The sequence below is a fragment of the Chryseobacterium sp. IT-36CA2 genome, from assembly GCF_949767875.1.
In the GTDB taxonomy this organism is placed as follows: Bacteria; Bacteroidota; Bacteroidia; order Flavobacteriales; family Weeksellaceae; genus Chryseobacterium.
Genome location: NZ_CATKPG010000025.1, coordinates 1 through 115,343, shown reverse-complemented (window position 1 = coordinate 115,343; position 115,343 = coordinate 1). Strand labels below are relative to the sequence as shown.

General features: G+C 35.5%; 106 protein-coding genes and 2 riboswitches (1 of these 108 running past the window's edge). Of the genes, 61 read left to right on the top strand and 45 right to left on the bottom strand.

Annotated features, from left to right (window positions below):
• From thiC to ACM6F9_RS20865, 7 genes are all read left to right on the top strand, one after another.
• A protein-coding gene (thiC, locus tag ACM6F9_RS20895; RefSeq protein ID WP_414847456.1) for a phosphomethylpyrimidine synthase ThiC crosses the window boundary here: on the top strand, positions 1–1,484 show its 3' portion. Its footprint begins 328 nt before the window's first position; only the last 1,484 of its 1,812 coding nucleotides appear in the window; its start codon lies off the left edge, out of view; the stop codon is at positions 1,482–1,484.
• Positions 1,481–2,068 (top strand): thiamine phosphate synthase, encoded by a 588-nt coding sequence (locus ACM6F9_RS20890; RefSeq protein WP_414847455.1) that lies wholly within the window; start codon positions 1,481–1,483, stop codon positions 2,066–2,068. Before thiC ends, ACM6F9_RS20890 begins: the two co-directional genes overlap by 4 nt.
• Positions 2,044–2,781: a hydroxymethylpyrimidine/phosphomethylpyrimidine kinase gene (locus ACM6F9_RS20885; protein WP_414847454.1), complete on the top strand. Its 738-nt coding sequence runs from the start codon at positions 2,044–2,046 to the stop codon at positions 2,779–2,781. The genes ACM6F9_RS20890 and ACM6F9_RS20885 overlap by 25 nt, the downstream gene beginning before the upstream one ends.
• Before the next feature lie 5 nt (positions 2,782–2,786).
• The gene (locus tag ACM6F9_RS20880; protein ID WP_414847453.1) at positions 2,787–3,401 is read left to right on the top strand and encodes a thiamine phosphate synthase; all 615 of its coding nucleotides are present in this window, start codon (positions 2,787–2,789) and stop codon (positions 3,399–3,401) included.
• Positions 3,398–4,174, top strand: coding sequence for a thiazole synthase (locus ACM6F9_RS20875; protein WP_414847452.1), 777 nt, complete (start codon positions 3,398–3,400; stop codon positions 4,172–4,174). Before ACM6F9_RS20880 ends, ACM6F9_RS20875 begins: the two co-directional genes overlap by 4 nt.
• A 9-nt stretch (positions 4,175–4,183) precedes the next feature.
• Positions 4,184–5,302 carry a 2-iminoacetate synthase ThiH gene (gene thiH, locus ACM6F9_RS20870; RefSeq protein ID WP_414847451.1) on the top strand — a complete coding sequence of 373 codons (1,119 nt, stop codon included), beginning with the start codon at positions 4,184–4,186 and terminating at the stop codon, positions 5,300–5,302.
• 145 nt (positions 5,303–5,447) lie between these two features.
• Positions 5,448–6,158, top strand: coding sequence for a HesA/MoeB/ThiF family protein (locus ACM6F9_RS20865; RefSeq protein WP_414847450.1), 711 nt, complete (start codon positions 5,448–5,450; stop codon positions 6,156–6,158).
• 110 nt (positions 6,159–6,268) lie between these two features.
• Here ACM6F9_RS20865 and ACM6F9_RS20860 read toward each other — a convergent pair whose 3' ends face one another.
• The gene (locus ACM6F9_RS20860; protein WP_414847449.1) at positions 6,269–8,494 is read right to left on the bottom strand and encodes an outer membrane beta-barrel protein; all 2,226 of its coding nucleotides are present in this window, start codon (positions 8,492–8,494) and stop codon (positions 6,269–6,271) included.
• Between the two features lie 119 nt (positions 8,495–8,613).
• A riboswitch (SAM-I-IV-variant riboswitch) is annotated at positions 8,614–8,711 on the top strand.
• A gap of 297 nt (positions 8,712–9,008) precedes the next feature.
• Between ACM6F9_RS20860 and ACM6F9_RS20855 the strand changes: the two genes are divergently transcribed.
• A complete protein-coding gene (locus ACM6F9_RS20855) occupies positions 9,009–11,747 on the top strand; it encodes a TonB-dependent receptor plug domain-containing protein (protein ID WP_414847448.1) in 2,739 nt (912 codons plus the stop codon).
• A 111-nt stretch (positions 11,748–11,858) separates the two neighbouring features.
• Here ACM6F9_RS20855 and ACM6F9_RS20850 read toward each other — a convergent pair whose 3' ends face one another.
• Both ACM6F9_RS20850 and ACM6F9_RS20845 read right to left on the bottom strand, forming a co-directional pair.
• Entirely contained in the window at positions 11,859–14,126 is a 2,268-nt protein-coding gene (locus ACM6F9_RS20850) for an aconitate hydratase (protein WP_414847447.1), read from the bottom strand.
• Positions 14,127–14,443: 317 nt separating this feature from the next.
• Complete coding sequence (locus ACM6F9_RS20845) at positions 14,444–17,227, bottom strand: bifunctional aconitate hydratase 2/2-methylisocitrate dehydratase (RefSeq protein ID WP_414847446.1); 2,784 nt, start codon at positions 17,225–17,227, stop codon at positions 14,444–14,446.
• Between the two features lie 286 nt (positions 17,228–17,513).
• Here ACM6F9_RS20845 and ACM6F9_RS20840 point away from each other — a divergent pair, with 286 nt between their 5' ends.
• From ACM6F9_RS20840 to ACM6F9_RS20795, 10 genes are all read left to right on the top strand, one after another.
• Positions 17,514–18,284, top strand: coding sequence for a WG repeat-containing protein (locus ACM6F9_RS20840; RefSeq protein WP_414847445.1), 771 nt, complete (start codon positions 17,514–17,516; stop codon positions 18,282–18,284).
• A gap of 156 nt (positions 18,285–18,440) precedes the next feature.
• Positions 18,441–18,531: riboswitch (TPP riboswitch) on the top strand.
• A gap of 60 nt (positions 18,532–18,591) precedes the next feature.
• Positions 18,592–20,709 (top strand): TonB-dependent receptor, encoded by a 2,118-nt coding sequence (locus ACM6F9_RS20835; protein ID WP_414847444.1) that lies wholly within the window; start codon positions 18,592–18,594, stop codon positions 20,707–20,709.
• 155 nt (positions 20,710–20,864) lie between these two features.
• On the top strand, positions 20,865–21,542 hold the full coding sequence (locus ACM6F9_RS20830) for a T9SS type A sorting domain-containing protein (RefSeq protein WP_414847443.1): 678 nt from the start codon (positions 20,865–20,867) through the stop codon (positions 21,540–21,542).
• Positions 21,543–21,641: 99 nt separating this feature from the next.
• Positions 21,642–22,391: a hypothetical protein gene (locus ACM6F9_RS20825; protein WP_414847442.1), complete on the top strand. Its 750-nt coding sequence runs from the start codon at positions 21,642–21,644 to the stop codon at positions 22,389–22,391.
• Positions 22,379–22,921, top strand: a complete 543-nt coding sequence (locus ACM6F9_RS20820) for an acyl-CoA thioesterase (protein WP_414847441.1) — start codon at positions 22,379–22,381, stop codon at positions 22,919–22,921. The genes ACM6F9_RS20825 and ACM6F9_RS20820 overlap by 13 nt, the downstream gene beginning before the upstream one ends.
• A 79-nt stretch (positions 22,922–23,000) precedes the next feature.
• Positions 23,001–23,387, top strand: a complete 387-nt coding sequence (locus tag ACM6F9_RS20815) for a GxxExxY protein (RefSeq protein ID WP_414847440.1) — start codon at positions 23,001–23,003, stop codon at positions 23,385–23,387.
• A gap of 45 nt (positions 23,388–23,432) precedes the next feature.
• A complete protein-coding gene (locus tag ACM6F9_RS20810; RefSeq protein ID WP_414847439.1) occupies positions 23,433–24,362 on the top strand; it encodes a 2-hydroxyacid dehydrogenase in 930 nt (309 codons plus the stop codon).
• A 177-nt stretch (positions 24,363–24,539) separates the two neighbouring features.
• Complete coding sequence (locus ACM6F9_RS20805; RefSeq protein WP_414847438.1) at positions 24,540–25,802, top strand: serine hydrolase domain-containing protein; 1,263 nt, start codon at positions 24,540–24,542, stop codon at positions 25,800–25,802.
• Positions 25,803–25,827: 25 nt separating this feature from the next.
• Complete coding sequence (locus ACM6F9_RS20800) at positions 25,828–27,630, top strand: Ig-like domain-containing protein (protein ID WP_414847437.1); 1,803 nt, start codon at positions 25,828–25,830, stop codon at positions 27,628–27,630.
• Positions 27,631–27,634: 4 nt separating this feature from the next.
• Positions 27,635–28,093, top strand: a complete 459-nt coding sequence (locus ACM6F9_RS20795; protein WP_414847436.1) for a heme-binding domain-containing protein — start codon at positions 27,635–27,637, stop codon at positions 28,091–28,093.
• 103 nt (positions 28,094–28,196) lie between these two features.
• Here the strand turns inward: ACM6F9_RS20795 and ACM6F9_RS20790 are convergent, their stop codons facing one another.
• The 5 genes from ACM6F9_RS20790 to ACM6F9_RS20770 form a co-directional block, all read right to left on the bottom strand.
• Positions 28,197–28,709, bottom strand: a complete 513-nt coding sequence (locus tag ACM6F9_RS20790) for an NUDIX hydrolase (RefSeq protein WP_105702360.1) — start codon at positions 28,707–28,709, stop codon at positions 28,197–28,199.
• Entirely contained in the window at positions 28,706–29,620 is a 915-nt protein-coding gene (gene xerD, locus ACM6F9_RS20785) for a site-specific tyrosine recombinase XerD (protein WP_105702361.1), read from the bottom strand. The genes ACM6F9_RS20790 and xerD overlap by 4 nt, the downstream gene beginning before the upstream one ends.
• 6 nt (positions 29,621–29,626) lie before the next feature.
• Positions 29,627–30,049, bottom strand: a complete 423-nt coding sequence (locus ACM6F9_RS20780; RefSeq protein WP_053327481.1) for a deoxycytidylate deaminase — start codon at positions 30,047–30,049, stop codon at positions 29,627–29,629.
• Between the two features lie 55 nt (positions 30,050–30,104).
• Positions 30,105–30,872 carry an enoyl-CoA hydratase-related protein gene (locus ACM6F9_RS20775; protein ID WP_414847435.1) on the bottom strand — a complete coding sequence of 256 codons (768 nt, stop codon included), beginning with the start codon at positions 30,870–30,872 and terminating at the stop codon, positions 30,105–30,107.
• 105 nt (positions 30,873–30,977) lie between these two features.
• On the bottom strand, positions 30,978–32,465 hold the full coding sequence (locus ACM6F9_RS20770) for a catalase (protein WP_414847434.1): 1,488 nt from the start codon (positions 32,463–32,465) through the stop codon (positions 30,978–30,980).
• 133 nt (positions 32,466–32,598) lie between these two features.
• Here ACM6F9_RS20770 and ACM6F9_RS20765 point away from each other — a divergent pair, with 133 nt between their 5' ends.
• The 9 genes from ACM6F9_RS20765 to ACM6F9_RS20725 all read left to right on the top strand — a co-directional run bounded on the left by ACM6F9_RS20765 (position 32,599) and on the right by ACM6F9_RS20725 (position 40,312).
• Positions 32,599–33,549 (top strand): LysR substrate-binding domain-containing protein, encoded by a 951-nt coding sequence (locus ACM6F9_RS20765; RefSeq protein WP_034692517.1) that lies wholly within the window; start codon positions 32,599–32,601, stop codon positions 33,547–33,549.
• A gap of 236 nt (positions 33,550–33,785) precedes the next feature.
• On the top strand, positions 33,786–35,066 hold the full coding sequence (metK, locus tag ACM6F9_RS20760) for a methionine adenosyltransferase (RefSeq protein ID WP_414847433.1): 1,281 nt from the start codon (positions 33,786–33,788) through the stop codon (positions 35,064–35,066).
• Positions 35,067–35,150: 84 nt separating this feature from the next.
• A complete protein-coding gene (locus ACM6F9_RS20755; protein ID WP_414847432.1) occupies positions 35,151–35,642 on the top strand; it encodes a hypothetical protein in 492 nt (163 codons plus the stop codon).
• A 193-nt stretch (positions 35,643–35,835) separates the two neighbouring features.
• Positions 35,836–36,426 carry an RNA polymerase sigma factor gene (locus ACM6F9_RS20750; RefSeq protein ID WP_065400949.1) on the top strand — a complete coding sequence of 197 codons (591 nt, stop codon included), beginning with the start codon at positions 35,836–35,838 and terminating at the stop codon, positions 36,424–36,426.
• Between the two features lie 202 nt (positions 36,427–36,628).
• A complete protein-coding gene (locus ACM6F9_RS20745) occupies positions 36,629–37,324 on the top strand; it encodes a YjjG family noncanonical pyrimidine nucleotidase (protein WP_414847431.1) in 696 nt (231 codons plus the stop codon).
• Between the two features lie 229 nt (positions 37,325–37,553).
• Complete coding sequence (locus ACM6F9_RS20740) at positions 37,554–38,003, top strand: PepSY-like domain-containing protein (protein ID WP_414847430.1); 450 nt, start codon at positions 37,554–37,556, stop codon at positions 38,001–38,003.
• 35 nt (positions 38,004–38,038) lie between these two features.
• On the top strand, positions 38,039–38,245 hold the full coding sequence (locus ACM6F9_RS20735) for a PepSY-like domain-containing protein (protein ID WP_414847429.1): 207 nt from the start codon (positions 38,039–38,041) through the stop codon (positions 38,243–38,245).
• 109 nt (positions 38,246–38,354) lie between these two features.
• Positions 38,355–39,026: a response regulator transcription factor gene (locus ACM6F9_RS20730; RefSeq protein ID WP_414847428.1), complete on the top strand. Its 672-nt coding sequence runs from the start codon at positions 38,355–38,357 to the stop codon at positions 39,024–39,026.
• Complete coding sequence (locus tag ACM6F9_RS20725; protein ID WP_414847427.1) at positions 39,026–40,312, top strand: sensor histidine kinase; 1,287 nt, start codon at positions 39,026–39,028, stop codon at positions 40,310–40,312. The genes ACM6F9_RS20730 and ACM6F9_RS20725 overlap by 1 nt, the downstream gene beginning before the upstream one ends.
• A 68-nt stretch (positions 40,313–40,380) precedes the next feature.
• Here the strand turns inward: ACM6F9_RS20725 and trpS are convergent, their stop codons facing one another.
• The 14 genes from trpS to ACM6F9_RS20655 form a co-directional block, all read right to left on the bottom strand.
• Entirely contained in the window at positions 40,381–41,349 is a 969-nt protein-coding gene (trpS, locus tag ACM6F9_RS20720) for a tryptophan--tRNA ligase (protein ID WP_414847426.1), read from the bottom strand.
• A gap of 267 nt (positions 41,350–41,616) precedes the next feature.
• Positions 41,617–42,261: a SanA/YdcF family protein gene (locus ACM6F9_RS20715; protein ID WP_414847425.1), complete on the bottom strand. Its 645-nt coding sequence runs from the start codon at positions 42,259–42,261 to the stop codon at positions 41,617–41,619.
• Positions 42,262–42,275: 14 nt separating this feature from the next.
• Positions 42,276–42,914 carry a lipoprotein signal peptidase gene (locus ACM6F9_RS20710; RefSeq protein WP_414847424.1) on the bottom strand — a complete coding sequence of 213 codons (639 nt, stop codon included), beginning with the start codon at positions 42,912–42,914 and terminating at the stop codon, positions 42,276–42,278.
• The gene (locus tag ACM6F9_RS20705; RefSeq protein ID WP_414847423.1) at positions 42,914–43,099 is read right to left on the bottom strand and encodes a DUF2683 family protein; all 186 of its coding nucleotides are present in this window, start codon (positions 43,097–43,099) and stop codon (positions 42,914–42,916) included. Before ACM6F9_RS20705 ends, ACM6F9_RS20710 begins: the two co-directional genes overlap by 1 nt.
• Positions 43,100–43,118: 19 nt before the next feature.
• Positions 43,119–43,364, bottom strand: coding sequence for a DUF6576 domain-containing protein (locus ACM6F9_RS20700; RefSeq protein WP_414847422.1), 246 nt, complete (start codon positions 43,362–43,364; stop codon positions 43,119–43,121).
• A 78-nt stretch (positions 43,365–43,442) separates the two neighbouring features.
• A complete protein-coding gene (locus tag ACM6F9_RS20695) occupies positions 43,443–43,823 on the bottom strand; it encodes a TraR/DksA family transcriptional regulator (protein ID WP_002983772.1) in 381 nt (126 codons plus the stop codon).
• 58 nt (positions 43,824–43,881) lie between these two features.
• Positions 43,882–47,277 (bottom strand): isoleucine--tRNA ligase, encoded by a 3,396-nt coding sequence (gene ileS, locus ACM6F9_RS20690; RefSeq protein ID WP_414847421.1) that lies wholly within the window; start codon positions 47,275–47,277, stop codon positions 43,882–43,884.
• Between the two features lie 237 nt (positions 47,278–47,514).
• The gene (locus tag ACM6F9_RS20685) at positions 47,515–47,838 is read right to left on the bottom strand and encodes a hypothetical protein (protein WP_414847420.1); all 324 of its coding nucleotides are present in this window, start codon (positions 47,836–47,838) and stop codon (positions 47,515–47,517) included.
• Between the two features lie 36 nt (positions 47,839–47,874).
• Positions 47,875–48,165 (bottom strand): hypothetical protein, encoded by a 291-nt coding sequence (locus tag ACM6F9_RS20680; protein WP_414847419.1) that lies wholly within the window; start codon positions 48,163–48,165, stop codon positions 47,875–47,877.
• Positions 48,166–48,217: 52 nt separating this feature from the next.
• Positions 48,218–48,508, bottom strand: coding sequence for a YrhB domain-containing protein (locus tag ACM6F9_RS20675; RefSeq protein WP_414847418.1), 291 nt, complete (start codon positions 48,506–48,508; stop codon positions 48,218–48,220).
• A 245-nt stretch (positions 48,509–48,753) separates the two neighbouring features.
• Positions 48,754–49,023: a hypothetical protein gene (locus ACM6F9_RS20670; RefSeq protein WP_414847417.1), complete on the bottom strand. Its 270-nt coding sequence runs from the start codon at positions 49,021–49,023 to the stop codon at positions 48,754–48,756.
• Between the two features lie 69 nt (positions 49,024–49,092).
• A complete protein-coding gene (locus tag ACM6F9_RS20665) occupies positions 49,093–49,416 on the bottom strand; it encodes a hypothetical protein (protein ID WP_414847416.1) in 324 nt (107 codons plus the stop codon).
• Positions 49,417–49,452: 36 nt separating this feature from the next.
• Positions 49,453–49,761 carry a hypothetical protein gene (locus ACM6F9_RS20660; protein ID WP_414847415.1) on the bottom strand — a complete coding sequence of 103 codons (309 nt, stop codon included), beginning with the start codon at positions 49,759–49,761 and terminating at the stop codon, positions 49,453–49,455.
• 49 nt (positions 49,762–49,810) lie between these two features.
• Positions 49,811–50,116, bottom strand: a complete 306-nt coding sequence (locus ACM6F9_RS20655) for a hypothetical protein (RefSeq protein WP_414847414.1) — start codon at positions 50,114–50,116, stop codon at positions 49,811–49,813.
• 726 nt (positions 50,117–50,842) lie between these two features.
• On the opposite strand from ACM6F9_RS20655, the gene ACM6F9_RS20650 reads away from it, so the two are divergent.
• From ACM6F9_RS20650 to ACM6F9_RS20635, 4 genes are all read left to right on the top strand, one after another.
• Positions 50,843–52,528 (top strand): M23 family metallopeptidase, encoded by a 1,686-nt coding sequence (locus ACM6F9_RS20650; RefSeq protein WP_414847413.1) that lies wholly within the window; start codon positions 50,843–50,845, stop codon positions 52,526–52,528.
• A 76-nt stretch (positions 52,529–52,604) separates the two neighbouring features.
• Positions 52,605–53,897: a phenylacetate--CoA ligase family protein gene (locus tag ACM6F9_RS20645; RefSeq protein WP_414847412.1), complete on the top strand. Its 1,293-nt coding sequence runs from the start codon at positions 52,605–52,607 to the stop codon at positions 53,895–53,897.
• Between the two features lie 68 nt (positions 53,898–53,965).
• Positions 53,966–54,571, top strand: coding sequence for a hypothetical protein (locus ACM6F9_RS20640; protein ID WP_414847411.1), 606 nt, complete (start codon positions 53,966–53,968; stop codon positions 54,569–54,571).
• A gap of 95 nt (positions 54,572–54,666) precedes the next feature.
• On the top strand, positions 54,667–55,275 hold the full coding sequence (locus ACM6F9_RS20635) for a hypothetical protein (protein ID WP_414847410.1): 609 nt from the start codon (positions 54,667–54,669) through the stop codon (positions 55,273–55,275).
• Between the two features lie 32 nt (positions 55,276–55,307).
• On the opposite strand, the gene ACM6F9_RS20630 is transcribed toward ACM6F9_RS20635, so the two are convergent.
• Positions 55,308–56,564 carry an NAD(P)/FAD-dependent oxidoreductase gene (locus tag ACM6F9_RS20630; RefSeq protein WP_414847409.1) on the bottom strand — a complete coding sequence of 419 codons (1,257 nt, stop codon included), beginning with the start codon at positions 56,562–56,564 and terminating at the stop codon, positions 55,308–55,310.
• A gap of 98 nt (positions 56,565–56,662) precedes the next feature.
• Here ACM6F9_RS20630 and ACM6F9_RS20625 point away from each other — a divergent pair, with 98 nt between their 5' ends.
• From ACM6F9_RS20625 to ACM6F9_RS20580, 10 genes are all read left to right on the top strand, one after another.
• The gene (locus ACM6F9_RS20625) at positions 56,663–58,183 is read left to right on the top strand and encodes an HAL/PAL/TAL family ammonia-lyase (RefSeq protein ID WP_414847408.1); all 1,521 of its coding nucleotides are present in this window, start codon (positions 56,663–56,665) and stop codon (positions 58,181–58,183) included.
• A gap of 81 nt (positions 58,184–58,264) precedes the next feature.
• A complete protein-coding gene (fabG, locus tag ACM6F9_RS20620; protein WP_414847407.1) occupies positions 58,265–58,996 on the top strand; it encodes a 3-oxoacyl-ACP reductase FabG in 732 nt (243 codons plus the stop codon).
• Between the two features lies 1 nt (position 58,997).
• Positions 58,998–60,218: a beta-ketoacyl-[acyl-carrier-protein] synthase family protein gene (locus tag ACM6F9_RS20615; protein ID WP_414847406.1), complete on the top strand. Its 1,221-nt coding sequence runs from the start codon at positions 58,998–59,000 to the stop codon at positions 60,216–60,218.
• A 4-nt stretch (positions 60,219–60,222) separates the two neighbouring features.
• The gene (locus tag ACM6F9_RS20610; RefSeq protein WP_105702438.1) at positions 60,223–60,477 is read left to right on the top strand and encodes an acyl carrier protein; all 255 of its coding nucleotides are present in this window, start codon (positions 60,223–60,225) and stop codon (positions 60,475–60,477) included.
• Positions 60,478–60,597: 120 nt separating this feature from the next.
• Positions 60,598–61,482 (top strand): lipid A biosynthesis acyltransferase, encoded by an 885-nt coding sequence (locus ACM6F9_RS20605; RefSeq protein ID WP_414847405.1) that lies wholly within the window; start codon positions 60,598–60,600, stop codon positions 61,480–61,482.
• A 159-nt stretch (positions 61,483–61,641) separates the two neighbouring features.
• Positions 61,642–63,168 carry a phytoene desaturase family protein gene (locus tag ACM6F9_RS20600; RefSeq protein ID WP_414847404.1) on the top strand — a complete coding sequence of 509 codons (1,527 nt, stop codon included), beginning with the start codon at positions 61,642–61,644 and terminating at the stop codon, positions 63,166–63,168.
• A 1-nt stretch (position 63,169) separates the two neighbouring features.
• Positions 63,170–64,858, top strand: coding sequence for a C45 family autoproteolytic acyltransferase/hydolase (locus ACM6F9_RS20595; protein ID WP_414847403.1), 1,689 nt, complete (start codon positions 63,170–63,172; stop codon positions 64,856–64,858).
• Positions 64,855–65,220 carry a hypothetical protein gene (locus ACM6F9_RS20590; protein ID WP_414847402.1) on the top strand — a complete coding sequence of 122 codons (366 nt, stop codon included), beginning with the start codon at positions 64,855–64,857 and terminating at the stop codon, positions 65,218–65,220. Before ACM6F9_RS20595 ends, ACM6F9_RS20590 begins: the two co-directional genes overlap by 4 nt.
• Before the next feature lie 8 nt (positions 65,221–65,228).
• Positions 65,229–66,482, top strand: a complete 1,254-nt coding sequence (locus ACM6F9_RS20585; protein WP_414847401.1) for a DUF3887 domain-containing protein — start codon at positions 65,229–65,231, stop codon at positions 66,480–66,482.
• A gap of 157 nt (positions 66,483–66,639) precedes the next feature.
• The gene (locus tag ACM6F9_RS20580) at positions 66,640–69,279 is read left to right on the top strand and encodes a T9SS-dependent M36 family metallopeptidase (RefSeq protein ID WP_414847400.1); all 2,640 of its coding nucleotides are present in this window, start codon (positions 66,640–66,642) and stop codon (positions 69,277–69,279) included.
• A 50-nt stretch (positions 69,280–69,329) separates the two neighbouring features.
• Here the strand turns inward: ACM6F9_RS20580 and ACM6F9_RS20575 are convergent, their stop codons facing one another.
• From ACM6F9_RS20575 to ACM6F9_RS20500, 16 genes are all read right to left on the bottom strand, one after another.
• Positions 69,330–70,502, bottom strand: a complete 1,173-nt coding sequence (locus ACM6F9_RS20575; RefSeq protein WP_414847399.1) for a DUF2062 domain-containing protein — start codon at positions 70,500–70,502, stop codon at positions 69,330–69,332.
• Positions 70,503–70,506: 4 nt separating this feature from the next.
• Positions 70,507–70,983: a hypothetical protein gene (locus ACM6F9_RS20570; protein WP_414847398.1), complete on the bottom strand. Its 477-nt coding sequence runs from the start codon at positions 70,981–70,983 to the stop codon at positions 70,507–70,509.
• Positions 70,980–71,360: a 3-hydroxyacyl-ACP dehydratase gene (locus ACM6F9_RS20565; RefSeq protein ID WP_414847397.1), complete on the bottom strand. Its 381-nt coding sequence runs from the start codon at positions 71,358–71,360 to the stop codon at positions 70,980–70,982. The genes ACM6F9_RS20570 and ACM6F9_RS20565 overlap by 4 nt, the downstream gene beginning before the upstream one ends.
• A gap of 86 nt (positions 71,361–71,446) precedes the next feature.
• Complete coding sequence (locus tag ACM6F9_RS20560) at positions 71,447–72,082, bottom strand: hypothetical protein (protein WP_414847396.1); 636 nt, start codon at positions 72,080–72,082, stop codon at positions 71,447–71,449.
• Positions 72,048–72,674 carry a LolA family protein gene (locus ACM6F9_RS20555; protein ID WP_414847395.1) on the bottom strand — a complete coding sequence of 209 codons (627 nt, stop codon included), beginning with the start codon at positions 72,672–72,674 and terminating at the stop codon, positions 72,048–72,050. The genes ACM6F9_RS20560 and ACM6F9_RS20555 overlap by 35 nt, the downstream gene beginning before the upstream one ends.
• Entirely contained in the window at positions 72,667–73,422 is a 756-nt protein-coding gene (locus ACM6F9_RS20550; protein WP_414847394.1) for a polysaccharide deacetylase family protein, read from the bottom strand. The genes ACM6F9_RS20555 and ACM6F9_RS20550 overlap by 8 nt, the downstream gene beginning before the upstream one ends.
• 166 nt (positions 73,423–73,588) lie before the next feature.
• Entirely contained in the window at positions 73,589–74,650 is a 1,062-nt protein-coding gene (locus ACM6F9_RS20545) for a beta-ketoacyl synthase N-terminal-like domain-containing protein (RefSeq protein WP_414847393.1), read from the bottom strand.
• Positions 74,647–75,846 carry a beta-ketoacyl-[acyl-carrier-protein] synthase family protein gene (locus tag ACM6F9_RS20540; RefSeq protein WP_414847392.1) on the bottom strand — a complete coding sequence of 400 codons (1,200 nt, stop codon included), beginning with the start codon at positions 75,844–75,846 and terminating at the stop codon, positions 74,647–74,649. The genes ACM6F9_RS20545 and ACM6F9_RS20540 overlap by 4 nt, the downstream gene beginning before the upstream one ends.
• Positions 75,847–75,923: 77 nt before the next feature.
• Positions 75,924–76,181 carry a phosphopantetheine-binding protein gene (locus ACM6F9_RS20535; protein ID WP_034692439.1) on the bottom strand — a complete coding sequence of 86 codons (258 nt, stop codon included), beginning with the start codon at positions 76,179–76,181 and terminating at the stop codon, positions 75,924–75,926.
• 75 nt (positions 76,182–76,256) lie between these two features.
• A complete protein-coding gene (locus tag ACM6F9_RS20530; RefSeq protein ID WP_414847391.1) occupies positions 76,257–76,796 on the bottom strand; it encodes a 3-oxoacyl-ACP synthase in 540 nt (179 codons plus the stop codon).
• Between the two features lie 10 nt (positions 76,797–76,806).
• A complete protein-coding gene (locus ACM6F9_RS20525) occupies positions 76,807–77,961 on the bottom strand; it encodes a beta-ketoacyl synthase N-terminal-like domain-containing protein (RefSeq protein ID WP_414847390.1) in 1,155 nt (384 codons plus the stop codon).
• Positions 77,958–78,386, bottom strand: a complete 429-nt coding sequence (locus tag ACM6F9_RS20520) for an acyl-CoA thioesterase (RefSeq protein WP_414847389.1) — start codon at positions 78,384–78,386, stop codon at positions 77,958–77,960. The genes ACM6F9_RS20525 and ACM6F9_RS20520 overlap by 4 nt, the downstream gene beginning before the upstream one ends.
• Positions 78,376–79,644: an ABC transporter permease gene (locus tag ACM6F9_RS20515; protein WP_414847388.1), complete on the bottom strand. Its 1,269-nt coding sequence runs from the start codon at positions 79,642–79,644 to the stop codon at positions 78,376–78,378. Before ACM6F9_RS20515 ends, ACM6F9_RS20520 begins: the two co-directional genes overlap by 11 nt.
• Entirely contained in the window at positions 79,631–80,389 is a 759-nt protein-coding gene (locus ACM6F9_RS20510; protein ID WP_414847387.1) for an ABC transporter ATP-binding protein, read from the bottom strand. Before ACM6F9_RS20510 ends, ACM6F9_RS20515 begins: the two co-directional genes overlap by 14 nt.
• 1 nt (position 80,390) lies before the next feature.
• Positions 80,391–81,386, bottom strand: coding sequence for a BtrH N-terminal domain-containing protein (locus ACM6F9_RS20505; RefSeq protein ID WP_255812930.1), 996 nt, complete (start codon positions 81,384–81,386; stop codon positions 80,391–80,393).
• Between the two features lie 60 nt (positions 81,387–81,446).
• The gene (locus ACM6F9_RS20500) at positions 81,447–81,851 is read right to left on the bottom strand and encodes a hypothetical protein (protein WP_414847386.1); all 405 of its coding nucleotides are present in this window, start codon (positions 81,849–81,851) and stop codon (positions 81,447–81,449) included.
• 348 nt (positions 81,852–82,199) lie between these two features.
• On the opposite strand from ACM6F9_RS20500, the gene ACM6F9_RS20495 reads away from it, so the two are divergent.
• Complete coding sequence (locus ACM6F9_RS20495; protein WP_414847385.1) at positions 82,200–85,112, top strand: M16 family metallopeptidase; 2,913 nt, start codon at positions 82,200–82,202, stop codon at positions 85,110–85,112.
• 431 nt (positions 85,113–85,543) lie between these two features.
• On the opposite strand, the gene ACM6F9_RS20490 is transcribed toward ACM6F9_RS20495, so the two are convergent.
• Genes ACM6F9_RS20490 through ACM6F9_RS20470 form a run of 5 tightly spaced genes read right to left on the bottom strand, consistent with a single transcriptional unit; the run spans position 85,544 to position 92,177 of the window.
• Positions 85,544–85,987 (bottom strand): ABC transporter permease, encoded by a 444-nt coding sequence (locus ACM6F9_RS20490; RefSeq protein ID WP_414847384.1) that lies wholly within the window; start codon positions 85,985–85,987, stop codon positions 85,544–85,546.
• A 7-nt stretch (positions 85,988–85,994) separates the two neighbouring features.
• Complete coding sequence (locus ACM6F9_RS20485; RefSeq protein WP_414847383.1) at positions 85,995–86,426, bottom strand: hypothetical protein; 432 nt, start codon at positions 86,424–86,426, stop codon at positions 85,995–85,997.
• Positions 86,426–87,565, bottom strand: coding sequence for a beta-ketoacyl-ACP synthase III (locus ACM6F9_RS20480; RefSeq protein WP_414847382.1), 1,140 nt, complete (start codon positions 87,563–87,565; stop codon positions 86,426–86,428). The genes ACM6F9_RS20485 and ACM6F9_RS20480 overlap by 1 nt, the downstream gene beginning before the upstream one ends.
• Position 87,566: 1 nt before the next feature.
• The gene (locus ACM6F9_RS20475; protein ID WP_414847381.1) at positions 87,567–88,481 is read right to left on the bottom strand and encodes a dialkylrecorsinol condensing enzyme DarA; all 915 of its coding nucleotides are present in this window, start codon (positions 88,479–88,481) and stop codon (positions 87,567–87,569) included.
• A gap of 42 nt (positions 88,482–88,523) precedes the next feature.
• Positions 88,524–92,177: an MMPL family transporter gene (locus ACM6F9_RS20470; protein WP_414847380.1), complete on the bottom strand. Its 3,654-nt coding sequence runs from the start codon at positions 92,175–92,177 to the stop codon at positions 88,524–88,526.
• Positions 92,178–92,369: 192 nt separating this feature from the next.
• Between ACM6F9_RS20470 and ACM6F9_RS20465 the strand changes: the two genes are divergently transcribed.
• From ACM6F9_RS20465 to ACM6F9_RS20375, 19 genes are all read left to right on the top strand, one after another.
• Positions 92,370–92,612 (top strand): hypothetical protein, encoded by a 243-nt coding sequence (locus ACM6F9_RS20465; protein ID WP_414847379.1) that lies wholly within the window; start codon positions 92,370–92,372, stop codon positions 92,610–92,612.
• Positions 92,613–92,643: 31 nt separating this feature from the next.
• The gene (locus ACM6F9_RS20460) at positions 92,644–93,660 is read left to right on the top strand and encodes a hypothetical protein (RefSeq protein ID WP_414847378.1); all 1,017 of its coding nucleotides are present in this window, start codon (positions 92,644–92,646) and stop codon (positions 93,658–93,660) included.
• A 220-nt stretch (positions 93,661–93,880) separates the two neighbouring features.
• On the top strand, positions 93,881–95,020 hold the full coding sequence (locus ACM6F9_RS20455) for an EpsG family protein (protein WP_414847377.1): 1,140 nt from the start codon (positions 93,881–93,883) through the stop codon (positions 95,018–95,020).
• Between the two features lie 525 nt (positions 95,021–95,545).
• Positions 95,546–98,119, top strand: a complete 2,574-nt coding sequence (gene topA / locus ACM6F9_RS20450; protein WP_414847376.1) for a type I DNA topoisomerase — start codon at positions 95,546–95,548, stop codon at positions 98,117–98,119.
• 322 nt (positions 98,120–98,441) lie between these two features.
• Positions 98,442–98,816, top strand: coding sequence for a hypothetical protein (locus ACM6F9_RS20445; protein ID WP_414847375.1), 375 nt, complete (start codon positions 98,442–98,444; stop codon positions 98,814–98,816).
• A 239-nt stretch (positions 98,817–99,055) separates the two neighbouring features.
• A complete protein-coding gene (locus tag ACM6F9_RS20440; RefSeq protein ID WP_414847374.1) occupies positions 99,056–100,123 on the top strand; it encodes a formimidoylglutamase in 1,068 nt (355 codons plus the stop codon).
• A gap of 13 nt (positions 100,124–100,136) precedes the next feature.
• Positions 100,137–100,913 (top strand): SGNH/GDSL hydrolase family protein, encoded by a 777-nt coding sequence (locus ACM6F9_RS20435; RefSeq protein WP_414847373.1) that lies wholly within the window; start codon positions 100,137–100,139, stop codon positions 100,911–100,913.
• A complete protein-coding gene (locus tag ACM6F9_RS20430; RefSeq protein WP_414847372.1) occupies positions 100,910–101,896 on the top strand; it encodes a glycosyltransferase family 2 protein in 987 nt (328 codons plus the stop codon). The genes ACM6F9_RS20435 and ACM6F9_RS20430 overlap by 4 nt, the downstream gene beginning before the upstream one ends.
• 115 nt (positions 101,897–102,011) lie before the next feature.
• The gene (locus ACM6F9_RS20425) at positions 102,012–103,130 is read left to right on the top strand and encodes a glycosyltransferase family 4 protein (protein WP_414847371.1); all 1,119 of its coding nucleotides are present in this window, start codon (positions 102,012–102,014) and stop codon (positions 103,128–103,130) included.
• A 34-nt stretch (positions 103,131–103,164) separates the two neighbouring features.
• The gene (locus tag ACM6F9_RS20420) at positions 103,165–104,019 is read left to right on the top strand and encodes a polysaccharide biosynthesis/export family protein (RefSeq protein WP_414847370.1); all 855 of its coding nucleotides are present in this window, start codon (positions 103,165–103,167) and stop codon (positions 104,017–104,019) included.
• A 2-nt stretch (positions 104,020–104,021) separates the two neighbouring features.
• Complete coding sequence (locus tag ACM6F9_RS20415) at positions 104,022–106,505, top strand: polysaccharide biosynthesis tyrosine autokinase (RefSeq protein ID WP_414847369.1); 2,484 nt, start codon at positions 104,022–104,024, stop codon at positions 106,503–106,505.
• A 213-nt stretch (positions 106,506–106,718) separates the two neighbouring features.
• Positions 106,719–107,609 carry a DUF6089 family protein gene (locus ACM6F9_RS20410; RefSeq protein ID WP_414847368.1) on the top strand — a complete coding sequence of 297 codons (891 nt, stop codon included), beginning with the start codon at positions 106,719–106,721 and terminating at the stop codon, positions 107,607–107,609.
• A gap of 1 nt (position 107,610) precedes the next feature.
• Entirely contained in the window at positions 107,611–108,360 is a 750-nt protein-coding gene (locus ACM6F9_RS20405) for an isoprenyl transferase (protein WP_105702429.1), read from the top strand.
• A 28-nt stretch (positions 108,361–108,388) separates the two neighbouring features.
• Positions 108,389–110,923 carry an outer membrane protein assembly factor BamA gene (bamA, locus tag ACM6F9_RS20400; RefSeq protein WP_414847367.1) on the top strand — a complete coding sequence of 845 codons (2,535 nt, stop codon included), beginning with the start codon at positions 108,389–108,391 and terminating at the stop codon, positions 110,921–110,923.
• An 8-nt stretch (positions 110,924–110,931) separates the two neighbouring features.
• Positions 110,932–111,486: an OmpH family outer membrane protein gene (locus ACM6F9_RS20395; protein WP_105702442.1), complete on the top strand. Its 555-nt coding sequence runs from the start codon at positions 110,932–110,934 to the stop codon at positions 111,484–111,486.
• 66 nt (positions 111,487–111,552) lie between these two features.
• Positions 111,553–112,056 (top strand): OmpH family outer membrane protein, encoded by a 504-nt coding sequence (locus ACM6F9_RS20390; protein ID WP_047377419.1) that lies wholly within the window; start codon positions 111,553–111,555, stop codon positions 112,054–112,056.
• Positions 112,057–112,126: 70 nt separating this feature from the next.
• Complete coding sequence (locus ACM6F9_RS20385; RefSeq protein ID WP_105702432.1) at positions 112,127–112,612, top strand: acyl-CoA thioesterase; 486 nt, start codon at positions 112,127–112,129, stop codon at positions 112,610–112,612.
• A gap of 46 nt (positions 112,613–112,658) precedes the next feature.
• Positions 112,659–113,522 (top strand): dTDP-4-dehydrorhamnose reductase, encoded by an 864-nt coding sequence (gene rfbD, locus ACM6F9_RS20380; protein ID WP_414847366.1) that lies wholly within the window; start codon positions 112,659–112,661, stop codon positions 113,520–113,522.
• A gap of 7 nt (positions 113,523–113,529) precedes the next feature.
• Positions 113,530–114,216, top strand: a complete 687-nt coding sequence (locus ACM6F9_RS20375) for a hypothetical protein (RefSeq protein ID WP_414847365.1) — start codon at positions 113,530–113,532, stop codon at positions 114,214–114,216.
• Between the two features lie 37 nt (positions 114,217–114,253).
• Here ACM6F9_RS20375 and ACM6F9_RS20370 read toward each other — a convergent pair whose 3' ends face one another.
• The gene (locus tag ACM6F9_RS20370) at positions 114,254–115,030 is read right to left on the bottom strand and encodes a capsular polysaccharide synthesis protein (protein WP_414847364.1); all 777 of its coding nucleotides are present in this window, start codon (positions 115,028–115,030) and stop codon (positions 114,254–114,256) included.
• Between the last annotated feature and the right edge of the window lie 313 nt (positions 115,031–115,343).

Sequence of the window (115,343 nt, the reverse complement as noted above, 5' to 3'; positions counted from 1 at the left end):
GGTTTTCCTATGATCATAAACCCAAAGTAGCACAGGAAGGAAAAGAAGTTACACAGCTTTACTATGCAAAACAGGGAATCATCACTCCGGAAATGGAATATGTGGCGATCAGAGAAAATCAAAGAATAGAACAGCTTGATTCTGTATCTAAAGAAATGGCTTTTCAGCATCCGGGACACAGTTTTGGGGCAAATACTCCAAAAAGTAAGATCACTCCGGAATTTGTAAGAGACGAAATTGCAGCTGGAAGAGCGATCATCCCCAATAACATTAATCACCCGGAAAGTGAGCCGATGATCATTGGAAGAAATTTCCTGGTGAAAATCAATGCTAATATTGGAAACAGTGCCGTTTCGTCGAGTATCGAAGAAGAGGTAGAAAAAGCGGTATGGGCCTGCCGATGGGGAGGTGATACCATTATGGATCTTTCAACCGGGAAAAATATTCATGAAACAAGAGAATGGATTATCAGAAACAGTCCGGTTCCTATTGGTACTGTTCCGATCTATCAGGCATTGGAAAAAGTAAAAGGAGTTCCGGAAGATCTTACGTGGGAAATTTTCAGAGATACCTTAATTGAACAGGCAGAGCAGGGAGTTTCCTATTTCACTATTCACGCAGGAGTTTTGTTGAGATACATTCATTTAACAGCAAAAAGAGTCACTGGAATTGTTTCCAGAGGAGGATCCATCATGGCAAAATGGTGTTTGTTCCATCATAAAGAAAGCTTCCTGTATACTCATTTTGAAGAGATTTGTGAGATCATGAAGAAGTATGATGTTGCTTTCTCTCTTGGAGACGGTCTTCGTCCGGGATCTATTGCAGATGCCAATGATGCCGCTCAGTTTGCAGAACTTGAAACTTTAGGTGAGCTGACGAAAATTGCATGGAAACACAATGTACAGGTGATGATTGAAGGGCCTGGGCACGTTCCGATGCATATGATCAAAGAAAACATGGAAAAGCAGCTGGAAGAATGCCATGAAGCTCCGTTCTATACTTTAGGCCCTTTAACAACGGATATTGCACCAGGTTATGACCACATTACTTCTGGAATCGGGGCTGCCATGATCGGATGGTTTGGATGTGCGATGCTTTGTTATGTAACTCCGAAAGAACATTTAGGACTTCCAAATAAAGATGATGTAAAAGTGGGAGTAATTACTTATAAGCTGGCTGCTCACGCTGCAGATTTGGCAAAAGGGCATCCCGGAGCACAATACAGAGACAATGCATTAAGTAAGGCAAGATTTGAATTCAGATGGGAAGATCAGTTCAATCTTTCATTAGATCCTGAAACTGCAAGAGCTTATCATGATGAAACACTTCCTGCAGAAGGAGCAAAAATTGCCCATTTCTGTTCCATGTGCGGGCCGAAATTCTGTTCAATGAAAATTACTCAGGAAATACGTGAATCTGCGGAACAAGGAATGCTGGATAAATCACAGGAATTCATTGAAAAAGGGAAAGAAATTTATATATGATCCTCGTTATCACTCCTGAATTGATTGTTCCCAAAGAAACAAATCTTATTAATCAAATGTTTCAGAAAGGTCTTGACCTGCTTCACATCCGTAAACCATGGTTCAGCCGGAATGAAATGATTGAATTCATCACTCAGATTGATAAAACCTTTTATTCACAGTTGGTACTGCATACACATTACGATCTTGGAAAGGAATTTAGTATTTCAAGATTTCATTTTAGGGAGATCGATAGGAAGGAAGGAATGTATAAATCTTTTGCAAAAGAAAATACAATTTCAACTTCAGTACATGATATCACAACCTATAATACTTTGGATAAAGAATGGGAATATGCTTTCATAAGCCCGTTCTTTCCAAGTATCTCCAAAAAAGGATATGGACTGAATTCCACTATTAAAGAAGAAATAAAACACGGGAATAATCCAGATGTCAAATTGATTGCCCTTGGAGGAATTGATCAGAATAATATCCATAAAGTTTTTGAAACAAAAGCAGATGGTGCTGCTTTGTTAGGAGCTATCTGGGAAAGTGAAGAACCCTTAAATGTATTCAGAAAATGCAGGAACGCCCTTATGTTATAAGTATTGCAGGCTTCGATCCCAGTGGTGGAGCAGGCTTATTATCAGATAGTAAAACCTTTGAACAATCGAAAGTAATAGGACTGGGAGTATGTACTGCATTGACATTGCAAACCGCTGCCAAATGCCTGAGCTTAGAATGGCGTCCTATAGATGAAGTAGTTGAAGCTATTCATGTGCTGATGGAAAATTACCCCGTTTCAGCCGTGAAAATTGGAATAGTGAAGAATGCAGAATTTCTAGGTAGAATTGTAGAAATAGTTAAAAAAAAGGACCCTGAAGTAAAAATCGTTTGGGATCCGGTTCTGAAAAGTACTTCTGAATTCTCTTTTTTTGATCTTGAAACACTTTCCCAATTAAAAAATACGGTTAATCAACTCAGTTTGATAACTCCCAATTATAACGAATACAATGTTTTAAAGGAAAATAATCTTCTGCCGGATACCCACAAATGTTCATTATTGATCAAAGGAGGACATCGGGAAGATCATTTAGGAACGGATGTTTTAGTTGAAAACGGAAAAGAAACTCTTTTAATTCCAGCAGAAGACAGTGCAACCTATTTTCCTAAACATGGCTCCGGCTGTGTTTTATCATCAGCAATAACCGCAGAACTTGCGAAAGGTGAAAATAGGGAAACTGCCTGTAGAAAAGGGAAATTATACATCGAAAAATTTTTAAAAAGCAATCCCTCTTTACTGGGAACACACTCATAGTAAATATGGAAAAATTACAATACATATCACAGGGAAATACCCAACAGGAACAAGAACTTTGTATCCGTAAAGCCCTTGACAACGGGATCAAATGGGTACAGGTTCGATGGAAAAATGCTCCTGAAAACGAATTAATCAATCTCTGTGAAATTTCAAAACAACTTTGTTCAGAATATCAGGCGGTTTGTATCATCAATGACCATGTACAAATAGCCAAAGAAATAGATGCAGATGGCGTTCATTTAGGATTGAACGACAGTACCATTGAAGAAGCAAGATTGATTTTAGGTGAAAATAAAATTATTGGAGGAACAGCTAATACCCTTTCAGATGTCATCCAGAGAATCAAAGAGTCTTGTGATTATATAGGTTTAGGACCATTGAGATTTACCACAACCAAAGAAAAACTAAGTCCTGTTCTTGGATTTGAAGGCTATCAGGCTATCATTGATGGATTAAGAGAGAAATCAATAGACACTCCTAAAATATTTGCTATCGGAAGCATTACCCTTGATGATATTTTGCCGTTACAGGAAATCGGGATTTATGGTGTTGCTGTATCGGGGCTCATTACCAAACAGCCGACCCTAATTAATGAACTAAAAAAAGTAATGATATGAACAATCAGAAATTAGAAATAGCAGGAAGAATTTTTGAATCAAGACTGTTTTTAGGAACAGGAAAATTCGGAAGTATGAGAGATATGGTACAATCTGTTATCGCCTCCGAAACCAATATGGTAACCATGGCGCTCAAAAGAATTGATGCCCAATCCAGTGAAGACGATCTGCTTGATTCATTAAAAGAAACCAAGGTTCACCTTCTGCCAAATACCTCCGGAGCCAGAACTGCAAAAGAAGCTGTATTGGCTGCACAACTTGCCAGAGAAGCATTAGAAACTAACTGGGTAAAACTGGAAATTCATCCGGATCCTAAATATTTACTGCCGGACCCTATTGAAACCTTGTATGCCACTGAAGAATTGGCCAAATTAGGATTTATTGTAATGCCTTACATTCATGCAGATCCTGTTTTGTGTAAACGTCTTGAGGATGCCGGAACCGCTGTTGTTATGCCTTTGGGAGCACCTATTGGTACAAATAAAGGATTAAGAACACAGGATTTTCTGGAAATAATTATCAGTCAGAGTAATGTTCCCGTAGTGGTAGATGCCGGAATCGGGGCACCATCAGATGCTGCAAAAGCAATGGAAATGGGAGCTGATGCAGTTTTGGTTAATACTGCTATTGCTGTTGCCGGAAATCCATTGAATATGGCTGTCGCTTTTAAAGAAGGCGTGATTGCCGGCAGAAGAGCCTTCGAATCAGGATTGGGTGCCATTGCCAACCATGCTGAAGCTTCAAGTCCGCTTACTTCGTTTTTATTTGAATAAATCAGACTCATGAAAAGCTTTAAAGATGTTTTTGAAAACTACCAATGGGATGAGGTAAAGAATAAGCTTGAAAAAGTAAGTCTGGCTGATGTAAGATATAGTCTTCAAAAGAAAAATAAAACCCTTGACGATTTTCTGAATCTCCTGTCACCAGCAGCTTCTCAGGAACTGGAGCTGATGGCAAGATTGACGCAGATGCTCACTCAAAAACGATTTGGAAAAACCATCCAGTTGTATGCACCGCTATATCTCAGCAATGAGTGCCAGAATATCTGTACCTATTGTGGATTCAGCCTTGATAATAACCTGAAAAGGAAAACGCTTTCTGATATCGAACTGATGATTGAAGCCTCAGTGCTAAAATCTATGGGAGTGAATCATGTATTACTGGTAAGTGGTGAAGCCAATAAAATAGTGGGAGTTCCTTATTTTCAGAATGCTGTCCGTAAGTTAAAACCTCATTTTTCCAATATTTCCATTGAAGTTCAGCCCTTAATGGAAGAAGAATACAGATTGCTTCATGAAGAAGGGGTACATTCTGTTTTGGTGTATCAGGAAACCTACCATCAGGATGTCTACAGAGAATACCATCCGAAAGGTAAGAAATCAAACTTCCATTTCCGTCTGGAAACTCCGGACAGAATAGGAAGCGCAGGCATTCATAAAATTGGACTCGGAGTTCTCCTTGGCCTTGAAGATTGGAGAGTAGACAGTTTTTTCAACGCATTACACATTGATTATCTTCAGAAACAGTACTGGAAAAGTAAATTCTCAGTTTCCTTTCCAAGGCTCAGACCCGCAGAAGGAATTATTGAACCTAATTTCATTATGGAAGATAAAGACCTTCTTCAACTGATCTGTGCCTACAGAATCTGGAATGAAGACCTTGAAATCTCCATTTCTACCAGAGAAAATGAAGTATTCAGGAATAATATAGTGTCTTTGGGAGCCACAGCGATGAGTGCAGGCTCAAAAACCAATCCGGGGGGGTATGCTGTGGATAAAGAATCTCTGGAACAGTTTGAAACCAGTGACGAACGAAGCATGGATGAAATCAGACTCATGATCAAAAAAGCAGGTTATGATCCTGTAATGAAAGACTGGGATTCTGTTTACAGTGGATTTTAAATTTTTAAACCATTAAGAATTTTGAAGAAGTGAAGTTGAATTAAGAGGAATCGAAGATTTTTAAGACAGTATCTTTTTCAGGCGAGGCTCACCTTAGGTATTCTTATAAGCTTAAAGAATCTTAATGGTTCAATTATTATAAAGTATGAAAAAAGAAGATAATTTTTCAAGGTACAGCCGACAAATATTTATCGAGGAAATTGGATTGGAGGGACAAAAGAAAATAAGGTCTTCCAAAGTCCTTGTCATAGGGGCAGGAGGTCTGGGAAGTCCGGTTATCCAATATCTGGCTGCTGCAGGAGTAGGAACTTTAGGCGTTGCAGATTTTGATAAAGTTGAAATTCATAATCTGAACAGACAGATCATTCATGCCGAAAATAGAGTAGGGCTATCCAAAGTGAAAAGCGCAGAAACATTTGTGAATGAACTCAATAATCAGGTTATATTCATTGGAATTGAAGAAAAAATCAATGAAGAAAATGTTGAAGAAATCCTTTCTCAGTATAATATTATTGTTGATGGTTCAGATAATTTTTCTACAAGATATCTGGTGAATGATACCTGCGTGAAGCTAAAGAAAACTTTGGTTTATGGAAGTATTTTAGGCTTTTCAGGACAAGTTGCTGTATTTAATCATAACGGAAGCAAAAACTTGAGACATATTTTCCCTGAACCTCCTTTTGATGAAGATGTACCAGATTGTGACAGTCTTGGTGTATTGGGAGCTCTTCCAGGAATGATAGGCAGTATGATGGCTCTTCAGTCGTTAAAAATTATTACTAATCTTCCTGTGAGTGTTAATCAGCTGACTTTGGTAGATACGCTGAGTTGGAGATTTCAGACGATTGATTTTTGATGTAATATAAACACTAATATCACTAATATTTTCACAAATAACACCATTTTAATATCAATAGAAAGAGGCGGTCACCATTGGTGCCGCCTCTTTTACTTTATCTTAAAGAATTATTGTGCCTGCTGCATTACACCACCGTTATCTTCTTTTTTAGTCTGGTTAAGGATATTTGGATCCTCTTTTGCCAGTTTATTTCGTGTAGGAATTTTATAGTTGATAGAAAATCCGAAATTTCTCGTGTCATACTTGCTGCTGATCATTACCGGAGTTCCTGAAGGTGGGTTGGAACGTACCTGCATCATCTGTCCGTTGAAAATATCATTCGCAAAAACAGAAAGCGTAAGACGGTTGTTCATAAACTTCTTCGTCAACGTAATATCCAGAGAGTTGTTGAACGGTTTTTCTGCTGTAAAGTAGAAATACCCTGCCTTTGGAGTCAGATAGCTGTAATTAGCTGTCATCTTGATATCTTTAGGCAAAAGAATCTGAGTCATGATGTTAAAAATCCAGAATCCTTTATTATTCAGATTGTCGATTTCATGTTTCTGATAACCAGCATATAAATACATGAAGTTAATTTTATCAGGATTGAAATCAAATTTCATAATCTCACTCAAAGGCTTACTGAAAATCATAAAAGGAACCGGTAATCCTACGTTGAAGTTGTGAATTTTCATATTCGAAATGTTCACCTGCTCGTTGTAAAGTTTTCTTCCGTCTTTTCTGATGATCTGTGCTACCTGGTTGCTTGCCGAACTTACACTATATCCGATAAATGCATAATCAAAAGCCGAAATTTTCAATTCATAATTATCAAAAATAGTAGGTTGTAGATTTGGGTTACCATTCACTTCCGTACTCGGTCCTGAGAATGTCACGTTATTCGGATTCAGGGCAGAAATACTTGGTAAGCTGATTTTTCTGTTATAGTTTGCAGCAATATAAACCTGATTCATCATGTTATACTGTACACTTGCATTCGGGAAAAGTTTAAACTTATTGAAAGGAATCAAATTAGCCTCTACCAATTTCGCATCTTTATCAAAATATCTTGTTACCCCGGAAATATCATAGTTTTCAGCACGGGAACCTAAAGTGAAATCAAATTTTTTCAATTTAGCCTGGAATTCCAAATAAGTTGAAGCCGTTTGTCTCTGATATTCAAGGTTGGTTAAGCCAAAACTTTTCGTATCATAATCCTGTTTCTCATACAATCCTCCTAAGCTAACTTTCCCTCCATCAAGAAGTTTGATTGGCTGTGCATAATCTACTTTAAAGTTTGCAATATTCATTACAGATTTATTGTTCAGAATATCTTTTAAACCATTGGTAGGGCTATCAAGAGGTTCACTGGGATAATTTACAAATGTCCCATCCTGAAAGTAATTATCCTGAGCAAACTTACTGTCAGACCTTGTATAGCCAAACTGGAAATCAAGTTTTTGAGATTTATCAGCAAAACGTTTCTGATACGTTACCACGGCTTCCTGTCTCAAAGTATTGGTATGGGCAACATCCGAAGAAGTATAAAAAGCTTCTCTTAAATCCTTCAGATTTCTCTTGAAAGGCAAATCTCCATGACCGTCACTTAAAGTATAATTGTCGTTATTATTGTGATAAATATCGTAGTTTAATAATAATCTGTCTTGTCCTAAATCAAATGTCAATCCTGATTTTGCAAAATATCCGCGTGCATATCTATCGGTATGGCTGCTCAAAAGTTCGTCCTGTTGGCCATTCAGCATACTTTCACGATAATTTTGCCCCACATTCAGCTGCCATCCGAAATATTTATTTCTTGCATTTAAGTTAACAGAGTTTGTGGTTCTGTTTCTGAATTTATCATAATTCGTGAAAGAATAATTCCCCGAATACGTAGCCGTTAAATATTTATTGGCATTTTTATTAGTGATGATATTCATGATAGCTCCTCCGGAAGTTGCCGGAAACTCAGCACCAGGCTGAGTGATCACTTCAATTCTTTCTACAGAATTGGCAGGCATTCCTTCAAGGAAGGAGTTCAATTCATTGGATGTGATATTTAGAGGTCTTCCATTAAGATATACTTCAAGCATTTTTCCCTGATACATCATCCCTGCAATGTCGGTAGATACAAGTCCTGGCAGCTTTTTAATTCCTTCCAAAACATTCCCGTTATTCAGCTGAGGTTGTTCGGAAAAGTCAAAAATTGTACGGTCGGCTTTTTGTTCAACGGCTTTTTTAGTTTTTGTGATAACTACTCCTTCAATTTGTTTTTCCTGAGGCTTATTGTTTTTTTCCTGAGAGAAAATAAAGACGGAGCTTAATAAGGATAATGCGAAAATCGTTTTTTTCATAATGTTTTTACTGATATCCGGTTAGACGCTGAAAAAGATAAATTGTTACTTTAAAATTGTGAAAATCGAAAAATTAAGCTAAAATTTTTTTTATTTCCGAAATAATTATATCTTTGCCGGGTAATTATCAAGAATCTCTAGATGGGATAGCAACCTGCAAAAACAAGCAAGGTGCTGCAATCGATAAGCCGGATCTTCCGGAAAAAATGTTTATCATTCTATCATTACCCATCTTGAATTTTTGTTTTAAAGTTAGAACCAAATGTTTAAAGACAAGGGAAATCACCTTACATCAGTTATTTTTTATTCCTCGGATCATGAAGTGAATCTTCATTATTCTAATATGTTTTCATGCCATTTCTATATGCGCATGTGTTGTTGCTGCTAGCACTTTCTATTTCTAAAAAATAATACAAACATTTCGAGCATCTATGGTAACCTTACAATTTAAGGCTACAGGATTTGTATTGCTCAAAAAACAATTTTTAACAACAAAAAGTAAACAACAATCAACATGCATAATTTCAAAACAAAAATATTTGTTCCTTCTTTCGCACTTATCTCTACATTTTATTACGCACAAACGGACACTTTACAATCAAAAAAAATAGAGGATGTAGTGATCCTTGGATCAAGAGGTTCCGGAAGATCATTGACGGAAACCCCTGTTCCGGTCGATATCATTAACATATCAAAAATTTTAAAACAAAGCCCGACGAACAATATCAGCCAGGCTTTGAATTATATAGTCCCATCATTTTCATCCACATCACACACGGTGAACGATGGAACTGACTTTGTAGATCCTGCTCTATTAAGAGGATTAGGACCAGATCAGGTTTTGGTTTTGCTTAATGGAAAAAGACGATATCAGTCTTCATTAATTAATGTTACCCTTACACCGGGAAGAGGCTCTGTGGGAACTGATCTTAATGCTATTCCCGCTTTTGCTTTAGAGAAAATTGAAGTTTTAAGAGATGGTGCTTCTGCTCAATATGGCTCTGATGCCATTGCAGGAGTCGTTAATCTGGGACTGAAGAAAAGATTAGGACTTTCCGGACAGGTATTTCTAGGAGGGTATGCTTCTCCTGTTGCCAATAATTTCTCAGGAGGAGTAGATGGACAAACCATTTCTGTAGATCTTAATTATGGAGCAAAAATTGGAAAATCCGGATTTATTAACGTTACGGGTTCTGCTCAATATCGTGATCCTTATTCCAGGGCGGGAGTAAGAGAAGGAGATATTTTCAATGCTTATAATGCTATTAATTACAGAGCACTGCAGGACGGAGTTAATATTGATGGTTTGTATAAAAACATTACCAATACGTCCAACACCCAGCAGATTATCAATACGGTAAAACAGTATGCGACTAAGGTTGGTTATTTTGGAACTGATTTTCAGTCTCAGATCTCAGGGGCAAATAGTATTTCTGACCTTCAAAAAATATTAGGTAAAGATTTTACTTCCCAGGAACTTAGCTACAGAGGATTGGAGAGAAAAGATTTCAGCCTGAGAGCCGGACAGTCTAAGTTACAATCGGGGCAGCTTTTCTTTAATTCCGAAATTCCTGTGAATGAAGACTGGAAGGTTTATTCATTTGGTGGTTATAGCTATCGTCTTGGAAATGCCGGAGGTTTTTACAGGCTCCCAAATACGGAAAGAAACATCAATGTGGTAACGCCAAACGGATACCTTCCTCAGATTGAAGCAGCCGTAAATGATTATTCACTTGCTGCCGGGATTAAAGGAAAATGGAATGGCTGGAATGTAGATTTCAGTAATACTTTCGGGAAAAATACCTTTGGTTTTGGAGTGGTAAATACCTTTAATGCATCGCTTACAGACAGCTCTCCAAGAACTTTTGATGCGGGAGGATCTGAGTTTTCACAAAATACAGTCAATCTGGATTTTTCCAAAAAATATGATGTCCTTAAAGGATTGAACATTGCTTTCGGTGCCGAATACCGACACGAAAATTATAAAGTAAATGCAGGAAAAGAAAATTCTTATGCTTCTTACGATATTTATGGGCGTGTGGTAACCGCCAAAACCCCTGAAAATGAAAAGGTAACCGATTTCTTCGAAAATATAAGACCAGCCGGAGCACAGGTTTTCCCAGGATTTAGTCCGGAAAATGCAGTATCAGGAAACAGAAACAGTATTGCAGCTTATGCCGATGCAGAGCTTGAAGTGACCGATGGATGGCTGTTGGAAGGAGCCTTACGATATGAAAATTATTCAGACTTCGGTTCTACATTCAATTATAAAGTGGCAACCAATGTAAAGCTGGCTCCCAATCTGAACTGGAGAGGAGCTGTTTCCACTGGATTTAGAGCGCCTTCATTGGCTCAGATCTATTATAGTTCTACTTCTACACTTATTCAGCAGGGGAAAACAACACAGGTGGGAACTTTCAGGAATAATTCTGAAGCAGCACAGGCATTGGGTATACCAAAATTAAAACAAGAAACTTCACAATCTTACAGCACAGGAATTACATGGAAAATTCCTTCACTAAGCCTGACTTTCACCGCAGATGCTTATTTAATAAAAATTAAAGATAGGGTAGTGCTTACAGATCTGTTTTCCCGTCCGGATAAGGTCATAACTTCTGATGATCAAGTGCTGCAAAATGCTTTTGATCTTGCACGAGCCAGCTCTGCAAATTTCTTTGCCAATGCGGTAGACTCTCAGACAAAAGGGTTGGATATTACGATTTCTCAGAACTCAAAAATCTCATCAGGAATTTCCTTGGAGAATAATTTAGGAGTTAACTTTAATCAGACCAAAAGAATTGGAGATATTCATGCATCACCTAAATTGGTAAGCCAGATCGATAATTATTTCTCAGAACCGAATAGAGTATATTTTGAAGAAGCTGTACCGCGCATAAAAGCTACTTTGTCTAATACTTTAAGAGTTTCCGGACTTACTTTCGTACTGCGTAATTCTTTCTTTGGAAAAGTGACAGATGCAGATGTTTTAGATGCTAATTTTGATGGAGTAACAGGGAGTACAGAGCATTTTGTTCTTAATAACCGCTTCGTGACAGATTTATCTGTAGGATATGATTTTAATAAAAATATTTCAGCAACTATAGGAAGCAACAATATATTGAATATACTGCCGTCCAAAAGCCCGAATATAAGTTCATTAACAGCTGATAACCAATTTGTATATTCCAGACAGGTTTCCCAGTATGGTATTGGAGGAAGGTTCTTGTTTGCAAGAATTGAATTCAGATTTTAAGTTTTGGGTAAAGCCAATTAGCCTGCGTTATTGAATATCTAAATTACAGTTAAAACACAAAAGCGGCTTCGAAAGAAGCCGCTTTTGTGTTAATTAATCTAACAGTTAATCTTATTTTTCCTGTTGTTTGATCAGATTCAAAGCAGAACCAGCTTTAAACCAATCAATTTGCTGGTCATTGTAAGTATGGTTTGCCATGATGATGTCTTTAGTTCCGTCAGCATGAACGAATTCTAAAGTCAGTTGCTTTCCTGGTGCAAACTGGTCAAGATCTAAGAAATTAACCGTGTCATCTTCCTTGATTTTATCATAGTCAGACTCATTAGCAAAAGTGATTCCAAGCATCCCTTGTTTCTTAAGGTTAGTTTCATGGATTCTCGCAAATGATTTTACTAATACAGCTTTCACACCAAGGTGTCTAGGCTCCATGGCAGCGTGCTCTCTTGAAGAACCTTCACCGTAGTTCTGGTCTCCTACAACAATTGTTGGAACGCCTGCCGCTTTGTAAGCTCTTTGTACAGCCGGAACTTCACCGTATTCACCGGTTAATTCATTTTTAACTTTATTGGTTTCCATGTTGTAAGCATTTACAGCTCCAATCAACATGTTGTTTGAAATATTATCAAGGTGACCTCTGTATTTCAACCATGGTCCAGCCATCGAAATGTGGTCAGTAGTACATTTTCCGAAAGCTTTGATCAATACTTTAGCTCCTTCAATGTTTTTACCATTCCAAGCCGGGAATTCTTCCAGTAACTGAAGCCTGTCTGAGGTAGGGCTTACGTTAACAACAACGCTTGAACCATCTTCAGATGGAGCCTGATATCCGTTATCATCTACCGCGAATCCTTTTGAAGGAAGTTCGTAACCTTTAGGCTCGTCAAGTTTTACCTGCTCACCTGCTTCATTTGTTAAAGTATCTGTAATCGGGTTGAAGTCTAATCTTCCTGAGATCGCTACAGCGGCTACCATTTCAGGAGAAGCTACAAATGCATGGGTATTTGGGTTACCATCCGCTCTTTTGGCGAAGTTTCTGTTGAAAGAGTGAATAATAGAGTTTTTCTCTCCTTTTTCAGCACCTTCTCTGTCCCATTGTCCGATACAAGGTCCACAAGCGTTCGTAAAGATTCTTGTGTTTTCAAATTTTCTGAAAGAGTTTAAGAAACCATCTCTTTCTGCTGTGAATTTCACCTGCTCAGAACCAGGGTTGATTCCTAAGATAGCTTTAGGTTTTACCCCTTTTGATACCGCATCCTCTACAATGGAGGCTGCTCTTGATAAATCTTCATAAGAAGAGTTGGTACAAGAACCGATAAGAGCCCATTCAACTTCTAAAGGCCATCCGTTAGCCTCAGCTTTAGCTCTGAATTCAGCAACTGGAGTTGCTAAGTCCGGAGTGAAAGGTCCGTTTAAGTGAGGAGTAAGTTCAGAAAGGTTAATTTCTATTACCTGGTCGAAATATTGTTCAGGGTTAGCATATACCTCAGCATCACCTGTTAAGTGTTCAGCAATTTTATCAGCGGCATCTACTACATCCTGTCTTCCTGTAGCGGAAAGATATCTTCTCATAGAATCATCATACCCGAAAGTAGAGGTTGTAGCCCCGATTTCAGCACCCATGTTACAGATAGTACCTTTACCTGTTGCTGAAAGAGATTCAGCACCTTCACCGAAATATTCTACGATACATCCTGTACCCCCTTTTACGGTAAGAATTCCTGCTACTTTTAAGATAACGTCTTTTGCAGAAGTCCATCCGCTCATTTTACCGGTTAATTTTACCCCGATAAGTTTAGGCATTTTAAGCTCCCAAGCCATTCCTGCCATTACGTCTACTGCATCAGCTCCTCCTACACCGATTGCTACCATTCCCAGCCCTCCTGCATTTACAGTGTGAGAGTCAGTACCGATCATCATTCCTCCAGGGAAGGCATAATTTTCCAGTACAACCTGGTGAATGATACCTGCTCCCGGTTTCCAGAATCCTATTCCATATTTATCACATACGGAACTCAGGAAGTTGAATACCTCAGAGTTTTTGTTGATCCCTTCCTGTAAGTCTTTGTCAGCACCTACTTTCGCCTGGATCAGGTGATCTGCGTGTGCAGTTGATGGAACTGCTACTTTAGCTTTTCCTGCCTGCATGAATTGTAAAAGAGCCATCTGTGCAGTGGCATCCTGCATGGCTACTCTGTCTGGTGCGAAGTCTACATAAGAGTTTCCTCTTTCATATGCCTGTGTAGCATTTCCTTCCCAAAGATGGGTGTAAAGAATTTTTTCTGAAAGGGTAAGAGGTTTTCCCACAATTTGTCTTGCCACAGCAATTCTTTCCGGGTAACGCTCGTACACTTTTTTGATCATATCAATATCAAAAGTCATATCGTATTTTAGTTTTGTTCTTGTTTCCGTTAAAGCTCCTTTTTCTGATGTTGAAAAAGAAAAATCACTTTTTATATATCAAAAAACGTTCCTATAATCCGTCAATAGGGGTAATTTGGATTCAAAAATCAATAGATTTTATAACTCTCAATTTAAGAAAAAATAGAACTTATTTTCCCGATTTTTTCGAAAAAAAAACGTAACTATCTTAAAATAGAAACGTTCTAAACAAAAAATTGGAAGATTTTAAATCCTAAAGGACCAAAATCTTCCAATTATATACTATTTAATAGTCTTGCGACGTATTTAATACTCTATTAGTGAGCGCTTGTACTTGTCAGTTCTTTAATAGAAGGTACAAATGTCGTAAGGTCAATACCTTCAACAGCAGCTTTATATTCATCAATGCTAGGAATTCTTCCAATAATTGCAGAAAGAACAACAACCGGAGTTGAAGCTAGTAGAGATTCTCCTTTTTTACGTTCAGAATCTTCCACTACTCTTCCCTGGAAAAGACGGGTAGAAGTCGCTAAAACAGTATCTCCTTTAGCTGCTTTTTCCTGGTTACCCATACAAAGGTTACATCCAGGACGCTCAAGGTACATTACGTTTTTGTATTCAACACGAGCTTCTCCTTTTGGAGCATTATCATCAAATTCAAAAGCTGAATATTTTTCTAATAATTCCCAGTCACCTTCTGCCTTTAATTCATCAATGATGTTATAAGTAGGAGCTGCTACCACAAGAGGAGCACTAAATTCTACTTTTCCTTGTTGTTTTTCAATATTTCTAAGCATTTGAGAAACAATCTTAAGGTCACCTTTGTGAACCATACAAGATCCTACGAAACCAAGGTCCACTTTTTTCTCACCTCCATAGTAAGAAAGATCTCTGATGGTATCGTGAGTATATCTTTTGGATACATCGTCGTTGTTTACATCCGGGTCAGCAATCATAGGTTCTACAATTACATCAAGATCTACAACTACTTCAGCATAATATTTAGCGTTGGCATCCGGAGTCAAACCTGGTTTTTCTCCTGATCTGATCTCTGCAATTCTTTTGTTTGCTTTGTCAATAAGTCCCTGAAGAACTTTATTGTGGTTATCCATACCTTTGTCAATCATGATCTGGATTCTGCCTTTTGCAATTTCCAGTGATTCAATCAAAGTATTATCCTCAGAAATGTTGATAGAAGCTTTTGCCTTCATCTCAGCAGTCCAGTCTGTAAATGTGAATGCCTGGTCAGCAGGAAGTGTTCCGATGTGAACCTCAATGATTCTACCCTGGAATACATTTTCTCCTCCAAACTGCTTCAACATCTGAGCTTGTGTTGCATGTACCACATCACGGAAATCCATGTGTTCTTTCATGTTTCCTTTGAAAGTTACTTTCACAGATTCAGGAATTGGCATAGATGCTTCACCCGTAGCCAATGCAAGAGCAACAGTTCCTGAGTCAGCTCCGAAAGCCACTCCTTTAGACATTCTTGTGTGAGAGTCACCTCCAATGATGATTGCCCACTCATCTACAGTGATGTCGTTAAGAACTTTGTGGATAACGTCAGTCATCGCGTGGTATTCACCTTTCGGGTCACGGGCTGTAATCAAACCGAACTCGTTCATGAACTTCATTAGTTTAGGAATGTTAGCCTGAGCTTTTTTATCCCAAACTGAAGCGGTGTGACACCCTGATTGGTAAGCACCATCTACAACTGGCGAAATCACTGTTGCAGCCATTGATTCAAGTTCCTGAGAAGTCATAAGACCTGTCGTATCCTGAGAACCAACGATATTTACCTGTATACGAACATCAGAACCGGCGTGTAATACTTTTCCTGGAGTAGTTCCTACAGCATTTCTGTTGAATATTTTTTCTACAGCTGTAAGTCCTTGTCCTTCGTGAGAAATTTCTTTTGATGGAGCAAAAACAGCAGGAGCTTCAATTCCTAAGAGCTGAGCTGCAAATGTCTGTAATTTTTTACCAAATACGATCGCGTAAGAACCTCCCGCTTTGATGAATTCCATCTTTTGCGGAGTGAAAGATCTGGTAAGGTCGATCAATTCTTTATCTCCGTTGTATAATTTCTTTTCTTTTGTATTAATTGTTAATACAGTTCCTGTCGCCACTGAATAAGCTTCTTCAAGAACGATATCACCATTTTCGTTACGAATTGGGTTTCCGTTTTCGTCAACTTTCTTTACCCAGTTTTTAAGGTCAACACCAATACCTCCGGTAACGTCTACTGTGGTAAGGAAGATCGGAGAAATACCGTTTGTTCCTCCTACAATTGGAGCAATGTTTACAAATGGTACATATGGGCTTGCTTGTTTCCCTGTCCAAAGAGCAACGTTGTTTACTCCAGACATTCTGGATGAACCTACACCCATTGTTCCTTTTTCAGCGATAAGCATAACGCTTGCATCAGGATGCTGTGCCTGCAAAGCTTTGATTTCTTCCTGTGCCTGAGGAGTGATCATACATTTACCATGAAGCTCACGGTCAGATCTTGAGTGAGCCTGGTTACCTGGGGAAAGTAAATCTGTAGAGATGTCTCCTTCACCAGCGATAAACGTTACTACTTTAATTTCTTCAGCAACTTCAGGTAGTTTAGTAAAGAATTCAGCTTTTGCATAGCTATTGATGATTTCTTTTGCAAATTCGTTACCGCTATTGAATGCTTCTTTCAGACGGTTGGTATCCGCTTCATAAAGGAAAACCTGTGTTTTAAGGACTTCTGCTGCTGCTTTAGCAATTGCAGGATCGTTACCTAGAGCAAGATCAAGCAATACTTCAATGGAAGGACCACCTTTCATGTGAGATAACAGTTCAAAGGCATATGCAGGAGAAATTTCTTCTACTACGAATTCACCTAGAATAATTTCTTTTAAAAATTTTGCTTTTACTCCTGCAGCACTTGTAGTTCCAGGTAGTGTGTTGTAAATGAAAAACTTAAGAGAGTCTGATCGGTCAGCATTACCTGAATCTTTTATTTGCGAAATGATCTCGCTTAGTAATTCAGCACCATCAATTGGCTTTGGATGAAGCCCTTGGGTTTTTCTTTCTTCAATCTCTTTGATGTAATCCTTATAAATATTCATAATAGAAGGTCTTTCAACATTAAAGGTAGGCCTGCTTCTTCTTTACCGGTCTGTATAAAACAGTTAATGACATTTTGAGTTTTCGCTTTTTGACGCAACATTAACCGAATAAAGTCAGCATAATCTACACTTTCTTAAAAGTTTTTTAAAATTATCAAATAATTCAAAATGTTCCCAAAATTACGAAATTTTACTATTTTATGGAGATGAAATTATTTAGATTCTTTATAAATATGTATTTTATAATATCTATTTTTGGTCGTACTTTTGCAGGCATATGATGAATATGAAAAATATACTGACTGTTTTATGCATTTTTACTTCGCTTTTTGCTTTTTCGCAGACGAAATCTGTGAAGAAAATTACGGTGAAGAAAGTTGCGAAAAACCCCATTCAGAAAGGAACTTCAGCGAATAAATCTAATCCTGATCTGGTGGTAATCAAGAAAGATCTTCCGGTTTTGATTCCTAAAAAGAAAGGAGATCAGTTTGGGTATGTGAACCAAAACGGGAAATTTATTATTCAGCCGGAATACCATATTGCTGTATTTTTTTATGAAGACTGCAATCTTTTGAATTCTCCTAATGAAAAAATCAGAAAATTTGGAACAAAAGACTATGCCACAGTAGAAAAGAATATGATTTCTTACCGTATAGATCAGTCCGGAAAAAGAGTATATCAGTTCAAAGAATCAGATTTTGGAAAATGTAAATTTGAAGAATATAAACAACAGTTATTTCAGGCTTACATTCTGAATGGCTTCTATGGAATTATTGAAAAGTCAAAATTTGTGAATGCTGCTGATTACAGACAGTTTCAGATCTATCCTCAATACCAGTATCTTTTTATTCTGGAGGGAGATGATGTAGCTAATCCAATGATTGTGGCTTCCAATAATGATAAATTTGGAATCATTGACATTAACAATAAAATCATTGTTCCCTTCGAATATGCCAATATCAAAAGAAACTTCAGCTGGAAACTGGGTAAGATGTTTGAAGTCACCAAAGACGGTTCGAATTACTACTATATTGACGCAAACAATAAAACTTACTAAAGAATTATAAATGATGAATGATGAATGATGAATGATGAATGATGAATGATTCATTTGATAACTCCTATTTTTCATAGTGTTTTTTATAATCGCGTAACTCATTACCCTATACCTCGAAACCCGAATCCCAATTCATATTTTTTTTGTAGTTTTGCGACTGAAATAAAGGGGTGCTTTAACAGGCTGAGATTATACCCAATGAACCTGGAACAGGTAATGCTGTTTAGGGATGCGTCTTCATAGAACGCTGAATTGTATAATATCTTATCGATCCCCTTTTATTCATTAAATGTCAAAGATTTATAGAATGAAAGGATTATTTTTTTTAGGGCTTAGCATAGGTGCTGTAGCTTTTATCCAGGCTCAGAATAAAGATTCTCTGAAAATCAGAGAAATTGAAGCCGTCAACTTTACCAAAAGACTTCCGGTAGCCAAGGAAATTATCAATGTACAGAAAGATTTAGATGGCAAAAACTTAGGACAGGATCTCCCTATTCTTTTAAAAAATCAAACCTCCATTATTTCTACTTCAGATGCGGGAAATGGAGTAGGGTATACAGGTTTTAGAATCCGGGGAGTTTCAGGTTCTGCCATTAATGTAATGATGAATGGTGTTCCTTACAACGATTCTGAAAGTCAGGGAACATTTTTTGTCAACGTTCCGGATTTAACAAGTTCTGCTTCACAGATTGTCATTCAGAGAGGAGTAGGAACTTCCAATAATGGTGTTTCCGCTTTCGGGGCAAGTATCAATGTGCTTTCTAAAGATCCGGAGGAGAAATTTTACTTTAAAACCGATGATAGCTATGGTTCATTTAATACCTATAAGTATTCTGCTGAAATAGGGTCCGGAAAATTCTGGAAGAACCGTCTTTCTGTAATGGGAAGATACACGCATATTCATTCTGATGGTTATATTGACAGGGCTTCTTCCAATCTGCATTCTTATAATTTCACTGCTTTATTTGAAGAAGGAAATACGAAAATACGTTTAATGGCTTTCGGAGGAAAAGAAAAAACCTACCAGGCGTGGAACGGGATTGACCGTAAAACATGGGAGACTGATCCTAAATTCAATATTTCAGGAGCGATTTACGATGCCAATTGGGACAAAATCGTAGGTTTCTATGACAATGAAACGGATAACTACAGACAGAACCATTATCAGTTGCTTTGGGAACAGAAGTTCAGTGACCGTTGGAATCTTGAAACCACATTCCATTATACAAAAGGAAGGGGTTATTACGAAAATTACAAACAGGGAGATCCCTTTTCAAGATATAATCTGCCAGATATAACAGAAGGCGGACAGATTATAAAATCTTCAGATTTTATCAGAAAGAAATGGTTGAATAACGATTTCTATGGAATGGTTTCTACCCTTTACGGAAAGTTTGAAAATCTGGATCTGAATTTTGGGGCAGTAGTCAATCAATATTACGGAAGACATTATGGAAATGTAACAGGAGTATTTTTTCCTCAGATTGATGAAAGCGAATATTACAGAAACCGTTCAGTAAAGAATGAGGTATCCGGTTTTGCAAAAGCTTTACTAAGAGTAGATAACTTTGAATTTTTTGGTGATTTGCAACTTAGAAAAATCAATTACAATACTAAAATCCTGATGGCAGGTGATGGTGAAGGCGCTGATTTGAGTAAAAACTGGCTGTTCTTTAATCCTAAAGCTGGTGTGAATTACAGAATTGACGGAGGTAAAATATTTCTTTCTTATGCTCATGCCCACCGTGAACCCAACAGAGATGATCTGATGGCCAATAATGATGTGAAGGCTGAAAAACTTCACGATATTGAAGCAGGTTTTGAAAAACAATTCGGAATTGTATCACTTACTGCGAATGTTTACTATATGTATTATGTAAATCAGTTGGTTTTGAACGGAGAACTTAATAATGTAGGAGCGTTTATCAGAACCAATTCCGGGAAGAGTTACAGAAGAGGTGTTGAAGTTGGTGCTTTGGCTAAATTATCCAAGCAATGGGAAGTTTCAGGGAATGTAACGCTAAGTCAGAACAGAAACCAGGATTTCAATATCCAAAATGGAGATGTTCCTAAAAGCCTTGGGAATACACAGATTTCTTTTTCTCCAAATGTTATTGCCAATTTAAGTTTGAAATTTAACCCTACCAAGAATTTCCAGTTTGTATTAATGAATCAATATGTGGGAAAACAATATCTGGACAATACAGAAGATGCTAACCTTCAGCTTAAAGACTATTTCCTGACAGATTTTAATGCGCAGTACCAGTTTAAAATTGCCAATAATGAAATTGCTTTAAAATTATTGGTGAATAACCTTTTCAACAAGAAATATGTGAACAACGGATCTGTTTATGACGGTCAGCCGTATTATTTTTCACAGGCAGGAACCAACTTTATGTTTGGGGTGAGCTGGAAAATACAGTAGTAATTCAGAAAATTTTTCATTTGAATATTTAAAATTCTGATATATAATAAATTGAAGGCCACAAATGTGGTCTTTTTTTTCATTATACAGAGATTTATGTTTTGATGTGATCTTCAAAATAATATATTTGTAGAGTTAATTTTAAAACACAACAAATGAAAAAAATCTATTCGCTGGTAGTGCTATTTCTTTTTGCCACTATCACTTCGGCTCAGGTACAGGTAACTGTAGAAAGTCCTGGAATCTGCAAAATAACGTACGGAAGTTCAAACAATTATTCTATGTACGATCCGGGATTTGGAACGCCCACGTTCTATGTACATTTATGGGTTGACCAGAATAATAATTCACAGAATATTCTGTTCGAGGATTCATGGGGTAATTCAAATGTAACGATGAATTGGGATTCCTCGGCTAATGCCTATGTGGGATATGTGAATCTTAATAATAAATTATTTACCAATACCAATAACGTGATGGCACCGGGGACGACAGTATCTCAGATTAGTTTTGTTTTTAAAGATCAGCAGAATGGTGCTACAAAGCAATCTGGAAATACTTCAGTTTTTGTAAATACAACCACTTTGGGAACTCTTGCTGTCTTTAATACTAAAAATGATGCAAGAAAATCTTTTGTTTCAGAAGGGAAATTATATACTTCAGAAAAAGGAAATCTTCAGCTTTCCATTTATGATTTCAGTGGCAAAGTTGTTAAAAAAGAGAATATAAAGTCTAATGGAAGTCCAATAGATTTGAATATTTTTCAGAAAGGAAATTATATTTTACATCTTTCTGATATCAATGTGAAAGAGATAATTAAGTTCAAATACTAAATCGTTAATAACTCAAAAAATTAAGACTGCTTAGGCAGTCTTTTTTATATCCGTTAAATATTACAAAAAGTCATGAAAAAGTTATAAATTTGCTGCCAAATGAATATTTCAGCATACATTTTAGAATATTTAAAACAATTTGGAACTGCCACGGTTCCAGGCTTTGGAGTGTTTTCACTGAAAAATTCTAAGGCAATTATCAATTCCGAAAACGGAAGTATCCTGCCTCCGGCCAGTCAGATTGAATTGACAATAGATTACGAAGTACAGGCTGAAGATCTTACAGCTTTTATTGCAGAGCAAAAACAGATGTCCTTAGAAGCTTCAAGAAGTGATCTTAAGATTCAGACCGATTTTTGGAAGAAAAAACTTCAGGCGGAACAGGTTCTTGAAATTCAAAACCTTGGTACAGTCTTCATTGAAGATGGGCATACTCATTTCAAAGGAAAAAGAATAGAATCCGGGCGTCCGGACTTCTATGGATTGGAAGAAATCAGATTTTCAGATATCAGTAACGGAGAAGTAAGTGCCTCAGTGAACCGTGAAAAGGATTTTAAGTTCAAAAAAACAATTCTTTGGACTTTCCTTTTGATCATTCCGGTTCTGGGGATTGTATACCTTGCATTTACCCAACAGGAGCTTCTTTTTGGTAAAAAGTCTTTCAATAAAATTTCTGTACAGACTTCTACCCACAGAATCGTAAAAGATACGGTGAAGGTAATGGTACACGCTCCACAAATATCTGTTTCAGATTCTTTGAAAAAAGATTCACTCGTAAAACCTGCCGGAAAAGTAACACAACCTAAACCGGCTGTCCCACACAACACTAAGAATAGATGGCAAAAATAAAAAAAGCGTCAGAATCTCTGACTATTATGACCAATATCGTTCTTCCGAACGAAACCAACTCTTTAAGAAACCTTTTTGGTGGTGAACTTTTAGCAAAAATGGATCGTTGTGCATCTATTTCTGCGGCAAGACACTGCGAAAGAAGAGTTGTAACAGCTTCTGTAAACCACGTATCTTTCAATCACCCGATTCCTGAAGGCGGAGTAGTGGTATTGGAATCTAAAGTTTCCAGAGCATTTTCCACTTCAATGGAAGTGTATGTAGATGTATGGTTGGATGATCCGATCAATCAAAAGAAAATTCACACAAATGCCGGTATTTATACCTTTGTGGCTGTGGATGAATTCAACCGTCCGATTCCTATCCCGGAAATGATTCCTGAGACCGATGAAGAGAAAGAAAGATTTGCTGCTGCATTCCGTAGAAAAGAACTTTCATTAATTCTTTCCGGAAGAATGAAGCCTTTGGAATCTGTGGAGCTTAAAAAGCTATTCCAGGAGCCGCAGGAGCCTAAAAAAGACAAGAAATAAAACACGAAAAACACAAATGCTTGGCACAAATTTTCACAAATGATTTGTGTCTCGTCTCATCAAATGAAAAAAAATAAAAATGGATATTTCAGAAAATGATATATCAAAAATTGTTTACGAAGCTGGGTATGTAGTTCATAAAGCATTGGGGCCAGGGCTTTTGGAAAGTGCTTATGAGGAATGTCTGTTCTATGAACTAAATAAACATGAAATTCTAGTAGAAAGGCAAAAGCCAATGCCATTGATTTATGATGAGGTAAAGATGGATGTAGGCTACAGGCTTGATTTTTTGATTGAGAAAAAATTTGTACTGGAAATAAAATCCATAGAATCATTACAGGATATTCATTTAGCACAAATACTTACATATCTTCGTTTAAGTAATTGTAAGCTTGGTATGTTGATTAACTTTAATACGCTCCAGTTTAAAAATGGAGTTAAAAGAGTGATTAACGGAATATTATAATTTGTGCTATTTGTGAAATAAATTAGTGTAATTCGTGTTTAAATTATGAAGATACTTCTTTTAGATAAAAACCATCCTCTTATCACTGAACAGCTTTTGGCTCAGAATTTTATTTTAGAAGAGGATTTTACATCGTCTTATGATGAGGTTTGTGATAAAATTGAGAATTATGACGGGATTATTATCAGAAGCCGTATTCCGTTAGATAAAAACTTTCTGGAAAAAGGTAAGAATCTGAAGTTTATTGCAAGAGTTGGTGCCGGAATGGAAAATATTGATATTCCTGTTGCCGAAAAATTGGGGATTCAATTGATTAATTCTCCGGAAGGAAACAGAGATTCTGTAGCAGAACATGTAGTAGGAATGCTGCTTGTCATTATGAACAGACTTTTTATTGCTTCTCAGGAAGTGAAAAACGGTATCTGGAAACGTGAAGAAAACAGAGGAGACGAACTGTTGGGAAAAACATTAGGCTTGATCGGATATGGAAACATGGGGAAAGCTACTGCTAAAAGACTTTCAGGATTTGGATGTAAGGTGATTTTTCATGATATACTTCCAGGTCTTTCGGATGAATATGCTTCACAGGTTTCACTGGAAGAATTGAAAGAATCTGCTGAGATTGTAAGCTTGCATATTCCTTTGACATCAGAAACCCATTATCTTATTGACGAAACATTCATTGCAGAGATGAAAAACGATTTTTATTTCGTGAATACGGCAAGAGGAAAGAATGTGAAAACTAAAAGTTTAGTAGAAGCATTGAAGTCAGGAAAAGTAAAAGGAACCTGTCTGGATGTGTTGGAGTATGAAAAGTCTTCTTTTGAAAATATTGAAGCAGAAAATGAAGATCTAAAATACCTTCTTGAATCTGAAAAAGCCATTGTCACTCCGCATATTGCTGGCTGGACACATCAGAGTAAAGAAAAACTGGCTCAGTTTATCGTAGATAAAATTGTCGCCTCACATTGTTAGGCGAAGGAAATAAAAAGTTAGAAAGGCGGATTTACAAAATGTGAATTCGCTTTTTTTATGATTTTGCCTCTCCAAATTTTACTTTTCCTCCCATTTATGTTAAATAATTCATAATGTGCCTCTCTTCTTTATTATTTATTTTCGAGTTTTATTAAATTGCCGCTCATTTTGAATCTCATGACGACGCGTAATTTTGTACTTATCTTAACTGTTCTTTTATCGATATTTTCTTGTAAAAAAAAGTCTGAAGCCAAAGAAGCCTCAGCTGAAAATACAACTAATCTTCCTAACTACGGAACCGTAGATTTTGGTGATATTTTCACGAAAGGTGACGGGCAGCTTTTGAATAGGCAGACAACAGTAAGCTATATAGACCAGTATTACAAAAAAATATGGGAAGGAGGAGACCTTAGCGGTGGAATTCTTGTAGCTAAAGGAGATGAAATCTTATACGAAAACTACAGAGGTTTCGGAAGAGAAGGAAATCAGATGCCAATTGACAAAAATACACCGTTGCATGTAGCTTCCGTTTCAAAGACATTGACGGCTATGGCAATGATGAAACTGATTGAGGCAGGAAAGATAAAACTTACAGATCATCTTACTCAGTTTTTTCCGGGATTTCCTTATCCTAATGTTACCGTTCAGACTTTATTAGATCAAAGAAGCGGACTTCCAAAATACGAATATTTTATTCCTAAAATACAACCTGCTCCGGCAGAACTTTCCAAGCAATTTATTACGAATGAGGATGTATTGAATATGCTTATTAAATACAAACCTGAGCTGGCAAGAGATACGGATACAGGATTTATGTATTGTAATACCAACTTTGCCTTATTGGCCTTATTAATTGAAAAAGTAACAAAAACTCCTTTTCCTCAGGCGATGAAAGAAATGGTTTTCATTCCGTTGAAAATGGAGCATACCTACATTTTCCAGGAAAAAGATATTCCTACAGCTTCGCAGTCTTTTTATTATGGAAGAAATAAACTTTATCCATTAGACAAGCTGGATCTTATTTACGGAGATAAAAATGTATACACTACACCAAGAGATTTATACAACTTCTCAAAAGCAATGTTTTCAAAAAACTTTCTTAAGCCTGAACTGATGCAGATGGTTTTCACTCCATATAGCAATGAAAAAGCTGGGATGAATAATTATGGATTGGGATTCAGAATGAAAATATTTGATAACGGAGAAAAACTAACCTATCACAATGGATGGTGGCATGGGTCCAACTCCGTTTTTGCACACCTTTTGAAATCTAAAGTGACCATTGTAGCTATAGGTAACAAATATTCTACGAAGGTATATACAGCTCTTGCATTATCAGGATTATTCGAAGATTTTCCTTTACAGAAAGATAAGCTTCATACGGTAATGAACGACAATAAAGATAGTTTAAATTCCGGACAGGAAGTTTTTGGAGAATAATGTTTATTTTTGCTTAAACATTTTCATGAAAAGGTTTCTTTTATTATTCGTTATCTGTTTTCTTGTACATTCATGTGCAAGGGTAGGATCCCCTGTAGGAGGGCCTAAAGATACATTAGCACCAAGGTTTTTAAGCTCAAACATTGATACGACAAGAATTAATGTCAAAAAAGATATTCACGAACTCCGTTTGGATTTTGATGAATATGTGACATTGAAGGATATCAATAAAAACCTGATTATTTCACCTCCTCTTAAAGGGATAACAAGGATTCTTCCATCCAATATTGCCAACAAATTTGTGTTGATCCAATGGACAGATACTCTTCAGGCTAATACAACCTATAATTTCAATTTTGGAAACTCAATTGTTGATAATAATGAATCGAATATATTAAGGTATTTCAATTTTGCTTTTTCAACCGGAGATAAATTGGATGATTTGTATATCAGTGGTGAGATTAAGGATGCGTTTGATATTAAAAAGAAAGCGGAAACGGCAACTGAAAATAAACTTGTAGTTGGGTTGTATCAGGTAAAAGATACGATGAACTACAAGAAAAAACCATACTATATCACCAAGGTAGATGAAGATGGATACTACGAATTGAACTATCTGACACCGGGTAAATATAAAATTATAGCTTTTAATGATGAGAACGGAAATTCAATGTATGATCCGGGAAAAGAAAAGGTAGGTTTTCAGAAAGACCCAATTAATGTTGAAAAATCTATTTCAGGACTGAATTTAAAAGTATATCCTTCCAAAAAGCCAGTGAAGTATTCTGAGATGAAAGAAATTGCAGGAGGAGTTTTAATGTCATTTGAAGGAAATCCTGAAGAGGTAAAAGTTCAGTCATTGAATGAGAAACTGAAAGACATCAAAATAACACATAATCCAAAATCCGATTCTGTGAGAATCTGGTTTGATGCAGTGAAAGATGATGTGGGGCAGACAGCCAATGAAAAACTGATATTCACTCACAATAAAGGGCCGAAAAAAGATAGTGCTTACAGCGTTTCTTTATTCTATAAATACAATAAGAAGAATGCAATGGACGTCGTTAGTGATAATGACGGAGTGTCAATTGCTCCAAAGGCTGATTTAAAACTTGCCTCAAACTATATTATCGATAAAATTGATCCTTCAAAATGGACATTGAAGATTAAAGGAGACAGCTTAACAACTTTACCATTCACTGCTAAAATTTCGGAAACAAATCCTTATCAGGTTCTGGTTCAGTCAGATTTTGTGATGGGGAAAAGCTATCAGCTTACTGTTCCTAAGGAAACCATATCTTCATTCTATGCAAAGAATACTCAATCAAAACGTTTTGACTTTGATGTAGCTAAGATAGATCAATTTGGAAGTGTTGAATTCTCTATAGCGAATGCTCCTACTACCAATTACTGGATCCAGATGGTGGATTCTTCAGATAAAATAGCGTATCAAAAATATCTAAAAGGAGATAAAGTCAAGTTTGATATCCTGAAACCGGGAGAATACATTATAAGAATACTGGTAGATAATAACGGAAATAAATATTGGGATGAAGCAGACTTCGCCAATGATATATTTGCTGAAGACGCTTATATTTTCTATAAAAAAGTTGTCGTAAGAGGATTGTGGGAAACAAGAGAGGAATGGGACCTGAAGGATACCAGAACGCTTGATAGTCCTAAATCTGCAACAGGAACTCCGGCAGCAGCTTCTACTCCTGCTTCAGGATCTGAAACTTCGCAGCCTGCTGTATCTGCTACACCGCAATCAACACCGTTGAAAAAAGAATTTAAATCCGGTAATGCCGTTTTAACTCCGGCTAAGTAAGGACATGAAGATGGCTAAGAAAATCATATTCTGGATTTTAGTGAGTTTTGCTCTGATTCAATTCTTTCCTATCGACAGGACAAATATGCCTGTTAATTCTGCAAAGAATTTTGCTGATGCCAAGAAAACACCTGAAAAGATTGCAACACTACTTAAAAATGCATGTTACGACTGCCATTCCAATGAAACAGTCTATCCGAAATATGCTTTTATTGCTCCAATTTCATGGTCTGTGAAAAGCCATGTGAATGAAGGTAGGGAGCATCTGAACTTTTCCATTTGGGAGAGTTATAACAAGGATTTGAAGGAGAATATGCTTACAAAAGCTGTTCAGACGATCCAAAACAAGACAATGCCAATGCCTGGCTATATTGTTTATCACAAAGAAGCCAATCTTTCAGACGCAGAAAGAGCATTACTGATCCAGTATTTTGAAGAAATGCTGAAGACAAAAACCTATTAGTTTCTATAATAAAAAACTCCCGCAGATTTTATAAACTAAGCAGATTGTTAAAAAACGGTCTGCCTGATCTATAAGATCCGCGGGAGAATATATATTACAAAAATTATTTCTTTAAATAACTCTCGAAAAATATCTTCTGAGAATCAAAAGCAATATCTTCTAAATTTAACTCCTGTAAAGGAATCCAGATAGCTTCTGAGATCTCAGAGATCTCAAGATTTACCTCAAACTTTTCCGAAACATTGTACTCATAAAAGAGATCAATTGTATTGTAATCAATTTCTTTGTATTGATAGATGTTGGGAAGGCTGGTAAGGTATTTCAGGTTAGAAATATTGATATCAAGCTGAAGTTCTTCAAAAAGTTCTCTTTTACAGGTTTCTTCTGCACTTTCTTTAGGGTCAACAAATCCTCCGGCAAGATCCAGTTTCCCTTTTTTAGGATCTCTGTTTCTTCGGGTAAGATAAATTTCGTCACCACATCTGATGACAACCGCTACAGCGCCTGCCACATTATTATACAGGGTAAAACCACATTCAGGACAGCTCCATTTTTTTTCGCCATCCCAGTGTAAGGACTCTTTGCCACAGCTTGGACAATATTTCAATAGTTTCATTGAGCAATATTAATATTTCTCGGGTGATAACTCAAAATAACATCCCTTAATTCTTCTGTTTTCAGATGCGTATAGATTTCCGTTGTGGTAATACTGGAATGTCCCAGCATTTCCTGAATATAACGTAAGTCTGCTCCATTCTGCAACAAATGTGTTGCAAAAGAATGTCTGAATGTGTGTGGAGATATTTTTTTGTTAACCCCTGCTTTATCTGTAAGTTCTTTAATAATAAGAAATACAATTACTCTTGACATCGATGTTCCACGACTGTTCAAAAACAAAGTATCTTCATATTTTTTATTGATCTTACCTTTAGAGCGTACCTCTTTGATATAACTTTCAAGCATATCTGCAGTATAATCGGCTAAAGGGACAAAACGGGTTTTGTTTCCTTTTCCGTGTACCTTGATGTATTGCTCTTTAAAGTTGATATTGGAAATCTTCAGATCAATCAGTTCAGAAACACGAAGTCCGCAACCATAAAGTACTTCTATGATGCAATGGTTTCTTTTTCCGAGATCCGTATTGACCTCAATAGCAGCAATAATTTTGTTGATATCAGGCAGGCTAAGGGTATCAGGTAAGTATAATCCCAGTTTAGGGCCTTCAAGTAACGCCGCAGGATTGTCTTCACGATATTCATCCTCAAGCAGAAATTTGAAAAACGCTTTGATGGAAGATATCCATCTTGCTTGCGATCTCTCACTGAATTTCTGTTTGGAAAGATTGAAAATGTATTCCTGCAGGTTTTCGTAACCGATAGATTCTGGACCGACGTTTGCCAGATCTTCTTCTGCGTAATCTTTTAATTTCTTAATGTCTCGAACGTAAGCGTCGAGCGTGTTTTCTGAAAAATTTCTTTCGAAACGAAGAAATATTTCAAAATCTTTGATCTTTTCATCCCAAGTCATTTGTGCTTATTTTTTTAGTTCACAGTCCGATATTTGTTCTATTTCAATGTTATGGTTTCTCAGGAACGATATTCCATCGTCATCCGAATACTCATTAATGTACACCAGCCTCGCAATTCCTGCCTGCAAAATCAGCTTACTACATTCTTTGCAGGGAGACAGCGTTAAGTATAACGTAGCCCCTTTTGCAGATTGAGTAGAAGCAGCCAGCTTTAATATAGCGTTGGCCTCCGCATGCAATACGTACCAGTGTGTTTTCCCTTCTTCATCTTCACAGCAGTTTTCGAATCCCGAAGGAGTTCCGTTGTAACCATCTGAAATAATCATCCTATCTTTTACGATAAGAGCTCCCACCTGTTTTCTCTTACAGTAGGAGAGTTTTGCCCATTCCTGAGCCATTTTTAGATAAGCTTTATCAAACTTATTCATACCACAGCATTGTTTTTTTTTCGAAATAATTTGGATTAAAATCTTTTAGAAAGATTTAGAAGTTAGGCTTTCTCTTCTCTAGAAACGCAGTAACTCCTTCTTTCTTATCTTCCATTTCAAAAAGCTCACCGAAATATTTGATTTCGTTTTCAAAACCTTTCTCCGTGTCAGATAAATTCACGGCATTTATTGCCTTCGAGATTGCCATTGGTGAATTGTGGGCAATCGTATTTGCTAATTCTTTCGTTTTGGTTAATAATTCTTCGATAGGATATACTTCATTTACCAATCCGATCTCTTTTGCTTTTTGAGCAGGGACCATTTTGGCGGAGAAGATCATTTCGTTAGCAATACCTGTTCCTACAAGCTTTGGAAGCCTTTGAGTTCCTCCGTAACCTGGGATTAATCCAAGAGTTACTTCAGGAAGCCCCAATTTGGCGTTTTCCGATGCATATCTGATATGGCATGCCATGGCAAGCTCTAAACCTCCTCCCAATGCAAAACCGTTTATGGCTGCAATGACAGGTTTAGACATGTTTTCTATTTTATTGAACAAAATATTTTGTCCGTTTCTTGCTAGTTCTTCAGCTTTTTCCTGTCCGAAATCACTGAATTCTTTAATATCAGCCCCCGCTACAAATGATTTTTCTCCACTTCCGGTAAGGATAATTACCCTGCAGGAATAGTCGGCATTAAGCTCATCAAGTGCGGTACTGATCTCCTGAATGATTTTTGCATTTAATGCATTTAAACTTTCAGGTCTGTTTATGGTAATGATAGATAATTTATCTTCTTTTTTTAATAATATGTTCTCGTAACTCATTTTTCCACTTTAAAATATCATCCTTTGCAAATTATGAATTTTTTACAAAAAAAAGGAAAAAATATTATTTTTTTTTCCTTTTTTTTAATTTATCGTTCAATATGATTATTTGGAATGATTCATCATATTTGCATCAATATTTACATTTAGCTGAGAAGCTACTTTCATGCCAAGCTCAATATTGGCTCTGAAAAAGTGACACAGCTGCCTGTTGATAATTTCATCTTTCTTAGGCCCGCTGATCCCTTTCATGCTGCCTATAATATTTTTGATCAGGTGATCTCGGTCTTCTGCATTCATTGCTTTTGAATATAAAAGTCCTGGTTGAGTGTAGTGATCACTGTCATTATCATTTCTATTATAGCTTGCCACATGAGCGCTATCTAATTCATACTCAAAATTTTTGTAATCAGAATCTGCTTTAATTTCATCGAAACTGTTCGGGTGATAATTAGGCTTGTCCTGATAATAGCTTGAATCTGCCATGAAGCCGTCTCTCTGATAGTTGTTAACCTCGAAAGGACATCTGTTTACCTCAAGTTGATGCGAGTTAACTCCCACTCTGTAGCGGTGCGCATCAGGATAGGAGAATAATCTTCCCTGAAGCATTTTATCTGGTGAGAAGCTGATTCCGTTAATAAGGTTGCTTGGTGAAAAAGTAGATTGTTCCACATGGGCAAAGTAATTGACAGGTACTTCATTTAGTTCCATTTCTCCTACTTCGATCAAAGGGAAGTCATCGTGGAACCATACTTTGGTTATATCAAAAGGATTCCATCTGAAATCTTTTGCCTGTTCCTCTGTCATTACTTGTATATATAAGGTCCATTTTGGGAAATCTCCGTTCTCGATTGCGTTGCAAAGATCTTCCTGAGCAAAGTCCGGGTTTTCTCCGGCCATTTTTACAGCTTCTTCGTCAGTGAAGTTTTTTACGCCCTGTTTTGTTTTGAAATGGAATTTTACCCATACTCTTTCATTTTTATCATTGATCATGGAGAACGTATGAGATCCGAAACCATGCATATGTCTGTAGCCATGCGGAGTTCCTCTATCCGACATTAATATAAGAACCTGATGAAGTGATTCAGGATTTAAGCTCCAGAAATCCCACATCATTGTGGCGCTCTTTAAGTTTGTTTTCGGTACTCTTTTTTGAGTATGAATAAAATCCGGGAATTTTTTTGCATCCTTAATAAAGAATACCGGAGTGTTATTTCCTACAAGATCCCAGTTTCCGTCTTCAGTATAAAATTTTAAGGCAAAGCCTCTTGGATCTCTTGCAGTATCTGCACTTCCTTTTTCTCCACCTACCGTAGAAAATCTCGCAAACATTCTGCATGAATTTCCTACTTTTGAAAACAGCTTTGCTTTCGTGTACTGGCTGATGTCATGCGTTACGGTAAAAGTTCCGTAAGCTCCGCTTCCTTTGGCATGCACAATCCTTTCAGGAATTCTTTCCCTAACGAAATGCGCAAGATTTTCCTGAAGAATAAAGTCTTGCAGCAATACCGGGCCTCTTGGTCCTACCGTCTGTGAATCCTGATGCTCAAAATAAGGTGCGCCGTTACTTAACGTTAATTTTTTAGAATCCATATCATTAATGATTTGTATAAATGTTTTTGTTTTTCTAAATCCAAGTGTAAAGGTAATGAATATCAAATTTACTTGAATTTTTAATTGCTAATAGCAAAAACGTTATATCTTTGTAATAGATAATATTAATCAAATGAACATTCAGCAACTGGAGTATCTTATCGCTGTAGATAAGTATAAACATTTTGGTAAAGCCGCTCAGGCGTGTTTTATTACCCAACCTACGTTAAGTGCCATGATACAGAAATTTGAGGATGAACTGGATGTGAAGGTGTTCGACAGGACTACTCACCCGATTCGTACTACGGATGTGGGACTTCAGATTATTGATCAGGCAAAAGTGATTATAGAGTCTGTCAATGAACTGAAAAACAAAGCCAACCTTTTGAATAATATTTTAGGAGGTACCATCAATTTGGGAATCATTCCTACTGTTTCTTCTTTCATTCTGCCAACGGAGATTTTCAAATTCCTTGAAGAAAATCCGAAGATCCAGATGAATGTAAAAGAAATGACCACTGATAATATTATCAAAGCTTTAAAAGCAGGAGAACTGGATGCGGGAATTATTTCTACTCCTTATGATACTGCCGACGAGTTTTATCAGGATTTCTTATTCAATGAAGAGCTGATGATTTACAGTTCCAATACGGAAGCCAACAAAAAGAATTCTTACATCATTCCGGAAGATCTGAATGTAGAAAAAGTATGGCTGCTGGAAGAAGGAAACTGCCTGAGAAATCAGTTTGAAAACATCTGCCACCTTAAAGAAAATACTTTGAAGCCTAAAAACTTAGACTTTTTAGCTTCCAATATTCAGACTTTGGTTCACATGGTAGATAAAGTAGGTGGGATCAGTATTTTGCCTGAGCTTGCATTAAGCCAGCTTTCAGAAGAGCAGAAGAAAAATGTTTTCAGATTCAAAAAACCTTTCCCTTATCGAGAAATTAGTATTATTTACTATAAACCAACCTTTAAACAAAAAATTATTGATGAATTGTCACATTCTATCAAAACTTCTTTAGAACTTAAGTTGAATTATCACGAAAGTCCGAAGGAATTTGTAAGCATTAAGCCTCAGTAATGGAAATGCTTTAAAGTGATAGAAATCATCAATTTAAATAAAAGTGTAATTAATAAACAAAATTTTTGAGTATTACGAAAATAGTGCTTAAATTTGCTGACGTTTATTACGAGGAAAAATTTGACCTGATTGCAACCTCTATAAAAATATGCTAAAACAGTATTCTTTTTTCTGGGCAATTTCATTCATATTTTTCGCAAACACTATTTTTAAATCTTTAAAAACAAAAGAATTATATGTCTTATTTATTTACATCTGAATCAGTTTCAGAAGGACATCCGGACAAAATTGCCGACCAAATTTCCGATGCATTAATCGACCATTTCTTAGCATATGATAAAAACTCAAAAGTAGCATGTGAAACTCTTGTAACTACCGGACAGGTAGTATTGGCAGGAGAAGTAAAATCTGATGCTTACCTTGATGTACAGACAATTGCCAGAGAAGTAATCAATGGAATCGGGTATACAAAAGGAGAATATATGTTCAATGGAGATTCTTGTGGAGTAATCTCTGCGATCCATGAGCAGTCACCTGATATCAATCAAGGTGTTGACAGAGCTGTAAATGATGAGTCTTTTGAAGCTAAGGCAAATGCTCAGGGAGCTGGAGACCAGGGGATGATGTTCGGGTATGCTACCAATGAGACGGCTAATTATATGCCTCTTGCATTGGATCTTGCACACACTATCCTTAAAGAACTTTCTGCAATCAGAAGGGAAAATAAGGAAATCACTTACCTTCGTCCTGATGCAAAAAGCCAGGTAACGATTGAGTATTCTGACGATCATAAGCCTATCAGAATTGATTCTATTGTAGTTTCTACTCAACATGATGACTTTGGTGCTGAAGAAGAAATGTTGAACAAGATCCGTGAGGATATTAAAAATATTCTGGTTCCTAGAGTTGTTGCACAACAAACAGAAGAAATTAAAGCTTTATTCAACGATCAAATTAAATATCATATCAATCCTACAGGGAAATTCGTAATCGGAGGACCTCACGGAGATACTGGTCTTACTGGTAGAAAAATTATCGTTGATACTTACGGTGGTAAAGGAGCTCACGGAGGGGGTGCTTTCTCAGGAAAAGATCCATCTAAAGTAGACAGAAGTGCTGCGTATGCTACAAGGCATATTGCTAAAAACTTAGTGGCTGCAGGAGTTGCAGATGAAGTTTTGGTACAGGTTTCTTATGCAATTGGAGTAGCTGAGCCTTGTGGTTTATATATCAACACTTACGGAACTGCAAAAGTAGATCTTCATGACGGAGAGATCGCGAAAAAAGTTTCTACAATCTTTGATTTAAGACCTTATGCGATTGAGCAGAACTTAAAATTGAGAAACCCAATTTATCAGGAAACAGCTTCTTACGGACACATGGGGAAAGAGCATTATGTAGCTGATAAAACATTCAATAAAGGACATAAAAATGAGCTTACATTAGAAGGTCTTGAGTTCTTTACGTGGGAAAAACTAGACAAAGTAGAGGAAATTAAAGCCGCTTTTGGAATTTAATTTCTCTTAAAGAATAATAAATGAACTGCTTTATCTCCGGATAAGGCAGTTTTTTTTAATTTTACACCTTAATAATATAGAAAGATGATGAATTTTCGAACTGTAGTTGCCATCCTATCCGTGTTTTTACTGAGTACAACGGTAAAAGCTCAATATACCATGCATAAAATGATCAGTGTGGGATATACCTATCAGAACCAAAGTTTTGGTGAAGTAGGAGGTAAATTGCTTTTCCTTAAAAATGATGATGTGATTTACAGAGTGGGAGGTTCTGCTTTGATGGGCGTTGCTGATTCCAAATTTGCCATTATGCCGAAGCTGCAGGCAGATGTTCTTCTTAATTTTGAAAAAAATGTAGATTTCTATCACTCTTATTACTTTTTAGCAGGAGTGGAAGGAACTACCAAATATATTGCTCCGAAGATTGGAGTTACTCTTTTTGGGATGCTGGATCTTACTGGTGGCTATGCTTTTCCTATCGGAGATACGAGATTGAACGGAAAAGAGTTGAAAGGATTGAATATTAATTTTACATTAAATATCCCTACCGTATTCATTCATGATATGTTTAAATGATTTTTTTTAGATTTTTCTCTATAAAATTTAATAATAGGTTAACAGTTATTAAAAAATTATTATATTTACACCATAATAATTGTACCCGCCTATAGAAGTGACTCTACTCTAGAACTGTTTTGTTTATACAGCAAAGGCCAGAAGAAATATCTGGAGGAATACCTGTCTGCAAATATTTATATTGAGAAGAGTTATGAAATCAAAATCGGATAGTTTACTAATTTCCCTTTATCAGAAAGGAGACGAGGGCGCATTATCAACCCTTATTCACCGACATCAGAGAGAACTTTTTACATTCATTTTTTACAAAATTAATGATGAAGATTTGGCTAACGATATCTTTCAGGATACATTCATGAAGATTATTGTGATGCTGAAAGAAGGGCGCTATAACGAAGAAGGTAAATTTATTCTTTGGGCGAAAAGAATTTCCCACAATTTAATCATTGATCATTTCAGATCAAAAGCGAAGAATATCAAAGTTTCGGAAACTACTTTTGAAACAGATGAATATTCTATTTTTGATTTGATCAGAGAGCCTTCGGAAAATATTGAAGATCAGCTTGTAACAAATCAGATTCAGGAGGATCTGTTGAAGATGTTACAGTTTTTACCATTGAACCAGCAGGAGGTAATCAAACTGAGGTTTTTTGATGGTTTGAGTTTCAAAGAAATTGCAGATCATACAGATATGAGCATTAATACAACTTTAGGCAGAGTAAGATATGCACTCATTAATCTGAGAAAAATCATGGATGAAAACAACATAATCTTAACCAGATAAATAATATTTTGTAAATTTTCACGTTTTAAGGAAAACATACTTCGCTTATGAAAAAAAATGACTCCTTAAAAGTGAAAACTTTGAAACCTAAGAAACAAACAATTGATTTTTTGCTGAATTTTTCTAAAAGCCTTGAAATTGTGAAAAGCAAGAGCAAAAATTATCCTGTCTCGAAAAATTAAAATTATTAACTTTGTGCTGTATGAAAATGCAGCATGTTTTTTTTGACCTAGATAATACACTCTGGGATCACCGCAGAAATGCCTATCTTACCATCAAAGATCTTTTTGAAAAACAGGAAATTACTTCGAAGTATACTATTGACTTTGAAGAATTTCATTCTGTATATCACGATATCAACGAAGAGTTGTGGGAAAAGATCAGAGACGGAATTATTGGCAAAGAGTATTTGAGAGAACACCGTTTTTATGATTCATTTAAACATTTTGGAATAGATAATAAAGAGCTTGCCCTTTATTTTGAAGAAAATTTCCTGGATAATATTGTGGGTCATAACGAACTGGTAGAAGGCGCTGAAGATGTTTTAGAATATCTGAAAGCTAAGAATTATACATTACACATTATTTCCAATGGATTTCAGGAAGTCACAGAAAGGAAGTGTACTCTTTCTGGAATTGCACCTTATTTTAAAACAATTACCAGTGCAGATGCAGTTGGGGTAAGAAAGCCGAATCCACGAATTTTTGAATATTCTTTAGGTCTTTCCGAAGCCAAAAAAGAAGAAAGTATTCTGATTGGGGATGATTGGATTGCAGATGCTATGGGAGCTACAGACTTTGGAATGGAAGCCATCTTTTTTGATGTCTATAAAGAAGACAAACAGAAGGAAGGTTTAAAAGCCATTACCCATCTTCAGCAGATCAAAGAATATTTATAAAATTATATAATCTGATATAAAAGCCGCTAAGTTCAACTTAGTGGCTCTTTTATTTTCAGGACTAATCATGCATTTTGAAAATCATCATAAACATCTGTGATCATCTGTGTCAATCTGTGGTAAAATTAAATTTCTCCCTGCTTATTTTCCAACAGAATCGTTTTTCCCAATTCTTTCCCAAATTGATTAAGAACTTTGCTTCATAATAATAACAGAAAAATGTAATAGTATGAAAAATGTAAAGAAAATCACCGGAATATTAATGATGATGTTTTTATTGAGTGGAGGTTTCGTTTTTGCCCAAGATAGAGCAATCAATGCGAATCAGTTGCCAAAAACAGCTAAAACCTTTCTTTCTTCCCATTTTAAAGGAATACCGGTAAACTCAGCAATAGAAGACAGAGAAATCTATGGTGTAGATGAATACAAAGTATATCTTACCAATGGAATGAAAATGGAGTTTGACAGCAGTGGAAACTGGAAAGAAGTAGATGGTAAACATCAGAAAGTTCCTTATGGTTTCATTCCTGCAGCCATCAGGAATTACAGCACTAAAAATTTTCCCAATACGTATATCACTAAAGTTGAAAAGAAAAGATGGTCTTACAAAGCAGAACTTTCTAACGGATTGGAACTTGAATTCGACAGAAACGGAAATTTTAAAAGAATTGATGATTAACATTTAACTGTATACAAACACTAAATAGTAATAGTATGGTCAATTGGAATTTAATAAACAGCGACGGAAGAAAGATTTCTTCTGCACAGATTAGAAAGAATATAGTTTCATTCATGACAAGAAATCATCCTTGCAGTGTGATAGATTCTATAGAAAGAAAATATAATGCCTATAAAGTTCGTTTGATGAGCGGTTTGTGTCTTGTTTTTGATGCAGACGGGCACCATGTGAAAACAGTTTGATTTTAAAGTAAGGAAGTTGGAAGTGTACTTCTGCTTTCTTACTTCCATTTTATAATTTCCTATATTTGATAGGAGTTAATCGTGCAGCAGAATTTATATAACCGGAAATATGAAGATTTTAATAGTAGAAGATGAACCCGAACTGAAAGATACAGTACAGAAATTTCTGGAGGCAGAACATTTTATTGTAGAGTATGCAGAAAATTACAGCAACGGACTAGACAAAATTATTTCATACGAATATGACTGTATTTTGCTCGATATTATGCTGCCAGACGGAAACGGAATAGATCTGCTGAAAGAGATCAAAAAAATGCACAAGAAAGATCCTGTGATCATTCTTTCTGCCAAAGATTCTGTAGATGATAAGGTAACCGGGCTGGAAATCGGGGCCGATGATTATCTTGCAAAACCCTTCCACCTTGCAGAACTTATGGCGAGAATTAAGTCTGTGATCAGAAGAAAAAATCAGGATGGTGAAAATATTATCCGCTACAAAAATATAAGTATTGATCCGGAGAACAGAACGGTAAAAATAGGTGAAGTAGAGCTTGTGCTTAATCGTAAAGAGTATGATCTTTTATACTATTTTGTGATTCATCCTGAAAAGACATTACAGAAGACTACATTAGCAGAGGCTATTTGGGGAGATTATATAGATCAGGCAGACAGTCTGGATTTTATTTATTCTCAGATTAAAAATCTTCGCAAAAAATTAAAAAATCTCAATGCAGAAGCCGATTTTCAGGCTGTGTACGGAATAGGATATAAATTCATCTGATGAAAAGCTCATTAAAATACTACACCATAAAATACCTGATCATGATCCTGCTGCTGATTATAGCGGTGTGGGCAGGTCTGTTTTATGCCTATATCCTGGATGAAGTGCATGATAATGTGGATGATGGTTTAAGGGATAGAAAAATACAGATCATTAAGGCTGTTTATCTTAATCCTCAGCTTTTGAACAATAATGATTTTGGATTCAATGAATTTAAAATCAACCCCATTAAAGCTGGAGATTATCAAAACAAAAGCAGGTTGTACAACAAGATGTATTATATGGAATATGATGATAAAGACCAGCCTTACCGGGTTCTTGAGGCAGACTTTATTGATCAGTTTAAAAAGCAGCAACGGCTTGTTATAAGAACTTCTACTGTAGAAGAAGACGAGTTGATCTACGATCTTACGACTGCTTTGATTGTACTTTATATTCTTTTGGTCATAAGTATTGTGGGTGTCAACGGATATCTTCTTAATAAAGCAATGAGGCCGTTTTATCGGATTTTGGATAAGCTTAAAAAATATCAGTTTGGAATCCCTTTTTCTCAGGAAAATCAAAATTACAAAATCACTGAATTTGAAGAATTAGATATAGAAATCAATGAAATGATTGAACGTAATGAACTTGTTTTCTACCAGCAGAAACAGTTTATTGAAAATGCATCTCATGAACTTCAAACTCCTTTGGCGATTGTGATTAATAAGATTGATCTCATGATCCAGAATGATGATCTTGATAAAAAGAGCCTGACATTTCTTTCCGATGTGAAGAATGACTTGAGGAGAATGGTGGGACTGAATAAATCTTTATTAATGCTTTCCAAAATTGAGAACAGTCAGTTTAATAAAACATCAGATGTCAATTTTAATGGGATGATTGCTCAGCTGGTTCATAATTATGAAGATTTTATTGCTTTTAAAAAAATAGAGGTCAATATCATTGAGAAAGGACAATTTATAGCAGATTTTAATCAGGATCTGGCAGATATTCTATTGTCGAATCTTCTTAAAAATGCGGTTAAATATAACCATCAGGAAGGGAGTTTAAATATCATTGTTGAAAATAACCGGATAACTTTCCAAAACAGTGGAGCATCTATTCCTTTAGATAAATCCATGATTTTCAACCGTTTCTATAAACAGGGATCAGATCATACCTCTACCGGATTGGGATTGTCTATCATTAAAACTATCATCAAACAATATCCAGGCTGGGATATCGATTATGAATATGGAGATCAGATGCATTACTTTATCCTTACAAAGAATAAAGCCAGTTAAAAAAAATACTTTATAAAAATAGAAAAAGCCTTTCAAACGAAAGGCTTTCTTATGTTTAAAACTCAGAATTAAAATCCTAAGCTTGTTCTTACTCTTTTAAGAGTTTCCAGAGCGATAGGTCTTGTTTTTTGTGCTCCTTCCTGAAGTTTTGCTTCCAGTTCGTCAAGATTACTCATATAATAAGCGAACGTTTCTCTTTCTTTGGCAAAACGCACCAGAATAAGATCCAGCAATTCTTTTTTAGCATGTCCGTATCCGAAATTTCCGGCAAGGTATTTTGCTCTTAATTCTTCAGTCTGTTCAGGTGTAGCAACCAGCTGATAAATCTGGAATGTTTTATCCGTTTCAGGATCTTTAGGCTCTTCTAAAGATTTCGAATCCGATTCAATACTCATAACCTGTTTTTTAAGCTCCTTTTCAGGTAAGAAAATATTGATGATATTTCCTCTTGATTTTGACATTTTCTGGCCATCTGTTCCAGGAACATATTTCGTATCTTCCTGAAGTTCAGATTGTGGCAATACAAGAATTTCACCCATCTGATTGTTGAATCTTGAAGCTACATCCCTTGCAAATTCTAGGTGTTGAAGCTGATCCTTTCCTACCGGTACAATTTCAGCATCATACAGTAAAATATCTGCAGCCATCAAAATAGGGTAAGTAAACAGACCTGCATTTACGTCCTGAAGTCTGTCTGCTTTATCCTTAAATGAATGAGCCAGTGTTAATCTTTGATAAGGAAAAAAACATGATAAATGCCAAGAAAGTTCACAGGTTTCAGCGATATCACTTTGTCTGTAGAAAAATGTTTTTTCAGTATCTAATCCACAAGCAAGCCAAGCCGCAGCAATCTCGTAGGTATTTTGTCTTAAAGTCTGCGCATCTTTAATCTGTGTAAGCGTGTGAAGATTCGCAATAAATAAAAATGATTCATTTCCTTCCTGCTTGGATAGTTCAATAGCAGGAATAATGGCCCCCAATAGGTTTCCAAGATGGGGTGTTCCGGTGGCTTGAATGCCGGTAAGAATTCTTGACATTTGTTTAAAATTTATATTTAAAAATTAATGAATAGCAAATTTACGAGGTTTGCCGGGAATAACGAAAGATAAAAGATAAAAGATAAAAGATAAAAGATAAAAGATATTATCTTTAAATAACTTGATTCAATAGGGGTGGGCTTTAGCCCAGCTACTTCAAATGAACAACCCATCCATTGGCTTCAGCCAAAACCTATCAATCCAAAATAATCAATCTATCTTTTCTCAATCATCCGTGAAAATCTGTGAGATTCGTGGGCAAAAAAATTAAGGAATCGCAATCTTCTCTCCTCCAAATTTAGGCTCTACTCCGAAAAGGAGATCCCAGTATGCTTTAGCTTTCGCGAAATATTCTCTCAAATTGGTCTTTAATCCGGCATATTTATTTACATCTGCTGCATTATATCCAAATGCTTCCATTCCATTTTTTCTGGCCAGAAAAACAGCTCTTTCATTGTGAAATTTCTGAGAAATAATCACCAATTTTGTCTGGCTGAAAATATCTTTTGCTCTAACTACAGAATCCAACGTTCTGAATCCGGCGTGGTCCAGGATGATTTTATCCTGTGGAACTCCGCTCTGCATCAATGCCAGCTGCATGTCTTCAGGTTCATTATAATCTTTGGTGCTGTTGTCACCACTGACGATGATATATTGTATTTTTCCGCTTTTAAATAAATCTGCTGCGGCTTTAATTCTGTTAAAGAAATAAGCATTCGGGCTTCCATCGCTCAGCACTTTTCCAGTTCCCAATAACAAACCTGTTTTAGCTTCCGGTACATCAGAAATATTGTAGGAAACGAATGGTTCACTGTCCTTTTTGATGCTGTAATTTGCCCAGGCAATAAAAATAATTCCTGCAACGAAAAGAAGCAGGAAAATTTTAAAAATATTTTTGATTATTTTTTTCATCCGAAATATATCATTTAAAACTCCAGACCGTTCGGGAAAGCTTTTTTTCTGAATATTAATAAGAATGCTGCTCCTACAGTAATGGCAGAATCTGCAACGTTGAAAATATATTTGAAGAATTCAATATGTTTTCCGCCAATTAATGGCCAGCTTTCAGGAACATACCAGTCTACCAGCGGGAAGTGAAGCATATCTACCACACATCCTTTCATAAAAGTAGAATATCCGTGTCCAAAAGGGGCAAATTTGGAAATTCCTCCATAGCCAATCCATCGGTCAATACTTGGATCATATATGGTTCCACTGTCGAAGATCATTCCATAGAACATTCCATCGATAAGATTTCCGATAGCTCCGGCAAAGATGACGGCCATTGGGATCAAAAGATAGTTGGAAGCTCCTTCTTTCAGCCATTTTTTAAACATATAAACCATTCCTCCGATCAGGAAGATTCTTAGGATTACCAGAAAATATTTTCCGATAATTCCTCCGAAGTGAAATCCGTAAGCCATTCCCGGGTTTTCTACGAAGGTCAGCTTAAAACCTGGCAAAACAGTTATGCTGTCATCCAGATTAAAATGGGTTTTGATATAAATTTTTGAAGCCTGGTCAATTAATAACACCAAAAATGTTATCGCTAAAATCTTTTTCATTACTGTCCTTTAGGTTTTGAAGCAGGCTTTACATTTTTGTTATCGCTTGCTTTCTTGACTACTTTCTGTCCGTTATATGAACTTTTAACATGGGCTTTTTCAAATTTAATGCCCATTTCTTTCAATACACTTTTCAGTGCGCTAAGCTCCATTGCATTTTTTGGATGTACTATTATAGATTCCATTTCTTATTATTTATTTTTTTTACATTTTGGACAATTCATCGAGTCGTTTTCTATCTTTTTCAGACAAATCATTGACTCCGTTTTTGCCCATCTTACTCAAAAGTCTGTCAATCTCTTTCTCCCGTTCGCGTTTATCAGAATTGAATTGATCATCAATCGTATAGTTCTTCTGTTGATCAGGGAAGAATCTGTTTTTGATCCATTCTCTGTTGAAAAACAGCAGGACTATGGCGACAATAAATCCCAAAATTAATAATTCGCTCATGGGTATACATTAAAAATTAGGTTTATAAAGTATCCGTGAATACGATATAAACCCAATATTATTTTTCAAACCTTACGGTTATTTTTGCATATTTTTCGCTTCGATGCTCAGCGTAGCGTGAGGAACGGCTAAAAGTCTTTCCTTAGGAATCAGTTTTCCTGTTACTCTGCAAACACCGTACGTTTTATTTTCGATTCTGATCAAAGCATTTTTAAGGTCACGCACGAATTTTTCCTGTCTTCCTGCCAAAATAGAATTTTGTTCTTTGCTTAATGTTTCTGCTCCTTCTTCAAAAGCTTTGAAAGTAGGAGAGGTGTCATCCGTTCCGTTATTCTGGTCGTTGATGAAACTTTCTCTGATTAGCTGAAGATCTTTTTCTGCTTTTTCTATTTTTTCTTTAATGATCGCTTTAAATTCCTGTAAATCAGCATCGCTGTATCTAACTCTTTCGTCTGACATATTCGTTCTCTTTTTTAATAAAATTATGAAATGGAATTTGAAATATAATAACTACATGTTAATTTTTTTCAACATTTATCTTAAAATTAACCTCATCTATTTCGATTTCGTTAAAATTTGAAAGTGAAGATACAATTTCTATTTTATTTGACAAGACCTCAGAAGAAATATATTCTTCATTTTTCTTAATCTCATGTAAGAAAGGAGAGTTTTCTTCCAATGTGATTGAAATTCTGTCTGTCAGTTCAAAATCTTTGTCTTTTCGCAGGTTTTGAATTCTGTTGATGAACTCTCTTGCGATCCCTTCAGATTTTAACTCATCGGTTAACGTCAAATCTAATGCCACAGTTGTCTTTCCATCAGAAGTAACCGTCCATCCCGGAATATCTTTTGTAGAGATTTCCACATCATCAAGTGTGATCTCATATCCCTGAACATCAAGTTTTCCTTCTTTTTCAAGACCTGCAATCTGCTCTGTGGTAAGATTGGTAATCTCGGCACCTACTACCTTCATGTCTTTTCCTAATTTAGGACCAAGAGTTTTGAAGTTAGGTTTTATCTGTTTTACAATTAAGTGAGATGCTTCCTCCGCATTAATTAACTGTAATTCTTTCACGTTTACTTCCTGCTTGATAAGATCAGCAACAGCAAGAATCTGTTCTTCTGCTTTAGAATCCAACACAGGCACCAATACTTTCTGTAACGGCTGACGAACTTTTACATTTTCTTTCTTTCTCAAAGAGAAAACCATACTTGTAATGTTCTGAGCTAAATGCGTTTTTTCAACCAGATCCTGATCAATTAAGCTTTCATTAGCTACCGGGAAGTCTGTAAGGTGTACAGATTCACAGTTTTCTTTACCTGTTACTTTATTTAAATCCTGATACAATTGATCCATAAAGAACGGAGCAATTGGAGCAGACAATTTTGCTACTACTTCAAGACAAGTGTATAAAGTCTGGTAAGCAGAGATTTTGTCATCAGAATAATCTCCTTTCCAGAAACGTCTTCTACACAATCTTACATACCAGTTGCTTAAGTTATCATTCACGAAATTGCTGATTGCTCTCGCTACTCTTGTTGGCTCATAGTCTTCATAGAAAGCTTTCACTTCCTTGATCAATAAGTTCAGTTCAGAAAGGATCCATCTGTCGATTTCCGGACGGTTTTCCACTTCTTTTTCAGAATAGTTGAAACCATCCACATTCGCATATAAAGCAAAGAATGAATAGGTATTGTAAAGGGTTCCGAAGAACTTTCTTCTTACTTCGTCAATTCCTTCAATGTCAAACTTCAGGTTTTCCCATGGGTTGGCATTGGAGATCATGTACCAACGTGTAGCATCCGGTCCGTATACAGCAAGTGTTTCGAATGGATCTACTGCATTTCCTAAACGTTTTGACATTTTTTGTCCGTTCTTATCCAGAACAAGACCGTTACTCATTACATTTTTATAAGCAACTGAATCAAATACAGCCGTTCCGATGGCGTGAAGGGTATAGAACCACCCACGTGTCTGGTCAACACCTTCTGCAATGAAATCAGCTGGGAATGCTTTATTATTGTCTATTAATTCTTTGTTTTCAAAAGGATAATGCAACTGTGCATACGGCATAGAACCTGAATCGAACCAAACGTCGATCAAGTCGCTTTCACGTCTCATTGCTTTTCCTGAATCAGAAACCAATACTACTTTGTCTACTACATTTTTGTGAAGATCCACAAGCTCATAATTAGACTCAGACATATTTCCGATGATGAAACCTTTGAACGGGTTTTCAGTCATCAATCCTGCTGCAATTGATTTTTCGATTTCGTTGTATAATTCTTCTACAGAACCGATGATCTTTTCTTCTTTCAGATCCTCTGTTCTCCAGATTGGCAACGGAATACCCCAATATCTTGAACGGGAAAGGTTCCAGTCGTTTACATTTTCCAACCAGTTGGCAAAACGTCCTTCTCCGGTAGCTTTTGGCTTCCAGTTGATTTCTTTGTTTAAATTAACCAATCTGTCTTTTACAGCAGCCATTTTCACAAACCATGAATCCAGCGGATAATACAATACCGGCTTATCTGTTCTCCAGCAGTGTGGATAGGAGTGAACATATTTCTCTACTTTGAAAGCTTTGTTCTCTGTTTTCAACAGGATGGCAAGTTCTACATCCCATGATTTCTCAGGAGCAGTTCCTTCATCGTAATATTCATTTTTGATATAAGTTCCGGAGAATACCTCAGGCACATTGTCTCCTTTGATGAATCTACCTTGTAAGTCTACCAATGGTACAAGATTGTCATTTTCATCTTTTACCAACATTGGCGGAATTTCAGGCTGAGCCATTTTAGCAACTCTCGCATCATCCGCACCGAAAGTAGGTGCTGTATGAACGATACCTGTTCCATCCTCAGTCGTTACGAAATCTCCTAAAATTACTCTGAATGCATTTTCAGGGTTATCATTTGGTGTAAACCAAGGAACTAACTGCTCATATCTTGTATCAACAAGTTTTTCTCCTGTGAATTCTTTTAAAACTCTGAAAGGAATTACTTTAGTTTCCGGAGTATAGTTAGCAAAATCCTCATCTGTACCTTCTGCATATTTTTTACCGAAAACTTTAGGTAAAAGAACGCTTGATAAAACAACCGTTACAGGTTCAAATGTATATTGATTGAAGGTTTTCACTACAACATATTCAATATCTCTACCTACGGTAAGAGCGGTATTGGATGGAAGCGTCCATGGAGTAGTCGTCCATGCAAGGATATGAACATCCCCGTCAACATCATTGAATAATGCTGAAGAGTCTTTCTTTACTTTAAACTGAGCCACAACCGTTGTGTCTGAGACATCACGATACGTTCCGGGCTGATTCAGCTCGTGAGAAGAAAGTCCTGTTCCTGCTTTCGGTGAGTAAGGCTGGATCGTGTAACCTTTGTACAACAAATCTTTGCTATACAACTGTTTCAATAACCACCAAACGGTTTCCATATATTTTGACTTGTACGTGATGTACGGATCATCAAGGTCTACCCAATATCCGATTTTCTCTGTAAGGTTATTCCATACATCGGTATAACGCATTACTGCTTCACGGCAAGCTTTATTATAGTCTTCAATAGAGATTTTTTTGCCAATATCTTCTTTCGTGATTCCTAATTCTTTTTCTACACCCAGTTCCACAGGAAGACCATGCGTATCCCAGCCTGCTTTACGGAAAACCTGCTTTCCGTTTTGAGTCTGGTAACGGCAGAAAATATCTTTCAATGCTCTTGCCATTACGTGGTGAATTCCAGGCATACCGTTTGCTGAAGGCGGACCTTCATAAAAAACAAACTCAGGATTTCCCTGACGAATCTCAACACTCTTATTGAAGGTTTTATTTTGTTTCCAAAATTCCGCTACATTCTCTGCTACGTCAATAAGGTTGAGGTTTTTGTATTCTTTAAATTGGCTCATTGTAAGTATCTCAATATCGTTGATTAATTAAGTCTGCAAATTTACTAAAATTTGTCGGTTTATAATATATGTTTTATTTAGGTAATTTCTATTAAAAAGTTCAATTTCAGAAATATAAATGAAAGAAGTGTGAAAAAGTGAATGGTGAATGGTGAAAAAGTGAATTTTTCTGACTGTTTTGAGTCTGAGATTGAAGTTATATTATCTATAAAAAAGCCACCCGAAGGTGGCTGTGAATTATTCTAGGCTACTATTTGACCCTAAAGTGTTAGTAAATCTTCCTGCCTCGTATTCTTGAATATAATATTCTTCAGATTTACTGGTTCCAAATACTACAATGTTTCCTGTTTTGTTTTCTACCAAGAAAGGAGCATTCCCAAGTAAAGTATTATCGTCATCATTTCTTGTTTCATTATATTTTTTTGTATTGTAAAAAAATATAATACCATAAGGCTTTTTTATTGCTTCGTTATCTAAAATGACAAGGTCTAATCCACTTTTCTCTTTTCTTTCTTTTACGTAATTTTTTGCGATTTCTATTACTTGTTGCTCTGTTAACATGTAAATTTTTATTTTAATACGAAAGTGAAGCTGATATTAATTCTGGTTAGGATCCCCAACTCCATGAGTGCTAGGTTTCCATGTGCCATCTTCATATCCTGTTATATAATATTCTACATCATTAGAAGTTCCAAATTGAATGACTAAGCCTGTATCATTTTTTACGAGAAATGGCCCATTACCTGCTAAACGATATTTAAAGTCTTTTGGTCCATAAGAATAGATATTTCCATAAGGCTTATTTATTGTAAGTTGTTCAACAATAATCAATTCTATATTTATTTCTTCTTCGTTTAATTTTATGTATTTTTTTGCTATTTCTAGCATTTGATTATCTGTTAACATATTAATTAAAATGAATAAAGTTTAACTTAAAAAATTAAGAATATTTTCCTGCTTCATATTCTTTAATATATTCATCCATACTTCTAGATGTCCCAAACTCTATTATTTTTCCAGTACTCTTTTCTACTAAAAAGGGTGCATTTCCTAAAAGTTTTTCCTCCCAATCTTTAGTTTCCAAATATTTTTTTGAATGATATATAAAGTATATTCCATAAGGTTTTTTAATCATTAATTCTTTTGGAAAAATAAGAGGTTCTCCAATTTTTGGTTCCAGATCTTTTAAAAAATTATTGGCAACCTCCATTATTTCATTTTCTGATAACATAATGTTTATTTTTTGCTATTGAGTTTATTCCCTTTTTTTTAAAATAAACATTTTAATGTATTAAATTCTTCAGCCACGGAAAAATAGTTTTTATTTATCCAATAACAATAATCTAATTTACTAAAAATACAAAAGCCACCCGAAGGTGGCTGTAAATTATTCTAAACTACTATTCATTCTTTTAAATATTTTACATATATTTTGGATATTAATAAGTGCTTTAAATGTTGTGATAATCTCAAGATTTATATTTCAAAAAAATCAGCTATTTCTATGTATCTGTGAGGACCTTGTACGTATAATAAGTCTAATGTTTCTGCATCTATATAAACATAAAATGATTTTCCATAAATATCGTCTGATAAACTTACTACAATTACGTCTTTTACAGAATCATCTCTTAATAAATCTTTTTCTTCATATCTTGAGCATATTATTGATAATGTTGGATCTTTTTTTATAAGTTCTTCTATCTTTTTTAAAGCATCTTTCTCTTGCTTCTGTTTATCCGGCATAGCTTCATTTTAATGTTTTTTTGATCAACTTTCAAATAAATAAAAGAAACATCTGAAAGTGGCTGTAAATTAGTCTAAACTACTATTCAAACCCAACGTATTGGTTAATCTTCCGGCTTCATATTCCTGAATATAGTGTGCTGTAGACTGATTCGTTCCAAATACAACTATATTTCCAGTTTTATTTTCAACTAAAAAAGGAGAATTGCCGAGAAGAGTATTATCATTAAAATCCCTTGTCAGATTAAATTTTTTTGTATTATATCGAAATATTATTCCATAGGATTTTTTAATAGATCTGTCTTCCAAAATTATAAGATCTAACCCACTTTTTTCACTTCTTTCTTTTACGTAATTTTTCGCAATTTCTATTACTTCTTGTTCTGTTAACATGTAAATTTTTATTTTAATACGAAAGTAAAGCTGATATTAATTCTGGTTAGGATCCCAAACTCCATGAGTGCTAGGTTTCCATGTGCCATTTTCATACCCATTTAAATAATACTCTACATGGTCTGATGTTCCAAACTGAATGACTATGCCCGTATCATTTTTTACAAGGAATGGGCCGTTGCCTGCTAAACGATGTTTCGTAGAGTCCTTCGCAACATAATCATAAACATTGCCATAGCTTTTCTTAATGAATTCGTGAGGAATTTCAAGTTCAATATTTATTCTTTGCCCTATTTGCTTTATATACTTATTGGCTATTTCTAGCATTTTGTTGTCTGTTAGCATGTTATTTTTCTTGAAATTTCATTTAATGAAACAATAAAATTAATCCAGTTTAGTTTGGATACCAGATGTCATTAGATCCTGGGTTCCATGTTCCATTCTCATAGAGTGTAATATAGTATTCCGTAGGATCAGCTGTTCCGAATCGAAGAACCCGACCTGCTTCACTTTCTACCAAAAAAGGACCATTACCCGCCAGACGATGTTTTTTAGAATCTTGTGCTCCCCAAAAATAGATATTTCCATAGGATTTATTTATTGTGAGCTCTTGAACAATAACTAATTTAATATTCATTTTTGCTTCAAGATGCTCTATATAGCGTTTTGCTATTCCGTTTATTTCCTCTTTGTTTAACATGCTTTACTTAAATATTCTAATTTTTTATATTCCATTTATCATTATCAGTGCAATACAACTTATAGCAGTATTATGTGTTTAGAATTTTCAGTAAGTTAAAGTTTTTAAAACTCTTTAGGAAGAAGGTAAAGTATTAATTTTTTTTAAAGAAATCACCAATCTCCATATATCGCATCAGCCCAGTCCATACATAAAGCATTTCTAAAGTTTAAAAGTCTGCAATAATTGAAGCCTCCGAGCTTAGTAGTGGCTCAGTAAAACTAGTTATAATTGCATTTTTATAAGTATAATCTCTTAATTTCATATTTTCGTGGTAATTAGGATATAATACTAGTTGTTCTGTAGTTGGTCTCGTCAAGCTTTAACTTTATTGTTGAGGTCATTTTTTCTTCTATGGTCATTGCACTTATATCTATAAAATTTTTACCGACATTCTTCTTATTAAACTTATTAATTTTCAAAATCTTCCATCCTTTTTAAAGGGTCTTTAAAATTCATCTTTAAGTTTTTTCATTAATACTATTTTTATGTTCTGGTTGTTGAAATATAAAATCAGATCAAAAGAAATCATTCTTTCATCTGAACCTTTATAGGGCAAACATCAATGCTGGAAACGACAAAACTTGGCGTATAAAAATAAAAGTTATTCTAAAATAGAATATGATGACAATTGCTTATTGGCCGGAATTTTGTACATTCAAATAGACCTATAAACTCAAATGTTGTATGAAAATATTTCCCAAACTGATGCTTATTATTTGTTTAATTAATAACGTCATCACACACGCCCAAAATTATCCCCAAAACTATTTCCGGAATCCGCTGAACATTCCCATGCAGTTAGCTGCTAATTTTGGGGCAGTCCGGACTAATCACTTTCATATGGGATTGGATCTGAGAACCAATAGTCAGGAGAACTTACCGGTTCTTGCAGCAGCAGACGGCTATGTAAGCAGGATAAAAGTAGAGCGGTACGGATTTGGAAATGCTGTATATATTACTCATCCTAATGGTTATACCACGGTATATGCCCACTTGAACAAATACTTTAGTAAGCTTGATGAATATGTAAAGGAGAGACAATATAAAGATGAAAAATGGGAACAGGATATTACATTTCAACCTGGACAGTTTCCTGTAGAGAAAGGACAGCAAGTTGCTTTGAGCGGAAATACCGGAGGATCCGCAGGTCCGCATCTCCATTTTGAAATAAGAGATACCAAAACAGAAGAATGCCTTAATCCGTTACTTTTTGGTTTTGCTATTCCTGATAATATAGCACCCATTATAAGTGGATTGTATTGGTATGACCGACGTTTCAGTACTTATGAACCTGGTGCCAACGGAATTACAGTAAAAAAAGCCGGAAATGCTTATGCAGCCAATCTTGTACAAGTTAATTCTCCGGAAATAAGTTTTGCCATTAAAGCCGTTGATAAAGCTAATCAAGGTTTTAATCTGGGTATTTATAGTGCAGAATTGTTGATGGATGGAAAGCTGATATACAGTTTTAAAATTGATAAAATCCACTATGACGATACCCGTTACATCAATGGCTGTATAGATTATACTAAATTTATCAGGGATAAAATGGGAATTCAGCACTTAGCTGATTTACCGGGAATGAAACTACAGAATTATAGCCTTCCAAATTCAACCGGGATTATCAAACTTCAGGATGAAAATGTTCATAGCATTGAAATTGTCCTGAAAGATGTAAAAGGAAATACAAGCCGTTTAACAACAAAACTTCAGCTAAGCAAAACCACAGACAAAATACCTTCTACAGCAAAAACAATATTGCCTAACGAAGCGAAAACTATTACCACAGAAAATGCTGAAATTGCTTTCAGTAAAAATGCTATGTATGATGCTGTAAACTTCAATGCCTATGAAAGACCGGATACCGATCCGAATGCTGTTTCAAATGGTATTGTTTTAAATAGTTCGTACGTTCCCGTTCAGGATGAATATACTTTGAGAATAAAGCCCAATAGAAAATTAACGAACACAGAAAAAGACAAAGCCGTTATCCTCCTTGATTATGGCAGTGATAATACTGTTGTTAAGGTAAAATGGAATGATGATTGGGCAGAAGGAAAATTCAATAGATTGGGCACTGCAAAATTATTAATTGACAGTAATCTACCTTCTGTTTCATCAAGCTGGACAGAAGGAGCAATGGTCAATAACAGTACTTTAGTTTTAAAAGGAACAACAAAAATAGGAGATATTGTTTCATTCCGGGCTGAGCTGGATGGAAAATGGCTTAGATTTGCCCGTGTAAAAGATAATTTTGTTTATGCTTTCGATGAAAAATGCCCGAAAGGATCGGGATCGCATACTTTAAAAGTAACCACTGTCAATACTGCCGAAAATACGAATACACAAACTTTTACATTTCAGAGATAAATAATTTTTTTAATGTCTGAATCTTTAAATCTTTTCATTTTAATTAAATAAATTTGCCTTTTAAAAATTAAAATCATTGGAATTTCATCCGTTAATCGAGAAAGCAGGGACTCAGGAAATCAAACTATTTCAGGAAGAAAAACTTCGTGAGCTTTTGACCTATCTTGAAACCCATTCCCCTTTTTATCAGAAACTGTTCAAAGAAAATAATATCAATATTGCTGACATCCGTATGTTGGAAGATCTTCAGAAGATTCCTACCACCACGAAGAATGATCTTCAGCAGTATAATCATGATTTTTTCTGCATAACACCAGATAAAATTGTTGATTACAGTACTACTTCCGGAACATTGGGAGATCCGGTTACTTTCGGATTGTCCGACAGTGATCTTGAAAGACTGGCATACAATGAAGCGATATCTTTCGCCTGCGCCGGGATTCAAAAAGGAGATGTGGTTCAGATGATTACCACCATAGATAAAAGGTTTATGGCAGGACTTGCTTATTTTCTGGGCTTAAGAAAAATGGGTGCAAGTGTGGTAAGAATGGGACCCGGAATTCCTGAACTTCAATGGGATTCTATTTTCAGATATAAACCTAAATATTTGATTACAGTTCCTTCCTTTCTGCTGAAAATGATTGATTATGCGGAGAAACATGGATTAGACTATAAGAATTCCAGTGTCTATGGAGCTGTATGTATTGGAGAAAGTATCAAAAATCAGGATTTTACGGATAATATTCTTTCACAGAAAATCAAGGAAAAGTGGGATATCAAACTCTTTTCCACCTATGCTTCGACAGAGATGAGTACCGCATTTACAGAATGTGAATTCCAGATTGGAGGACATCATCACCCGGAACTCATTATTTCAGAAATTCTTGATGATGAAGGAAATCCGGTAAAAGAAGGAGAAAGTGGTGAGCTGACAATTACTACTCTGGGGGTGGAAGCCATTCCTCTGTTGAGATTTAAAACAGGAGACCTTGTAAAAGCCCATTATGAGCCTTGCCAGTGTGGAAGAAATACGATGAGGTTAGGACCAGTAGTAGGAAGGAAACAGCAGATGATCAAATACAAAGGAACAACGCTATACCCACCTGCAATGAACGATATTTTGAATGATTTTAACAACATTTTATGTTATCAAATCGTTATTCAGGCTAATGAGATTGGGCTTGACGAAATTATTATTAAACTAAGTACAGAAGAAGAGCATGATAGCTTTGTTAATGAAGTAAGAGACCACTTCCGCGCAAAATTGAGAGTAAGTCCGAAAATTGAAATTGTAGATTTTGACATTTTGTCTAAAACTGTTTTTAATCCAAACAGCAGAAAGCCCATCACTTTTATTGATTTAAGATGAAATCAAAGGCGTGAGAGCAAAAATTCATTTTTTATAATATCTTTGGGCTCTTAAATATTAAAATACATATGAGAAAATTAGTATTGCTATTTTTTGTAGCAATTGCAACGACGACTTTTGCCCAAAATAAAATTAATTTCGAACAAGGTAATTTTGACTTTTTAAAAGACCAAACTGAGGTAAATGTCCATTTGGTATTTGATAATGCGGTATATCAAGAGAAAAATTTTACAGAAGCTCAATATCTTGAAAATAGAAAAGCAGATATCACCGCTAAAAAAAATGAGGCTGTTTGGAAAAATTGGATTTATCAGTGGGGGAAATTTAAAAGTTCGGAATATTTAGATTATTTCCTTAAAGGAATCAATGGGAAATCAAAAAAAGTAACTTTTAAAAAAGATGCACAGACAAAATATACTTTGATTGTTGATGCTAAATGGATCTACGCCGGCTGGTATGGTGGTATGATCGGCTCGCAGGAAGGAAAACTGACTGCAGACCTGAAGTTTGTAGAAACTGATAACCCTTCGAAAGTAGTCATGAAATTGCAGGCAGATAAAATAGGAGGTAGACAGATGAATGAACAATTTGCATGGGAATACGGAAGGATAGCTGCTGCTTATGAAGTTACAGGGAAGAAATTAGGAAAAGAAATTAAAACAGCTTTAAAATAATGAAAAAGCGGTCTGAATTTTCAGACCGCTTTTTTATGATCAGTTATTAATAAAAGTAAATATCTTTAAGTACTTAAATAGTAAAACTAATATCTATGAAAAAATTATTATTGTTGACATTCCTGATGATGATGACAATGGCATTCGGACAGGAAAAAATGGAGCTTGTTTCAGGAAATTTCCAGGCCTTAAAAGATCAGAAAGAAGTGAATATTGAGCTTAGATTTGATAATGTATTGTTTATGAAAGAAAACTTTACAGAAGCTCAATATCTCGAAAATAGAAAAGAAGATGTTCTGACCAATCCTAAAAGAGGAAAACTAGGATGGAAACAATGGATCGGAGAATGGGAACGATATAAAAAAGAAGAGTATATCAACCATTTTGCAAAAGGTTTAGGCAAATACTATAAAGACGTTATATTCAAAAAGGATGGTTCGGCTCAATATACCTTAATTGTAGATACAAAATGGCTTTTCCCTGGATGGCACGGAGGAATGATCGTGATGGAAGCACAATTAAGTGGAAATATAAAACTGGTGGAAGCCAGTAATCCTTCGGTGGTTTTGGCTGAAGTACAGCTGAACAAATTTGATAAATTTATTCAGAGTAAGGAAGAAGTTATGGAATACGGAAGAATCGCCACAGTATATGAATCAGCGGGAAGATACCTGGGAAGAGAAATAAAAAAATCTATGAAATAACAAAAAACGGTCTGAATTTTCAGACCGTTTTTTTATGCTTGATTTTGCTGTTCCTGTTTTTCTAATTTGATCAGGTTGGCAAGATTTTTAATCACTGTATCATGCTTTTTCACAAAAGGATTGTCTTTATTCCAGACATAACCTGCTAAAACAGCGCAGATCTTTTTCTTTACATCTGGATTTTCCGGTTGGTGAAAGAATAATTCCTGAAGATTTCCGGTATACCATTCTTTTACATACGTGGTGAAAACATCCACGCCGTATAAAATATAGTCTGAGTACTCTGTCTGCCAGTCAATTTTTTCTCCGTTTAACTGTCTTAAAGCCAGTTTTGCGGCCAGCATTCCGGATTCTGTGGCAAAAGCCATTCCCGAAGAAAATACAGGATCAAGGAATTCCGAAGCATTCCCCGTTAAAGCAAATCCGTCCCCGAATAAGCTTTTCACCGAACATGAATAATCTTTCAGATGTTTAGGTTCAAAAAGGAAATCTACCTCTCCAAAACGTTTTACATAGTAATCTGAAAGAGAAATTGCCTTTCTTAAAGCTTCAGCAGCATCTCCGTTTTCGGATAATTTGTCAATATATTCAGTAGGGCCTACAATTCCTACACTGGTATTTCCGTTGGAAAAAGGAATTACCCAAAGCCATACTTCTGTTTCAATGATATCAAAAGAAATTAAAGTTCCTTCCTCTCCCTGTTCTCTGTTAATATCATTTACATGAGAGAAAATGGCAGAGTGCGGAGACAGTTTGGAAGGTTTTTCTAAATCAAGCAGACGAGGAAGTACTCTTCCATAGCCACTGGAATCAATCACAAACTTAGCATGGATTTCTTTCGTTTCCCCATCTTTATTTCTTACCGTAGTCACAGAATTTGTTCCATCAAATCTGATGTCAATAACTTCGGTCTCAAACTCAAGATCAATTCCTTTATTAATCACCTCCTGAGAAAGAGTATTATCAAAATCAGCTCTCGGAACCTGCCAGGTCCAGTCCCAGCCTTCCCCGAATTTGTTGCTGAAATCAAAAATGCAGACCTCGTCACCACGAAGGAAACGTGCTCCAAGCTTTTTTTCAAAGCCCATTTTGTCTAATGCAGGGAAAAGTCCGGCCTCCTCAAAGTGGTCCATAACCCTTGGAATTAAGCTTTCTCCGACTACCAGCCTCGGGAATTTTGTCTTTTCAACTACTTTTACGCTGACGTTATTGTTCTTCAGGTACGAAGAAGACACGCATCCGGAGGGTCCAGCTCCGATTACAAGAACGTCAACAGATTCTTTGCTCATCTTTGATTTTTTATTTTAATAATAACTTTTATCTTTGCCGCAAAATTAGTGACAAATAATTAATATTTTACAAAATTATCAACTATTACTTTTAATTGATGAAAATAAATAACTTTTTAGAACTGAAAGACTTTCAAAAAATTATCATTGAGAATGAAAAAATAGAACTGGATGAATCACTTTTATCAAGAGTGGATAAGAGTTTTCAGTTTTTAAAAGAATTTTCAAAAAACAAAGTAATATATGGTGTGAACACCGGTTTTGGGCCGATGGCTCAGTTTAAAATCAGTGATGAAGACACACACCAGCTTCAGTATAACCTTATCAGAAGCCATTCTTCAGGAATCGGAAACCCCTTACCTGCAGAAGAAGTAAAAGCATGTATGCTGGCAAGACTGAATACCTTATCACTAGGGAATTCAGGAGTGCATCAGTCTGTCATTTATCTTCTTCAGGAACTGATCAATAGAGATATTACTCCACTGATCTTTGAACATGGAGGAGTAGGAGCAAGCGGTGACCTTGTTCAGCTGGCTCACCTTGCTTTGGTGTTGATTGGAGAAGGAGAAGTTTTTTATAAAGGAGAAAGAAAATCTACCAAAGACGTTTTTGAAACAGAAGGATTAGAACCGATAAAAGTAGAGATCCGTGAAGGTCTTGCTTTGATGAACGGAACTTCCGTGATGTCAGGAATCGGTATTGTGAATGCTTATAAAGCGAATCAGCTTACAGATATTTCCCTAAGACTTTCTTGTGCCATCAATGAAATTGTACAGGCTTATGATGATCACTTGTCAGAAGCATTGAACGGAACGAAAAAACATTACGGTCAGCAGAAAGTGGCAGAAAGAATGCGTGCTCACCTGGCAGACAGTAAATTGATCAGAAAAAGAGAAGACCACCTTTATACCCACTTTGAAGAACAGGAAAAAGTATTCAAGGAAAAAGTTCAGGAATATTATTCATTAAGATGTGTGCCTCAGATTTTAGGTCCGGTATTGGATACGTTGGAATACACGGAGAAAGTTCTTGAAAACGAAATCAATTCAGCAAATGATAACCCAATTATCAATGTTGAAGACCAGCATGTTTATCACGGAGGAAATTTCCATGGTGACTATATCTCTCTGGAAATGGACAAACTGAAAATTGTGGTAACCAAATTGACCATGCTCGCAGAAAGACAGTTAAACTATCTTCTGAATGCAAAAATCAATGAAATTTTGCCTCCTTTTGTAAATTTAGGTAAATTAGGTTTCAATTTCGGGATGCAGGGTGTACAGTTTACTGCAACTTCTACCACGGCAGAAAGCCAGATGTTGTCAAACTCTATGTATGTTCACAGTATTCCAAACAATAATGACAATCAGGACATCGTTAGTATGGGAACAAACGCTGCGGTGATTTGCCGAAAAGTAATTGAAAATGCTTTTGAAGTATTGGCAATTGAAGCTATAACAATCATTCAGGCTGTAGAATATCTTGGGTTCCAGGATAAGGTTTCATCATCTACGAAAAAACTGTATGATGATATCAGAAAGATCATTCCTGCTTTCTCTGATGATATGGTAATGTATCCATATCTGGAAGGCGTAAAGAAATATCTGAAGGGAATGTAACTATTAGCTGCCATGAATTGTCTTTTAAAGAAAGGCATCAACTCAACTTAAAAAAACTAAAAACGATATAAACACTAACGCATGAAATGTGCAATTGTAACAGGAGGCTCCAGAGGAATCGGGAGAGCAATCTGTATAAAACTGGCTGAAGAAAAAAACTATCACATCCTTATCAACTACGCTTCAAACGAAACGGCAGCAAACGAAACATTGGCTAAAGTGAAAGAATTGGGAGCTACAGGAGAAATTCTTAAATTTGATGTAGGAAATACCGAAGAAACACAAGCTGTTTTAACGGAATGGCAGGAGAAAAATCCTGATGCATTGGTAGAAGTAATCGTTAATAATGCCGGAATCACAAGAGACGGGCTTTTTATGTGGATGCAGAAAGAAGACTGGAACAATGTGATCAATACAAGTGTGGACGGATTCTTCAATGTAACCAATTTCTTTATCCAAAAGCTGCTTCGCAACAAATACGGAAGAATCATCAATATGGTTTCCGTATCAGGAGTAAAAGGAACTGCTGGACAGACCAATTATTCTGCTGCAAAAGGTGCTTTGGTAGGTGCTACAAAAGCTCTTGCTCAGGAAGTTGCCAAAAGAAACGTTACGGTAAATGCTGTAGCTCCAGGTTTCATCAAAACAGATATGACTCAGGATTTTAATGAAGAAGAACTGAAAGCAATGATTCCTGCCAACAGATTTGGAGAAGCAGAAGAAGTGGCAGATCTTGTAGCATTTTTAGCATCTAAAAAATCTTCTTACATTACAGGAGAAGTGATTAATATTAACGGAGGAATTTATTCATAACATGGAAAATAGGGTTGTAATTACCGGAATGGGAATTTATTCCTGCATCGGGACGTCTTTAGAAGAGGTCAGGGAATCCCTATATCAAGGAAAATCCGGTATTGTTTTAGATCCAGACAGAAAAGAATTCGGTTTCAGATCTGGTCTTACAGGAGTTGTTCCGAAACCCGATCTGAAAAACCTTTTAAACAGACGCCAGCGTATCAGTATGGGAGAAGAAAGCGAATATGCTTACCTTGCTACCATTGATGCTTTAAAACAGGCGAATCTGGATGAAGAATTCTTAGATTCCCATGAAGTGGGAATTTTATACGGAAACGACAGTGTTTCCCAGGCAGTGGTAGAATCTATCGATATTGCAAGGGAAAAGAAAGATACAACATTGATGGGATCGGGAGCCATCTTCAAATCAATGAACTCTACAGTAACGATGAACCTTTCAACCATTTTTAAGTTAAAAGGGATCAATCTTACCATCAGTGCAGCATGTGCAAGCGGTTCCCATTCTTTAGGGCTGGCTTATATGATGATCAAAAATGGTTTTCAGGATATGATTATTTGTGGTGGTGCTCAGGAAACCAACAAATATTCCATGGCGAGTTTTGACGGATTGGGAGTATTCTCAGCAAAAGAAGATGAACCCACAAAAGCATCCAGACCTTTCGATGCAGGAAGAGACGGATTGATTCCTAGTGGTGGTGCAGCTAGTCTGATCGTTGAAAGCTTAGAATCTGCACAAAGAAGAGGTGCTCCGATTATTGCAGAGATTATCGGGTACGGATTCTCTTCAAACGGAGGGCATATTTCAACTCCGAATGTGGATGGACCGGCTTTGGCAATGGACAGAGCGTTAAAACAGTCAGGATTAAAAGCTTCAGACATCGATTATATCAATGCTCATGCAACTTCTACTCCGATTGGTGATGCCAACGAAGCAAAAGCAATCTATGAGATCTTCGGGAGTGAAGTTCCGGTAAGTTCTACCAAATCTATGACCGGACACGAGTGCTGGATGGCAGGTGCAAGTGAAGTTATCTACTCAATTCTGATGATGCAGAATAATTTTGTAGCACCGAATATCAACCTGGAAAACCCTGATAATGAAGCACAAAAGATAAATTTAGTTGCAAAAACAAAAAATCAAAAAATTGATGTATTTTTGTCGAATTCTTTTGGGTTTGGGGGAACCAATTCTGCACTAATAGTTAAAAAATTTGATTAAAAACATGGAAAGGGAAAAAATAGTTGCCATTGTTAATGATTTTCTGGTCAATGAATTCGAGGTTGATGGAGACGAAATCAGTAATGATGCCAACCTTAAAAATACACTGGGCTTAGACAGCCTGGATTATATCGACATGGTTGTCGTGATCGAATCCAATTTCGGAGTGAAATTAGGAGAAGCAGATTTCAAGAAAATGATAACATTTGACGATTTCTACACAACGATTGAACATAAGATTGCTGAAAAAAACGCTTAGTTATTAAGTAAATCTTTATTCTATAAAAAGTGCCAATGTAATAATATCGCAGCGATCTGATAACAGACGCTTTAAAAAAGGTATTGCTACATTGGTTCTCTGTTATAATAAATTCTATATATGAACAAGTGGAAAGGTAAATCTAAAGGAACAGTACTCGGATACAGAATATTCGTCTGGTGTATTAGAAATATCGGAATCAGAAGTTCATATGGTGTGCTTTACTTTGTGACAGCCTATTACTCATTATTCCAGAAGAAAAGCAACCAATACATTCTTTACTATTTTCAGAAAAGACTGAATTACGGATACTGGAAATCCAAAGCCTCTATATTTAAAAGCTATTTTACTTTCGGAAAAGTTCTGATTGATAAAACTGCTATTTCTGCCGGGCTCAGAGAAAAATATACCTATGAGTTTGACGGTATTGAAAATCTAAGAAATCTTTTAGCTGCTAAAAAAGGGGGTGTATTGATCAGTGCTCATATCGGTAATTTTGAAATTGCTGAACATTTTTTTGCGGACATCGACTTCGACTGTCAGATCAATCTGGTGACTACAGATCAGGAAGTTACTGTAATTAAGGAATATCTGGAAAGTGTTGCAGTAAAAGAGAGCAATATCAAGTTCATTTATGTTAAAGAAGATATGTCGCATATCTTTGAGATCAATAAAGCATTGTCTGAGAATGAATTGATCTGCTTTACAGGAGACCGTTATTTCGAAGGATCCAAATATCTTGAAGCAGAACTACTCGGGAAAAGTGCAAAATTCCCGGCTGGACCGTTTTTGATTGCCTCTAGATTAGGGGTTCCTGTAGTATATGTCTATGTGATGAAGGAAAAGAATCTTCATTATCATTTATATGCAAGAGTAGCCCGGAATATCAAAAACCGTGATTCACAAGGACTTTTACAGTCTTATGTCGATAATCTTGAAACCATGGTGAAAAAATATCCCCTTCAATGGTTTAATTATTTTGATTTTTGGGATGATGTTGATTAATTTTTCTATTTTTATCCCATAAAACGAATAAAAAACTAACAACCATTAAGATTTACCGAGATTTAAGATCAACAATGAAATTTCTATGCTTACTTTACTAAAGTAATCTTTAAATATCTTAAATTCTCTGTTTCTTAATTATTAAAAGCACATTCTCTTTTGAAGAAAGAATACGACATACTTGTAATCGGCAGCGGGTTGGGAGGTCTTGTTTCAGCTCTTATTTTGGCGAAAGAAGGCCTGAAAGTATGCGTTTTGGAGAAGAATAACCAATATGGGGGAAATCTGCAGACCTTTTCACGAGACAAACTTATCTTTGATACCGGAGTCCACTATCTGGGAGGCTTATCCAAAGGGCAGAATCTGAATCAATTCTTTTCCTATCTGGAAATAATGGATGATCTTGAGCTTCAGCTGATGGATGAAGATGGTTATGACAGAATCAGTTTCGGAGACGAGGAAATAGAATATCCACACGCACAGGGTTATAACAACTTTGTAGAACAGCTTTTAAAATATTTTCCCGAAGAAAAAGAAAACCTTGAAAACTATTGTGAAGAGATTCAGTACGTGTGCAGCCAGTTTCCAAGATATCATGTTGTAGGAAAAGACCATTACAATGAAGAAATCCTGCATCTCAATACCAAAAGGTTCATAGAATCTGTTACTCATAACAAAAAACTTCAGTCGGTTTTACTGGGATCCAATTTTTTATATGCCGGAGATTCTGAGAATGTCCCCTTTTATGTACATGCTTTAACGGTAAACTCTTATATCCAAAGTGCTTACAAATGTGTGAAAGGAGGAAGCCAGATCTCTAAACTTCTGATCAGAAAACTTCGTGAATATGGAGCTGAAGTACATAAGCACTCAGAAGTTTCTGATTTTGTTTTTAATGAAAATAATGTACTAACCTCTGTAAAAACAAAAATAGGGAAAGAATACTCCGCAAAGCAATTTATATCAAATATTGAGATCCGTTCCACCATTAAACTGATAGGAGAGGAAAGACTTAAAAAGTCTTTTCTGAATAGGGTTTTAAGCTGGAAGCCGGTTTCATCATGTTTTAGTATTTATCTGGTTTTACAGCCTCACAGCCTTCCAAATTTCAATTACAACAGATATCATTATTCATCAGAAGAACAAGTCTGGAATGCTTTCCGTTACAGAAAAGATGCATGGCCGGAAACGTACATGCTTTCTTCCACACCTTCAAAGAATCATCCTGAATTCGCAGAAAGTCTTACAGCTATTTCTTATATGGATTTTGATGAGGTTAAAGAATGGGAGAATACTTTCAATACTGTAGCAGATGAACATGAGAGAGGAGTCGCTTATGAAAAATTTAAGCTAGAAAAAACAGAAAAACTGCTGGATGCTTTAGAAAAGAAAATTCCCAATCTAAGGCATGCGATTAAAACAATATATACCTCTTCTCCCTTGTCTTACAGAGACTATATCGGGAATTTTGAAGGAAATATGTACGGGTACATGAAATGCTCGGAGAATCCACTTAAAACAATGGTTTCACCCCGTACCAAAATTGACAATCTGTTTCTTACCGGGCAATCCGTTAATATGCACGGGATTTTAGGCGTTACCATAGGTGCTTTCAATACCTGTGCAGAGATTCTGGGAAAAGAAACGATAGACATGAGGCTGATACAAATGATTAATAAAATTTAAAGTGAAAAAAACGAATACCTTTCATTCAGCCTATAGAAGAGCTCTTTTTTATCTTATTTTTTGTTTTTTCTTCACTTCCTGCGGAATATCGAAGTCTATTAAACATATTCCTGATGTAAAACAATATACACTGGAGGTTCCGGTAGTAACCCGGATCAACGATAGTACCTTCAGTTACAATCAAAACTATCTTACCAAAAATAAACAGCGGCTCTGGGAACTTTACATTAAAGGGAATCCTTTGCAGCTCGGATATAATAACGGAGCACTGACGCAAAGTTTAATGCAGCAACAGGAAGGTATTTTCTTTTCAAAAGTGGAAGGTTTTGTACCATCAAAATTCAGACAAAGACTGTTAAGAGGTTTTTTAAAATGGTACAACAGAAAAATGTACCTCAATGTAAGAGAAGATTATCAGGCAGAATTGTATGGATTGGCACAGTATTCATCCGATCAGTATGATTTTATTGCCCCTAAATATTTAAGAAATCTTTACCTGCACGGAGCTCACGATATTGGGCATGCTATGCAGGATCTTGCAATGGTGGGCTGTACCTCTCTTGCTGTATGGAACGAAAATACCGAAGATGGTGATCTGCTGATCGGAAGAAATTTCGATTTTTATGTAGGAGATGATTTTGCAAAAAATAAACTGGTAGAGTTTGTTCAGCCGGAAGAAGGAATACCTTATCTGTCTGTAAGCTGGCCAGGAATGATTGGTGTGGTTTCCGGAATGAATAAAGAAGGAATCACAGTAACAATTAATGCCGGAAAATCAAAGATTCCTCTGACGGCAAAGACTCCTATTTCTCTTGTAACAAGGGAAATTCTGCAGTATGCTAAAAATATAGAGGATGCTATTGCGATTGCTAAAAAAAGAAAAGTTTTCGTTTCAGAATCCATTCTTGTGGGAAGTGCTGCAGACAAAAATGCAGTCATTATTGAAGTTTCACCTAAAAACTTCGGAGTGTACAGAGTGCAGAATACCAGTAGGGTTCTTTGTACCAATCATTTTCAGTCTGATGCTTATAAAGATGACAAAAGAAATCAGAAACAGATTAAAGAAAGTCATTCCGAATATCGTTATGAAAAATTGCAGGAACTTTTGCAGGAAGAAAAAAAGATCACTCCGGAAAAAATGGCTTCCATTTTAAGAAACAGATCAGGATTGAAAGATAAACAGATCGGCTATGGCAATGAAAAAGCGCTCAACCAGCTTTTGGCTCATCATGCCGTTATATTTTCTCCTCAGAAAAAATTGGTTTGGGTTTCTTCTAATCCCTATCAATTAGGAGAATTTGTATGTTATGATCTGAATGAAATTTTTTCCGGAAAACCATTATCACAAAGTCTGCAGGCGAAAACAGGATTGAACATTGCAAGAGATCCGTTTGCTGACTCTGAAGAATTTGAACATTATGAACAGTTTAGAATGCTGGGCAAAGAACTGAATGAGGCAGCAGAAAATAAAGATATATTGTTATCAGATGATCTCATTCCTTATTATGAGTCTATGAACCCTGAATTTTGGCTGGTCTATTATCAATCCGGGAAATATTATTTTAGCAAAAAAGAATATTCTAAGGCAAAAATTGAGTTTGAAAAAGCTCTGACAAAAGAAATAACAACCGTTCCCGACAGAAAAAATGTAGAAAAATACCTGAGTAAAACCTTAAAGAAACTGAAATGATCCCTAAATATATAAAACTGCTGTTCTGCATTCCTTTTGTCATTATTATCTGTTATTCAGTGTATTTGTGTACCGTTTACAGCTCAATACCTGACACTATCACTATTCACGGTTACGGAAATATGAAAGACAATTATGGAAGCAAATTATTTCTTGTATTCCCGATAGTTATGAACCTGGCCATTCTTCTATTTATCTGGTTGATTATCAGAAGTCCGGATAAAATAAAATTTCCCTTCGATATCAATGAGGACGAAAGAGAAAAAACCTATCATATCACACAACTAGCTTTGGTAATTATTGCGATATTTGTCACCATAATGATGACTCCATTATCATTTTCTGATGTGGTTTATAAATAATTGATTATATGAAAAAACTTTTAACCCTATTTCTTACCGTATACTCTCTGTTATCATTTTCTCAGGACAGAAAAGAGATTGGTAATACTTTCATCAAAGCTTTATTGATAGATAAAAACATAGAAAAAGCACATTCTTATTTTGATTCATCAGTAGCAGGACAGATTCCGGTGGAACAGCTTAAAGCCATTACAGAACAACTTCAGGGGCAGATTGGAGGATTGAAAAATATCCTTGAAGTGAACAATGAAGGAAATACATACTATTTCTATTCCGAATTTGAAAAAACAAAACTTGATGTTGAGCTTACTTTTAGTGAGAGTAATAAGTTGCTGGGTTTCTTTTTAGTTCCTCACAAAACATTTGAAAAACCAGATGAGAAAACAACCCTGAAAATAAAGAGTGATGCTATTGAATTGAATGGTACATTATGGGTTCCTCCTTCCAACAATAAAAAGAAGCTGGTTATTTTTGTTCATGGTTCCGGAGCACATGACAGAGACGAAACTATTGGAGAAAACAAGCCGTTTAAAGATATTGCCGAATACCTTTTAAGCAAAGGAATTGCTTCCTACCGATATGACAAAAGAATTTATACCTATCCGGAGACATTCAGTGAAAAGTCTACTGTAGAAGAGGAAACAATCAATGATGCGGTAAACGCTGCCCATTATTTCAAAAATAATCCTGACTATAAAGAATATCAGATTATCATTCTTGGACACAGCCAGGGAGCTTATTTGATGCCTGAAATTGCAGAAAAAGCTCAGGTGTCAAAGTATATTTTTATGGCTGGAAATGCAAGACCGCTGCAAGATCTTTTGGTTGAACAATATGAATACCTTCACACCTTGGATCCAACTAAAGTTTCTGCTGAAGCTGTTCAGGAAATAAAAAAGCAGGTTGCATTTTTAAACTCATCTAAATTCAATTTGAGTGCACCTGCAAAAGAACTTCCTCTGGGACAGTCTGCTGCATACTGGCAATATTTAAAAAACTACAATCAGCTTAATGAGGTGAAAAAAATCAAAGCTCCTATGTTTTTTGCACAAGGGGGAAGAGATTATCAGGTAACTGAGAAAGATTTCAGCCTCTGGAAAAATACGTTGAAAAATAATAAAACGGCTGAATTTAAATGGTATCCTTCGTTAAGTCATTTATTTATAGCTGGTTCTGGAAAACCTTCTCCAAAAGATTATGAGACAAAAGGAAAAGTAGATGAACAATTTTTAAAAGATCTTACACAATTTATTTTGCAATAATTCTCGAACTTATTTTATGAGGTTAATATAGAATAGATGCGTTTATTAGGTATAGTTTATTTTTTTAAATATATATTATAAGAATTTGTAACATTTTAGATTATTTTCCTACTAACTAACAAATCTAACCTATTAATATTTGTTAAAAGTAATCTAAATGAAAAAAATTCGACTAAGTGTTAAGCTGTTGTTGTTTTGTTCTATTTTCAGTGTAAGTGCATTATCTGCGCAAAAATATGAACAGACAATTAAGGACTATGTTAATTCTGCTCAGGCATCATTTCAAAGAGTGAATCCTGAACTTAAAGCATTTAAAATCATTAACGTAGATCCTTCAAAGAGCTTAAATGGAGATGTTGTAGGGATACAACAAACGATTAATGGTATTCCTGTTTTTGGAAGTTCTGCCAACGTTTTAATCAGAGATGGTAAAGTTTTAAACTTTGCAGATACCTTTATTAAAAACTATCCTTCTGCTATTAAAGGAAAAGAAACCAGCAGAAAAGATGCTTTAGTGGCAAGTACAATTCAAAAACTGAACGGATTATCTTCTGTAAAGAATATCGACGGAAAAGAAGCGCCAATTGTGGCTAATTCTGTTTATTTTGCAAAAGGCGGAGAATTGATATTAGGTTATCAGTTTTATGTTGAAGAAAAAGGAACGGGTAATGTATGGAACACCATCGTAAGTACAGATGATGGCTCTATTTTGTATCAGGAAAATACAACTTTATCTTGTAGCTTTAATGATGAAGCTTATGATCATCATTCAGCATCATTCGTACAGAATATTCCGGCCTCTTTACCTGCCAATATAGCTGCAGCAAACTTACAGACCCCAGCAAATTTTGTATTAGTACCTGATAACGCATCTTATAATGTGTTTGCATTTCCTACGGAAGCGCCTACATTTGGTGCAAGAACATTGCTTACAAACCCATGGGATCTTACGGCATCTCCGGAAGGATGGCATTCTGATGGGACTAACCATTATACGATAACAAGAGGAAATAATACATTTGCATATACCGATGAGAATGCTACCAATACACCACAGTTTTCTCCTGATGGAGGAGCCAACAGAGCATTTGATTTTCCTCTAGATATAACGGCTGCCCACACTACCTATACTTCAGCAGCAGTAACCAATTTATTCTACAACTCTAATAAAATGCATGATGTATTTTATAAGTTTGGATTTACGGAATCTGCAAGAAACTATCAGGTAAACAATTTTGGAAACGGAGGAGCTGGTAACGATCCTGTTTTATCGGAATCAAGAGATGGCAGTGGTCTTAATAATGCTAACTTTAATCCAGGTACTGACGGAACAAGCGGAAGAATGCAGATGTTCCTTTTTTCACCGAGTGGAAATGTAAGATATCTTTACTATAATTCACCTTCTACTTATACTGCCAGAGCTCCGATAGCTGCTACAGCTGCTTTTGGGCCTCAGATTATGGGAAATCCGCCAGTGACAGGAGATCTTGCTCTTTCAACCCCGGCAGATGCTTGTACGGCGGTAGCTCCCGGAACTTTAACGGGAAAAATTGCAGTGGTAAATGCTGCAGGATGTAATTTTTCTGTTAAAACAAAAAATCTTCAAAATGCAGGAGCAGTGGGTGTTATACAGTATCACCCGTCAAGCAATACCCCTGTAGGATTGGGAGGAACAGATAATACCATTACAATTCCTACCATTATGGTTGGTTTATCAGAAGGACAGTTTCTTGTAAATGACTTAAATAATGGTATTGTAGGAAATGCAACAATAAAAACAGATGCAGTTTATAAGGATGCAAGTTTGGATAATGGAGTAATCAGCCATGAATACGGTCATGGTATTTCTAACCGTCTTACCGGTACAGGAAGCTCATGTTTATCTTATTTTACGTCTAATGAGCAGATGGGAGAAGGATGGTCTGATTTCTTCGCTTTGATGATGACAACCAGGCCGGGAGATACTTCTGCTATGGCAAGAGGGGTAGGAACTTTTGTTTCAGGACAAACTACGACTGGCGGAGGAATTAGACCGGCAAAATACTCGCCTGATTTTGCCATCAATGATTATACTTATGGACGTACAAACGGAATGAAAATAAGTACAAGTATTTCAGGAATTGCTGTTACAGTACCGGATGTTCATAGTATAGGATTTATCTGGGCTTCAATGCTTTGGGATCTTAACTGGAAATATGTAGAAAAATATGGATACAATAGTAACGTTCTTGCAGATGCAAACAGTGGAAGTGCAAGAGTACTTCAGTTGGTTGTTGATGCGCTTAAATTGCAGCAATGTAACCCAACTTTTATCCAGGGAAGAGATGCTATCCTTGCTGCTGAAATGGCAAAAACAAATGGAGTAGACAAATGTATGATCTGGAGAGTATTTGCTAAAAGAGGATTAGGAGTGAATGCATCTGCCGGAGCTCTGAATGGTTTAGCAATGGGAGCTAACCAGCCGTTACCGGAAATGAGTGATCAGGTAGAAGATTTTACTGTGCCTGCAGAATGTGAGGCGTTGGCAGTAAAAGAAATCAACAATTCTAAAGGAATATCCATTTATCCAAATCCTGTAAGAAATGAATTTACGATAAAAACTCCATCCGATATGAAATTATCAGGAATTACAACAGTTTCTATCTATGATTTCACAGGAAAGCTGATTTCACAGGAAAGCGTTAACCTTAATAAGCAAAATACAATCAGTGCTGAAAAGCTGATCAATGGAACTTATATTGTAAAAGTCAATAACGATTCAATTGACTATTCTCAAAAGATTATTGTTTCTAAATAGGAATTATAATAACTAATTGTGATGAGCCTGGAACTTTGTTCCGGGCTTTTTTAATTATTTTCAGGACTTACTTTATTCAAAAATAGAAAAGCTGCCATACCTGCAAGAGCAGAAAGCGTGGTGCTTAAAATAAAACTGCCGATAATGTACTGAAGCAGATTGTTTTTAATCAGTTCAAAATTTAAATCCTGGCTTAGAATATCGCTGTCTCCACTTACAAATGGAGCTCCCAGAAATAGGGAGGCAGCAATAATAAAAGGAATAAAAGGAGGAAGACTCACATTGGAGGCTACGAATGCAAGTACTTTATTGAGCTTAAAAAGTACAGATAAACTGATGACCAGAAGAGTCTGGAATCCCCAGAAAGGTGAAAGTCCTATAAAAACTCCCAACGCTATAGAAAATGCCTTGGTACGGTTGCTGCCGTCACTTTCTAGGACATCTTCCTGAATGAACTTTTTAAAGCTTTTTTTTTTGAAATTATTCAAGAAATTTCTCGGAATAATATAAAGCAAAGTAATTGTTACCAAAATCGTATTCAGAATACTGATTCTTGTAAAATCCTTGAAAGGTCTGAAATGTGAAACACGCTCTGCCGGATCATACAAAACCTTGATCGGAACATTTTTTACCGGAACATGTCTCCATGCAGTTCTTACAATGATTTCGATTTCAAATTCAAACTTTGGGGTAAAATATTTCTTTGGAATTTTATGTAAAGGATAAAGCCTGTAGCCAGACTGCGTGTCTTCCAGCTTGATACCGGTTTCAAACCAGAACCAGAAATTGGAAAAACGATTTCCAAAACTGCTTTTCTTAGGAATGCCATCCTGAGACATATTTCTGTTTCCGATCAGAAGAACTTCCTCTTTTTCCTCAAGAAGAGCTTCTACAAATACAGTAATATCATCCGGATAATGCTGCCCATCCGAATCAATGGTAATAGCATAATCATACCCAGACTTTTTAGCCTTTCTAAAGCCTGTTTTAAGCCCATTTCCTTTCCCTTTGTTCTCAGGTAAGGAAATTATTGTAATCTGAGGATATTGAGACAGAATCTGTGGAGTGGAATCTGTAGAACCATCATTGACCACAATAATACTTTCGGTGTAGTCGAGGACACCGTCAATAACCCTCTTCAGGGTTTTTTCATTGTTGTAGGTAGGTATTAAAACGCATATTTTCTTTTCAGAAATAGCGTCTTGTACTTCAGCAAGGGACATTTTTTTATTTTAAAGTGGCTCTTTCCGCCTCTGTAATGGTTTTAGATTGCATTGCAAACCTCTTGATATAGCCTTTTAAAGCTGTATTTTGTTTGCTGTAATTATTCAACAGGAAAGCTTTATCATCCTTCAGACTTCCACGGTATCCTACAATTTTGGGGATATTTTCCTGAACACTTAATCTGATCAGGCGAAGTTCTGCATTATTAGGATTGCTTTTGATAACCGCTTCAAGGCTTGTAGCTCCTGTTTTTACCAGTGATTTTCTGTTACTTTTAGCGATTTTTGCCTCCATAATTTTTGCAGCAGCTTTGTATCCTACCGTTACTGCATCAGAACCAGATTGTTTTCCCGCAGTCTCAATGAAGTCTTGCGTATTGCTATTGGATTCATTGGCTTTTGCATAGCTGTTTCTCAGTGTTTCAATATCAGACTGAAAGAAAAAAACAAATGCCGCTATGAATGATAAGATTAGTTTCATGATGGTATTTTTTTATAGCTTACAGACAATTTCAATGCAATAGTCTCGCCAAAAGAAGTTATATTTTTTACTTTAACATCCTCTCCATTTTCATCAATATCCAGCTGAAGCTGCAAATCCGGAGTCTCAAAAGGATTGATAATCGCCATAAATTTTACATTAGAAGCTGTTTTCAGGAATAACTTTGAACCTGTAAATTCCTCAGTCAGTTCTTTAATGATCTGCATCATACAAACACCGGGAGTTACCGGATTTCCGGGAAAATGTCCTTTAAAAATCTCGTGGTCTTTATTAAGATGGATGTGAGCGGTAAACTTTCCGTCTTCTGTCTTATCGTATGATGTTAAAGTGTAAAAGTCTGTAAGAATGGTTTGCATGATCTTATTTTTTTAAGATTAAATGTACAATACACTTTGGTCTAAAGAATGACCCTGATATTTTGTACAGTTTTTCCTCTTGGAACTTATTCTGTTTCGGTTATTTGAAATAGTTTTATATTGATCTTAAAGTCTTTGTGCTGTAGATTTAAGCTATCCGCGAAGATAGGTTTTTTTGCATCAAAAGTAAAATCGATTTTTTCCTTGTTGTTTTTGGTGTAAATAATCTGTTTCAGCAAATTATTTTCTTTATTGAAGAATAAAAAATAGCTTTTATTCTCCATTTTGGAAAGATAAATTTTAGCATGATTATTTTCAAAGCTTTCACTGACAGGATATTTTCTTTTCAGAAGTTCCTGGAAATCATTCTTCAGAAAATTAATGACTATTTTTTTATCCAGATCGGGAAGTACGTAGTTCAGTTTGAAGTCATTCTCAGAAACCTCAAAATCAATCAGTTTATTTCCGAAATCTGAGGTTAAAGCGACACGGTGTGTTGTTTCATTCAGTTTTTTGATGATCAGAATTCCGCTCACATGGTTTTTATAAATATCCATCTGGCATTTGTATACATAATCTTCTCCTGAAGAGAAGTATAAATTTTCCACTATCTTTTCAGAAGAGGAAACAGGTTTTGCATCTGTTAACTTATACGTTTTACAGGAAGCAGCCAGTATCAGAATCAGGCTATAAAGAAAACTCTGACGCAGGAATGGAAGCATTGATCTTGGTATTTTTGAAAATAATATTGGTAGTATCTCCTGAAGCTTCAGTCATATTCACTTGGGAAACCGTTGATTGGTTCTTCGGGAAAAACAGCTCAATCTGTTTGATGTATTTCAACAGCTGTGATGTCTTGGGAATAAACTTAGCCACATTGTAATTTCCATTTTTAAAATACGTTACCGTAAATTCAGGATCATTGAACATGGTTCCGTTTGAGCTTCCTACAATCAGTTTATTGATTTTTTCAAATGTTTTGCTCTTGGCATCTACGGAAGATTTTTTTCCCTGATCATTGATGAAGATTTTATTGCTTTTAAAAACAATACTGTACTGATAAGGCTTGGTATATCTCCAACTCAGCATATTGGGAGTCTGTAAAGACATTTTTCCGTAAGTAACTATGCTTTTATCCAGGAAATCCATTTTTTTGGTCTGGGTAAAATCACTCTGTAAGGTTTTAATCTCTTTGGTGTCTGAAGAAACCTTCGATACAAATGCTTTGGCTTCAGCTCCTGACATTGCAGTGTTTTGTGCAAAAAAGAACCCGGAAACCAGTAAGAATGCTCCGAAAGCAATATTTTTAATCATTTCTATTTGAATTTATCACTGTATCAACAGTAAAGGTTGAATATTTTTTGTCCTCCAAAAATACTAATAAATTGGTCAGAACTCGAAAGGTCTTTGCTGAAGTGTCATGCAGAAGAATAATACTTCCTTTTTTCAAGCCCTTGGTTACTCTTCTGTAGATTTTATTTTCATCATCAGTAATAGTGTCCAATGACCGGACATTCCAACCGATGCTTATTTTATTTGTCTTTTTGATTGCTTTTGCAATGTTGGGATTCGTCACTCCGAACGGTGGTCTGTAGAGAGCGTTCTTGATATTTCCCACATTTTTCATGATTTCATCACATTTTTCAATCTCCTCAATCATTTTTGAAGTCGATAAAAAACCTGTGGAATTGGAATGTGATAACGTATGATTTCCAATGGTATGACCTTCTGCAATAATTCTCTGAAACGTCTCAGGGTATTTTTCAATCTGTTTTCCGATACAGAAAAAGGTTGCTTTTACCTCATGTTCTTTAAGCAGATCTAAAAACTTTGGAGTAAATTCAGTAGGGCCGTCATCAAACGTAAGAGCCACTTCTTTGAGTCTGGTTCGTTTATGAGTAATGCTGTTCACAAAATAGCCCAGTTCAATATCAAATGAACCCCAAACCACCACAGCAGAGAACGCAAAAAAACAAAATAAATACACCCAAATACTTCCGTGAAACGCATAGATAAAAACGTTACAGAAAAGATAGAAGAGGATGAAGGGATAATGTTTCATTGCTGACTGTTTTTTATTGTTAAACTTCCTGGATTTATACCCATTCTGTCATTCTGAGTGTAGCGAAGTGAAATGAAGAATCTATAATATGAAAAGAAGAGATTCTTCCTTAGTCAGAATGACAACTGTACTGCTTTAATTATAAACACTATTGACTTTTCAACAATTATGCCTTTTCCAATAATACCAAACTGTGATCATCACCTCCCAGATGATTGTAAAGAAGAACATTCTTCACACTCTCTTTTTTCTCAGAATTGATCATCATAATTTCCGGGATCTGCTGTTCCTTCAAAATATGACAAGCTATAAAGGTTGAAAAACCACTTGCCGTATTAAATTCTCCACTCAAATGTTTGTAATACAACTGTGATGAATCCGGAAATAAATCCATTGCTTTTGTATAATACATATCTGATTGTGCATCGCCGCTGAATCCCAGGATAACCACATCAATATCACGAGTGGAAAGATTGTTTTGGGTTAAGAAATTTTGGATAAAATCCTGTATTTCATTCAATTCAATCGTGTTACTGATCTGGATATTTTTAATCTTGGCATAAGAGTTTTCGGTCTTATTTTTTCCTACAACAAAGAAACTGGCACCTTCACCCCAAATCACTCCATTAGTCGTAGAGTTTAAATAATCTGCAGGAAGATCTGCTTCTTTTTTGATTGTATTATTTAAGCAGTAAAGCTCCATTGTTCTGGCTGTCTGCTCATCTGTAGAACCTACCAGAACATTTTCTGCTTCCCCGTCATTAATCTGAAGCTGGGCATCCAGTAACGAAAATTCCAGTGAAGAAGAAGTGTTTACATAGGTGAAGTTATACGCATGGCACTGTAATCCCAGAGCAATCTGCCCTGCTACCGTGTTGTGAGTAGACTGTATGAAAAAGGTAGGAGTAAGAAATTCTTCATGATTGTCAATCACATTTTTCAGGAACTTTTCAGAATCCTGAGAGCAGCCCATTCCTGTTCCTGCAATGATGGCATCTGGTTTTTCAATACCAGCTTCCTTCAATGCATAATGTGATGCTACAGAACTCATTTTTACTGTTTTAGACATTCTTCTGATCATTGCAGGCGGAATAAACTCTTTGTAATTAGGTTCTATTGCCTTAATGATATTGGAAGAATTCTCAGGAGTAAGGTTCTGAAGAATATTCTCGTTTAAAGTGTCCTGAACTGAGATACAGGCTGCACTGTTGATGTATACTGCACTCATGATTTTGAGAAAATTAAGGTTGAACAGTTTCCTCCGAATCCAAATGAGTTGGAAAGAACATGATTGATGTTTTTCTCTTTCAATTCGGTAATAGGAGTAAGGTCAAACTCTTCCATTTTTGTTTTAAAATTCAGGTTCGGGAAGATGATGCTGTTTTGCATGGCTAAAATTGAAAATACAGCTTCAATTCCTGCAGCAGCAGCTAAAGTATGTCCTGTAAACGCTTTTGTAGAGCTGAATTCAGGTACCTGATTTTCTCCGAAGATTCTTATCATGGCAATTCCCTCAGATAAATCATTGTTGGGAGTAGCTGTTCCGTGAACGTTGATATAATCTATATTTTCTTTTTCCAATCCGGAAATTTTGAGGGCCTGCTGCATCGCTAAAAATGCACCTTGTCCGTTTTCTGAAGAAGCGGTTTGATGGTGTGCATCGTTGGCATTTCCGTATCCGGAAAGATAAGCAAGAACCTTTTTATTTTCTTTTTTAACGATTTCTTCAGATTCAAGAACTAAAAAAGCGGCTGCTTCCCCAAGGTTCAGTCCTTTTCTGTTATTGTCAAAAGGAGTATTATAAGAATCGGTAAGAATCATCAGCGTATTGAATCCATTCAAAGTGAATTTTGAAAGAGAATCTGTTCCCCCGACAATCACACGGTCCAAAACTCCGTTTTTAATCAGTTTAGCACCCATCATAATCGCATTAGCTGCTGATGAACAGGCTGTACTGATGGTAGAAACCATTCCTTTTAATCCCAGATAACCGGCAATAGCCAATGAGGAATTTCCGGCATCGTGAGCGTCAATATATTTTTGCTTTTCAGGAAAGTCCTCGTAAGAGTAGAAATATTTTTCAGTGATATCCATTCCTCCTACACTGGTAGAAGAGATAAGTCCGGTTCTGCAGCTATTGATATCTGCAATTCCGGCACTTTCTACAGCTTCTTTGGCCGCAATCATTCCCAATAAAGACGTTCTTGTTACATTATTGTCTTCAGCAAGCTGAAGTTTCTCTACAAGTGCTTCATTGGATAGCTTTATTTCACCCGTTTTAATGATTCCGGCATGGCGGGTTTCAAACATTTCAATATCTGAAATCCCGTGTTTTCCGGATTGTAATGAAATAAAATTTTCCTCTACATTGTTTCCGATGGAGGAAATGATGCCCATTCCTGTTATGGCAATTTTTTGACTCATTAATTAGTTTTTCTTGAATTATTTAACGCGATGGCACAGTGGTTTTTTTCCTGTGGGAGCATGCTTTTAAATAATAATTATTTTGTTCTGTTGTCCTCGATGAATTTAGCCATCGTATCAATAGATTGGAAAATCTCTTTTCCTTTTTTAGGATCGGCTAATTTTATTCCGTAGTCTTTATCAAGAAGAACGATCAATTCCAAAGCGTCGATAGAATCAAGCCCTAATCCTCCTCCGAATAACGGATCAGTATCTTTAATTTCTTCCACAGATACATCTTCAAGGTTAAGAACTTCAATAATTTTGTGCTTCAATTCTGTTTTTAAGTTTTCCATAATTAAGTTGGTTTATCAGTGCATCAGTATATCATAAAGATCATTACATCATTGCACTGTTATATTGTTACATTTTTATAAGGTGAGCAAATATACAAAAGCTTTGTAATTTTCCTGATACAATTCCACCCAGCCGCACAATACTTTGTCAGCCTTGCCAGACTGCAGGATTTGTTCAGAATAATCATTTAAAAACTTCTCATCAAAATCATCCAGCACAAAAAAAGCATTTTCTGTCTGCATTTTGTGTTTAATGCTGATTTCGCCTACACAGATATTGGGTAAAGTGTAGACAAAAACTGCAGGACTCGGATAGAAGTTATCCTGATCGTTGATGCTTTCCTGGTATTTGAAATCCGTATCCAGACTGGATGATCTGTTAGCAAAAACAATAGCTGTTCTGCTGTGATCTTCGTCTTTCAAAATGGTTTCGGCGGAAAGAAAAGCCAGTTTGCTCAGGTTATCCATTTTATGAAATTTAGGATAGCTGAGATCTAAACTTTTATAAGCTTCTTTGGCAAATTCCTGAAAGGTTTCGCTTTGGCTTTCAAAAATAAGATTTCCGTCAACGGTTATTTTTGAATGTTCTATGGTACAGGTGTTCGTTTTCTTCATCGCGTTCAATTTAACATTTTTCCAATACAATAGCGGCATTACACCCACCAAAACCGGAAGCGGTTTTTAGAATATATTTTATTTCTGAAGTTTGATTTTCTCTGATGATATTCAAAGGTTGGGTTACTCCCATTTCTTCAAAATTCTTTGATGGAAGTAAAGTGCAGTGAAGAGCACTTTCCATAGAAATAATGCTTTCCAAGAGTCCGGATGCTCCTAAACAATGTCCATAATATCCTTTCATACTGTTGAGCGGAGTGTTTTGAAGGTCCATCCTGTTGAAGGCAATGGCTTCCATTTCATCGTTATATAAAGTAGCGGTTCCGTGGGCAGAAATAAAATCGATTTGTTCTGAAGAAACATGAGCTTCAGTTATGGCATTTTTGATACTGGCATATAAACCGTCTCCTGTTCTTGAAGGGCCGGAAATATGATTGGCATCATTGACGGCAGAGTCTCCAAGTACTTTAAACCTGAATTTTTCGTTTTGTGAGATTGCTTCGTCAGAATGGCCGCTGGTTATATAAACTGCTGCTGCTGCCTCACCAATATTGATGCCGTCTCTGTTTTTATCATAGGGCTTGCAGGGTCCTGATCCTATTGCCTGAAATGAATTGAATCCTGAAATAACAAATTCAGAAAGTTCATCACCTGCAATCACAAAGGCATCTTTGTATTTTCCTGCCTGAATCATATTTTTAGCAACAGAAATCGCCATTACCCCTGAAACACAGGCATTGGAAACGATGGTGGGTTTTGTTTTAAATCCAAAAAAGTCAGCAATTTTTTCGGCTAATTTTGATAAATAGACGCCTTCCGGTAATTCAGACTTGTTTTTTAACAGGCTGATATTTCCTTTTGTGGTGGAAAGGATAAAAGCTGTGTCTTCTGATATAGTATGTTTCTTTACAAGAGGCTGTAAGCTTAAAAGAAGCATTTTCTCCAGTCTTGTGAAATTAATTGTATTCTGAGTAAAGAATCTGTTGAATTCTTCATCCAGTTTGTCAGAATCAATCATAGAAGCGTAAAAAGCATCCTGATTGTCTATGATTTTATGCAAAGCGACTCCCGATTTTCCTTCCAAAAGAGCGTTCCAATTGGAATCAACATTGAAACCTAGCGGAGTTACACAATTGTAGTCTGTGATATAAATTTCCTTGCTCATGATAATCCCATTTTATCTTTCCAGTTTTGAAAAAACTCCGGATTGTACAGGCATAAACCTCCATTACTATCAAGAAATACCTGAATCGTTTCTCCACTGCATACCAATTGGTCTTCCTGATTGAAAAGCTCATAGCGGTAGATCAGTTTGGCAGAAACAGAATTGATAAAAGTAGTTACAATTTTGAATGTTTCTCCATATTTTAAAGGAAGAAAATGCTCACAGGTACTTTTTACGATAGGAGTTACAAATCCTGCATTCTGAATATCAAGATAAGTAAGACCATGCAGACGGCCGAAAGCTTCTCTTCCGTCTTCAAAATACACGATATAATGTCCATGCCAGACAATTCCCAGCGGATCTGTTTCATTGAATCGTACTCTTACTTCTTCAGTACAGGTTAATATGTTTTCTTTAGACTGCATTTTGTTTTCTTTCGTAAAAAATAGAAATAGCTACGGTGGCAATATAGAATAAGAAAAGGAATACCAATTCTTTGGCAATTCCACCAATTCCGCTGTTTCTTAAAATAATATCATAATAGGCATTCAATCCCCAGTTCATAGGAGAGAACTTGGCTACGGTCTGCATAAATTCCGGCATTAAAAATACAGGAACCCAGATTCCTCCAATAGCCGCCAAAACCACTACAGAGGTTGCTCCAAATGGGGCAGACTGCTCCTGTGTATCAGCAATTGTTCCTAATAAAACTCCAAATCCAATGGCTGCCAGCCCTGCAAATAAGGTAACTGTTACAAGCTGGAACATTTTTCCGGATACATCAAAAGCCGGAAGATCCATATAAGGGAAAAGATAAATCCCAACGGCAACCATCAGTAAAAACTGAATAAGACAGATAATAAGATAGGTAAATGTTTTTCCCAAAATATGTACAAAATAAGGAGTAGGGCTTATTCTTGCTCTTACACTTGTTCCCTGGCTTTTTTCTTTTACCAGATTGATGGATAAAGGGACTACAATAAAGAAGATCGCAAAAAGGGTCCATGCAGGAACGTTGTGCTGAACTGAATTCGGCATCACATCCATTTCTCCTTTCTTCGGTGTGATTTCTTTAAAGCTGATGAGGTTTTTATTTTCGTCAAGATTTTCTGTAGTTCCCAGTTGATCCTGGAATGCTTTGTAGATCTTTTTATTTTCAATCTCAAAAACCATTTTATTCACAGAGTTCATTACCGAATTCTTGAATCCGGCATTGGTAGCAGGGTCAAAATATAAGTGAATTTCTTTCGCTTTAGGAGCTGCTGTCTTTACTTTTGCAGAATCTCCTTCAAGCCCGAATGAACTTACAATGGTCTGAACTTTAGAATCAATATTGGAATTTAAATCTTTCGTTAAATTTTCAGGAATAACTATCGCCATCTGATAATCTCCAGAAAAGACAGCATCCTGAGCAGATTTTTCATTGAAATTGGTCAGTAACTGAAACGTTTTGCTGTTTTCCAGTTCTACTTTTATATTTTTTGATACTTCAGATTTATCCTGATCAATAAAAATAATCGGAATCTTTGATCCTTCAAGGTTTTTAAAGGTAGAATCCTGAATAAGGGTAATGGTTACAATCAAAAGTAACGGCATCACAAAGATGATGACGATTCCTCCGATATCTCTTTTTAGCAGAAGGATTTCCTTAATAAAACTTCTCCACAATTTATACAACAACATCTCTTAATTCTTTTCCGGTTAATGAAATGAAAACATCTTCAAGGTTTTCGGCATTCGCAATCTGTGAAACAAGTTCTTCAGGTGTTCCTACAGCGTGAATTTTTCCATGATCGATGATGGCAATTTTTGTACAGAATTCTTCTGCTTCCGAAAGGTGGTGGGAAGTATAAATAATGCAGGTTCCCTGTTTGTTTAAATCTAAAAGATAGTCGATAATTGCTTTTTTAGACTGAACATCCACACCTACTGTTGGTTCATCAAGAAAGAGAACTTTAGGATTGTGAAGAGTGCCGGCGATGAGGTTGCAGCGGCGTTTCATTCCTCCTGAAAACTGTCCTACCTGCTTATTGGCAAATTTTGAAAGTCCCATAATCTCCAGAGATTCGTCAATTGCTTTTTTGAGCTGGTTGTGTTTTAAACCATACAGACTTCCGAAAAACATCAGGTTTTCTTTAGCGGTAAGCGTTGGATATAATGCATATTCCTGTGGAACAATTCCGATGATTTCTCTGATTTTAAAACCGTCTTTTTGTGGAGACAGTCCATTGATTGTAAACTGTCCCGAAGTAGGTTTTATGAGTCCCGAAAGCATAGAAATCAGTGTTGTTTTTCCGGCCCCGTTAGGCCCGAGAATTCCATAGATTTCATTTTTACTGATGCTCAAAGAAATATCATTTACAGAAAACTCATCAGAATTTTTGTATTTCTTATATAAGTTTTTGATCTCAATCATATTTTCTGCCATATCAGATCGCTTTTCTCAGTTTTTTATAGAAAGCTTCTTCCAGGTCTGCAATGTGCAGCATCGTTTTTGAAAGTTCGTTATAGATATTGCTTTTGGAGTTTCTGTTTTTATAAACACGGGCAATATCCACGGCAAAGTCTCTCCAAAGGTCACCAATAGAAGTGATTTCTTTTGATAATTCTTTTAATTCATCATTTTTAAGAATAACAGCTGCTTCCTGGAGAAATGCTCCATAGATAAATCTGAAGCCTCCGCCTCCGGTTCCAATTTCTTCCTGCATTCTGATCAATTGTCCCAAATAATGGTTGGTCACTTTTGTGCCTTTCTTTTCTGCCCATTTCGGGATGCTTTTTGCCACCCATCTCATGGCTTTTACTCCGATAAGCGGTACAGGTGCCAGCATATTTTTACAGGTATCCTTAATCCCTTTTTTGATAGCTTCTTCAAGATTCACATTCTCTGGGACATAAATAGGATAGTACATATGTCCTTTTGGAGGAAGTGCTCCTTTAGCATATCTTACTTTTTCCAGTTCTGCTTCGGAAAGAGAAGTGGTATAATCCATTACCGGATCACTGATCAAAAATTTTCCATCTTCTTTTCCGTAGACCACAAGATTGTGGGCATTGAAGTGAAATTTATACTCTTCAGGAAAATAAGTAAGGTTGAAAACTCCCACCTGAAGTCCTGTAGGAATATTTTGTTCCAGATTTCTTTCAAGAGCTTTTTGGGCATCTTTAGGATTTGAGAATTTTTCTCTTTTGATTTTAATTCCTAATCTTTTGGCTGCTTTACTGAAAATAGCACCCGGCATCGGACGATAGCTGAAGCCCGGAGCAAAATTCACCTTTAAAAAAGGAAGATAGACAAAAAACAGTCCGGAACCGATCCCGAAGATCATGGGTTCGCTCAGTTTCAGGCCTTTATTAAGCAGTAGATTAGAAGCAACACCGTTTTCGCAATGCGCAGTCTGATGGTGTTCAAAGTTTAATTTCATTTGCAGATTGTATCTTTTCATTGGTCAAATGGAACGGGCAGTATTTTGAGCCCATTTCATTTATTTTCCGTTGAAGTTTTTTAATTCATCCACTGAAATACCGAATGCATCGGCATATTTTTTCAGTGCATTTTCGCTTAGTGTTTTAAATATTTTGGGTTTAAAATGTCTTTTCACCCTCCATTGCCACATTCCTACATAAGAAGCAAGGACTCCCAGATCCATTTTGTTCAGTTCCATAAAATAGGCAATAGGACTTGCTATATTATGGGCAACATTTTGCTTTGCTTCCTCAATTCTCTCATAAATAAGCTCCATAGATTCATCCAGAGCAGCTTTCTTGGCATCCCAGCCCGTACTGTTTGCTGTCGTGTAGTTGTCGTTCTCATCCGTTACATACAGAACTTCAGTCATGTTGGCGGATTTCAGGTTACTTTCGTCTTGAGGTAGGTCTTGCTTTTTCATCTAAATAATGTTCATTTTTTTAGATTCCAGATGAAAAATTGTTCACCTGTTTTTGATTCTTTTAATCAGGTGGCTAAAATAGTGAAAATACATTATATGTAAATCATATTAAATCTGAGGGAGTTATTGTAGTGAAATAGAGGTGATATCTTCAATAAATCTTCAACATTCTAATAAAACCAAATTTTATTTTTCCAATGAAGCAAGGAACGCCTTAACTAATCTGTGTAAAATAATCTCTTAAGATTTATTATTTCCACTTGTAACGATTCTTTTGTAACAAGTGTCTGTATAAATAAGACTAATGTCTAGAAATTTGGATAGAAAAATAATTATTAAATAACGACTATGAAAAAGTTTTTTATTTCTGTTTCGCTTTTCTGTATGATCAGCGCAATGGCACAGAAATTCGAGACCCAAAAGCTGACAGATGCTCAAGGGTATTCTTATGAAACTGTAAAGAATGATCAGGCTGGAGTACGGGTGTATACATTGAAAAACGGATTAAAGGTGTATCTGGCAAAAAATGATGATGCCCCGAGAATCCAGACTTATATTCCGGTAAGAACAGGATCCAATAACGACCCAAGTGATAATACAGGATTAGCTCACTACCTTGAGCACATGGTTTTCAAAGGAACTTCACATCTGGGAACTCAGGACTGGGAAAAAGAAAAAGTTTTACTCAAGCAGATCTCTGATCTTTATGAACAGCACAAAGCCGAAAAAGATCCTGAAAAAAAGAAAGAACTTTATAAAAAAATTGATGAAGTTTCGCAGGAAGCCTCTAAATATGCTATCGCTAACGAATATGATAAAGCGATCTCTTCCTTGGGAGCTACAGGAACAAATGCTCATACATCCCTGGATGAAACAGTTTATAAAAATAATATTCCTTCCAACGAATTAGAAAAATGGTTAAGAGTAGAGAAAGAGCGTTTTTCAGAACTGGTATTGCGTCTTTTCCATACAGAGCTTGAAGCGGTATATGAGGAATACAACAGAGCTCAGGACAATGACAGCCGTCTTGTATTCTATTCATTGATGCAGGCCCTTTTCCCAAAACATCCGAACGGACAGCAGACTACAATAGGTACTTCAGAACATTTGAAGAGCCCTTCTATGGAAGCGATTCACAAGTATTTTGATACGTATTATGTGCCTAATAACATGGCTGTTGTATTGGTGGGAGATCTTGATTATGACAAAACTATAAAGCTAGTTGATCAGTATTTCGGTGCATTCAAATACAAAGAACTTCCAATGAAAAAAATGGTTACAGAAGAGCCGATGACCAGCATTGTTACAAGGACTGTAAAAAGCCCGACTACACCAAGAATGACAATTGCATGGAGAACAGATTCCTATGGAACTCAGGAAGCAAGACTGGCAGACATAGTATCTGAAATCTTGAGCAACAGAGGAGATGCAGGATTAATTGACCTTAATATCAATCAAAAGCAAAAAACGCTTGGAGCAGGAGCGTATGAGTCACCTTACAAAATGTACGGGACGTTTGGATTGGTAGTAACTCCTAAAGAAGGCCAAAGCTTTGGCGAAGCTAAAAAACTTCTGATGGATCAGCTGGATCTTGTGAAAAAAGGACAGTTTCCAGACTGGATGCTGAAAGCTATCGTGAATGATAAAAAAGTTCAGCGTATGAAGAGCTGGGAAACAGCTGACGGATTAGCGACTGAATTGTATGATTCTTATATCAATGTAAGAACATGGGAACAAGAGCTTGATGAGATCAATCAGTATGACAAAATCACGAAAGCTGATGTAGTGAAATTTGCCAACGATTTTTATAAAGACAATTATGTTGTTATTTATAAAGAAAAAGGAGTGAATGACAAGCTTGTACGTGTACAGAATCCTGGGATTACCCCAATTAAACTGAACAGAGAGGCTCAGTCTCCTTTCCTTAAAGATATTCTGAATACAAAAGTACCTGAAATCAAGCCAGAATTTATTGATTTTAAAACGGCTATTCAAACTTCAAAAATCAAAGATAAAACGGTAAGCTTCGTAAAGAACAAGTATAATGAGATCGCTCAGATCAGTTATGTTTTCCCTTTCGGAACAGATAATGACAAGGAACTTTCTGTTGCAGGAACTCTTTTTGAATATCTTGGAACAGATAAATATACTCCGGAACAGCTGAAAGAAGAATTCTTTAAACTTGGAATCAGCTATAGCTTGAGAACTTCAAACGACCAGATGATCATTACATTAAGTGGTCTTGAAAGTAATATGAAGAAAGGGGTAGAGTTGATGAACCACTGGATGACGAATGTAAAAGCGGATAAAGCAATTTATGCTCAAACGGTAAAAACAATCCTTGAATCAAGAGCTGCAGGTAAGAAAGATAAAGTGAGAATTATGGCTGCTCTTTCCAACTATGCTAAATATGGTAAAAACTCAAGAATGACGGACATCGTTTCCAAAGAACGTCTTGAGAGCATTGACGCTGTAGAATTGATGAAGAAAGTGAAAACACTGAACCAATATCCTTATCAGGTACTTCTTTATGGGCAGGATCAGTCAGGTTTGGAAAAAGCAGTGAAGCCATTTATCACCAATACAAGCCTTCAGCCAGCACAGGCAAAAGAATATGCTGAACCGACTACGGAAGGAAAAGTATACTTCACGAATTATGACATGGTACAGATGGAAATGTCTAAAGTAGCAAAAGCTAATACTGTAAATCTTGGGAATTTCGGGAAAGCCAATGTTTTCAACGAATATTTCGGAAGAGGACTATCTTCTATCGTTTTCCAGGAAATCAGAGAAAGTAAGTCATTAGCTTATACTGCTTATGTTTCTTATGCAAATGCTTCGGAAAAAGGGAAAGCAAACTATGTAACGAACTACATCGGAACACAGTCAAACAAGCTTCCTTTAGCCGTAAATGCAATGAACGAGCTGATGGTATCTTTACCACAAATCCCGGCTCAGTTTGAAAATGCAAGAGGTTCTGCATTAAAACAGATTGCATCCAACAGAATCAACAGAACGAATATCTTCTTCAATCAGTTAGCACTGAAAAAACTAGGGGTTGATTATGATTTGAGAAAAGATGTTTATGCTGAAATCCAGGGGCTGACATTGCCGCAGCTTACAGGGTTCTACAATACTGAAGTGAAGCCTGTAAAATACAATACAGCCATCATAGGTAAGAAAGAAAACCTGAATATGGAATCGATCAACAAAATGGGAGAATTTAATGAAGTATCTCTTGAAGAGATCTTTGGATATTAATTCTTTTGTTAAAAATAAAGAGAAAAGCGGGGCGGAAATGTTCCGCTTTTTTGTTGTTTAAAGCTGTTTGTCCCTGATGATCAGAGTTTCACGGATTTTTCCAATGTTTCACGTGAAATAATTCATCCTGTGATGAGGTTTTAATGATTGTAGTAAATTGATTATCAGTTGGTTTGTGAGCGGGTGGTGAATGTGTAAATAAACAAAAAAGAAACGTTTTTCTGTAAGGTTTTTATAATCAATTCAATATGAGTGGGCTTTAGCCCTCTTATAAAATAGAGTATCTCAAATGGCTTTAGCCAAAACCTATATTTTAACACGAATAGCACAAATGAATGCACAAATTTTCACAAATTCATTTAAGATTAAGGTTTAGAATAAAAAAAGCTGTACGTTTTGTACAGCTTTTCTATTCTATGTTGAATTGATCTTTACGATTTTACTTCCTGAATAAACAGGTTGATTTCTGCTCTGATCAATAATTCATCATTATGAAATGTTTCACAGAAGATGTGGCAGATGTTTTCAAACTGCGAAATAAGAGATGCCTTGGAAATGATTTTGTCATTAACTTTTGGAAGGGCAAATATTTCAATCTTCTTGATATTGGTAATGAACCCGATTACTTTTGTATCGGCATCAGGGTTTTCAAAGAAGCTTTGTCCAAGAATAGATGAGCACGTTTGGGCAAGATTTTCGATTAATCCGGCTTCTACAAACTCATTGTTGTGAACAAATACATTATCTTCTTTTATTTCAAAGGAAGTCACTACTTTTTCCTTGGTCAGTTCCAGAATATAGTCTGCCATCAACATCGGTTCGCGATGCGGTAAAAAGTTGTGTATATTGATGATATTCTCTTCCTTTATTTCCATTTCCAGTTTATTTTACAGCGGTTTTCATTTGAGATTTTGCAATCACTTCACCGTTCAGTTTGGTAACAATATCTACCAGCGTAACTCCCATTACTTCATTGAGGATGGTTACCTCAGATTTCAGATGATCTCCTGTTTTTGGAAGCATTTCTGCTTCAAAAGATTTAATGCCTCCGATATATCCGGTTGGAGCATCTTTTCCCAGCAGATAATATTTATATCCTGTGTGCAGTGCAACGCTCTGCGCCTGGTGCTCAATCAGTCCTGAAGCCTGAAATAATCCGTCCTGGATGAAAAGGTTATCTTCTTTAATCTCAAAACCAGATAAAAGATGGTTTTCAGAATATTCTGACAACTCATGTACCATCACAAAAGGGAACCTTTGCGGAATAAGGCTTTCTACAAAATCTTTATCGGATGTTGGTAGTCTGTTTTCCATTAGCAAACGGTTAATAAAGCACAAGAGTAAGCGAATCTTCCACTTTCAGGAACACAAAGAAGTACTTTTTCTCCTTTTTTCAAAGTTCCGGAATTCATCAGTTCTTCAAGAGCAACAAATATAGATCCGGCTCCGATGTTTCCGATATCAGAAAGGTTATAGAACCATTTTTCTGCAGGGAAATCCATTCCTTTTTTAGCAAACTCTTCTTTCAGTCCGTCTTTGAAATATCCTGAAGAAATATGTGCCAATACGTGGTCAATTTTTTCCGGATCCAAATTATGTTTGTCAAAAGATGATCTTAAACTTTCTGCTCCTTTTACAAGGATGTATTTATCAAGGATTTTAGTATCCTGTTTGATGGCAAAAATAGATTGCTTCAACCATTCATCGGAAGGGTAATCTGCCCATGATTTCAGGCTTCCGTCTTCCAGTTTGTCACATCCTGCATACATGCATGCTTCAATTTCGTGAGCATAAGAATAGAAATCTATGAATTCTACCTTTAACGAAATTCCGGTTTCTCTTGGTTTATTTTGCAGAAGAAAAGCACCTGCTCCGTCAGAAAGCATCCATCTCAGGAATTCTCTTTTGAAAGCAATGATAGGTCTTTCTTCCAATAATTTTAAATTTTCAGCCTCATGGTTGAATTTATCAGCAGTCATCCATGCAGACATTCTTTCGGAACCAGCACATACTGCGCTTTCCTGTACACCAGCTTTTACAGAAAGAAATCCATAGTTCAGGGCATTCATTCCTGAATTGCAAAGACCTGTTGAAGTATTAATCTCAATAGATTTTCCGATGTTCAGTTCACCATGTACCATAGAAGCGTGAGAAGGCTGGATCTGGTCTGGTGAAGTAGTTCCTACAGATAGCAACTTCATATCTTCCTTTTTGAAGTTTTCATCAAAAAGTCCTTCAATTGCTTTTGCAGTCAGCTGCGCATTAGAGTGTGTGGGATTTCCTTCTTTGTCTAAAGCGTAGTATCTTGTCGTGATTTTATTATTTCTTAGGATAAGTGATTTTGCTTTAGATGGCGCATCATTGATAAGCCCAAGATAAGTCTCCATTTCATCATTCGCTACCGGCTCATTGGGTAAGTATTTTGATGCTTTTGTTATAAATACGTCGTACATTCTATTTTAAATTAATTCCTTGTAAATATCTTTTTTGTTTTTGTCTTTTAAACCAAAATATAGGGGTTGTAAGCAGGTGTAAAACCAAAACGACAGGTGAGATAATCCATATCGCTGCCATCAAATATACCTTAAAGAATTTTATCAGCAATGGACGTTTCTCTTTTTTCTTGATAATCAGGTTAGACCATACTGTGAAAATTTTGTTTCCTACCTTCTCTACGCGTACCAAAAATGCACGAATTTCAATGGCTCCGTTTTTCACAAGATCCGGCTGCAAATTATTAAGGTCATTATTCTTAAAATGTCTTTCAATAATCTCGCCATACTTTACAGATCCTGAAATTTCTTCGTCGGAAACTCCTGCAGCGGGAAGCATCCCTGATTTTTCTTTCTGGCCTGTGGTAAGCCATCGAAGAATAGTCAGTACGCTGGTATAATTGTCGTGCCTGTCTACCAAAGCAATATTCCCTACAAGCTTAGCCTGCAAATCTTTTAAGTATACTTTTAATTTTTCCTGGGAAAGCATCCACATATTTCTGGTTCCGGAGATGGTGACTACAGGAGTATCTTTAAGAATACGTCCTGCATATTCACTCTTTAAGAATGAAATAATAGGAATGGATGGTGTGAGATACCATACCTGATACCCAAAAAGGATAAGGTCATACTTTTTGTTCAGAATTTCTTCGGATGGAGGCAGAATTTCTTTGGGAATCTGTAAATAAGATTCAGGAAAAGTATTGAAAAAAACATCACCCGGCCATGGAAAAGGAAAATCTTCTTTAAGCTGAATGTTGTAATACGTAATATCATAAGCGTCCTTTTGAGCTTCAAAAGGCTTGGCTATGTTTCTCACAATATCTTCGAGTTGTCCGGTTTGTGAATAATATATGACAAGTATATTTTTCTTCATTAGTTTTCTTTAGTGTTTACAAAAATATGTTTTTCATATTTATTATTTAGTTTTAAATACTTTTAATGATTCAGAACTAAATTCCAGTGCATAATTATCACTTTTAAATGATGTGTTTTTTGTATTTACAAAAATGATCTTTTCAGGAAAAATATGAATATCATCCATTGTAAAATGATCATCTGAGACCAGAAGTACATCAATCTTTTTATTCACTTCCGAAAGGTCTTTTATATACTGGATCTTTCTTCTTTTTACCAGATAACTATGGGCTGCCGTTGCTCTTTTATCATTATTTTTTATCAAAGAAAAGACTCTTCGGCTGGCCTGGTATAAAGTCAACAAAACATCTTTCTGTCCGAAATCATCTGCCATGTGTAAAATATTGGCTTCATTTGAAATATGTTTGTTCAGTTCGAAATATACAGATTTGTTGGTATTAAAGTCTTCTTTTACTTCTTTTACCACTTCACTGTCTTTATACAGATAGCTCAGGAATAATTTATTTTTAAAATAATTTTCGTCCTCGATCTCTTCTCTCAGTTTTGCAAATTCTTCTCTGAAATAAGCATTGATCTTCTTCGTCCTTTCAGAATAGTTTTTTCCGAAACTCATATCATCCTTGCTGATTCTGTTTCCTACTTTCACAGTAATGCTTCCATTGTAGATGATGAAATCTCCTTTCGGTAATACTTCGGAGTTTCCGTGGATGTAGAGTGGCAGAATATCCAGACCGAATTGCTCGGCAAGATAAAATGCTCCTTTATGGAATCTTTTCACATCATTGGTGTAAGAACGTTCTGCTTCAGGAAAAACGACAAGAGAATATCCCTGTGCAATTTTTTCTTTCAGTTTCTCCATTCCATTTTCAATTCCCTGTGAAACCGGATAAAAGCCGAGAGCCTTTACCAGTTTTCCAAAAACAGGAGAATCATATACCCAGTCATTCACCAGATAGATAATTTTATGAGTGGCCATTGCGATGGCCAGCGTATCCAGAAAAGAGGTGTGGTTGGCTATAATAACAGCAGGTTTGCTAAAATCTTCGGATGGATTTTTAATCACTCTTTTCTTTACAAAAGGAGTAATGTATAGCACCGATGTTAGAAATTTAGCAAGAATTAATTTGATGATATCTAATGTTCTTCCCTTTGAGTTCTTAATAAATAAGCTTCCGACAGCAGAAAATACCAATCCGCCTAATCCATAATATAAAAACGAGAACACTGCCCGCAGAAATAACCTGAAGGTAATCGGAGAAAGACCCTTCTTCGCCCGGTTGGTAATGAATAATCTGAACCAAAAAGGATAAAGGGTAGAAGTAATAATAATAACTGAGAACATTCCGATCAGGGCAACCAATGCTAAAGAATGCAGCGCTGGATGTTTGGCAAAGATTAGAGATCCAATGGAAAGAATAGTGGTGAAAACCGCAAGGATAATGGATGTTCTATAAGTTGGTAATTCATTTTTACCTGTTGTATGCTCTTTTTGCATGGCTTGCGTCAGGAAGATACTGAAATCGTCTCCCACTCCAAATACGAGTGTACAAACCACGGTACTGAAAATATTTAATTCCAATCCTAAGAAATAAAGAATTCCTGCTGTGACAACCCCTGTTAGAACAATCGGGAACATGGTGAGAACGGTTAGTTCAAAATTTCTGAAGAAAACAATAATCGTTAGAACAATAGCTAAAAGAGAGTAATTGATTAACGTATTGAAATCTCTTTTCAGTAATCCCAGGAAGTTTTCATTCATCTGCTGGCGGTCAATGGCAATCGCATCATGCTTCTTTTCGATATCTTTAATGAAAGTATCTCTTTTCTTCTCGTCTACTTTTACCACATTCGAAACGGTGTAAAAACCATTTTCATTGTTCATGAATTCCGAAATCTGAAGTGCTTTTACTTTTTCATAATCTTTCAGAGTTAATGAAGAATAATTTTTGTGTAAGGCTTCGTTGAAATTGTCAAAAGCAGAGCTGTTGAACCCGAATTTATTTCCATTGCTGATCAATGCGGATAGAGTTTGATTTTTCTTAGAATCATTCCAGAAACTGTTCCATTTCTCAATCTTTTTTTGCTGGTCTTTTTCCGAAAGAACAATACTTCCGATGGAGTTGTAGCTTAATATTTTGCCTTCTTTTTTCTCTTTTTCAAGGAAACTGCTCAATTCGGAGTTTCTGGTTAAAGCTTCCTCTTCAGAATCTCCGTAGGAAATGGTATAAATGGATTTTGAAGTAATGTCAGAAAGCTTCTGCAGTTTTTCTTCACTGATTTTCAGATCTTTTGGGATATAATTCAGATCACCAATGTCTTCATTGAAACCTACATGCCTGAATCCGAACAGGCAGGCAAGAATGATGACGGAGCATCCAATGATTAAAGGTTTATTTTTCTCATAAGGATATGACCCGATTTTGTCAATGAAATTGGTATTGAGATGTTCTCCCTTTTCTTTGGGTTTATAGAGCTGAGGAACAATAATTAATGCTGAAATAGAAGAAAGTATCACTGTAATCGCAGCAAAAAGCCCAAGATCTTTCAATGCTTCAGACCGTACAAAAACCAGACATAAGAATGAAACAGCGGTGGTTGCACTACTCAATATAATAGGCTGGGTGATCTCTTTGTAAAGCTCTTCAATATTATTGTTATGCTTGTAATGAGTAAGAATATGCAGGGCGTAATCTATCGTTATCCCAATCAGAATAGCTCCTACACTTAATGAAATAGCAGAAATTTTATCTTTAATAAAATAAAGAATCAGTAAAGCAAGCAGCACGGAAAATACGGTTGGTAAAAAGACAATAATGGGAGTAAAGACGTTCCTGAAATAATAGATCAGAAGAACCAGAAGAACCGTCATGGAAATCACAACAGTATTCTGAATGTCTTTTTTGATCTGCTTTGCGTTGGCAACAGCAATTACCGGAGAACCAAAATAACTTATTTCTGTTTTTCCCTTGAACTGCTTATTAATGCTATCTTTTATTGAGTTGAGCTGATCTACAAAAGCTTCATTGGCCTTCGTATCATTACTCTTATTCTTAGGATCAATGAAAAGTAAGAGGTTCTTCCCGTCTTTGGTGACAATATAGCTGTCTTCCAGTTTAAAATCTTTACTGATGTTTAGTGCATTCAGTTTTTTGATTCCTAAAAAAGTAAGCCCCAGAGGATCTTTTTTAATAAATTCCTTTGTAACAAGGCTTGTGGGAGAAGCCAAAGAGATATAATTATCCTCTACCTGTTTGGCAATGCTGTCTTTCTGAAGCTTTCGATCAATTTCCTTGTAATCATTCTCATTTAGAAATAAAGGAAGGTTCTGACTGACGAAATCAAATGTTTCCGAAATCTCATTATCATTCACTTTACCCTGCACAGAACCGATATATTTTTGCAAAGGCTCTATCTTTTTCAAAAAAGTATCGGCTGTTTCGGAAAGCTGAAAGCTGTCTTCACTGGATTTATTTTCTATAATAACAATGATCTTATCCGAAAAATTAAGCTGCTTAAGAACTTTTGCTGTGAGATCAGATTTTTCATTTTTAGGAATGATCTGATTGATGTCTTCCTCGAAATTGATCTTTGATGCAAAAAATAGGCATAAGATGGCAATTCCTAAGGCTGTAAGTACAGATAGAATTTTATTTTTGGAAATCAGATAATATAAAAATATAAAAAAGCGATGCATTGCATTTAGATCAAGTCTGCAAATTTAAATTTTTAAGCATTAGATCAAAATAGTTCTATGGAAGTTTTGGCTGAAAATCAATAAAATATTCTGGATACAATCAAAAAAAAAACTACTTTTGCAAAAGTTCCCTATTAAAAAATGTATTTTAAACCACAATTATTATTAAAGAATAATAGAATCTGTTTAGATATGTTGAAAAAAAATGATGAAAAAATTAACGGATTTCTATTTGTAATAGTACTTCCGCTTCTGCTGTTTGCTATGTCTTATTATGGATTTGAATCTTTCTATACAAGACTGAGAACATCAGAAAAAACTCCCGACTTCTTATTTTCCTCGGTATACTCTTACAGAGTGATCCCCGATTATCTGAGTGTTCATATGACAGTTTGGATGTGTAACTTTTTTATCAATACTTCTTTATTGTTATGATTTCACGTCTGATATAATATACTTTTGTCTTATGAAAAATAAATCCACTCTTTACTTTGTACTCTTATTTCCAATATTTTTTCAAATAATGGTCTATTATGGATTTGAGTCATCGTATTATCCATATAAGTATCAAGAGGCTGCTACGAATTGGTATTATATGGGCATATATCAATATCGGTTTCTTTCTAGAGAAGCGGTTGATGTATTAACAATGTTTCTAAAAAAAATAATGGCATATCAAGATTTTCCATTGAAAACCTATATTCAAAAGAAAGGAACGTCTTATTATCATGCTCTGTTTTTATATAATACTTTTTTTGCAGTAGGAACCTCGTGGATTCTAAATTTTATTTTAAAGAATAGACTTTTTTTTCCTGGAATCAATACAGAAAAAAGAATGATTATAGTTTTAATTATGACACTTGTCTCGGCAATGAGTCAATATGTTATTGTTCATTATGATAATGCTGCAATATTTTTACTTTTGTGTGGCTTTTATTTTTCTTTTCAATATTATCATAATGGTTTCTCTCAGAAATATTTATATTTATTAGGGGGTATTATTGTTGTATCTACGCTAAATAGAGAAACTAGCTGCCTTAATATTTCCTTTTTTGGTAGCTTATTATTATTCAATATGAGATTAAAAAAAGAAAATATATTATATTTCATAAAAAGTCTTTTTATTCCAATTTGTGCATTTATTTTACCATATATTATTCTCCGTTTTTTGTTTCCTCAAAAATCAGGAGATGATTATTATATTTTTGAATCTATTACTTTAGGAGGCAACTTAACAGGTATTAATCATATTACTGGCTGGTTATATGCTTTTACTTTTATTCGTTTTATCTATTTTTTTATACCAACAATTGATAATCGTAGGTTGGCCAACTATTTTTTAATCTTATCATTACCTTATATTATTATGATTTGTTTGGTAGGAATACTATGGGAAACTCGTCTATTCATTCCCCTGTTTTATGGATTAATTGTTTTAGCTTTTTTTAATTTCAAAAAAGAAACAAATAATTTAGACTCATAAAATCTGGATAAGTTTCAATGGAATTTTTTCGATACTTTAGTACATTGTGTTTTCTTAAGATGATAATAAGATAAATAATAAATTAATAATAATTGAATATATAGTTTGTCATTGTTTTAGACTAGATATGTCATTTATTTTCTGATTTGTTTTAAAATTTGAACTAAACTCTGTAATACAGGCTTTTATGTGATTTATAATAAATAATTAATATTTAGCAATGCTTCATCCTATATTTTTACTGCCTTTTATTCTATTACTTTTCCTTTTACTGTGGGAAGATTCTCTAAAACCTAAGCAAACTAGGTATATTTTGCTTTTTGTTTTTTTTATTCTTTTTATAGCTGCTGGTGGTAGGAATAACGTAGGAGCAGATTTTCCTATATATAAGAGTATGTATAATGGTGGGTTTACACTTTATACTACTTATCAAGATATATGGAAAAAAGCTACATTTCAACCAAATTCTATGGAAATTGAATGGCTCTATGTTCTTATAAATAGAATTTTATATGAAGCTGGCTTTCCATTTTATACTCTTACTTTTCTTGTAGCAGGGCTGATATTATTCCTTACCTATAAGATTATGGAAAAATATTCAGACTATCCTAGTTTTAGTTTTTTGTATTTTTTTATGCCGGTTTACTTTATTATTACTTGTGGCCATATGAGGCAAGGGTTAGGAGGAGCAATTGTTGTATATAGTATACATTATATATTCCAAAGAAAACTTGGAAAGTTTCTCTTTATGATGTTTTTAGCGTTAGGTTTTCATAAATCTACAATTATATTTCTCCCGGCATATTGGCTTGTTCGTCTGCCATTCAATATAAAACATTGGATTATATTATTGATTATTTCTATAGCATTAGCTCCATTCCAAGTATATCGTATTTTTGGTGACGCATTTGCCTCTATCACTCCTCAAGATGTATCTAATGCTTATACAGGATATAACGTTGATAAAACTTATGGAAATGAAATGAAGACTGGATTTGCTGATATTATGAATGTAATTCTTATTATAATTTTATTACTATATAATAAAATTGGGGAAAAAAAAGTATATTATTATGAATATTTTAGAAATTTAGCTTTTTTTGGAATATGCCTTTTTTATATTTTAAGGGGTAATCAAATCTTTGCGACCAGATTACCAGGAGTTTATATAGGTATGGGATTTTCTTTTATAATTCCCGGAATAATTGCAAACTCTTCCTTAAATATAAAAAGACAATTAAAGTTGTTTTTCTTCTTATTTTTTATATTTTTCTATTTTCTTTTTGTTAGATCAAATGGGAAAAAATTGAATTTTACTTATGATAGATATAATAATATTCTTTGGGAATGGTTGAGTTAATATAAAATTCCTGAAGTAATTGATTATTAGTTTTACATCTTTCAAGTAAATTTTAAATTAATTCATTAGAATATAGTTGGCAAACATAATGTCAGAATTTCAGTTGGAAGTCCTGTTATTATACATATGTTGAGATCAAAAAAATACAGAAGGATAAAATATTTTATTCTGAATAAGATGGTGTAATATTCAATTCAGGCGTAAATATCAAAATTAGCAGTCAAAAAAAACTGCGAAATTCTACATCAAAATTCATTAAATAAGTATAATTGAAGAGGAATGATCTCCTTTTTTTTCACTTTTTAGTGATGTGCATATTTCTTTCATCTATTGTGATTGATGAAAAATTCTATATCATTAAAATTTGATTTTTTATAACTCTCTAAAACCTATGTTACAAAGGGCTTTTTTATCTAAAGAACAGATGAAAAAAGCAAATAAAGTGCATAGATTGTTAAATTAAAACTCTTCTGCAAAAAGTATATAAATAAAAAAGCTTTACTTTTGCAAAAATTTTTAGTTAGAATGTCGAAAAATTTAGTAATCGTAGAGTCCCCGGCAAAGGCAAAAACTATTCAGAAATATTTAGGAAAGGATTTTGAAGTGAAATCCAGTTTCGGGCATATCCGGGATCTTCCTAAAAAAGGAATGGGGATAGACCTTACTACATTCAGTCCTGATTACGAAGTTTCAGCAGACAAAAAGAAATTGGTAACCGAATTAAAGGCTGCTGTAAAGAAAGCCGATATGGTATGGCTCGCTTCCGATGAGGACCGCGAAGGAGAGGCTATTGCATGGCACCTGGCGGATGAATTGAAACTTAAGCCTGAAAACAGAAAAAGAATTGTTTTCCACGAGATTACCAAAAATGCCATTCTAAAAGCAATCGACAATCCAAGAGATATTGATCAGAATCTAGTGAATGCTCAGCAGGCAAGAAGAGTGCTGGACAGGATTGTAGGTTTTGAAATGTCACCCGTTTTATGGAAAAAAGTAAAACCGGGGCTTTCTGCAGGTAGAGTACAGTCTGTAGCAGTAAGATTAATTGTTGAAAGAGAAAAAGAGATTCGTGAGTTTACACCAAAAGCAAGCTTTAAACTTGATGGTATCTTTTTAAATAAAACAGAGCAGGAAATTGCTGCTAAACTGAAAAAAGACTTCGAAAAAGAAGAAGAAGCAGAAAAATTCCTGGAGCAGGCAAAAACTACAGAATTTAAAGTTCTGAATGTTGAGACCAAACCAGGGACACGTTCCGCTTCAGCACCATTTACAACTTCCACATTACAACAGGAAGCTTCCTCAAGACTTGGATACAATGTAACCAATACCATGCGTCTGGCACAAAGACTGTATGAAGAAGGATACATTACCTATATGAGAACAGACTCCGTAAACCTTTCCCAGGAAGCTATTGAAGGAGCGAAAAGACAAATTATATCAGAATATGGAGCAGAATATTCTTCTCCAAGAAATTATACTACGAAATCTGCTTCAGCACAGGAAGCTCACGAAGCCATCCGTCCTACAGATTTTGGAGTGAAAAGCGTAGCTGATGTACAATTAAACAGATTATATCAATTAATATACAGAAGAACACTAGCTTCTCAGATGGCCAATGCCAAAATTGAAAAGACAGTGATCGAAATTGGTAATGCATCATTGCCACATCATTTTGAAGCACAGGGAGAAGTAATCATTTTTGACGGTTTCCTGAAAGCTTACGGTATTGTAAAAACAGAAGAAGATGATGAAGAGAACAATGATAAACTATTACCGAAAGTAAGTGTAGGTGAGGTATTAAATTATAAAACCATTACTGCTACCGAAAAATTCACCAGACCAAGTGCACGATATACCGAAGCAGGATTGGTTAGAAAACTCGAAGAATTAGGTATTGGTAGACCATCTACCTATGCTCCTACGATTCAGACCATCCAAAACAGAGAGTATGTAGATAAAAGAGAAATCGAACCACATACTCGTGAGGTGATCAAAATGTCACTGGTAAAAGATAAGATCAAAAAGGTCATTCTTGAAGAAAAATTCGGAGGTGATAAAAATAAATTCATTCCTACAGATATCGGTGAAGTTGTAAATGACTTCTTAACGGATAACTTTAGAGAAATTCTGGACTATGGCTTCACTGCAAGAGTAGAAGAAAGCTTTGACGAAATTGCGAGTGGTGACCAGAAATGGAAAGAAATGATGACGAATTTCTACTCAAAATTCCATCCAAGAATTGAAGATGTAGAAGAAAATGCTGACCGTGCAACCGGAGACCGTTTATTAGGAGTAGATCCGAAGACGGGTAAAAATGTTCATGCAAGAATCGGAAGATTTGGAGCAATGATCCAGATTGGAGAAACAGATGACGAAGAAAAACCGGTTTTTGCATCATTAATGACTGGTCAGAATATTGCAACCATCACTTTTGAAGAAGCTTTGGAATTGTTCAAATTGCCATTTGATCTGAGTGAGGTTGACGGGCAGCCGGTTTCCGTAGGAGTTGGAAGATTTGGTCCTTATGTGAAGTGGGGAGAAACTTACATCAGTATTCCGAAAGGGGAAGATCCGCTTTCTGTAGATCAGAAACGTGCTGAGGAAATCATCAATGAAAAGAAAGTTGCTGATGCTCCAATTGCTACCTATAAAGGAGAGCCCGTGACAAAAGGAACAGGAAGATTTGGTCCCTTTATCAAATACAAAGCTATTTTTGTAAATGTTCCTAAGAAATACGACTTTGAAAACCTTTCGCAAAGCGATATCAATGAACTGATTGATGCTAAGCTTGAAAAAGAAGCCAACCGATATATCCAGCAGTGGGAAAAAGAAAAAATTTCCATTGAAAATGGAAGATGGGGACCTTTCATCAAGTTTGGAAAAGCCATGTTCAAAATTCCGAAAAAAGCAGACGATACCAAATACGAAGCTGATGAGTTGAAAGAACTCTCTTTAGATGAGGTTAAAAAATGGATTACAGATCAGGATCCTAAAGCCTTTGCAGAAAAGAAAAAACCAGCCGCCAAAAAAGCAACGGCTGCAAAGAAAACTGCAACAGCGAAAAAACCTGCGGCTAAAAAACCGGCAGCTAAGAAATAAACAATATTTAAAATAATATGAAAAGCACAGATTTTAGTCTGTGCTTTTTTCATTGATAATCAGTTGAAAAAAATAAAACTGCATACGATCATAGTAAAATAAATTTCCCGATTCAGAGAATTAACCTTGTGGATGGTGATGGTTGCTAAGCTCTAAGTATAAATACGGAAATTAAAATTTCAGTACTAAGACTATGATACACAGTGTTTTAATTCTCTAGCTTTACACCGTAATATTACAAAAGGTGGAGCTCAGAAACCACTTTAAAAACGAGGCGGATTCTGAAAAGCCAAACGAGTAAGAAAACTAAAACTATCAAATCATGGCAGAATTTAATTTTAGCGAAGAAGCTATCTCAAATGCATTAGAAGCAGCAAAAAGATCACACGAAGACAGTCAGGCAAACCTTCGTTCATCAGGAAAAGATTCAGATTTAAGCCTTGCGAGAGCAAGTGCAGGTTATCTTCTTGTAACAGCAGAGTGTATATCAATTACTGTTGAAAACAACAAAGTTTGTATCAATTTACCCCTAGGTTTTGGGAAATATTGTTTCAGCATACCGTTAAGTATTCCTAACGGAACAGCTGGTCAGGCTTGTTTGGCTATATGTACAACTTGGGGAATTCCAACAGGAGTTAGAGTTACCATTGTTATAGCTGGAATAACAGTGATCAGTCAGTCATTTGGAAAGTGCTAATTACTCAGTACTCGAATAATAAAAAGTCCGTCTCATATAGTATGTGAGACGGATTTTTATTCTAAAATTATATAGTCTTGTCAAAGTTTTAAACTTTGACATGGTTGTTGGATAAACCGCCAATAATTTTTTGGCGGCTTTTTTATGAACAAAATATACCACATTCTACTCAGTTCCCATGTTTTTTGTATGTTTGTTATATCAAGCAATTAATCATTTATTACATTTCAAATTAAAATATGGATTTCGAAGACTTTATCATTTCACCAAGAAATTTCAAAACAGAAAGCTGGCAGATAGGAAATCGGATTACAAAAGATATCAAGGAAGACAGCATTGTTCTTTTATTTGTATCAGATTACAGAGGAGCGGGTGGAGATGCAGAAGTACAGGACTTTACTGCCGTAAGAAGTGAGTTTTATAAGCTTTCACAAATGGATTTCGAAATTCCTGTTGTGGATCTTGGAGATCTGGTCTCGGGAAAATCTGTGCAGGATACCCATTATATTTTGCAGGAAGTTTTGTCGGCGTGTCATTACAAAAGAGCTATTCCGGTGATTATCGGAGGGTCCAATGACTTTGCTTTTTCATTATTTTCTGCCTTGCATTTTCATCAGAAGAATATCAATTATACACAGATCAGTAATATCATTTCCCTTCAACAAGGTGAAGCGATCAACGAGCATACTTTTTTAAGTAAAATTTTTGGAGCCAAGAATTTCTCCATTAAAAATTATCATCACTTAGGATATCAGAAACATTTGAATGAAATGGACTCCATAAGGTTGATCAAAGAAGTAGAGTTTGATATCATTCGTCTTGCTGAAATGATGAATTCTACAGAAAAAACAGAACCTTTCTTCAGAAAAGCAGAGCTCGTTACCGTAAATTGTGATGCAGTGGAGAGTTTCAGTGAACCTTTTTCCATGAATCCACAAGTGAATGGATTAAACAGAAGAGAAATCTGTGCCTATATGAAAGAAATCGGATTGAGCGAAAATCTGAAGTCTGTTGGGATTTTTAATTATAATATTTATTCGGAAAACCAATTGAACCACCAGTTGTTGTCCCAAATGTTATGGTACCTCATTGAAGGGATCAATATTCAGCATTCGCATCCTAAGGAAAGGCATTATGAACTGTTCTATGTTTTGATAGATGACAGACAATATGCATTCAGGCGTGATACTTTCAGTAATTTGTGGTATTTTGGTGATGATGAAAATATAGAAAATTGCATTCCCTGCTCCAGAAAGGATTTTGATGAAGCCAAAAAGGGCTGGCTTAATCCCAGACTAACATATTAAGTAAACACACAAAATGAAAAAAAAAATTATTATTGGCATTGTGCTGATAGCCGGAATATTTTGCTTCATTTATTTTTGGAATAAATACAGCTACGCCAATGAAGAAAATTACTTTTCTTCTAATACAAAGCCGGAAAAGGGTTTGCAAATTGGTATTATTGGTGATAGCTGGCTGGTCAAGCAAAAATTAGATTCCCTCGTTACTAAAAGATTGTCGGAGAGGGGAATTCAGGCGGAAGTTTATTCATCCGGAAATCCGGGAGCAAAGTCCAAAAGGATTTTTGAAAACCTTTTCAAAGAGGAAGGAGAAGAATTCTCCTCTAAAAAAATTATTGAAAAAAAACCTGATTATTGCATTGTAATTGCAGGTGTTAACGATGCTGCAACCCATGTGGGATCCAGTTTTTATGCACATCATATGATGATGATTATTAAGACGCTCCTTCATTATAATATAAAACCGGTGGTAGTTTCTCTTCCGGAATTTGGAATAGAAGAAGATTTCCAAAATAAGAATATCGTAAGTGAAATCAGCAACAGAGGTGGAGAGCTAATATTAAACGGAGGAACTCCATTTAAAATACAAGATTACAGAAATGCTCTTCTTGAAGATCTGAAAAATAGCGGATTGGAGAAAAAAGTGACAATCTTGAATTTTGATGAAGTAACCACAGACTTTAAAAAAGACAGAAACTTATTCGCAGATCCACTGCATCTCAATACACAAGGATATCAGAAGTTTAGTGAATTCTTAGCCAACGGTATCGTTAATCTGACAAGTGCAAAATGAAGATTTCAATTATAGTCCCGGTATATAATGTTGAGAATTATCTGGCAAAATGCCTTGATTCTCTGGTGAATCAAACTTTTCAGGATGTTGAGATTCTTGTTGTGAATGATGGAAGCAAGGATAATTCTGAAAAAGTAATTGAAAAATTTGTACAAAAATATCCGGATAAAATAAAAGCTTTTACCAAAGAAAATGGGGGACTGAGTGATGCCCGTAATTTTGGAATTGATAAAGCTACAGGTGACTATATCGGTTTTGTCGACAGTGATGACTATGTTACCGAAACCATGTTTGAAGAAATGCTTCGTTTAGCAGAAAATCATCAGGCAAAAATGGTCATTTGTAATATTCAAAAGGTGGATGAAAATGGGAAAATTGTTCAAAAATTAACTCAGCTTCCGAATATGCCTGAAAAAATTGTGCTGGATAGAAACTTTTCTATTTTTTCAGACATCAGTTATTTTGCATGTAATAAATTGTTCAAAAAAGAACTTTTTCATCATAGGAGATTTAAAAAAGGGGTTCATTTTGAAGACATTCAGCTTATTCCACAGCTTTTGCTGGAATGTGAGACGATAGCGCAGACGCAGAATTTCCATTATCAATATCTTGAACGTACAGATTCTATTACGAAAACCCATACAGAAAAAGGGCTGGATATGTTGAAGGCAGTATCTGATGTGGAGCAGATATTTAGTGAGTCTCAATATTCTGATAAGAAAGGAGAGTTGAAAAATTTTCAGATTTTTGAAGGTGTTTACTCGTTTTTAGCCTATCTGGCGTTTGTTAAAGATGAAAAAAAATTCTATAATATGTCTGATCAGCTAACTCTTTTTATGAAACAAAGACAAATAAAAATTCAAGATATATTACTATATAGTCGTTTTGGTAAGAATTATCTTTTATCTTTGCCACTGAAAAAAAAAATTTTTTATCTTTTATTTTTTGCAGGGCAGAAAAAATTGATAAGAAAACTAATTTAGTAAACACAAATGTAAGTACTATTGTTTCGGTCAATAGAAAATGATGGTAGGGCTTCTTAAAAGCTTTGCATCATGTTTTTTATTTAGGATAAACAAGTGCTGAATAAGAAAAAAAATGAAAAATTTTGAATTGTTCTTAAGCGGGTCAGGAATACCTATTTTCTACGTAAAAATAGGATTAGGATTTGTATTCTCCTTTTTAATAACTTTTTTCTCTATTCCTACCATTGTTAAGATTTCAAGAAGAAAGAATCTGATGGATGAGCCTGGAATAAGAAGTTCGCATCTCAGAGAGATTCCCAATTTGGGCGGAATCGCCATCTTTTATTCAATCGGAATCTGTGCCTCTATTTTTGCATATGAACTTTTTGATCTCTATAAGTTTTTATTTGCCTCACTGATTATTCTGCTCTATGTAGGAGTAATGGATGATATTGTTGTGATGAGGGCTTACAAGAAATTGGTGGCCCAGATTGTCGTATCTGCTCTTATTGTCATTGGCTCAGATATCAGAATCAGAAGCCTATTTGGAATACTGGGAATATACGAGCTTGAATATATTGTAAGCGTTCTGTTCAGTATTGTTACTTTTATTATTCTGATTAATGCTTTCAATCTGATTGATGGAATAGATGGATTGGCAGGTGGCTATTCTATAATCTGTAGTGCTTTATTTGGAATAAGCTACTACCGATTGGGAGAATATAACTACCCATTGGTAGTGTTGTCTGTTATTATTATCGGAACTGTATTGGCATTTTTATATTATAATCTTTCAAGTTACCGTACCCTTAAAATATTTATGGGAGACACCGGATCTATGCTGCTTGGCTTTTTGCTGGCTTTTACTTCCATTTGTTTCATGGATATTTTTATTGATAAAAAATTAGTAGATGTCCCAAGATATCATCTTCAGTCTGCTCCCGTAGTAGCTGTAGCGATCCTGATTCTCCCGATCGTAGATACGTTAAATGTAATAATGGTAAGGCTTTACAAGAAAAAATCCCCTTTCGATGCAGATAAAAACCATATTCACCATAAATTGTTGAAACTCAATCTTACCCATAGAAGATCTACTTTCTATATTATTCTTTACTATCTGATGATTGTAGGGGTAGCTTATTCTTTAAGACATATTGATGTAAATATGTTATTATTGGTGATTCTTTCATTAGGTTTTTTGGGAGCTTATCTACCGGATTTGCTTTATCGTTTAAGAAATAACAAAGATTAACAATTAAATATTACTTTTGTAAACAATATTATATATGATGAAGAACTTTAAATATTTATTTTTAATATTCCCTCTTTTAGTGACCTCGTGTATTACCACAAAGGATGTAAGGTATTTACAGCCAAGTGAAAGTCTTGTAATTAATGAAGAAGGTCTTGTTCCTTACAATATTCCCATTTACAGGATTACTAAAAATGATCTCCTCAATCTTAATATTGTGACCACTCCAAAAGGAGATGCTGCACAGTTTTACTCTTCCTACAATACTTCAGGCGGCTCTGGAGGAGGTAGTGTAGGCAATTCTGCACTATCAGGCGGCTCTGGAGGAGGAAGAGGTGGAAATATGAGTTTTTATTTTAACGGATTAAAAGTTGATTCCAATGGTGATATCAATATTTTCGGAATTGGATATGTAAAGGCTGAAGGAAGAACGCTTGATGATATTACAAAAGAAATACAGGAAAAAGTAAATGAAAATTTCCAGGAAGGAAAATCTGAAGTACGTTTGAATACAGACGGAATTACTTATTATATTCTTGGTGATGTAGAAACTACCGGACTTTCTGGTGAAAAAGTAGCTCACAAAAATACCCTTACGATTACTGAAGCATTAGCTATTAATGGAGGATTAAACAGAACAATTGATAAAAAAGAAATTGTTATCCATAGAAAGCTTCCTGAAGGAATCAAAATTGCCAAAATAGATCTTACCCGTGAGGATCTTATGAATTCACCTTTCTATTATATCCAGAATGGAGACGAAATCTATCTGAATACAAGAGCGAAAAGCTTAAATGGATTCGGAAAAGATCCTATCCAGACTTTAACGACAGGAGTTTCGGTAATTACTACTGCATTGTCTATTTATTTACTTCTAAAAAATCTTTAATCATGATTCCCGGAAAAGATACGCAAATAGAGAAAAAGGAGGCTCAAAAAGAAAATTCTGGGTCGTTTGCAATGTTTGATATAGAACATTTTTTAAGAAGAGTTCTTAAAAACTGGTACTGGTTTGTATTCATGTTTATTACAGGTTACAGTATTGCATGGGTATATAGTAAGTATTATGCACAAAATATATACTCTTCAAATTTGTCTTTAAGTATATCCAACAATACTTCAAGCTATTTTACCCCTAACCAGACTATTAACTTCATTTGGGGACAGGGAGGAAACCAGGATGGGATTTATTTGAAGAAAATGCTTCTTTCAAGATCACATAATGAATTTTTGGTTAAAGAATTAAATCTATTTGTCAATTACTCAACAAAAGGTACAATTAAATCTACCTATCTGGACAGGGATGATTCACCTGTTTCTCTAGAAATAGATAAAAAACACCTTCAGCAGATCAATTATCCAATCACGCTATTGCCAAAAAGTAATGGGACTTATGAAGTTGTATTACCGGAAGAAGGGCAGTCTACTAGCTTATATAGCTATGACATAGAAGGCTTCCAGAGTATTAATAACTATACAAGACCGGCTAATAAAATTATTAAGGTTAATGAATGGTATACATCTCCCAATCTGAGATTTAAATTGGTGCCAAATGTTAATGCTAAAATTTCTTTTAATAATGTTGTTGTTACCCTGAATTCAGTAAATCAATCTGTTAATGAAATTATTTCTACCATAGGAGTAGAATTTGATAAGGAAATTTCTACCATTATGATTATTTCCAAGAGTGGATATAATCTTAATAGCACAGTCAATTTCCTGAATAAGTCAGTAAACGAATTACAGAAAAAAAGACTTGAGGATAAAAATACTGTTAACAAAAACACAACAGCCTATTTGCAGGGCAACTTAGATATTATCCGTAAGAAATTAGACTCCAGTTCTCAGGTTCTGAACTATCTAAAAACATCTGAAAAGCTTTATAATATTAAAGATAAGGACGAAAGATCTTTAGCAAAAATAAAAGAGCTTGAAGGAAGAAAGGCAGATATTATTAGTAAAGTGAATTCTCTGAATACAATCAGAAATACTCTACAGTCACAGAATTTTGATAAAATGATTGCAACAAATGCTGCCGGTTTTGAAGATGGTTTTTTCACCGCTACGATCTCGGAACTTAAAGCTTTGTATGCAAAAAGACAGGAAATGGCCACAATTTATAAACCTAGTTCAGAGCCGATGAAAGAAATTAATAGGCTTATTGGTGAGGCGAAACTTGGGTCATCAAACAGCTTAAAAAATTATTACACCAAATACAGCGAAGAAATCAATAAAATTGATAATGAAATTGTAAATGCTGATGCAGATTTAGCAAGCTTCCCTGAAAAAGAAAGAAAATATCTTGATGCAGAAAGAGGATATAATATGATTGAAGCTACTTACAATAGCTTACTGTCAAGACAGAATGAAGCACAAATGAATGTTGCAACCAATAAGTCTGATATTACTGTTATTGACCCTGCTAAAAACTTAGGACAGAAGCCTATTGGCCCTAATGTAAAGCTAGCAAAAACAGGTATTATTTCAGGAATGTTACTATTGCCATTATTATTTATTCTGGTTGGTGAAGTACTTGATAGTAAGATCAGAAATATTAAAGAACTCTTAAGCGCTACGAAAATTCCACTTCTTGGAGTTATTGGAAATAACACCAACGAAAATATGCTTACCGTTTTAGAGCAGCCAAAAGCATCTGTATCAGAAGCATTCAGAGGATTGAGAGCCAATATGAGATTTTTGATGAATAATGAAGAAGGAAGAGGGAAAGTTATCTTACTCACATCCTCGATCGGAGGGGAAGGAAAAACTTATGTTTCCATTAATTTGGCGTCCGTAATTGGATTAAGCGATAAAAAAACAATCTTATTAGGGATGGATCTTAGAAAGCCAAAAATCTTTGGAGACTTCAAGGTTGATAATAAATATGGTATTTCAAATTATCTGACAGGAGAAGTGGGTATTGATCAGATTATCAACAAAACAAAGATCCCGAATCTTGATGTTGCTACTTCAGGTCCTATCCCTCCCAATCCTTCGGAGCTTTTAATGAGTCAGAGAAATATCAAATTTATAGAAGAATTGAAAGGAAAATATGATTTCATTATTATAGATTCACCACCTGTAGGATTAGTTGCCGATTCATATGAGCTTATGAAGTACTCTGATGCTAATATTTATGTTGTACGCCATGAATATACAGAAAAGTACATGCTGAAAATGATTACAGAAAAGTATCATAATAACGAAATTGATAATTTAGGACTTGTTTATAATGACTATAATATAAAACAAGGCTATGGTTACGGCTATGGCTACGGTTATGGTTATGGATATTTTGATGAAGATAAAAATTATAAAGAGCCTTTATTAATCAGGATCAGAAATAAAGTACAGGTATTATTTAATAAAAAATAAGGCATTAAACCTCCATTTAATGGGGGTTTTTTCATATTTAAGGTATTTTCATTCTATGAAAAAAAGAATATTTTCGCCACTTTGCCGTTTACTTTATAACAAATTATGTTTTTTTGTTTATTTTTAACTAAACATTAAGATTATCATTAATATAAAAATGTTTTATATTTGCAAAAATTAAATTTTAAAATAACCATAAATCCATATTCTTTTATGAATAAAAAATTATTGTTTAGCTTCCTTGCCTTCCTTGGAGTGGTAAGTGTTAAAGCACAAAGAAACGAATTGGGAGTTCGTCTAGGTATGAGTAACCTAGTGGGAGATGTAGGAAGGACAAATTATATTTTACAGAAGCCGTTGGATTTAAGCAGAGTGTCAGATTTGGGCATCCCATTTTATGGTGGTATATTATACAGATTTAATTTTAATCCGCATCAGACTGTTAGATTGGATTTAGGATATAACCAGGTTCAGTTTAGTGATAAAGCGGCGAAAGAAGATTATAGAAGAAATAGAAATTCATACGGAAAAAATAACGTATATGAAGCGAGTTTAATGTTTGAATATAACTTTTTCCCAGTAAATAACGAGCAGATCAGCATGCTGAGCCCTTACATCTTTGGTGGTGTTGGTGCTTTAATGTTTGATGCTCCTAAAGCAACTCTTATGAATGATTTCAGAAGAGATGCAGATGGTGTAGCACAGGCTCCAATTAATGAATTGGATTTTGTAACTAAAACAGATTATTCATTAGGAAAAAAAGTAACCATGCACATTCCTTTTGGAGTCGGTTTGAAGTATAAATTCAACCACTCATGGGCTATTTTTGCAGAAGCTACATTCAGATATACATTGACGGATCAGTTGGATCACAGTAAGATCCTTTCCCAAGATGTAAAAACTTCTTTTAATGCTGATATTTTGGACCCTGCTACAGGTGGTTCATTATTGCAGACAGGAAATTATTATGCGGTTTCTAAAGAAAGAGAAGCAGAGTTTATTAATAAGAGAAATATTGGAGATGGAAGATCCAAGGACTGGATGAATACTTTCAGTTTAGGACTTACATATTCGTTCGGAAGACCTCCATGTTATTGTGAATAATATGTCGTTGATTAAAGATAAAATAAATTCTGAGAATTTACCAAAACACGTAGCCATCATTATGGATGGTAATGGAAGATGGGCAAAATCTCGTGGCGAAGAAAGAACTTTCGGTCACAAAAATGCCATTAATGCAGTAAGAAATGCGATTAATGCATGTAATGAGATTAACATCCCTTACTTAACATTGTATACATTCTCTTCGGAAAATTGGAGCCGTCCAACTGAAGAAGTGAATACCCTTATGAATCTGTTAGTAGAAACCTTATTGCTGGAGGCAGAAGAAATCTTTAGCAAAGGATTAAGAATGCATGTTATAGGGAATCTTGAAAAACTGCCTTCTTTAGTAAAAGATCAGTTGGAACGTGTGGTAGAACTTACAAAAGAAAACACAAAAGGAAACCTTGTATTGGCGATAAGCTATGGCTCACAAAATGAAATACTGGAAGCCGTTAAAAATATAAGTTCTGATGTAAAAGAAGGAAAAGTAGAAATAGAGAATATTAACGAAAGTGTATTTGAAAACTATCTTTACACAAAAGATTTTCCTCCTGTAGATTTACTGATCAGAACCAGCGGTGAAATTAGGATAAGCAACTTCCTGCTTTGGCAGATCGCTTATGCAGAATTACAGTTTTTGAATGTTCTATGGCCGGATTTTACCAAAGATATTTTCTTCCAATGTATTGTTGATTATCAAAATAAGGAAAGAAGATACGGTTTAACCGGGGAGCAAGTAAAAGGCCAATAAAATTTTAAGAAAAGAAAGACTCGATAAAATGAAGTTTAGACTATTACCCATCATTATGTTTGCTGCTTCTGCACATTTTTATGGACAAGTAACTCCACAAGACAGCACAAAAGTAAATAATGCTGTACATGCAGAAAATGAGGCAGGAACTTATACACTTAAAGACATCGTTGTAGATGGGGTAAAAAAATATACACCAGCTCAAATCTTAAGATTTACAGGTCTTACAAAAGGTGAAAGTGTGGACATTCCAGGACAGAAAATCAGCAATGCTGTAAAAAAACTTTGGGATACCCAATCTTTTTCTGAAGTGGAAGTGTATGTTCAAAGCATTGAAGGACAGACAATCGTTCTGAAATTTTACCTACAGGATCTGAAAGAACTTGGAGAAGTAAAATTCGCAGGAAAAGGTATTGGTAAATCTAAAAGTGAAAAGCTGGCGAAGGATAATAACCTTAAGCCGGGAACTAAGATTACTCAGAACTTAGTTTCAAGCCTTAAAACTAATGTCCCTAAAGACTATATTAAAAAAGGTTTTGCAGATGCCAAAATCAGTATCCAGGATAAAGTAAATGCAGGAGACCCTGCTTTAGTAGACTGGACAATCAATGTAGAAAAAGGAAAAAGAATCAAAATTGATCACATTGAGTTCGAAGGAAACGAAAATGTAACCGATAGAAAACTTAGAAACAAAGCTTTCAAAGAAACAAAACAAAAACGTTTTGGTATCGGTGGAATTTTAAAATCCTCGAAATTCATTGAAGATAAATACCAGGAAGATAAGCAAGGACTTATCAGTTATTACAACTCCCTTGGGTACAGAGACGCAAAAATCGTTTCAGACTCTGTGTGGAGAAACAAAAGAAATAACTACGAAATCAATGTAAAACTTAATGAGGGTAAAAAATATTATATCGGAGACGTTACGTTTACGGGTAATACTGTTTACTCTACAGAATATTTACAACGATTATTAGGATATAAGAAAGGAGATATCTACGATGCAGTAGGATTCAACAAAAAAGTTGGAGAAGATGGAGGTAAAGAAGATGATTCAGATATTAAATCTGTTTACATGAATAACGGTTACCTTTTCTCCAATGTTACACCCGTTGAAAAATCAGTATCAGGAGATAACGTAAACCTTGAAGTAAGAATTAATGAAGGAGAGCAGGCTACCTGGAATAAAGTAACATGGCAGGGGAATACTACAACTCATGACCACGTTATTCTTAGAGCCCTAAGAACAAAACCGGGAGAGCTGTTCAAGAAAACAGAAATTAAAAGAACCTATTTCGATTTAGCAGGGATGTCATTCTTTGACCCTCAGCAGATTGGACAGGATATTCAGCCAAACCAGCAGGATAATACTGTTGATATTAACTGGAAACTTGTAGAAAAAGGATCTTCTCAGGTACAGTTGCAGGCAGGTTACGGTGGTAACAGTTTTATCGGTACATTAGGATTAACTTTCAATAACTTCTCATTAAAGAATTTCCTGAAACTTAAAGACTTTAAACCAGTACCTCAGGGAGATGGTCAAACTTTCTCTATTCAGGTTCAGGCAGGACAATACTTCCAAAACTACGGAGTGTCATTTACAGAACCTTGGTTATTTGGTACCAGACCAACAGCCCTTTCTGTAAGTTTAAATAACTCCAGAGTAAGATATACAGATCAATATGGAGCAGCTCAGAAGCTTAATATCTTCTCCGCTTCAGTTGGTTTAAACAGACTATTAAACTGGCCGGATGATTACTTCTCACTTTACACGGGATTACAGTTCCAGAAGTATGACTTCAATAACTATCCATTCCAGTTTGGAAATACAACTGAAAATAATGGTAGCGCCAATAACTTCAGTGTCAACTTAGGATTGAGTAGAAACTCAGCAGGTATCGATCCAATATTCCCAACAATGGGATCTAATATTGAGCTTTCAGCAAAACTGACTCCTCCGTACTCATTGTTTAAAAAGAAAGATTACTCTACAATGTCAGCTATTGACAAGTACAAGTGGATGGAATTCTATAAGATTAAGTTTAAAGCAGATGTTTATAACGAAATCATTGGAAAACTGGTTCTAAGATCTTCAGCAGAAATGGGATTCATGGACGGATATAACAGTCAGTTAGGAGCTCCGCCATTTGAAAGATTCTATATGGGGGGGACAGGTCTTTTCGGAGGAAGATATGATGGTAGAGAATTAATTCCTTTGAGAGGGTATGAGAATGCTACTACTGAAGGAGGTATGGGAGAAGATATTACTCAGAAAGGAGGGGGTACAATCTATAATAGATTTACTTTAGAATTAAGATACCCAATCTCAATGAGCCAGACTGCAAAAATCTATGCATTGACATTCGCTGAAGGAGGTAACGTATGGAACACATGGAGTTCTTACAGTCCATTCCAGCTGAAAAGATCAGTCGGGATCGGAGTAAGAGTTTATATGGGAGCATTTGGATTGATCGGATTTGACTTTGCACTAGGTCTTGATAAAACATTATCAGGTGATAAGTCAGGATGGAGAAACCACTTCTTGATGAACCAAACATTATAATTAAAAATATGAAGCACTTTAAGATAACTTTCACGTTCGTATTCCTTTTACTTTTTGGACTCAGCAATGCCCAGAAAATAGGAGTAGTGGATACTAATGAAATTTTAAATAAATTACCTCAGTATAAAGAAGCGGAAGCAAGACTAAATTCTCAGATTGATACCTGGGAGTCAGAACTTCAGAACCTTCAGTCTGAATATGAAAGAAAAAAAGCTGCTTTTGAAAGTGAAAAAGTATTATTAATAGGTGATCAGCTTAAATTAAGAGAAAAAGAAGTTGTAGACCTGGATAAAAATATTAAAACAACTACAAGCTTACGTTTTGGAGCTAACGGTGAAATTACAAAACTGAGAACAAACCTTGTTTTACCTTTTCAGGATCAGATCTGGGGAGCTATCAAAACAATGTCCGAAAAAAACGGATTGGGCATAGTTCTTGATAAAAGCAATAACATTAGTGTTATTTTCCTTCAATCAAAATACGATTACACCGAGAAAGTATTGTCTATTCTATTGAAAGGAACAGACAAGAAAGAAAAAACAACTAGCAAAGGAAAAAAATAGTTTTAAAAATTAACTTTTGCTATATTTTAAAATCTAAAAACAAATTAAATTATTTATTTACCAGTTATGAAAAAATTAAGTGTATTATTTGCAGCAGTAATGATGGTTGTATCTGTAGGTATGGCAAAAGCTCAAAAAATTGCTACTTTAGATGTAATGGGAGTTCTTAACGCTATGCCGGAGAAAAAGAAAGCAGATGCTGATCTTAAAACATTCTTAGATACTAAACAAGCTGAGATTAAGAAAAAAGCTGACGCAGCTCAAACTAAATATCAGCAATATCAAACAGAAGCTCCGAAAAAAACAGCTGACGAAAACGCAGCAAGAGAAGCTGAAATGAAAAAATTAGCTGAAGAAATCCAGCAAATGCAGGACAAAGCTCAAAAAGATCTACAAGCTAAGCAAGACCTTGCTTTCGGACCAGTTGAGAAAAAACTGAACGATGCAGTAGAAAAAGTAGCTAAAGCTAACGGATATGATTATATTATGGATGCTAACTCAACTGCATTCCTTTATAAAGCAGGACCGGATGCTACTCCAGCTGTGAAGAAAGAACTAGGAGTTCAATAATTTCAGCAAATTAACAAAGATTTATAAAACTAACCACCTCTTTTAGAGGTGGTTTTTTTATTTTTGCGGAATGGAAAAAGAAGTATCAACTACGGTAAAAGTTAGGTTTAGTGATTGCGATCCGATAGGGCATCTGAATAATGTAAAATATCTTGACTATATGTTCAACGCCAGAGAAGATCATGTAGAAACATTCTACGGATTTACTTATGAAGAATATACCAAGAAAACCGGCTGTACCTGGATTGCTATTCAAAACGAAATAGCCTACATAAAAGAAGTAAGATACAATACTCAGGTAGTTATTAGCAGCAAAACTATAGATGTGCAGGATAGAACGGCAAAAGTTGAAATCCTGATGAAAAGCTTAGATGAAAAAACGATTCATGCTGTACTTTGGGTAACTGTTATTTATTTCAATGTTAAAACAAGAAAATCTGAAGTTCACCCTGAAGATATCAAAGGGATTTTCGACAAGTTTTATGTAGATTTGATCCAAAAAGATTTCCAGTCGAGAGTGAAGTTTTTAAGAAGTCAAAATGCCAAGAACTCTTAAACAATAATTCTTGCAACATTCAAAGTTTAAAATTAATAATAAATAAATGAAAAAAATAGCAGTAATAGGAAGCAACGGACAATTGGGAAACTGCATTAGAAAAATAGCTCCGGACTTCGAACATCAATATGAGTTTTTATTTACAGACTCATCCACTTTAGATGTTACCAACGAAGATCAGGTGAATGATTTCTTTTATGATAACAAACCTGATTACTGCATCAATGCTTCAGCATACACAGCGGTAGATCTGGCTGAAACTGAAAAAGAAAAAGCTTTTGCAGTCAATGCAGATGGAGTAGCCTACCTTGCTCAGGCGTGTGCAGATTACAAATCTACTCTGATCCATGTTTCTACAGATTACGTTTTTGACGGAACTACTAATCTTCCGTATTCCGAAGATGATTTTACCAACCCGATAGGAGTATATGGAGAATCAAAAAGAAAAGGCGAAGAACTGGCACTTGAAATTAATTCCAAAACAATTATCCTGAGAACGTCATGGTTGTACTCTGAGTTTAATAAAAACTTCGTGAAAACAATGCTGAATCTGTTCTCTCAGAAAAAAGAATTGGGAATTGTTGCTGATCAGTTTGGACAGCCAACCAATGCAAACGATCTTGCAGAAGCTATCCTGGATATCATTGAAGCCCCAAAGAAAACCTACGGAGTTTTTCACTTCTCAAACTATCCGGAAACAACCTGGTTTGAGTTTGCCAAAAAAATTGCTGAATTTTCAAAATCCTCAGTAAAACTAAATCCATTAACAACAGAACAGTACCCAACTCCCGCTAAAAGACCTGTAAGAAGTACAATGTCTTTAGATAAAATAGAAGAGGCTTATAAGATAGAACCCAAACACTGGGAAAATAGCCTGGAAGAATGTGTTGATATACTTTCACAACAATAATATATATATGAAGAATATTGCAATCATCTTTTCTGTATTGTGTATCCAGTTGTGGAATGCACAGAATGTTTATCTGACAAAAGTTGAAAAAACAAACGATAACACAGATAAATTCTTTTATAAAAAAGAAGAAGCCATTGCAGATGCCGTTTATCTGGGAGAAGTAGAAATTCAAGGTTTTTCAAAAGATGATGCGCTTACCTTTTCCTTAGTATATAAAAAGGCAAAAGAGATTGGAGCCAATACATTTCAGCTAAAACCTTTCGAAAATGTAGATGGAACGCCTCAGGCATTTAATGCTTCTAATTATAAAGTAGCACTATATTATACACCTAAAGAAAAATTACCAGCTCAACACGGAGAGATGTACATATTTGCATCCTCTGAAAAAGATCAGAAAATAAGCATCAATCGTAAAGACTATACTATTTCTCCCAGATCATTTTTAAAGCTAAAGGTCATTCCGGGCGAAATCTATACTGTTTCAACCAAGAAACTTTTAGGGTCTACTGTGAAAATTCAACCAAAGGCTAACGATGATAACGTTTATTTTCAGATTTCATCCTTAAAAGTGAAACCAGATAACTCAGGAGTAGGAGGCTTAAACCTTAAATCAGGAGATATTATCGGTCTTGAAAAGTCATATGCAGATTTTTTGAGCATTATATATAATAAAGATAAGCAGAGCAACTAAGCTCTGTTTTTTATTTAACCATTTTCAAATTCTGTTTCTATCGGTAATTTTCAAAAGAAGGCATCAAATCTTTTTCATATTTTATTTTTGAAGAATATTTAAGGCAAAGAGGATGGAATATATCTGCTAAAATCTGTGACCATTGAAGAGGATATCCATTATTATCACCAAAGGTATTCCCCGGATTTGAAACTAAATCATCGTATTTTTGATCCAGAACATCATGAGCTTTCCCTAGCCATTCTTTAGCAAATGGACTTTCTTTCTTAAAAATGTAAGCTCCATTACCAATTAATAGAAAAAAATGCTTTTTCATATACTTTTCAAAATCTTTATCAGAACAATTACCAACACCTCTTTTACCTAATTCCCGATAACCAATTATCCAGCTATCTCTGTCATTATTTAATCTGCTAAATGATTCTATCCACGATTTATTGATGTGCTTTATATCGCAATAGCCTCCTCCGTGATGATACATCATATATCCTCTAAGATAATCTGCTTTATGTACCAAAGATAAATAAGGGAAAGCCTTGTGTAGTGGATAACCGGGTAAAATATAATGTTCAAGAATATCAGGAGTGATGCATATAACTTTTACTCCAGATTTTTTTTGAAGACTTTCTAATGCTTGTTGTCTGTTTTCTGACATTTCATTGTGCCCGGTCCAAAAGCAATATATAATTTCTTCAACTTTTTCAAGTTTATTATAATGTTCCTTACTGCCCTTATTATTAACAAATATTTTGTAGTGATAAAATAATCCTTGTACATATGCATTATATAATACTTTTTTTAATAAATTTTTCATGTGTGCTTTAGATTTTAAAATATATATATCCTCTAAGTGCTGTAGCTTGGCGTTTACTTGACCTTGATAAGATGCTCTATAATGATTTCTTTCCTTAATTGGATATTAAATTAAAAGGACAAATATATATATATTTAATTATACGAGTATTACTAATTTACTTTAGCCAAAGCTTATCCTTTATACTATATATAAAGGATAATGTCTATCATTCATCCTTTATTCTTCCCCCCCCTTTCACCCCCAAACTCTCCAGCTCTCAACCCCTCTCTGCGAACCTCCCAAACAAATGTTTAAAATTTTTCTCACTGCG

What these genes read in the sequence shown, in the direction of transcription:
- thiH (WP_414847451.1), top strand. Translation starts at nt 4,184, where the DNA reads ATGAAAAGCTTTAAAGATGTTTTTGAAAACTACCAATGGGATGAGGTA.
- ACM6F9_RS20465 (WP_414847379.1), top strand. Translation starts at nt 92,370, where the DNA reads ATGTTGAAAAAAAATGATGAAAAAATTAACGGATTTCTATTTGTAATA.
- ACM6F9_RS20610 (WP_105702438.1), top strand. Translation starts at nt 60,223, where the DNA reads ATGGAAAGGGAAAAAATAGTTGCCATTGTTAATGATTTTCTGGTCAAT.
- trpS (WP_414847426.1), bottom strand. Translation starts at nt 41,349, where the DNA reads ATGTCAAGAATTCTTACCGGCATTCAAGCCACCGGAACACCCCATCTT.
- ACM6F9_RS20440 (WP_414847374.1), top strand. Translation starts at nt 99,056, where the DNA reads ATGGATTTCGAAGACTTTATCATTTCACCAAGAAATTTCAAAACAGAA.
- ACM6F9_RS20805 (WP_414847438.1), top strand. Translation starts at nt 24,540, where the DNA reads ATGACGACGCGTAATTTTGTACTTATCTTAACTGTTCTTTTATCGATA.
- ACM6F9_RS20665 (WP_414847416.1), bottom strand. Translation starts at nt 49,416, where the DNA reads ATGTTAACAGAACAAGAAGTAATAGAAATTGCGAAAAATTACGTAAAA.
- ACM6F9_RS20775 (WP_414847435.1), bottom strand. Translation starts at nt 30,872, where the DNA reads ATGAGTTACGAGAACATATTATTAAAAAAAGAAGATAAATTATCTATC.
- ACM6F9_RS20510 (WP_414847387.1), bottom strand. Translation starts at nt 80,389, where the DNA reads ATGGCAGAAAATATGATTGAGATCAAAAACTTATATAAGAAATACAAA.
- ACM6F9_RS20885 (WP_414847454.1), top strand. Translation starts at nt 2,044, where the DNA reads ATGCAGGAACGCCCTTATGTTATAAGTATTGCAGGCTTCGATCCCAGT.
- ACM6F9_RS20455 (WP_414847377.1), top strand. Translation starts at nt 93,881, where the DNA reads ATGCTTCATCCTATATTTTTACTGCCTTTTATTCTATTACTTTTCCTT.
- ACM6F9_RS20560 (WP_414847396.1), bottom strand. Translation starts at nt 72,082, where the DNA reads ATGCTTCCATTCCTGCGTCAGAGTTTTCTTTATAGCCTGATTCTGATA.
- ACM6F9_RS20715 (WP_414847425.1), bottom strand. Translation starts at nt 42,261, where the DNA reads ATGAAAAAAATAATCAAAAATATTTTTAAAATTTTCCTGCTTCTTTTC.
- rfbD (WP_414847366.1), top strand. Translation starts at nt 112,659, where the DNA reads ATGAAAAAAATAGCAGTAATAGGAAGCAACGGACAATTGGGAAACTGC.
- ACM6F9_RS20730 (WP_414847428.1), top strand. Translation starts at nt 38,355, where the DNA reads ATGAAGATTTTAATAGTAGAAGATGAACCCGAACTGAAAGATACAGTA.
- ACM6F9_RS20745 (WP_414847431.1), top strand. Translation starts at nt 36,629, where the DNA reads ATGAAAATGCAGCATGTTTTTTTTGACCTAGATAATACACTCTGGGAT.
- ACM6F9_RS20435 (WP_414847373.1), top strand. Translation starts at nt 100,137, where the DNA reads ATGAAAAAAAAAATTATTATTGGCATTGTGCTGATAGCCGGAATATTT.
- ACM6F9_RS20425 (WP_414847371.1), top strand. Translation starts at nt 102,012, where the DNA reads ATGAAAAATTTTGAATTGTTCTTAAGCGGGTCAGGAATACCTATTTTC.
- ACM6F9_RS20830 (WP_414847443.1), top strand. Translation starts at nt 20,865, where the DNA reads ATGAAAAAAATCTATTCGCTGGTAGTGCTATTTCTTTTTGCCACTATC.
- ACM6F9_RS20740 (WP_414847430.1), top strand. Translation starts at nt 37,554, where the DNA reads ATGAAAAATGTAAAGAAAATCACCGGAATATTAATGATGATGTTTTTA.
- ACM6F9_RS20500 (WP_414847386.1), bottom strand. Translation starts at nt 81,851, where the DNA reads ATGAAAAAGCAAGACCTACCTCAAGACGAAAGTAACCTGAAATCCGCC.
- ACM6F9_RS20605 (WP_414847405.1), top strand. Translation starts at nt 60,598, where the DNA reads ATGAACAAGTGGAAAGGTAAATCTAAAGGAACAGTACTCGGATACAGA.
- ACM6F9_RS20395 (WP_105702442.1), top strand. Translation starts at nt 110,932, where the DNA reads ATGAAGCACTTTAAGATAACTTTCACGTTCGTATTCCTTTTACTTTTT.
- ACM6F9_RS20635 (WP_414847410.1), top strand. Translation starts at nt 54,667, where the DNA reads ATGAAAAAATTATTATTGTTGACATTCCTGATGATGATGACAATGGCA.
- ACM6F9_RS20445 (WP_414847375.1), top strand. Translation starts at nt 98,442, where the DNA reads ATGGCAGAATTTAATTTTAGCGAAGAAGCTATCTCAAATGCATTAGAA.
- ACM6F9_RS20850 (WP_414847447.1), bottom strand. Translation starts at nt 14,126, where the DNA reads ATGACTTTTGATATTGATATGATCAAAAAAGTGTACGAGCGTTACCCG.
- ACM6F9_RS20490 (WP_414847384.1), bottom strand. Translation starts at nt 85,987, where the DNA reads ATGGAAATAAAGGAAGAGAATATCATCAATATACACAACTTTTTACCG.
- ACM6F9_RS20420 (WP_414847370.1), top strand. Translation starts at nt 103,165, where the DNA reads ATGATGAAGAACTTTAAATATTTATTTTTAATATTCCCTCTTTTAGTG.
- ACM6F9_RS20415 (WP_414847369.1), top strand. Translation starts at nt 104,022, where the DNA reads ATGATTCCCGGAAAAGATACGCAAATAGAGAAAAAGGAGGCTCAAAAA.
- ACM6F9_RS20695 (WP_002983772.1), bottom strand. Translation starts at nt 43,823, where the DNA reads ATGTCAGACGAAAGAGTTAGATACAGCGATGCTGATTTACAGGAATTT.
- ACM6F9_RS20470 (WP_414847380.1), bottom strand. Translation starts at nt 92,177, where the DNA reads ATGCATCGCTTTTTTATATTTTTATATTATCTGATTTCCAAAAATAAA.
- xerD (WP_105702361.1), bottom strand. Translation starts at nt 29,620, where the DNA reads ATGACTTGGGATGAAAAGATCAAAGATTTTGAAATATTTCTTCGTTTC.
- ACM6F9_RS20810 (WP_414847439.1), top strand. Translation starts at nt 23,433, where the DNA reads ATGAAGATACTTCTTTTAGATAAAAACCATCCTCTTATCACTGAACAG.
- bamA (WP_414847367.1), top strand. Translation starts at nt 108,389, where the DNA reads ATGAAGTTTAGACTATTACCCATCATTATGTTTGCTGCTTCTGCACAT.
- ACM6F9_RS20625 (WP_414847408.1), top strand. Translation starts at nt 56,663, where the DNA reads ATGAAAATAAATAACTTTTTAGAACTGAAAGACTTTCAAAAAATTATC.
- ACM6F9_RS20545 (WP_414847393.1), bottom strand. Translation starts at nt 74,650, where the DNA reads ATGAGTGCAGTATACATCAACAGTGCAGCCTGTATCTCAGTTCAGGAC.
- ACM6F9_RS20750 (WP_065400949.1), top strand. Translation starts at nt 35,836, where the DNA reads ATGAAATCAAAATCGGATAGTTTACTAATTTCCCTTTATCAGAAAGGA.
- ACM6F9_RS20770 (WP_414847434.1), bottom strand. Translation starts at nt 32,465, where the DNA reads ATGGATTCTAAAAAATTAACGTTAAGTAACGGCGCACCTTATTTTGAG.
- ACM6F9_RS20580 (WP_414847400.1), top strand. Translation starts at nt 66,640, where the DNA reads ATGAAAAAAATTCGACTAAGTGTTAAGCTGTTGTTGTTTTGTTCTATT.
- ACM6F9_RS20875 (WP_414847452.1), top strand. Translation starts at nt 3,398, where the DNA reads ATGAACAATCAGAAATTAGAAATAGCAGGAAGAATTTTTGAATCAAGA.
- ACM6F9_RS20880 (WP_414847453.1), top strand. Translation starts at nt 2,787, where the DNA reads ATGGAAAAATTACAATACATATCACAGGGAAATACCCAACAGGAACAA.
- ACM6F9_RS20505 (WP_255812930.1), bottom strand. Translation starts at nt 81,386, where the DNA reads ATGAAATTAAACTTTGAACACCATCAGACTGCGCATTGCGAAAACGGT.
- ACM6F9_RS20525 (WP_414847390.1), bottom strand. Translation starts at nt 77,961, where the DNA reads ATGAGCAAGGAAATTTATATCACAGACTACAATTGTGTAACTCCGCTA.
- ACM6F9_RS20680 (WP_414847419.1), bottom strand. Translation starts at nt 48,165, where the DNA reads ATGCTAGAAATAGCAAAAAAATACATAAAATTAAACGAAGAAGAAATA.
- ACM6F9_RS20630 (WP_414847409.1), bottom strand. Translation starts at nt 56,564, where the DNA reads ATGAGCAAAGAATCTGTTGACGTTCTTGTAATCGGAGCTGGACCCTCC.
- ACM6F9_RS20615 (WP_414847406.1), top strand. Translation starts at nt 58,998, where the DNA reads ATGGAAAATAGGGTTGTAATTACCGGAATGGGAATTTATTCCTGCATC.
- ACM6F9_RS20375 (WP_414847365.1), top strand. Translation starts at nt 113,530, where the DNA reads ATGAAGAATATTGCAATCATCTTTTCTGTATTGTGTATCCAGTTGTGG.
- ACM6F9_RS20845 (WP_414847446.1), bottom strand. Translation starts at nt 17,227, where the DNA reads ATGAATATTTATAAGGATTACATCAAAGAGATTGAAGAAAGAAAAACC.
- ACM6F9_RS20840 (WP_414847445.1), top strand. Translation starts at nt 17,514, where the DNA reads ATGAAAAATATACTGACTGTTTTATGCATTTTTACTTCGCTTTTTGCT.
- ACM6F9_RS20495 (WP_414847385.1), top strand. Translation starts at nt 82,200, where the DNA reads ATGAAAAAGTTTTTTATTTCTGTTTCGCTTTTCTGTATGATCAGCGCA.
- ACM6F9_RS20480 (WP_414847382.1), bottom strand. Translation starts at nt 87,565, where the DNA reads ATGTACGACGTATTTATAACAAAAGCATCAAAATACTTACCCAATGAG.
- ACM6F9_RS20670 (WP_414847417.1), bottom strand. Translation starts at nt 49,023, where the DNA reads ATGCCGGATAAACAGAAGCAAGAGAAAGATGCTTTAAAAAAGATAGAA.
- ileS (WP_414847421.1), bottom strand. Translation starts at nt 47,277, where the DNA reads ATGAGCCAATTTAAAGAATACAAAAACCTCAACCTTATTGACGTAGCA.
- ACM6F9_RS20700 (WP_414847422.1), bottom strand. Translation starts at nt 43,364, where the DNA reads ATGAGCGAATTATTAATTTTGGGATTTATTGTCGCCATAGTCCTGCTG.
- ACM6F9_RS20570 (WP_414847398.1), bottom strand. Translation starts at nt 70,983, where the DNA reads ATGAAACTAATCTTATCATTCATAGCGGCATTTGTTTTTTTCTTTCAG.
- ACM6F9_RS20820 (WP_414847441.1), top strand. Translation starts at nt 22,379, where the DNA reads ATGGCAAAAATAAAAAAAGCGTCAGAATCTCTGACTATTATGACCAAT.
- ACM6F9_RS20640 (WP_414847411.1), top strand. Translation starts at nt 53,966, where the DNA reads ATGAGAAAATTAGTATTGCTATTTTTTGTAGCAATTGCAACGACGACT.
- ACM6F9_RS20780 (WP_053327481.1), bottom strand. Translation starts at nt 30,049, where the DNA reads ATGAATAAGTTTGATAAAGCTTATCTAAAAATGGCTCAGGAATGGGCA.
- ACM6F9_RS20860 (WP_414847449.1), bottom strand. Translation starts at nt 8,494, where the DNA reads ATGAAAAAAACGATTTTCGCATTATCCTTATTAAGCTCCGTCTTTATT.
- ACM6F9_RS20890 (WP_414847455.1), top strand. Translation starts at nt 1,481, where the DNA reads ATGATCCTCGTTATCACTCCTGAATTGATTGTTCCCAAAGAAACAAAT.
- ACM6F9_RS20815 (WP_414847440.1), top strand. Translation starts at nt 23,001, where the DNA reads ATGGATATTTCAGAAAATGATATATCAAAAATTGTTTACGAAGCTGGG.
- ACM6F9_RS20865 (WP_414847450.1), top strand. Translation starts at nt 5,448, where the DNA reads ATGAAAAAAGAAGATAATTTTTCAAGGTACAGCCGACAAATATTTATC.
- ACM6F9_RS20530 (WP_414847391.1), bottom strand. Translation starts at nt 76,796, where the DNA reads ATGAAGAAAACGAACACCTGTACCATAGAACATTCAAAAATAACCGTT.
- ACM6F9_RS20675 (WP_414847418.1), bottom strand. Translation starts at nt 48,508, where the DNA reads ATGTTATCAGAAAATGAAATAATGGAGGTTGCCAATAATTTTTTAAAA.
- ACM6F9_RS20575 (WP_414847399.1), bottom strand. Translation starts at nt 70,502, where the DNA reads ATGTCCCTTGCTGAAGTACAAGACGCTATTTCTGAAAAGAAAATATGC.
- ACM6F9_RS20515 (WP_414847388.1), bottom strand. Translation starts at nt 79,644, where the DNA reads ATGTTGTTGTATAAATTGTGGAGAAGTTTTATTAAGGAAATCCTTCTG.
- ACM6F9_RS20650 (WP_414847413.1), top strand. Translation starts at nt 50,843, where the DNA reads ATGAAAATATTTCCCAAACTGATGCTTATTATTTGTTTAATTAATAAC.
- ACM6F9_RS20710 (WP_414847424.1), bottom strand. Translation starts at nt 42,914, where the DNA reads ATGAAAAAGATTTTAGCGATAACATTTTTGGTGTTATTAATTGACCAG.
- ACM6F9_RS20550 (WP_414847394.1), bottom strand. Translation starts at nt 73,422, where the DNA reads ATGAAACATTATCCCTTCATCCTCTTCTATCTTTTCTGTAACGTTTTT.
- ACM6F9_RS20555 (WP_414847395.1), bottom strand. Translation starts at nt 72,674, where the DNA reads ATGATTAAAAATATTGCTTTCGGAGCATTCTTACTGGTTTCCGGGTTC.
- ACM6F9_RS20735 (WP_414847429.1), top strand. Translation starts at nt 38,039, where the DNA reads ATGGTCAATTGGAATTTAATAAACAGCGACGGAAGAAAGATTTCTTCT.
- ACM6F9_RS20590 (WP_414847402.1), top strand. Translation starts at nt 64,855, where the DNA reads ATGATCCCTAAATATATAAAACTGCTGTTCTGCATTCCTTTTGTCATT.
- ACM6F9_RS20405 (WP_105702429.1), top strand. Translation starts at nt 107,611, where the DNA reads ATGTCGTTGATTAAAGATAAAATAAATTCTGAGAATTTACCAAAACAC.
- ACM6F9_RS20585 (WP_414847401.1), top strand. Translation starts at nt 65,229, where the DNA reads ATGAAAAAACTTTTAACCCTATTTCTTACCGTATACTCTCTGTTATCA.
- metK (WP_414847433.1), top strand. Translation starts at nt 33,786, where the DNA reads ATGTCTTATTTATTTACATCTGAATCAGTTTCAGAAGGACATCCGGAC.
- ACM6F9_RS20755 (WP_414847432.1), top strand. Translation starts at nt 35,151, where the DNA reads ATGATGAATTTTCGAACTGTAGTTGCCATCCTATCCGTGTTTTTACTG.
- ACM6F9_RS20705 (WP_414847423.1), bottom strand. Translation starts at nt 43,099, where the DNA reads ATGGAATCTATAATAGTACATCCAAAAAATGCAATGGAGCTTAGCGCA.
- ACM6F9_RS20430 (WP_414847372.1), top strand. Translation starts at nt 100,910, where the DNA reads ATGAAGATTTCAATTATAGTCCCGGTATATAATGTTGAGAATTATCTG.
- ACM6F9_RS20835 (WP_414847444.1), top strand. Translation starts at nt 18,592, where the DNA reads ATGAAAGGATTATTTTTTTTAGGGCTTAGCATAGGTGCTGTAGCTTTT.
- fabG (WP_414847407.1), top strand. Translation starts at nt 58,265, where the DNA reads ATGAAATGTGCAATTGTAACAGGAGGCTCCAGAGGAATCGGGAGAGCA.
- ACM6F9_RS20825 (WP_414847442.1), top strand. Translation starts at nt 21,642, where the DNA reads ATGAATATTTCAGCATACATTTTAGAATATTTAAAACAATTTGGAACT.
- ACM6F9_RS20370 (WP_414847364.1), bottom strand. Translation starts at nt 115,030, where the DNA reads ATGAAAAATTTATTAAAAAAAGTATTATATAATGCATATGTACAAGGA.
- ACM6F9_RS20540 (WP_414847392.1), bottom strand. Translation starts at nt 75,846, where the DNA reads ATGAGTCAAAAAATTGCCATAACAGGAATGGGCATCATTTCCTCCATC.
- ACM6F9_RS20660 (WP_414847415.1), bottom strand. Translation starts at nt 49,761, where the DNA reads ATGCTAACAGACAACAAAATGCTAGAAATAGCCAATAAGTATATAAAG.
- topA (WP_414847376.1), top strand. Translation starts at nt 95,546, where the DNA reads ATGTCGAAAAATTTAGTAATCGTAGAGTCCCCGGCAAAGGCAAAAACT.
- ACM6F9_RS20520 (WP_414847389.1), bottom strand. Translation starts at nt 78,386, where the DNA reads ATGCAGTCTAAAGAAAACATATTAACCTGTACTGAAGAAGTAAGAGTA.
- ACM6F9_RS20725 (WP_414847427.1), top strand. Translation starts at nt 39,026, where the DNA reads ATGAAAAGCTCATTAAAATACTACACCATAAAATACCTGATCATGATC.
- ACM6F9_RS20410 (WP_414847368.1), top strand. Translation starts at nt 106,719, where the DNA reads ATGAATAAAAAATTATTGTTTAGCTTCCTTGCCTTCCTTGGAGTGGTA.
- ACM6F9_RS20390 (WP_047377419.1), top strand. Translation starts at nt 111,553, where the DNA reads ATGAAAAAATTAAGTGTATTATTTGCAGCAGTAATGATGGTTGTATCT.
- ACM6F9_RS20485 (WP_414847383.1), bottom strand. Translation starts at nt 86,426, where the DNA reads ATGGAAAACAGACTACCAACATCCGATAAAGATTTTGTAGAAAGCCTT.
- ACM6F9_RS20565 (WP_414847397.1), bottom strand. Translation starts at nt 71,360, where the DNA reads ATGCAAACCATTCTTACAGACTTTTACACTTTAACATCATACGATAAG.
- ACM6F9_RS20800 (WP_414847437.1), top strand. Translation starts at nt 25,828, where the DNA reads ATGAAAAGGTTTCTTTTATTATTCGTTATCTGTTTTCTTGTACATTCA.
- ACM6F9_RS20855 (WP_414847448.1), top strand. Translation starts at nt 9,009, where the DNA reads ATGCATAATTTCAAAACAAAAATATTTGTTCCTTCTTTCGCACTTATC.
- ACM6F9_RS20790 (WP_105702360.1), bottom strand. Translation starts at nt 28,709, where the DNA reads ATGAAACTATTGAAATATTGTCCAAGCTGTGGCAAAGAGTCCTTACAC.
- ACM6F9_RS20655 (WP_414847414.1), bottom strand. Translation starts at nt 50,116, where the DNA reads ATGTTAAACAAAGAGGAAATAAACGGAATAGCAAAACGCTATATAGAG.
- ACM6F9_RS20535 (WP_034692439.1), bottom strand. Translation starts at nt 76,181, where the DNA reads ATGGAAAACTTAAAAACAGAATTGAAGCACAAAATTATTGAAGTTCTT.
- ACM6F9_RS20685 (WP_414847420.1), bottom strand. Translation starts at nt 47,838, where the DNA reads ATGTTAACAGAGCAACAAGTAATAGAAATCGCAAAAAATTACGTAAAA.
- ACM6F9_RS20460 (WP_414847378.1), top strand. Translation starts at nt 92,644, where the DNA reads ATGAAAAATAAATCCACTCTTTACTTTGTACTCTTATTTCCAATATTT.
- ACM6F9_RS20385 (WP_105702432.1), top strand. Translation starts at nt 112,127, where the DNA reads ATGGAAAAAGAAGTATCAACTACGGTAAAAGTTAGGTTTAGTGATTGC.
- ACM6F9_RS20765 (WP_034692517.1), top strand. Translation starts at nt 32,599, where the DNA reads ATGAACATTCAGCAACTGGAGTATCTTATCGCTGTAGATAAGTATAAA.
- ACM6F9_RS20795 (WP_414847436.1), top strand. Translation starts at nt 27,635, where the DNA reads ATGAAGATGGCTAAGAAAATCATATTCTGGATTTTAGTGAGTTTTGCT.
- ACM6F9_RS20475 (WP_414847381.1), bottom strand. Translation starts at nt 88,481, where the DNA reads ATGAAGAAAAATATACTTGTCATATATTATTCACAAACCGGACAACTC.